The organism is Sulfurimonas hydrogeniphila, assembly GCF_009068765.1.
Classification (GTDB): domain Bacteria; phylum Campylobacterota; class Campylobacteria; order Campylobacterales; family Sulfurimonadaceae; genus Sulfurimonas; species Sulfurimonas hydrogeniphila.
Window position 1 is genome coordinate 1,840,482 of sequence record NZ_CP035534.1, and the last position, 115,343, is coordinate 1,955,824.

Annotated in this window: 117 protein-coding genes and 2 pseudogenes (2 of these 119 cut by a window edge); 43 read left to right on the plus strand and 76 right to left on the minus strand. The window is 38.4% G+C overall.

Annotated features, from left to right (window positions below):
* The 12 genes in view from ETP70_RS09675 to ppsA are tightly spaced (at most 43 nt apart) and all read right to left on the minus strand, a layout consistent with a single transcriptional unit that may run on beyond the window.
* Window positions 1-529: the 5' portion of a 2,3-bisphosphoglycerate-dependent phosphoglycerate mutase gene (locus tag ETP70_RS09675; RefSeq protein WP_151900984.1), read on the minus strand. It extends 170 nt beyond the left edge of the window; 529 of the gene's 699 nt are visible here — the first part of the coding sequence; its start codon is at window positions 527-529; its stop codon lies beyond the left edge, outside the window.
* Window positions 529-1,365 (minus strand): lipoyl synthase, encoded by an 837-nt coding sequence (lipA, locus tag ETP70_RS09680; RefSeq protein WP_151901547.1) that lies wholly within the window; start codon window positions 1,363-1,365, stop codon window positions 529-531. Before lipA ends, ETP70_RS09675 begins: the two co-directional genes overlap by 1 nt.
* Window positions 1,355-1,936, minus strand: coding sequence for a lipoyl(octanoyl) transferase LipB (lipB, locus tag ETP70_RS09685; protein WP_151900985.1), 582 nt, complete (start codon window positions 1,934-1,936; stop codon window positions 1,355-1,357). The genes lipA and lipB overlap by 11 nt, the downstream gene beginning before the upstream one ends.
* A complete protein-coding gene (locus ETP70_RS09690) occupies window positions 1,933-3,225 on the minus strand; it encodes a dihydrolipoyl dehydrogenase family protein (protein WP_151900986.1) in 1,293 nt (430 codons plus the stop codon). The genes lipB and ETP70_RS09690 overlap by 4 nt, the downstream gene beginning before the upstream one ends.
* Window positions 3,226-3,228: 3 nt before the next feature.
* A complete protein-coding gene (locus ETP70_RS09695) occupies window positions 3,229-4,440 on the minus strand; it encodes a dihydrolipoamide acetyltransferase family protein (protein WP_151900987.1) in 1,212 nt (403 codons plus the stop codon).
* Window positions 4,433-5,410: an alpha-ketoacid dehydrogenase subunit beta gene (locus tag ETP70_RS09700; protein ID WP_151900988.1), complete on the minus strand. Its 978-nt coding sequence runs from the start codon at window positions 5,408-5,410 to the stop codon at window positions 4,433-4,435. Before ETP70_RS09700 ends, ETP70_RS09695 begins: the two co-directional genes overlap by 8 nt.
* Window positions 5,397-6,368 carry a thiamine pyrophosphate-dependent dehydrogenase E1 component subunit alpha gene (locus tag ETP70_RS09705; RefSeq protein ID WP_151900989.1) on the minus strand — a complete coding sequence of 324 codons (972 nt, stop codon included), beginning with the start codon at window positions 6,366-6,368 and terminating at the stop codon, window positions 5,397-5,399. Before ETP70_RS09705 ends, ETP70_RS09700 begins: the two co-directional genes overlap by 14 nt.
* 20 nt (window positions 6,369-6,388) lie before the next feature.
* Complete coding sequence (locus tag ETP70_RS09710; RefSeq protein ID WP_151900990.1) at window positions 6,389-6,820, minus strand: outer membrane lipoprotein; 432 nt, start codon at window positions 6,818-6,820, stop codon at window positions 6,389-6,391.
* A 17-nt stretch (window positions 6,821-6,837) separates the two neighbouring features.
* Window positions 6,838-7,845 carry a type I glyceraldehyde-3-phosphate dehydrogenase gene (gene gap / locus ETP70_RS09715; RefSeq protein WP_151900991.1) on the minus strand — a complete coding sequence of 336 codons (1,008 nt, stop codon included), beginning with the start codon at window positions 7,843-7,845 and terminating at the stop codon, window positions 6,838-6,840.
* 43 nt (window positions 7,846-7,888) lie between these two features.
* On the minus strand, window positions 7,889-9,289 hold the full coding sequence (locus ETP70_RS09720; protein ID WP_151900992.1) for a dihydrolipoyl dehydrogenase family protein: 1,401 nt from the start codon (window positions 9,287-9,289) through the stop codon (window positions 7,889-7,891).
* 9 nt (window positions 9,290-9,298) lie between these two features.
* Window positions 9,299-10,201, minus strand: a complete 903-nt coding sequence (locus ETP70_RS09725; protein ID WP_151900993.1) for a beta/alpha barrel domain-containing protein — start codon at window positions 10,199-10,201, stop codon at window positions 9,299-9,301.
* The gene (gene ppsA / locus ETP70_RS09730; protein ID WP_151900994.1) at window positions 10,201-12,618 is read right to left on the minus strand and encodes a phosphoenolpyruvate synthase; all 2,418 of its coding nucleotides are present in this window, start codon (window positions 12,616-12,618) and stop codon (window positions 10,201-10,203) included. The genes ETP70_RS09725 and ppsA overlap by 1 nt, the downstream gene beginning before the upstream one ends.
* 173 nt (window positions 12,619-12,791) lie before the next feature.
* Here ppsA and ETP70_RS09735 point away from each other — a divergent pair, with 173 nt between their 5' ends.
* Window positions 12,792-13,835, plus strand: a complete 1,044-nt coding sequence (locus ETP70_RS09735) for a YfdX family protein (RefSeq protein WP_151900995.1) — start codon at window positions 12,792-12,794, stop codon at window positions 13,833-13,835.
* Here the strand turns inward: ETP70_RS09735 and ETP70_RS09740 are convergent.
* The 7 genes from ETP70_RS09740 to ETP70_RS09770 all read right to left on the minus strand — a co-directional run bounded on the left by ETP70_RS09740 (window position 13,832) and on the right by ETP70_RS09770 (window position 17,677).
* Window positions 13,832-14,758, minus strand: a complete 927-nt coding sequence (locus ETP70_RS09740; RefSeq protein WP_151900996.1) for an NAD(P)-dependent oxidoreductase — start codon at window positions 14,756-14,758, stop codon at window positions 13,832-13,834. The genes ETP70_RS09735 and ETP70_RS09740 overlap by 4 nt on opposite strands.
* Window positions 14,759-15,679 (minus strand): EI24 domain-containing protein, encoded by a 921-nt coding sequence (locus ETP70_RS09745; RefSeq protein ID WP_151900997.1) that lies wholly within the window; start codon window positions 15,677-15,679, stop codon window positions 14,759-14,761. It lies immediately after the preceding gene.
* A 1-nt stretch (window position 15,680) separates the two neighbouring features.
* Window positions 15,681-15,908, minus strand: coding sequence for a hypothetical protein (locus ETP70_RS09750; protein ID WP_151900998.1), 228 nt, complete (start codon window positions 15,906-15,908; stop codon window positions 15,681-15,683).
* Window positions 15,909-15,967: 59 nt separating this feature from the next.
* Window positions 15,968-16,261, minus strand: a complete 294-nt coding sequence (locus ETP70_RS09755) for a DUF4282 domain-containing protein (protein WP_151900999.1) — start codon at window positions 16,259-16,261, stop codon at window positions 15,968-15,970.
* Between the two features lie 15 nt (window positions 16,262-16,276).
* A complete protein-coding gene (locus ETP70_RS09760) occupies window positions 16,277-16,975 on the minus strand; it encodes an FAD-dependent oxidoreductase (RefSeq protein WP_151901000.1) in 699 nt (232 codons plus the stop codon).
* A gap of 157 nt (window positions 16,976-17,132) precedes the next feature.
* Complete coding sequence (locus ETP70_RS09765; protein ID WP_151901001.1) at window positions 17,133-17,438, minus strand: VTT domain-containing protein; 306 nt, start codon at window positions 17,436-17,438, stop codon at window positions 17,133-17,135.
* A complete protein-coding gene (locus ETP70_RS09770; protein ID WP_151901002.1) occupies window positions 17,435-17,677 on the minus strand; it encodes an SNARE-associated domain-containing protein in 243 nt (80 codons plus the stop codon). Before ETP70_RS09770 ends, ETP70_RS09765 begins: the two co-directional genes overlap by 4 nt.
* A 145-nt stretch (window positions 17,678-17,822) precedes the next feature.
* Here ETP70_RS09770 and ETP70_RS09775 point away from each other — a divergent pair, with 145 nt between their 5' ends.
* Genes ETP70_RS09775 through ETP70_RS09835 form a run of 13 tightly spaced genes read left to right on the plus strand, consistent with a single transcriptional unit; the run spans window position 17,823 to window position 32,367 of the window.
* Complete coding sequence (locus ETP70_RS09775) at window positions 17,823-21,296, plus strand: LamG domain-containing protein (protein WP_151901003.1); 3,474 nt, start codon at window positions 17,823-17,825, stop codon at window positions 21,294-21,296.
* Window positions 21,293-21,919 carry a type II secretion system protein gene (locus ETP70_RS09780; RefSeq protein WP_151901004.1) on the plus strand — a complete coding sequence of 209 codons (627 nt, stop codon included), beginning with the start codon at window positions 21,293-21,295 and terminating at the stop codon, window positions 21,917-21,919. The genes ETP70_RS09775 and ETP70_RS09780 overlap by 4 nt, the downstream gene beginning before the upstream one ends.
* The gene (locus tag ETP70_RS09785; protein WP_151901005.1) at window positions 21,916-22,809 is read left to right on the plus strand and encodes a type II secretion system protein; all 894 of its coding nucleotides are present in this window, start codon (window positions 21,916-21,918) and stop codon (window positions 22,807-22,809) included. Before ETP70_RS09780 ends, ETP70_RS09785 begins: the two co-directional genes overlap by 4 nt.
* Window positions 22,809-23,270 carry a hypothetical protein gene (locus tag ETP70_RS09790; protein ID WP_151901006.1) on the plus strand — a complete coding sequence of 154 codons (462 nt, stop codon included), beginning with the start codon at window positions 22,809-22,811 and terminating at the stop codon, window positions 23,268-23,270. Before ETP70_RS09785 ends, ETP70_RS09790 begins: the two co-directional genes overlap by 1 nt.
* On the plus strand, window positions 23,267-23,725 hold the full coding sequence (locus ETP70_RS09795) for a prepilin-type N-terminal cleavage/methylation domain-containing protein (RefSeq protein WP_151901007.1): 459 nt from the start codon (window positions 23,267-23,269) through the stop codon (window positions 23,723-23,725). The genes ETP70_RS09790 and ETP70_RS09795 overlap by 4 nt, the downstream gene beginning before the upstream one ends.
* A 44-nt stretch (window positions 23,726-23,769) precedes the next feature.
* Window positions 23,770-25,245, plus strand: coding sequence for a hypothetical protein (locus tag ETP70_RS09800; protein WP_151901008.1), 1,476 nt, complete (start codon window positions 23,770-23,772; stop codon window positions 25,243-25,245).
* A 1-nt stretch (window position 25,246) separates the two neighbouring features.
* Window positions 25,247-25,861, plus strand: coding sequence for a hypothetical protein (locus ETP70_RS09805; RefSeq protein ID WP_151901009.1), 615 nt, complete (start codon window positions 25,247-25,249; stop codon window positions 25,859-25,861).
* Window positions 25,858-26,196 (plus strand): hypothetical protein, encoded by a 339-nt coding sequence (locus ETP70_RS09810; protein WP_151901010.1) that lies wholly within the window; start codon window positions 25,858-25,860, stop codon window positions 26,194-26,196. The genes ETP70_RS09805 and ETP70_RS09810 overlap by 4 nt, the downstream gene beginning before the upstream one ends.
* On the plus strand, window positions 26,193-27,755 hold the full coding sequence (locus tag ETP70_RS09815) for a type II secretion system protein GspD (protein ID WP_151901011.1): 1,563 nt from the start codon (window positions 26,193-26,195) through the stop codon (window positions 27,753-27,755). Before ETP70_RS09810 ends, ETP70_RS09815 begins: the two co-directional genes overlap by 4 nt.
* Before the next feature lie 9 nt (window positions 27,756-27,764).
* Complete coding sequence (locus tag ETP70_RS09820; protein ID WP_151901012.1) at window positions 27,765-28,550, plus strand: ATP-binding protein; 786 nt, start codon at window positions 27,765-27,767, stop codon at window positions 28,548-28,550.
* Window positions 28,543-29,451, plus strand: a complete 909-nt coding sequence (locus ETP70_RS09825) for a tetratricopeptide repeat protein (protein WP_151901013.1) — start codon at window positions 28,543-28,545, stop codon at window positions 29,449-29,451. Before ETP70_RS09820 ends, ETP70_RS09825 begins: the two co-directional genes overlap by 8 nt.
* The gene (locus ETP70_RS09830; RefSeq protein ID WP_151901014.1) at window positions 29,448-31,127 is read left to right on the plus strand and encodes a GspE/PulE family protein; all 1,680 of its coding nucleotides are present in this window, start codon (window positions 29,448-29,450) and stop codon (window positions 31,125-31,127) included. The genes ETP70_RS09825 and ETP70_RS09830 overlap by 4 nt, the downstream gene beginning before the upstream one ends.
* Window position 31,128: 1 nt before the next feature.
* Complete coding sequence (locus ETP70_RS09835) at window positions 31,129-32,367, plus strand: type II secretion system F family protein (protein ID WP_151901015.1); 1,239 nt, start codon at window positions 31,129-31,131, stop codon at window positions 32,365-32,367.
* Window positions 32,368-32,480: 113 nt separating this feature from the next.
* On the opposite strand, the gene ETP70_RS09840 is transcribed toward ETP70_RS09835, so the two are convergent.
* From ETP70_RS09840 to ETP70_RS09850, 3 genes are read right to left on the minus strand one after another with little or no spacing between them, the layout of a single operon-like run.
* Window positions 32,481-32,978, minus strand: coding sequence for a type II secretion system protein (locus ETP70_RS09840; protein ID WP_151901016.1), 498 nt, complete (start codon window positions 32,976-32,978; stop codon window positions 32,481-32,483).
* Between the two features lie 49 nt (window positions 32,979-33,027).
* Window positions 33,028-33,468, minus strand: a complete 441-nt coding sequence (locus ETP70_RS12730; protein WP_283949347.1) for a prepilin-type N-terminal cleavage/methylation domain-containing protein — start codon at window positions 33,466-33,468, stop codon at window positions 33,028-33,030.
* Between the two features lie 57 nt (window positions 33,469-33,525).
* Complete coding sequence (locus ETP70_RS09850) at window positions 33,526-34,788, minus strand: arsenic transporter (protein ID WP_151901017.1); 1,263 nt, start codon at window positions 34,786-34,788, stop codon at window positions 33,526-33,528.
* A 362-nt stretch (window positions 34,789-35,150) separates the two neighbouring features.
* Here ETP70_RS09850 and ETP70_RS09855 point away from each other — a divergent pair, with 362 nt between their 5' ends.
* The 4 genes from ETP70_RS09855 (at window position 35,151) to ETP70_RS09870 (ending at window position 36,805) form a co-directional block, all read left to right on the plus strand.
* Window positions 35,151-35,474: an ArsR/SmtB family transcription factor gene (locus ETP70_RS09855; RefSeq protein ID WP_151901018.1), complete on the plus strand. Its 324-nt coding sequence runs from the start codon at window positions 35,151-35,153 to the stop codon at window positions 35,472-35,474.
* Window positions 35,471-35,899: an arsenate reductase ArsC gene (locus tag ETP70_RS09860; protein ID WP_151901019.1), complete on the plus strand. Its 429-nt coding sequence runs from the start codon at window positions 35,471-35,473 to the stop codon at window positions 35,897-35,899. Before ETP70_RS09855 ends, ETP70_RS09860 begins: the two co-directional genes overlap by 4 nt.
* Entirely contained in the window at window positions 35,880-36,134 is a 255-nt protein-coding gene (locus ETP70_RS09865) for a hypothetical protein (RefSeq protein WP_151901020.1), read from the plus strand. The genes ETP70_RS09860 and ETP70_RS09865 overlap by 20 nt, the downstream gene beginning before the upstream one ends.
* A 74-nt stretch (window positions 36,135-36,208) precedes the next feature.
* Entirely contained in the window at window positions 36,209-36,805 is a 597-nt protein-coding gene (locus ETP70_RS09870) for a peroxiredoxin (RefSeq protein ID WP_151901021.1), read from the plus strand.
* A gap of 22 nt (window positions 36,806-36,827) precedes the next feature.
* Here the strand turns inward: ETP70_RS09870 and ETP70_RS12695 are convergent, their stop codons facing one another.
* The 5 genes from ETP70_RS12695 to ETP70_RS09890 form a co-directional block, all read right to left on the minus strand.
* On the minus strand, window positions 36,828-36,950 hold the full coding sequence (locus ETP70_RS12695; RefSeq protein WP_269138896.1) for a hypothetical protein: 123 nt from the start codon (window positions 36,948-36,950) through the stop codon (window positions 36,828-36,830).
* Window positions 36,951-36,957: 7 nt separating this feature from the next.
* Window positions 36,958-38,226: a diguanylate cyclase gene (locus ETP70_RS09875; RefSeq protein WP_151901022.1), complete on the minus strand. Its 1,269-nt coding sequence runs from the start codon at window positions 38,224-38,226 to the stop codon at window positions 36,958-36,960.
* Window positions 38,227-38,283: 57 nt separating this feature from the next.
* Complete coding sequence (locus ETP70_RS09880) at window positions 38,284-38,778, minus strand: hypothetical protein (RefSeq protein ID WP_151901023.1); 495 nt, start codon at window positions 38,776-38,778, stop codon at window positions 38,284-38,286.
* A gap of 35 nt (window positions 38,779-38,813) precedes the next feature.
* Entirely contained in the window at window positions 38,814-39,038 is a 225-nt protein-coding gene (locus tag ETP70_RS09885) for a hypothetical protein (RefSeq protein ID WP_151901024.1), read from the minus strand.
* Window positions 39,039-39,109: 71 nt separating this feature from the next.
* On the minus strand, window positions 39,110-39,826 hold the full coding sequence (locus ETP70_RS09890) for a DUF4852 domain-containing protein (protein WP_151901025.1): 717 nt from the start codon (window positions 39,824-39,826) through the stop codon (window positions 39,110-39,112).
* A gap of 157 nt (window positions 39,827-39,983) precedes the next feature.
* Between ETP70_RS09890 and ETP70_RS09895 the strand changes: the two genes are divergently transcribed.
* Window positions 39,984-41,864 carry a sensor histidine kinase gene (locus ETP70_RS09895; RefSeq protein ID WP_151901026.1) on the plus strand — a complete coding sequence of 627 codons (1,881 nt, stop codon included), beginning with the start codon at window positions 39,984-39,986 and terminating at the stop codon, window positions 41,862-41,864.
* The gene (locus tag ETP70_RS09900; RefSeq protein ID WP_151901027.1) at window positions 41,861-42,556 is read left to right on the plus strand and encodes a response regulator transcription factor; all 696 of its coding nucleotides are present in this window, start codon (window positions 41,861-41,863) and stop codon (window positions 42,554-42,556) included. The genes ETP70_RS09895 and ETP70_RS09900 overlap by 4 nt, the downstream gene beginning before the upstream one ends.
* 14 nt (window positions 42,557-42,570) lie before the next feature.
* Here the strand turns inward: ETP70_RS09900 and ETP70_RS09905 are convergent, their stop codons facing one another.
* Both ETP70_RS09905 and ETP70_RS09910 read right to left on the minus strand, forming a co-directional pair.
* Complete coding sequence (locus ETP70_RS09905) at window positions 42,571-43,455, minus strand: DMT family transporter (protein WP_230973261.1); 885 nt, start codon at window positions 43,453-43,455, stop codon at window positions 42,571-42,573.
* Entirely contained in the window at window positions 43,449-44,717 is a 1,269-nt protein-coding gene (locus ETP70_RS09910) for an ATP-dependent DNA helicase (protein WP_151901028.1), read from the minus strand. Before ETP70_RS09910 ends, ETP70_RS09905 begins: the two co-directional genes overlap by 7 nt.
* Before the next feature lie 82 nt (window positions 44,718-44,799).
* Between ETP70_RS09910 and ETP70_RS09915 the strand changes: the two genes are divergently transcribed.
* Window positions 44,800-46,053 carry a GGDEF domain-containing response regulator gene (locus tag ETP70_RS09915; protein WP_151901029.1) on the plus strand — a complete coding sequence of 418 codons (1,254 nt, stop codon included), beginning with the start codon at window positions 44,800-44,802 and terminating at the stop codon, window positions 46,051-46,053.
* Here the strand turns inward: ETP70_RS09915 and ETP70_RS09920 are convergent.
* The 3 genes from ETP70_RS09920 to ETP70_RS09930 all read right to left on the minus strand — a co-directional run bounded on the left by ETP70_RS09920 (window position 46,044) and on the right by ETP70_RS09930 (window position 49,726).
* Entirely contained in the window at window positions 46,044-47,183 is a 1,140-nt protein-coding gene (locus tag ETP70_RS09920; protein ID WP_151901030.1) for a vWA domain-containing protein, read from the minus strand. The two genes, ETP70_RS09915 and ETP70_RS09920, sit on opposite strands and share 10 nt — an antisense overlap.
* Window positions 47,184-47,489: 306 nt before the next feature.
* Window positions 47,490-48,485 (minus strand): AAA family ATPase, encoded by a 996-nt coding sequence (locus tag ETP70_RS09925; RefSeq protein WP_151901031.1) that lies wholly within the window; start codon window positions 48,483-48,485, stop codon window positions 47,490-47,492.
* Window positions 48,482-49,726, minus strand: coding sequence for a hypothetical protein (locus ETP70_RS09930; protein ID WP_151901032.1), 1,245 nt, complete (start codon window positions 49,724-49,726; stop codon window positions 48,482-48,484). Before ETP70_RS09930 ends, ETP70_RS09925 begins: the two co-directional genes overlap by 4 nt.
* Before the next feature lie 75 nt (window positions 49,727-49,801).
* Between ETP70_RS09930 and nhaA the strand changes: the two genes are divergently transcribed.
* On the plus strand, window positions 49,802-51,130 hold the full coding sequence (nhaA, locus tag ETP70_RS09935) for a Na+/H+ antiporter NhaA (RefSeq protein ID WP_151901033.1): 1,329 nt from the start codon (window positions 49,802-49,804) through the stop codon (window positions 51,128-51,130).
* Here nhaA and ETP70_RS09940 read toward each other — a convergent pair.
* The 5 genes from ETP70_RS09940 to ETP70_RS09960 form a co-directional block, all read right to left on the minus strand.
* Window positions 51,123-52,403 carry a GGDEF domain-containing protein gene (locus ETP70_RS09940; protein WP_151901034.1) on the minus strand — a complete coding sequence of 427 codons (1,281 nt, stop codon included), beginning with the start codon at window positions 52,401-52,403 and terminating at the stop codon, window positions 51,123-51,125. The two genes, nhaA and ETP70_RS09940, sit on opposite strands and share 8 nt — an antisense overlap.
* A 3-nt stretch (window positions 52,404-52,406) precedes the next feature.
* Window positions 52,407-53,456, minus strand: coding sequence for a dipeptide epimerase (locus ETP70_RS09945; protein ID WP_151901035.1), 1,050 nt, complete (start codon window positions 53,454-53,456; stop codon window positions 52,407-52,409).
* Window positions 53,453-53,842, minus strand: coding sequence for a hypothetical protein (locus ETP70_RS09950; RefSeq protein ID WP_230973262.1), 390 nt, complete (start codon window positions 53,840-53,842; stop codon window positions 53,453-53,455). Before ETP70_RS09950 ends, ETP70_RS09945 begins: the two co-directional genes overlap by 4 nt.
* Window positions 53,843-54,039: 197 nt before the next feature.
* The gene (locus ETP70_RS09955) at window positions 54,040-55,299 is read right to left on the minus strand and encodes a transposase (RefSeq protein WP_188109950.1); all 1,260 of its coding nucleotides are present in this window, start codon (window positions 55,297-55,299) and stop codon (window positions 54,040-54,042) included.
* A 203-nt stretch (window positions 55,300-55,502) separates the two neighbouring features.
* A complete protein-coding gene (locus ETP70_RS09960; RefSeq protein WP_151900975.1) occupies window positions 55,503-55,892 on the minus strand; it encodes a hypothetical protein in 390 nt (129 codons plus the stop codon).
* A 76-nt stretch (window positions 55,893-55,968) separates the two neighbouring features.
* On the opposite strand from ETP70_RS09960, the pseudogene ETP70_RS12610 reads away from it, so the two are divergent.
* A pseudogene (locus ETP70_RS12610) lies at window positions 55,969-57,074 on the plus strand (ISAs1 family transposase).
* Between the two features lie 14 nt (window positions 57,075-57,088).
* Here ETP70_RS12610 and ETP70_RS09975 read toward each other — a convergent pair.
* The 6 genes from ETP70_RS09975 to ETP70_RS10000 form a co-directional block, all read right to left on the minus strand.
* A complete protein-coding gene (locus ETP70_RS09975; protein ID WP_151899462.1) occupies window positions 57,089-57,970 on the minus strand; it encodes a hypothetical protein in 882 nt (293 codons plus the stop codon).
* A 166-nt stretch (window positions 57,971-58,136) separates the two neighbouring features.
* On the minus strand, window positions 58,137-58,475 hold the full coding sequence (locus ETP70_RS09980; protein WP_151901036.1) for a hypothetical protein: 339 nt from the start codon (window positions 58,473-58,475) through the stop codon (window positions 58,137-58,139).
* A 75-nt stretch (window positions 58,476-58,550) separates the two neighbouring features.
* Window positions 58,551-61,427 (minus strand): putative inorganic carbon transporter subunit DabA, encoded by a 2,877-nt coding sequence (locus ETP70_RS09985; protein ID WP_151901037.1) that lies wholly within the window; start codon window positions 61,425-61,427, stop codon window positions 58,551-58,553.
* Window positions 61,424-62,155 carry a hypothetical protein gene (locus tag ETP70_RS09990; RefSeq protein WP_151901038.1) on the minus strand — a complete coding sequence of 244 codons (732 nt, stop codon included), beginning with the start codon at window positions 62,153-62,155 and terminating at the stop codon, window positions 61,424-61,426. Before ETP70_RS09990 ends, ETP70_RS09985 begins: the two co-directional genes overlap by 4 nt.
* Window positions 62,152-63,762, minus strand: a complete 1,611-nt coding sequence (locus ETP70_RS09995; protein WP_151901039.1) for a proton-conducting transporter transmembrane domain-containing protein — start codon at window positions 63,760-63,762, stop codon at window positions 62,152-62,154. Before ETP70_RS09995 ends, ETP70_RS09990 begins: the two co-directional genes overlap by 4 nt.
* A gap of 28 nt (window positions 63,763-63,790) precedes the next feature.
* Complete coding sequence (locus ETP70_RS10000) at window positions 63,791-64,186, minus strand: P-II family nitrogen regulator (protein ID WP_151901041.1); 396 nt, start codon at window positions 64,184-64,186, stop codon at window positions 63,791-63,793.
* Between the two features lie 725 nt (window positions 64,187-64,911).
* On the opposite strand from ETP70_RS10000, the gene ETP70_RS10010 reads away from it, so the two are divergent.
* From ETP70_RS10010 to ETP70_RS10065, 11 genes are all read left to right on the plus strand, one after another.
* Window positions 64,912-65,481: a carbon monoxide dehydrogenase beta subunit family protein gene (locus ETP70_RS10010; protein WP_151901043.1), complete on the plus strand. Its 570-nt coding sequence runs from the start codon at window positions 64,912-64,914 to the stop codon at window positions 65,479-65,481.
* A 4-nt stretch (window positions 65,482-65,485) separates the two neighbouring features.
* Complete coding sequence (locus ETP70_RS10015) at window positions 65,486-66,688, plus strand: transketolase C-terminal domain-containing protein (RefSeq protein WP_151901045.1); 1,203 nt, start codon at window positions 65,486-65,488, stop codon at window positions 66,686-66,688.
* 1 nt (window position 66,689) lies between these two features.
* Window positions 66,690-67,559: a thiamine pyrophosphate-dependent enzyme gene (locus ETP70_RS10020; RefSeq protein WP_151901046.1), complete on the plus strand. Its 870-nt coding sequence runs from the start codon at window positions 66,690-66,692 to the stop codon at window positions 67,557-67,559.
* Window positions 67,559-68,260 carry a 2-oxoacid:ferredoxin oxidoreductase subunit gamma family protein gene (locus tag ETP70_RS10025; protein WP_151901047.1) on the plus strand — a complete coding sequence of 234 codons (702 nt, stop codon included), beginning with the start codon at window positions 67,559-67,561 and terminating at the stop codon, window positions 68,258-68,260. Before ETP70_RS10020 ends, ETP70_RS10025 begins: the two co-directional genes overlap by 1 nt.
* Before the next feature lie 167 nt (window positions 68,261-68,427).
* On the plus strand, window positions 68,428-69,348 hold the full coding sequence (locus ETP70_RS10030) for a GTP-binding protein (protein WP_230973263.1): 921 nt from the start codon (window positions 68,428-68,430) through the stop codon (window positions 69,346-69,348).
* 418 nt (window positions 69,349-69,766) lie between these two features.
* Complete coding sequence (locus ETP70_RS10035) at window positions 69,767-70,480, plus strand: carbon monoxide dehydrogenase beta subunit family protein (protein WP_151901049.1); 714 nt, start codon at window positions 69,767-69,769, stop codon at window positions 70,478-70,480.
* Window positions 70,481-70,492: 12 nt separating this feature from the next.
* A complete protein-coding gene (locus tag ETP70_RS10040; protein WP_151901050.1) occupies window positions 70,493-71,677 on the plus strand; it encodes a transketolase C-terminal domain-containing protein in 1,185 nt (394 codons plus the stop codon).
* A gap of 12 nt (window positions 71,678-71,689) precedes the next feature.
* Window positions 71,690-72,598, plus strand: coding sequence for a thiamine pyrophosphate-dependent enzyme (locus ETP70_RS10045; RefSeq protein ID WP_151901051.1), 909 nt, complete (start codon window positions 71,690-71,692; stop codon window positions 72,596-72,598).
* A 1-nt stretch (window position 72,599) separates the two neighbouring features.
* A complete protein-coding gene (locus tag ETP70_RS10050) occupies window positions 72,600-73,310 on the plus strand; it encodes a 2-oxoacid:ferredoxin oxidoreductase subunit gamma family protein (RefSeq protein ID WP_151901052.1) in 711 nt (236 codons plus the stop codon).
* A 385-nt stretch (window positions 73,311-73,695) separates the two neighbouring features.
* Window positions 73,696-74,952: a trigger factor gene (gene tig, locus ETP70_RS10060; RefSeq protein ID WP_151901054.1), complete on the plus strand. Its 1,257-nt coding sequence runs from the start codon at window positions 73,696-73,698 to the stop codon at window positions 74,950-74,952.
* 7 nt (window positions 74,953-74,959) lie between these two features.
* Window positions 74,960-75,604: a leucine-rich repeat domain-containing protein gene (locus tag ETP70_RS10065; protein ID WP_151901055.1), complete on the plus strand. Its 645-nt coding sequence runs from the start codon at window positions 74,960-74,962 to the stop codon at window positions 75,602-75,604.
* Here ETP70_RS10065 and ETP70_RS10070 read toward each other — a convergent pair.
* Window positions 75,597-75,872, minus strand: a complete 276-nt coding sequence (locus tag ETP70_RS10070) for a GNAT family N-acetyltransferase (protein ID WP_151901056.1) — start codon at window positions 75,870-75,872, stop codon at window positions 75,597-75,599. The genes ETP70_RS10065 and ETP70_RS10070 overlap by 8 nt on opposite strands.
* A 181-nt stretch (window positions 75,873-76,053) precedes the next feature.
* Here ETP70_RS10070 and ETP70_RS10075 point away from each other — a divergent pair, with 181 nt between their 5' ends.
* A complete protein-coding gene (locus ETP70_RS10075; RefSeq protein ID WP_151901057.1) occupies window positions 76,054-76,644 on the plus strand; it encodes a hypothetical protein in 591 nt (196 codons plus the stop codon).
* A gap of 139 nt (window positions 76,645-76,783) precedes the next feature.
* Window positions 76,784-77,086, plus strand: coding sequence for a hypothetical protein (locus ETP70_RS10080; RefSeq protein WP_151901058.1), 303 nt, complete (start codon window positions 76,784-76,786; stop codon window positions 77,084-77,086).
* Between the two features lie 15 nt (window positions 77,087-77,101).
* Here ETP70_RS10080 and ETP70_RS10085 read toward each other — a convergent pair whose 3' ends face one another.
* From ETP70_RS10085 to ETP70_RS10095, 3 genes are all read right to left on the minus strand, one after another.
* Window positions 77,102-77,467, minus strand: coding sequence for a hypothetical protein (locus ETP70_RS10085; RefSeq protein WP_188109984.1), 366 nt, complete (start codon window positions 77,465-77,467; stop codon window positions 77,102-77,104).
* Window positions 77,468-77,570: 103 nt separating this feature from the next.
* Window positions 77,571-78,020 carry an MOSC domain-containing protein gene (locus tag ETP70_RS10090; protein ID WP_151901060.1) on the minus strand — a complete coding sequence of 150 codons (450 nt, stop codon included), beginning with the start codon at window positions 78,018-78,020 and terminating at the stop codon, window positions 77,571-77,573.
* Between the two features lie 107 nt (window positions 78,021-78,127).
* Window positions 78,128-79,258 (minus strand): DUF819 family protein, encoded by a 1,131-nt coding sequence (locus tag ETP70_RS10095; RefSeq protein WP_151901061.1) that lies wholly within the window; start codon window positions 79,256-79,258, stop codon window positions 78,128-78,130.
* Window positions 79,259-79,523: 265 nt separating this feature from the next.
* Between ETP70_RS10095 and ETP70_RS10100 the strand changes: the two genes are divergently transcribed.
* The gene (locus ETP70_RS10100) at window positions 79,524-80,783 is read left to right on the plus strand and encodes a transposase (protein WP_188109950.1); all 1,260 of its coding nucleotides are present in this window, start codon (window positions 79,524-79,526) and stop codon (window positions 80,781-80,783) included.
* Window positions 80,784-80,900: 117 nt separating this feature from the next.
* Entirely contained in the window at window positions 80,901-81,644 is a 744-nt protein-coding gene (locus ETP70_RS10105) for a 3'-5' exonuclease (protein ID WP_151901062.1), read from the plus strand.
* On the opposite strand, the gene ETP70_RS10110 is transcribed toward ETP70_RS10105, so the two are convergent.
* Window positions 81,622-82,974 (minus strand): Na+/H+ antiporter NhaC family protein, encoded by a 1,353-nt coding sequence (locus ETP70_RS10110; protein WP_230973264.1) that lies wholly within the window; start codon window positions 82,972-82,974, stop codon window positions 81,622-81,624. The two genes, ETP70_RS10105 and ETP70_RS10110, sit on opposite strands and share 23 nt — an antisense overlap.
* Before the next feature lie 42 nt (window positions 82,975-83,016).
* On the minus strand, window positions 83,017-83,652 hold the full coding sequence (locus ETP70_RS10115; protein ID WP_230973265.1) for a GNAT family N-acetyltransferase: 636 nt from the start codon (window positions 83,650-83,652) through the stop codon (window positions 83,017-83,019).
* 58 nt (window positions 83,653-83,710) lie between these two features.
* On the opposite strand from ETP70_RS10115, the gene ETP70_RS10120 reads away from it, so the two are divergent.
* Complete coding sequence (locus ETP70_RS10120) at window positions 83,711-84,403, plus strand: L,D-transpeptidase family protein (protein ID WP_151901063.1); 693 nt, start codon at window positions 83,711-83,713, stop codon at window positions 84,401-84,403.
* Window positions 84,404-84,411: 8 nt separating this feature from the next.
* Here the strand turns inward: ETP70_RS10120 and argS are convergent, their stop codons facing one another.
* The 9 genes from argS to rpsB all read right to left on the minus strand — a co-directional run bounded on the left by argS (window position 84,412) and on the right by rpsB (window position 92,938).
* Window positions 84,412-86,007 (minus strand): arginine--tRNA ligase, encoded by a 1,596-nt coding sequence (gene argS, locus ETP70_RS10125; RefSeq protein WP_151901064.1) that lies wholly within the window; start codon window positions 86,005-86,007, stop codon window positions 84,412-84,414.
* A gap of 3 nt (window positions 86,008-86,010) precedes the next feature.
* Window positions 86,011-86,241 (minus strand): Sec-independent protein translocase subunit TatA/TatB, encoded by a 231-nt coding sequence (locus ETP70_RS10130; RefSeq protein WP_151901065.1) that lies wholly within the window; start codon window positions 86,239-86,241, stop codon window positions 86,011-86,013.
* 87 nt (window positions 86,242-86,328) lie between these two features.
* Complete coding sequence (gmk, locus tag ETP70_RS10135) at window positions 86,329-86,949, minus strand: guanylate kinase (protein ID WP_151901066.1); 621 nt, start codon at window positions 86,947-86,949, stop codon at window positions 86,329-86,331.
* Window positions 86,946-88,292 (minus strand): hypothetical protein, encoded by a 1,347-nt coding sequence (locus ETP70_RS10140; protein WP_151901067.1) that lies wholly within the window; start codon window positions 88,290-88,292, stop codon window positions 86,946-86,948. The genes gmk and ETP70_RS10140 overlap by 4 nt, the downstream gene beginning before the upstream one ends.
* A 71-nt stretch (window positions 88,293-88,363) precedes the next feature.
* The gene (fliR, locus tag ETP70_RS10145; protein WP_151901068.1) at window positions 88,364-89,128 is read right to left on the minus strand and encodes a flagellar biosynthetic protein FliR; all 765 of its coding nucleotides are present in this window, start codon (window positions 89,126-89,128) and stop codon (window positions 88,364-88,366) included.
* 10 nt (window positions 89,129-89,138) lie between these two features.
* On the minus strand, window positions 89,139-89,783 hold the full coding sequence (locus ETP70_RS10150; RefSeq protein ID WP_151901069.1) for an ABC transporter ATP-binding protein: 645 nt from the start codon (window positions 89,781-89,783) through the stop codon (window positions 89,139-89,141).
* Window positions 89,784-89,812: 29 nt separating this feature from the next.
* A complete protein-coding gene (locus tag ETP70_RS10155) occupies window positions 89,813-91,018 on the minus strand; it encodes an NAD(P)/FAD-dependent oxidoreductase (protein ID WP_151901070.1) in 1,206 nt (401 codons plus the stop codon).
* An 85-nt stretch (window positions 91,019-91,103) separates the two neighbouring features.
* Complete coding sequence (gene tsf, locus ETP70_RS10160) at window positions 91,104-92,156, minus strand: translation elongation factor Ts (RefSeq protein ID WP_151901071.1); 1,053 nt, start codon at window positions 92,154-92,156, stop codon at window positions 91,104-91,106.
* A 2-nt stretch (window positions 92,157-92,158) separates the two neighbouring features.
* On the minus strand, window positions 92,159-92,938 hold the full coding sequence (gene rpsB / locus ETP70_RS10165; protein ID WP_151901072.1) for a 30S ribosomal protein S2: 780 nt from the start codon (window positions 92,936-92,938) through the stop codon (window positions 92,159-92,161).
* 302 nt (window positions 92,939-93,240) lie between these two features.
* On the opposite strand from rpsB, the gene ETP70_RS10170 reads away from it, so the two are divergent.
* Window positions 93,241-94,815, plus strand: a complete 1,575-nt coding sequence (locus tag ETP70_RS10170; RefSeq protein ID WP_151901073.1) for a DUF3373 family protein — start codon at window positions 93,241-93,243, stop codon at window positions 94,813-94,815.
* On the opposite strand, the gene ETP70_RS10175 is transcribed toward ETP70_RS10170, so the two are convergent.
* From ETP70_RS10175 to ETP70_RS10235, 13 genes are all read right to left on the minus strand, one after another.
* Entirely contained in the window at window positions 94,812-96,749 is a 1,938-nt protein-coding gene (locus tag ETP70_RS10175) for a GGDEF domain-containing phosphodiesterase (RefSeq protein ID WP_151901074.1), read from the minus strand. The two genes, ETP70_RS10170 and ETP70_RS10175, sit on opposite strands and share 4 nt — an antisense overlap.
* Window positions 96,750-96,793: 44 nt before the next feature.
* Entirely contained in the window at window positions 96,794-97,339 is a 546-nt protein-coding gene (locus ETP70_RS10180) for a hypothetical protein (RefSeq protein ID WP_151901075.1), read from the minus strand.
* Entirely contained in the window at window positions 97,340-99,385 is a 2,046-nt protein-coding gene (locus ETP70_RS10185; RefSeq protein WP_188109985.1) for a TonB-dependent receptor, read from the minus strand.
* Complete coding sequence (locus ETP70_RS10190) at window positions 99,382-99,969, minus strand: GNAT family N-acyltransferase (RefSeq protein WP_151901076.1); 588 nt, start codon at window positions 99,967-99,969, stop codon at window positions 99,382-99,384. The genes ETP70_RS10185 and ETP70_RS10190 overlap by 4 nt, the downstream gene beginning before the upstream one ends.
* A gap of 12 nt (window positions 99,970-99,981) precedes the next feature.
* Complete coding sequence (gene bcp / locus ETP70_RS10195; protein WP_151901077.1) at window positions 99,982-100,452, minus strand: thioredoxin-dependent thiol peroxidase; 471 nt, start codon at window positions 100,450-100,452, stop codon at window positions 99,982-99,984.
* 239 nt (window positions 100,453-100,691) lie between these two features.
* The gene (locus ETP70_RS10200; RefSeq protein WP_151901078.1) at window positions 100,692-101,171 is read right to left on the minus strand and encodes a DUF420 domain-containing protein; all 480 of its coding nucleotides are present in this window, start codon (window positions 101,169-101,171) and stop codon (window positions 100,692-100,694) included.
* A 3-nt stretch (window positions 101,172-101,174) separates the two neighbouring features.
* A complete protein-coding gene (locus ETP70_RS10205) occupies window positions 101,175-101,774 on the minus strand; it encodes a DedA family protein (RefSeq protein WP_151901079.1) in 600 nt (199 codons plus the stop codon).
* The gene (murG, locus tag ETP70_RS10210) at window positions 101,771-102,793 is read right to left on the minus strand and encodes an undecaprenyldiphospho-muramoylpentapeptide beta-N-acetylglucosaminyltransferase (RefSeq protein ID WP_151901080.1); all 1,023 of its coding nucleotides are present in this window, start codon (window positions 102,791-102,793) and stop codon (window positions 101,771-101,773) included. Before murG ends, ETP70_RS10205 begins: the two co-directional genes overlap by 4 nt.
* A 12-nt stretch (window positions 102,794-102,805) precedes the next feature.
* Window positions 102,806-103,972 carry an FtsW/RodA/SpoVE family cell cycle protein gene (locus tag ETP70_RS10215; RefSeq protein WP_151901081.1) on the minus strand — a complete coding sequence of 389 codons (1,167 nt, stop codon included), beginning with the start codon at window positions 103,970-103,972 and terminating at the stop codon, window positions 102,806-102,808.
* 7 nt (window positions 103,973-103,979) lie between these two features.
* Window positions 103,980-104,504, minus strand: coding sequence for a hypothetical protein (locus tag ETP70_RS10220; protein WP_151901082.1), 525 nt, complete (start codon window positions 104,502-104,504; stop codon window positions 103,980-103,982).
* The gene (locus ETP70_RS10225) at window positions 104,501-105,025 is read right to left on the minus strand and encodes a hypothetical protein (RefSeq protein ID WP_151901083.1); all 525 of its coding nucleotides are present in this window, start codon (window positions 105,023-105,025) and stop codon (window positions 104,501-104,503) included. Before ETP70_RS10225 ends, ETP70_RS10220 begins: the two co-directional genes overlap by 4 nt.
* Entirely contained in the window at window positions 105,022-105,882 is an 861-nt protein-coding gene (gene mqnP / locus ETP70_RS10230; RefSeq protein ID WP_151901084.1) for a menaquinone biosynthesis prenyltransferase MqnP, read from the minus strand. The genes ETP70_RS10225 and mqnP overlap by 4 nt, the downstream gene beginning before the upstream one ends.
* Window positions 105,883-105,935: 53 nt before the next feature.
* Window positions 105,936-109,049, minus strand: a complete 3,114-nt coding sequence (locus ETP70_RS10235; protein ID WP_151901085.1) for an FIST N-terminal domain-containing protein — start codon at window positions 109,047-109,049, stop codon at window positions 105,936-105,938.
* A 102-nt stretch (window positions 109,050-109,151) separates the two neighbouring features.
* On the opposite strand from ETP70_RS10235, the gene ETP70_RS10240 reads away from it, so the two are divergent.
* Together ETP70_RS10240 and miaA are read left to right on the plus strand one after the other, a co-directional pair.
* Window positions 109,152-109,823 carry a hypothetical protein gene (locus tag ETP70_RS10240; protein WP_151901086.1) on the plus strand — a complete coding sequence of 224 codons (672 nt, stop codon included), beginning with the start codon at window positions 109,152-109,154 and terminating at the stop codon, window positions 109,821-109,823.
* Complete coding sequence (miaA, locus tag ETP70_RS10245) at window positions 109,820-110,716, plus strand: tRNA (adenosine(37)-N6)-dimethylallyltransferase MiaA (protein WP_151901087.1); 897 nt, start codon at window positions 109,820-109,822, stop codon at window positions 110,714-110,716. The genes ETP70_RS10240 and miaA overlap by 4 nt, the downstream gene beginning before the upstream one ends.
* Here the strand turns inward: miaA and aguB are convergent.
* Window positions 110,697-111,554 (minus strand): N-carbamoylputrescine amidase, encoded by an 858-nt coding sequence (gene aguB / locus ETP70_RS10250; protein ID WP_151901088.1) that lies wholly within the window; start codon window positions 111,552-111,554, stop codon window positions 110,697-110,699. The two genes, miaA and aguB, sit on opposite strands and share 20 nt — an antisense overlap.
* Window positions 111,555-111,557: 3 nt before the next feature.
* A complete protein-coding gene (locus tag ETP70_RS10255; RefSeq protein WP_151901089.1) occupies window positions 111,558-111,836 on the minus strand; it encodes a peptidylprolyl isomerase in 279 nt (92 codons plus the stop codon).
* A 248-nt stretch (window positions 111,837-112,084) separates the two neighbouring features.
* Between ETP70_RS10255 and ETP70_RS10260 the strand changes: the two genes are divergently transcribed.
* On the plus strand, window positions 112,085-112,654 hold the full coding sequence (locus ETP70_RS10260; RefSeq protein WP_151901090.1) for a putative periplasmic lipoprotein: 570 nt from the start codon (window positions 112,085-112,087) through the stop codon (window positions 112,652-112,654).
* Here the strand turns inward: ETP70_RS10260 and ETP70_RS10265 are convergent.
* The 3 genes and pseudogenes from ETP70_RS10265 to ETP70_RS10275 all read right to left on the minus strand — a co-directional run.
* Window positions 112,644-113,396, minus strand: coding sequence for a TIGR01458 family HAD-type hydrolase (locus tag ETP70_RS10265; RefSeq protein WP_230973266.1), 753 nt, complete (start codon window positions 113,394-113,396; stop codon window positions 112,644-112,646). The two genes, ETP70_RS10260 and ETP70_RS10265, sit on opposite strands and share 11 nt — an antisense overlap.
* Window positions 113,397-113,407: 11 nt before the next feature.
* Window positions 113,408-114,330 (minus strand): annotated as a pseudogene (locus ETP70_RS10270) (glutaminase).
* A gap of 128 nt (window positions 114,331-114,458) precedes the next feature.
* Window positions 114,459-115,343, minus strand: partial view of an AAA family ATPase gene (locus ETP70_RS10275; RefSeq protein ID WP_151901092.1) — the 3' end only. 1,350 nt of this gene lie beyond the right edge of the window; 885 of the gene's 2,235 nt are visible here — the last part of the coding sequence; its start codon lies off the right edge, out of view — the gene reads right to left on this strand; its stop codon occupies window positions 114,459-114,461.

Sequence of the window (115,343 nt, forward strand, 5' to 3'; positions counted from 1 at the left end):
TTTTCTCCTGCAGTTGCGAAAAAATCTGCTCTTTATAATATTGCAGAACTCTCTTTTTTGTATCCTGTAAAGATTCTGACAAAGGCAAAAGCGCTCTGTTGACATTCGCATATTTTTTATCATTCCATACACATCTTTTATCGTTTACATGTAAAGGTGGCGGCGGCACGTCATACCCGCGTCTAACAGCCAGAAATTTTTCTTCTCCATACTCTTTTTTGACTGCATCTTTATCTCTGCCCTGCCAGTCTCCGTAATGTCTTTCATTGAGTTTATAACTTTTAAGCATATTTATATGCTCCCATTCCAACTCCTGCAGTAATATCTGTGCTGTATGAATGGCACGTTTCAGCCATGATGTAAAACAGATATCCGGATAGATATTATGCTTTTTTAACACTCCTCCGGCTTTTTTTGCTTCATCCCTGCCCTGCTGACTCAAGTCAACATCTGTCCATCCTGTAAAAACATTTTTTTGGTTATATATACTTTGTCCGTGACGCACTAAAACCAACCTTGCTTTGCTCATTAGTCATCTCCCAAATTTTCTGCAAAATAAGAACTTCTTACCAAAATACCTGAAGCTACTGCACGAAATCCCATACACAAGGCCTCTTCTTTCATTTCATCAAAAAACTCCGGCGGGTAATATTTTGCTACCTTATGATGTTTTTGCGTCGGTTGCAGATACTGTCCGAGTGTCAATTCACTCACGCCGACATCCAACAACTCCTGCATTGTGACCAGCAACTCTTTTTTTGTTTCACCAAGCCCACACATCAAAGAGGACTTTACATGTAAAGGTGAATATCTGGCATAATACTCCAAAACTTTTAATGAACGGTCATAATCACTCTGCGGACGTATACTTTTACTTAATCGTCTGACAGTTTCCTGGTTGTGTGCCAGTTTGTCAGCACCGCTTGTTGTAATTGTCTGCAAGGCATCTTGAGTGTATTTAAAATCAGGCGTTAAAAGTTCTATTTTTATCTCTGGATTTTTCTCTTTTATCGCTTGGACACAGCGTGCGAAATGCCCGGATCCGTAATCTTTCAAATCATCTCTGTCCACCGATGTAATCACAACATACTGCAGCTCTAACTCCTGGACAGCCTTCGCCAGACGTTGCGGTTCGTTCATGTCGACAGCTCTGCCATGACCTGTTTTTACGTTGCAAAAAGCACAGGCTCTTGTGCAGGTATCGCCTAAAATCATAAATGTTGCACTGTTTCGCGCATAGCACTCTGCTCTGTTTGGGCAGGCTGCCGCTTCGCATACTGTTGTCAAAATATTTTTTTCCAAAATATCCTGCATATTTTGTAAAATCTCCGGAGCAGGTACTTTGACTTTTGGTTTAAACGGCATCTTCAAAATATTTTCCTATAAAATGTACCATCTGCTCGTTTACTTCTTTTGACGTGAGAATCAAGCCTTCATTTTTTAAAGAAGTCGGTACAATATTTGCCAGGTTACACGGTGAAACCAGTGAATGAAAGTCCAAATCCACATCAACATTCAAAGCAACACCATGCAAAGAAACCCCTCTGGAGTAGCGAAAACCCAAAGAGGCAATTTTACGATTTTGTATATAAAAACCGGGCTTGTTTTTGTCATATCTGACTGCAGGCAGATTTTTCATAAAAAAACTCTCGAAAGCCTCAAGAACTTTTTTATAAAATCGCGCCGGCTGTTTTACCTGAAAACAGAAATAAAAGATGTTCTGTCCCCTCGAGTGACAGGTAACGGAACCCCCTCTGTCGCTTTGCACGGTGGGTACATTGAAATGCCTTTGCTCATCACTGCCCACTGTAAAAACCGCAGGATGCGAACACAGTATGAGGTGATTTTGTGCATCTTGCTGTGCCTTTACATGTAAAGCGTGCATCTGTCTGTTTGCTGTAACATATGCAATTTCACCCCAGTTATGGACAATCATAACTTAAAGAATGTTCTCTCTAAAGCTTCACTGAATGTCGGATGTCCGAAAATCGTCCGTTTTGCCTGCGCCGCATCCATTTCACCAGCCAAACTCATACCTGCGATGGCGACAAGTTCTTCTGCATTCGGTGCCAGAATTTCGGCACCAAGGATAAATCCTTCCTGATCCGCATATGTAATCATCACTCCTTTTGCAGCATGATTATATACAGAGTAGGGAAAATGACTCAAAGGAACAATGCTTGATTTTAAACCGTCAGTTTTTCCGACTACAGCATAACTCATAGGCAGGGTGTGTATAAATTTGACAACATGGTCCAGATTGAGAGGACGTGGATTGTTCCCTAAAATACGCTCTACAACATTTAAAACCTCTGCTCTTGCAGCATGAGCGAGCTGAAGTTTTGCGTTACAGTCCCCTATGGCATAATGATTTTTCAGGGTTGTTTCAAAAAATCTGTCTGTGACAATGCCTTTTTCAACTTGTATCTCTTTACATGTAAGAAAATCAACATTCGGTCTGCGCCCGGCTGCAACAAGCAAAACAGGCATATAGATACTGCTTTTGTCTTCAAAAGTGATATGCACACCTTTTTTTGTACTTTTTGCAGTTTGTATTTTGTGCATCTCAAGAATTTTCACACCGATTTTTTCAAGCTGGTTTTTTACCTCTTTTTGAATAAGCGGGTTTGAGTGTTTTAAAATTTGGTCGTCGCGATTGACAAGTGTTACCTGTGTGCCTGCCGTTGCGAAAAAACCTGCCATTTCCAAACCTATAGCCCCGACACCGTAAATGGCAATTTTTTCCGGCAGCTTTTGCATCATCAGCACCTCATCACTGACGATAATATCCTTGGCATTATACTCTATGCCTTCAGGAATAAAAGCCGAAGAACCCGTGCCCATGACGATATGCTCTGCTTCAAGAATTTTACCGTTGACTTCTACCTTATGGGGTTCTTTGAGTCGGGCTTCGCCCTCTATTAAATCTACATGCGCACACTGTTTCTTAATTGCCTGCCAGGCATTGTTTATCAAATCTGTTTTTCTATGAAAAAGCTTTTGCATTGAAAGTGCTGTTTGTCCTTCTAAAATGTCACTTTTTGACGCATACACAACATTGGCATAATGTAAAAACATTTTTGAAGGAATACACCCCTTATGCAGACAGACACCTCCAAGCTGACGCATATCTTTTTCAACCAAAGCCACTTTTTTGCCGTTTTTTGCCGCAACAATTGCTCCTGCATAGTTCAATCCGCCACCGATAAAAATTATGTCATACATCTTTCAGTCCTTAAATTGAAGAGGATTTTGTGCCTCTTTCTTGAGATCCTGCATAAAGAGTGCTGCCTCATAGCCGTTTATCACTCTGTGGTCTGCACTCAGGGTGAGAGATATCTTCCCATCCTGCAAACTTCCTACCGCTGCGATACCCGAGTCATTCTTGTTGATCATTGCATCAAAAGATTCTACACCCAGCATCCCAAGATTTGAAATACCGAAGCTTGATCCCTGCATATCTGCTGCAGTAAAAGAATTTGCTTTGAGCTTTGTTTTAAAGCTTTGCAGCTGTGCCGAAATTTCTGCTATAGAGCATTTGTTCGCATCTTTGACAACAGGCATGTAAAGATTTTTCTTATCTGCCACAGCAACGGCAATAGAGGCATTGGGACTTATAACAAGCGCATCATTTTGCAGGCGTGAACGAAATGCTTCATGTTGCATCATCACTTTTGCAAAAATCTTTATCAGCCAGGCGGTTATGCTGTATGCATCATGCTCCACAAAAAGTTTTGCATCAATATGCTCATACAAACGGTACACAGGCTTTTGTGCAGAAGCCGTCACATTGGCAATAATCGCCTTTTGCATCTGACTCAAAGGCTGTGGCAGGGGTGTTTCATTTTTGTCAATAAACTCCTGCACTTCTGCTTCGTTTATTTTATGGTTGAGTGTAAATCCTGCAAGATCCAAGCCGTACCTGTCCAACAGCTGTAATGCTTTTGGTGTAAAATAATGTTCTCTTAAATATGCCTCCACATCCTTTACATGTAAAGCATCTTTGGCTGTTTTTTGCAAAACACTCTGCATATCGACACCATACTGTGCCGCTTTGGCTCTTGCTTTTGGAGATATACCGCCTGTTTCTTTTTTTTGAAGATGTTTGACAACAGGTGTTTTGGGGATTGGTTCTGCCTGTTTTGCCACCGGTTTCTCGACAACTGCTGTTTCTGATGTTTTTACAACTTTTTCATTCTTACTTTCACTGGTTTGAATCCGAGCAATAACTTTTCCAACAGGAACAACATCACCCTCTTTTGCATTTATTTCTGCAACAACCCCGCTTTTAAAGCTCTGTACCTCCATAATTGCTTTGTCACTCTCGACTTCGGCAATCACATCTCCCACATCTACTTTTTGTCCCTCTTTGACTTTCCAGCTGATAAGCTTGCCCTCGTCCATTGAGTCGGAGAGCTGTGGCATCACTATTTCATACATCGTTTTTCTTACCCCATGCCACTATATCACGAGCAATAGACTCCGGTGTAGGAATACTCAAGAGTTCCAAAGTTCTGTTATAGGGAACTGGCACATCTTTTCCTGCCAGGCGCAAAGGCGGAGCATCCAAGGCATAAAACATCTCTTCTGCCGCCCAGGAAACTATTTGTCCTCCGTAGCCTCCTGTTTTGTGATCCTCTTCAACCATTACAAAACGGGAAGTTTTTTCTATAGATTTTTTCAGTGTTTCATAATCTACAGGGTTCAAGGAGCATAAATCTATCACTTCGCAGGAACATCCAAGCTCTTTTTCTATCTCTGGGACTGCCAGCATCACATCATCAACCATTTTCAGGTAACTCACAATGGTAATGTCTCTGCCCTCTTTGGCTATTCTTGCCTGAAAAGGGTTCAGTTTTTGTGTAAAATCCACCTCGCCCTTTTTGTTATACAGCAGTTCATGCTCTATAAACACAACAGGATCATCTGACAAAATCGCATATTTGAGTGCATGGTAGGCATAATTGACATCATTCACACTCAACACTCTTAGTCCCGGTACCGCACAGAGCATCTGCTCATAACTTTCACTGTGCTGGGCTGCGAGTTGACGACTCACGCCCTGAGGAAACCGTACCACTATAGGCAATATGATTTTACCGTTGCTCATATAGTGCAGTTTTGCCATGTGGTTGATAATCTGATCAAAGGCAAGCAGAGAAAAATTGCCCGTCATTATCTCTGCTACAGGTCGCAAACCTCCTATAGCCATGCCCACGGCATTCCCTACAATACTCAGTTCCGCTATAGGTGTATCAATGACTCTTTTCTCACCGTATTTTTCCACCAGTCCTTCCGTCACACGAAAACTGCCACCGTAAAGTCCGACATCTTCTCCCAGTGTTACCACCGTATCATCTGCCTGCATCACCTCATCAAGTGCTTTGTTTAAAGCTTCACGATACAACATTTTCACGCTCCTCGTAAAAAACATGTTCAAACAGAGCATCAGCCTCTGGTTCAGGGGATTCTTCGGCATATTTCACGGCATCTTCCACTTCTTCGTATGCTTTTTTTTCTATATTTTGTATCTCTTCATTCGTGCAGAGCCATTTTTCATGTAAGGCTTTTTTAAACCTCTGTATCGGATCTCGTGCCTTGCAGTGTGCCATCTCCTGCGCACTTCTGTAACTGTTTGCATCACTGACAGAGTGTCCTTCGTATCTACATGTAAAGGCTTCTACAAAAACAGGACCGTGTCCTGATTCTATCTGTTTTTTTGCCTCACTCACTACCTCATACACAGCTTCAACGTCCATTCCGTCCACGGTATAGGTCATCATATAGGGTTCTGCTTTTTTTGCCTGTTCTCGAAACGGCGCCGTTCGCTGAATATTTGTTCCGATTGCATATTCGTTGTTTTCACACAAAAAAAGCAGGGGAAGTTTGTGTGTGGCGGCAATATTGAGTGATTCAAAAAAAGCCCCGCCGTTTGTAGCTCCGTCACCGAAGATGGCCATCACACCCTCATCTTGTTCCAAAAAAGCTCTTGCATAGGCACAGCCTACGGCATTAGGGAGCTGTCCTCCGACAATGGCATCCCCGCCGTAAAAGAAATGCGCAGGTTCAAAAAGGTGCATAGAACCGCCCTTGCCGCCGCTTACCCCTGTAACTTTTCCAAAGAGTTCCGCCATAACAGCTTTAGGCTCAAGTCCACGGCTCATTGCCATAATGTGTTCACGATAGCCTGAAAAAATATCGCCTTTTTCAAAGGCTTTTACCGCACCGACACTCAAAGCTTCCTGTCCAATATCCAAATGTAAAAATCCGGATATATTGCCTTGCATATAATTCTCTTTTGCCGCATACTCAAAAGCACGTCCAAGAACCATCAGATAGTACATCTCTTCAGCCAGTAGTTTGTTCATGTTTTACTACTTATACATGCTTAAAACGGTTCGACGCTATATACACGACCATTTCTTTTGACTATACGGATTCTTTCGCCCTTGTAAAAATCCTTACCTTTGGCAATGACCACAACTCTTCGTCCGTCATCCAGAAGAACACTGAGTTCAAGGGCATTGGCTTTACCCAGTTGGCTTCCCGCATATGCACCGCCTAAACCGCCTGCAAGTGTTGCCAGAGCACTTCCTCTGCCTTTACCGATTAGTGAGCCCAAGACTATACCCGATACCGCTCCAATAAATGTACCTGTGCCATTATCTCTTATAACAACAGGTTTCACAGATTCAATTGTGCCAACCTGATAACTCAATTCATAATTCACAGCACTCGGATCTATTTCATTAACACCGCGTGTTGCACATCCGCTAAAAAATAAACTCCCTGCCAAAACAGTCGCTACAATTCTTTTCATACTTTTACCCTCTCTTTTTATAATTTTGAAGCCATATAATCAGTTACTTCAAGCAGTCTTTGTGAATACCCGTATTCATTATCATACCACGCCATTACTTTAACCATTCTTCCACCTATAACAGATGTCGAAAGTCCGTCTATTATAGAGGAGTGACGATTTCCCAATATATCACTTGAGACTATTTCATCTTTTGTAAACTCCAATATACCCTGTAATTCACCCTCTGAAGCTTCTAAAAAAGCTTCATTGACACTTTCTATGCTCACATCTCTGTGCAACAATGCCACAACTTCGGTTATAGCACCGTCGGGAACAGGCACCCGCAGTGCCATCGCTTCCATTTTTCCTGCCAATGCCGGAATAACTTCAACCGTGGCGACTGCCGCACCCGTTGTCGTCGGTATAATGTTTATAGCCGCTGCACGACCGCGTCTGCGTTTTTTTGCACGTTTGTCAACTGTTACCTGTGAAGATGTATAGGCATGGGTTGTCGTAATCATGGCATTTTGCACACCGAAACTCTCTTCAAGCACTTTCATCACAGGTGCAAGTGAATTTGTCGTGCACGAAGCATTGGAGACAATATGGTGCTTTGCAGTGTCATACTCCTGATGGTTCACACCTTTTACAATTGTTAAATCGACATTTTTACCCGGTGCAGAGATAAGCACTTTTTTTGCCCCTGCTTCTATATGCTGCACAGCCAAAGTTCCATCCGTAAAACGTCCTGTACAGTCTATAACAATATCTATACCCAACTCTTTCCACGGCAGTTCTAGAGGATTGTGATTACTGACGATTGTAATTTCATGCCCGTCAATGATAAGTTTGTTTTCTTTTGTTTCAATAGAAAAATCTGCCCGCCCATGCACAGAATCATATTTCAGAAGGTACGCAGCATCTTCTACACTTGAAGTGTTTGCCGCAACTATTTCGCAGTTTTTTGGAAGATTGTTAATATAATGCCGAAGTACCTGATTGCCTATTCTTCCGAGTCCGTTAATTGCTATACGTTTTTTCATAATCATTCTCTTTTATTTTCATTTATTGCCTGTTGCCTTTGTCTTAGCTTTTGCTTTTTTGCATCATAGATTTAAAAAATATCTGCTGTGCCAATTTACCAAAAGCTTCACCCAGTGTCGGATGCGGATGAATTGTCCCTAATACGTCCATAGCAGTCATTTTATTTGCTACTATCAAAGAAGCCTCTCCCGCAAGAGATGAAGCATCTGCACTTACAATCTCTACACCTATGATAATTTTTGTTTTCTTGTCAATAATAAACTTCACAAAGCCGTCTGTTCTTTTGTCTATTTGTGCTCTGGCATCTATCTCATAGTTATAGACTTCTGTGCTTATCTCTATCTCTCTTTTTTTTGCAACATTTTCATCTATTCCGACTACAGCGATTTGAGGATCACTAAAAAGTACCCAGCTGTTTTTGTCATAATCGACGACATGCGGGCTTGGCGCATACATGTTGTGTACAACTACACCAGCTTCATAACTTGCAGTATGTGCGAATTTTGGGCTATTGATACAATCGCCGCAGGCATAAATATGTTCCTGCGATGATTGCAGTTTTTCATTAACCAGTATCCCTTTTTCATCATATGCCACTTTAGCTTTTTCAAGGGCCAGATTATCAAGATTTGCCACACGACCTGTTGCCATGACAACATTGTCATATTCAAGAATCTGTTTTTTACCTTCTTGCTTAAAATGTATGATAAATTTATCATTTTCATAATCAATCTTCTCCAACACTATATTCAAGTCTACTTTGATACCAAGTGTAAGCATATTGTTATAAACAATGTCTGTTGCATCTTTGCTGATGTGCTTTAAGATTTTTTCACCACGCTCCAGCACATGACATTTTGTGCCAAGTTTTGCAAACATTTGCACCAATTCACAACTAATAGCACCAGCACCTATAAAAAGTAACTCTTTTGGTATCTCTTCTTCAAAAAACAAATCTCTGTTTGTCCAAACTTTGTCAACCCCATTCCCTTTTATATCAGGAATTGAACTTTTTGCACCTGTCGCAATCAGTGCCTTTTTAAAACCAAAAAGCTCTCCACCTACTTCTACGGTATGCCCGTCAACAAAGGCTGCTTTGCCTTGTTTAAAATCGAGTGAAGGTAATCTGGCTATCTGCTTTAATGCAGCCATAGAGCGTTTTTTCAAAATCATATCTTTATCTTCTAAAACAGCTTCCCAATGTATCTGTTCGCTTCCTTTAAGCTCTACATTAAAAGTACTGCAGGTGAGCACATCCCAATATTTGTTTGCAGCATTTTCAAGCACTTTTGAGGGAATACATCCTTCAAACAAACATTCCCCGCCCGGTGCTTCTCTTTTATCTATCAACAAAACTTTTATACCAAACTGTGCTGCTGCCATAGCCGTTGGAGTTCCTGCAGGACCTGCACCAATAATAATTAAGTCATATTCTGTTTTCATTTCTCGCTCCTATTGGAGTAGTTGTAATGCTTCTTTTACAGTAGCATTTTGCGAAGTTATTGCATAAATGGCATTTGCCATTTTTACAGCCTCCTGTAACGGCCTTTGATGAATGTTACGCCCAGTACCATTTCCTCGAGAACCGCCTTTGTGAATTTGTTCGTACAGTTGTGTCAAAAACTCTTTTTCATCTATTTTGGCGCCGCCCTCACACAGAACACCTGTTCTGCCAGCTGCCATTGTAGCCTCTCGCAACAGTTTCGGATCAAATTTTCCTTTTTTATCATATGGCACTTTGAGTTTTACAAAGTCAGCACCCAAGGCTGCTCCGACACCTGCGGCACCGGCTATTAAATGCCCGTCATGTTCATCTTTCACAAATTTGCCTTTTGGATAAATCCACAGCACCGCCAAAAGTCCGTTTTTATGTGCTTCATGGACAATACTCGCCGCCTGGGTCAGCATCTCATGCTCATACGCACCGCCGAGATAAAGCGTGTACCCGACACCTTTTATATCAAGTTTACTCTCTTTGGCAAAGGAAACAACCTCACCGACACTCAGCCATGCTTTTGAATACGGGTCTTGTTTCTCATAAGGGACAAGATTTGTTTTAGCGTTGAGCTTTACAAGATAAGGAACATTTTTATAATCACGCCCATATCTGCTGATAAGCCCAAACTGTGTTGCAAATACACCTATTTTTGCACGTGAAGCAATTTTGAACAGATGCTCCGGAGAGTTGTCTTCAAGCGGAATATCTTTGCCGTAAAAATCATTGTTCAAATGCTCGACTTTCTGGTCTCCTGCAAAAAGCATCAAATGGTTTGTAGCGTTTGTCGCACTTTTGAGATTTTTTTTGTATGTTTCTTCTTTGTTCTTTGGTACATCTGCCGGAATATTATATTTCATCATGTTCTCCCAAGTTTTTGTTCAAGTTTGCCTACATTTTCTATGGTTTTTAAGACACTGTCAGGATTCAGACTCATAGAATCAATACCCAGACGCACAAGATACTCCGCCATTTCAGGGTAATCTGACGGTGCCTGGCCACAGATGCCGCTGTGACGGTCATTTCGTTTACAACCTTCCACTGCCAGCCGTATCATCTCTTTGACCCCTTCGTCTCTCTCATCATAATCAAAGGCAACGATTTCGCTGTCACGGTCAACTCCAAGTGTAAGCTGTGTCAGATCATTGCTTCCGATACTGAAACCGTCAAATATTTTGCTAAAAGCATCTATTTGAATAACATTGTTGGGAATTTCGCACATGACATAAATTTCAAGTCCGTTTTCACCCTGTTTGAGTCCATATTTTGCCATAGTGTCTATAACACGCTCTCCTTCATCCACTCTGCGGCAAAAAGGAATCATTAAAATAACATTTGCAAATCCCATCTCATCACGTACACGCTTCATAGCCGCACACTCCAGAGCAAACCCTTCCTCATAGTTTGGATGGGCATATCGTGAAGCGCCTCGAAAACCTATCATCGGATTATCTTCTTTAAGCTCAAAAACCTCACCGCCGAGCAGTGTTGCGTATTCGTTTGATTTAAAATCACTCATACGAACCACACAGGGTTTCGGGTATACAGAAGAAGCGATGGTTGCCACACCCTCTGAGAGTGTTTTGACAAAGAAATCTTCCATCGAATCATAAGCACGTGTCAGTTCTTCCAATTTGTTTCGTGTTGCCTCATCCACTTTTTGGGGATGTTTCAAAGCCATCGGATGCGCTTTTATGTACTCGTTAATGATAAACTCCATTCTTGCAAGACCTATCCCGTCAACAGGCAAAGAGGCGAGGGAAAAAGCAATATCAGGATTTCCAAGGTTCATCATAATCTTTGTTTTTGTTTTTGGCAGATTTGAAAGGTCTGTTCTTATGATTTCATAATCCAAAAGACCTTCATACACATGGCCCTCTTCTCCCTCGGCACAACTTACAGTCACTTCATCAGCATCTTTGAGCACCTCTGTGGCATTATCGCATCCTACAACCGCAGGTATGCCAAGTTCCCGTGAAAGAATTGCCGCATGACAGGTTCTTCCGCCTTTGTTTGTAATGATGGCAGAGGCTATTTTCATGATAGGTTCCCAGTCAGGGTTTGTGGTATCTGCGACCAGTACCTCACCGGCTTTAAAGGTATTGAGATCTTTGACGCCTGCTATGTATCGGGCTTTTCCCTGTCCTATTTTTGTACCGATAGCCTGACCGGTGACAAGAACCCTGCCCTTTTCTTTTAAATGATAGGTTTCAAGAATATTGCCTTTTTTCTGAGATTCAACCGTTTCAGGGCGTGCCTGCACCATATACAGATGCCCGTCGAGTCCGTCTTTTGCCCACTCCATATCCATTGGTTTCGTAAAACCGGCTTTTTTTGAGTAGTGGTTTTCCACCTTGATGGCATAATCTGCAAGGACCATTACCTCTTCATCTGTTATACAGAAACGGCTCTGCTCTTGTGCTGTCGTCGGTATGTTTTTTGTGTATTCCACTGCTATATTGTCCAGATTTATCGTATCTGTAAAAATCATCTTTTTTTCTTTGGAACCCAAAGAGCGTTTGAGAACAGTACGAAACCCTTTGTTGAATGTCGGTTTATGCACATAAAAAGCATCAGGGTTGATGCTTCCCTGCACAACATTCTCGCCAAGTCCGAGTGCTGCATTTATGAAAACAACATCTTTAAAACCTGTCTCGGTATCAAGTGAAAACATGACGCCGCTCGCCCCGATATCACTGCGCACCATTTTCATAACAACTACAGAGAGGTAGACTTTGAGATAGTTAAAACCGTTATCATATTTATAATGTATAGAGCGATCTGTGAAATTTGATGCCAGACATCGTTTGTAGGCATCCAGCAGTTCTTCTGCACTTGAAATATTCAGATACGTGTCATTTTGTCCTGCAAATGAGGCTTCCGGAGAATCTTCAGCCGTAGCAGAGGAGCGAACAGCCAGAGAGAGACTCTCCCCGTACTCTTCTTTGAGTTTTTCATACGCCTTTACAATATCCTCACGCAGATCATCCGGCAGTTTTGCATTATAAACTATCTCACGGCATTTTTTTCCTGCACTTTGCAGGGCATCAACATTGTCGACATCAAGATTATCAAGGAGTGCATGCAGTTTTTCCCAGGCATTGTTTGCATCCAGTACATGTATGTAAGCACTCGATGTAACGGCAAAACCATTGGGCACACGGACACCTTCCGCTGTCAGATTCTGATACATCTCTCCAAGGGAAGCATTTTTCCCGCCAACCTCGGCAACATCCTCTATCCCGATTTCCTGAAACCATTTAATATTTTTTGACATCCTTGCACTCCTTGAAATACTTTTTGCTTTTTGCTCTTATAAAGTATTGTACTCCTTTTTCAGTAAACAAATATCCAATAATATACAACTATTTTCAATACAGTGTTTACTGTCTGTTATCAATTATATTTCATAATTAGACTAAATAAACTTGATATTAAAAGGATAAAGTTATGAAAAAAAGAGTTATATTATCAACAGTATTGGCAGCCGTACTGCTTTCAAGCTCAGCACTCTATGCAAGCTACAATGACAGTGTTTCAAAAAAAGAAGAGAGAGCCATTAATAATCCGACTTTGGTAAAAGGTCACGCTGCTGCCCAGGCAAAGGTGGAAGAATCCCAATCCAAAGAAGAATTTATGCGTAAAATGGATGCTAAATATTTCCAATCAGATGCAAAAAAAGAGGATATGCGAAGGCTGAAAGATGTTGTCAATCAAGAAGCAGACCAACACAGACAGACCCTGCAAAAAGCACCAAAAGAGATTGCACAGGCACTCAGACAGACAGTTGAAGCCCTTAAAGCTTTGCAAAAAAGAGACACAAAAACAGCAAAAGATGCCCTCAACAAAGCCACTAAACTTTTTGACACGGCACTCAAAAACAATCCGAAGCTCACACTCGTACCGGTTGCAGATGCCATAGAGGTCCATGATTTTACAGGAGATGCCAAACTGGTCAAACACATCATAAAATCTGCGCAGGATCTGCTGGATGATTATGATACACAGGCGGCCAGAGCCATTCTCATGCCTTTAGAAGATGAAATGGTAATGACAACACAGTATCTGCCGATGGGTATGTATCCGCTTGCGACAAAAGAAGCACTCAAAGAGTTAAACAAAGGCAAAGCCAAAGAGGCTTTTTCAATGCTTGTCACTGCCTTAAACGGTATAGTCATTAAAACAACCATTGTTCCTTTGCCGCTTATTACGGCACAAAGCCTTGTAGTCGAAGCATCCAAACTCAATAAAAAAGAGAAAGACAAAGCACTCAAGCTGCTTGATTTGGCACAGGATGAACTTGAAAAAGCAGTCTATCTGGGTTATACAAAGAAACATGCGCCTGAGTATAAGATGCTGCAAAAAGAGATTAAAAATATTGAAAAAGAGATTAAAGGGAAAAATATTGTTGCAAAACTCTATGAAAAAATCAAAAAAGATTTTGCATCACTGCTTACAAAACATGAAGCGGACACAAGTACAAAAAAACACTAACTGTACTCACGATTACATGCCAGTTTCAGACAGTTTGGCAACTGTCTGTCTGCAAGAAACGCCTTCATGTTTTCTAAAGAGATCTGCATAATTCTTTGCAGAGCCTCTTTTGTATAGTATGCCATATGCGGCGTGTAGAGAATGTTATTTCGATGAATGTACTTTATGTCGCTTATAACATCGAGACAGAGAATATTTTTCATTCTTCCGTACAGCACATCTTCAATCAGCTCTCCGCGTGCCGTATTGACAATAATGGCATCTTTTTTTAGTCCTGCTGCATTTTTTTCATTCAAAATATTTTTTGTAGCCGGTGTCAAAGGAAGTGCCAGCATCAAAATATCACTTTGTACTATCACAGAGTCCAAATCACAAAAATCAATCCCTAACGTATCGACAATCGGTTTTTTTGTCCTTGAACAGGCGACTACTTTCATTCCAAAGCCTTTGCCAATTTGTGCCATTTGCGAGCCTATGGTTCCAAGACCGAGTATTCCCAGTGTTTTTCCCGAGATTTCCATACCCTGAAGATCACTGTAGTCAAAATTGTTTTGTTTTGTGCGCTGCAGAGCCATATGTGTATGTCTTGTGGCATTTAAAAGCAGTGAAAATGCAAACTCTGCAACAGCAGGACCGCCATAGCCTGCAACATTCGAGACAAGCAGTCCGCGCCGGTAGAGTGTATCGCATTTTATATGATCATAGCCTGTTGATCTTGTCTGCAGGTACTTCAGTGCCGGAAGTTTTTCTAAAATTTCATCTGTAATGCGAGAGTGTACAAAAACAGAAACAGCATCATACGCCTGCGTCTTTTTGAGTGCCTCATTGACAGTCTCTTCAAAAAAGAAGAGTTCCTGCTCTTTGAGATGTTCTTGAAAAAAAGCTTTTTCTTCCGGTTTTGTCTCAAAAAATGCAATTTTCATCTACAGTTCCTTTTGAATTTCTTTCAAATAATAAAACATTGCAGTTTCTCCAAAAAACGGTCCAAAAATATTAAAAATCGGCAAAAAGTTAAAAAGTGCTGTGACGGCGCTGATAACAAAAAAGCCCGATTTGTATCCGGAAAGCTTTGCTCTTTTTTCCTTTGGTATCACCAAGAGAGCACTGTCGTTGACAAAAGTATCTTTAATAAGCCAAATCCATAAGCCGAGTTGCAAAACAAAATTAAGCACCGGAATAAACAGCAAAGGAAAAGCGACAATCGAAACCACCGTATATATCGCTATATCCAGCAGTCTGTTTTCGCTTGCTTTGACCTCATCTTCTTGCAAAAGCGGTTCATAAGGAAAATGCTCTTCATTGATATCTTCCAGCAATGCCTCACTGAAAAAGCTTGTTATCAGCAACATACTGACAATGATACCGCTGTAGATAAAATAGATCCCCAGCAAATATGCCAGACTTTCCTGTACTGTCTCAAACGGCAACCAGTTAAAAAGTCTTAAAAACTGCTCATGCAAATATGCACCTTTAAAAAACCATATTACAGCCCAAAACACAGCACTTAAAAATACAACAAGCAGTGAAAAGGAGCTGTACTTTTCTTTAGAAACCCTCTCTAAAATCATATTGCCAAAAAATGCCAAAATCAGAGCAAATGTTACCAATACCAGGGAAAACCATAAAAAGGAAGAGAAGATCCAGGCTCCGTTTGAACGAAGCATAGAAAACGGTACCAAATCAATAAAACCTGCGGCGACAGAGATAAGTCCGCCCCACATAAAATAGCCGATGATCGACCAGACAATGGTAACGGCTGCCCCTATTGCCAAGGCACGTTTCATTATTTTGTAATTGAGTATTTCACTAAAACCAAAAAGTATTGCTTCTATAATGTTTTGCATCTTACTTTTTTTCGCACTTCATTGCATTTGCTTTGATGAATGAGAGTTTACTGAGTATATGCCCGAATTCGGCATCTTCTTCTTCAAATTTCTTACGAAGTTCGGCTCTTTTTTCCTCTAAAATCTCTATCTGTTTTTCAACATCTTTAGGATTTACATAGCATTTTTTTGCCGCTTCCTGCTCTTTTTCAAGTACCCAATCCATTGCTTTTTTTAAAAAATCTACCATTTTTGATACTCCGTTTATTATTTACATGTAACAATTATAACCCTTATTTTATTAATTTTTCATACTTTTTGAGAAATTTTATAAAGATAATCATGCATGTCAAAATAGCCGATCATTCCTTCGAACAGTATTCGCAGGCACAACTCCATACATAAAAAAATCACACCAAAAAAAAGAATAAGCACAAGTTTGTTTTGTTTGCCTAAAGCCCTCTCTTTCAAAAAAGAAAATCTTTTTATAAGAAAAAAACGCATCTTCCATACCAACACCGGCACAAACAAAGCAAAGATATAATAAAAGAAAATAAATATATCCTGTGCAATGAATGTATTAAAACTTAAGATATTCCACATGTACAATTATACCCCTTATAAAAATTTCACAAGTCTGTCTGTTGCATCAAGAACAAAATCCGGCGGCATATGCCCTTTGTTATAGTAGAGATAATTGTCAAATCCCCATTTCATCATTTTTGCAAGCGGTGAATGAAAAGCAATATCTCTGTTGCCGCCGTAAAGTACATTTGAAGCAATAAGCGTGGCATCATGTCCGCCCATGCTCATAATACAAAAAATTTCCAAATCATAAGAAGGTATTTCTATATCTTCTCCCAATTCTTTCATCACAGCAGCCGCAGCAATAGCCCCCTGAATAATAGCGATATGTCCAAGTTTTGGCTGTGCAAGCGCCGTAGCGTCACCTGCTGCAAAAATGTTCGCATAATCTAAATGGCACATCTGTTTATCTGTAGGAATAAAACCTTTTTCATCATCCAGACCTGATTCAATTAATACTTTTGGAGCCCTGTAGGGAGGAATGATAATCGCTAAATCACATGCCATTTTTGAGCCATCTTCAAATGCTACATAATCTTTCGCTATTTCTGTTAAGACTTTTTTATTGGAAAGCTTTATGCCTCTTTCTTGCATAATTTTTCCAAGAGCATTTCTTGGCGTATCTCCGACATCTTCAAAGAATATCTCACCAGGAGTAAAAACCTCAATCGTATAATCTTTGGTACGTTGCAAACCTTTGTCATGTGTGAGGTAAAAGTCAAGCATAAACATTATTTCGCCTATTGGTCCTTCACACGATAACTTCTATTTTTTTACCGATAAGATGGCGAATTTTGTAAAATATATGCAAGCCTGCAAAACCTGCGCCTAAAATAACGACTTTTTTCATGTTTGATCCTTATAAGTGCCTGATTTTGACTGTAACATTTTACTTTTCCTCTTTATTTTGCAAAAAGATAATCAAAACAAAAAACAGTACCAGAAACAGTACAGACAAATGTTTTTGCAAAACAATCATTATGCCGATGATGCTTTCGCCAAACAGATAGCCCAGCGATGTAAATACAACCGACCATAAGAAAACACCGATAATATCCACAATGAAAAACTTCCAAAAAGAAAATCCTGACATACCGACAAAAAGCAGTGAAGGAATGTGTGTTCCGTATATAAATCGCTCAAATATTATAACTAAAATGCCATGCTTGTGAAACCAGTGTTCAATGTTTTCTATCCGCTTCTTATAATTAACAGGTAGAAAATCTTTTTTTTGATAAGAAAACGACCGCTTGTATAAAGAAGTATATCGCCGATCAAAGCGCCGGCAGTAGCAATCAGAATAATTTTCTCAATAGAAAATACTCCTTTTTTGGCTAAAAATCCGGCAAGTGTCAGCCCTATTTCTCCTTCGAGGATACTCCAAAAGAACAATATCCAATAAGAAAAATGATGTAATAAAAATTCCGTTATCATCTTGTTTTCTGTCCTTTAAACGTTCACAAATAATAGCGCATTTTTGACAACACTGTTCAAAAACGCTAAAACAGAGGGTTCATTAAAGAAAAGTTAATGTAAATAACAGTTATAATAAACAAACTGATCTCAGGAAAAAGATGCAATGCAGCAAAAAAGAATTATTATAAAAATTTTATTACTTTTATCTCTTTTTTCAATCTCTCTTTATGCAGATATTCAGCTAACAGGAAACTTGCATCCTGGTGATAATGTTGAGAGCAGCTTTATTCCTTCTGAACCTCTCACAAATGATACCGAAGATACATATGACTATTATCTTAATAATCCCACAAAATTTTATTTGAGTGAAAACAGTGATATTACCGCAGTAGAACTTGTAAATGCGGTAGGAATTGACAGTGCTATTCGTGTTTATATTGATGGAAATCTTGTGGGGACAGGGGCAAGCGGAAGTGCTGCCATAACACTCGATACGACACTCAGTCTGACTAGCGGCTACCATGATATTGCTGTACACGGGAGTTGTTATAATCGATTTGGGAACGAAACAAACTGTGGAAACTGGTTTGTCAGAGACATTGATGATTTTTATTTTTCTGCTCTAAAATTGATATCTCAACAAACAACAACAGCTGTAAATTTTATACAAAGAGTTCATATTGGCGATTATACGGATAGTGATGACAATTATGATATTGACGACACTTCCAACTCTTTTTATCCTGATGCTCCGGAAGCGACATCAAAAGTATATTTGCTAGATGGCAATATAACAGGAAATTTGGCAGCATTTAGAATTTTTATTTCACGAATGAGAGATGTTTCGGCAGACGGGATAAATAAAATAAAAGTCTATGATAGCAGCAATACACTTATCACGACTTTTGATATCAACCAATCAGGAAACTACAAATTTGATGTTTCAGAACTTTACGAGGGAAATGTAAGCGGTATATCAAAAGTAGAAATTATTTGTGGACAAATAAGTAGTTCCAATTATGATGATATTTCCTTTGGCGAACTTATTGTTATTCCTTATACATCAGTAGCAGATATTTATCCAAAACCAATTATTGATTACCGTATGGATGAGTGTAGCTGGGACAGTGACAGCAATACTTACGAAATAAAAAACGACGGAACTCTTGGAAGTGATTATAATGCAACGGCTCTCAATGATGCCAATGTTACGGATGGGAAAATTTATACCGGAGGAGATATCAATGCTACGAATAGTTCTGATAAAGCAATTTTAGTACAAAACAATATTTCACTTCCTGCAAACTATACATTGACAACCTGGATTAAATTTCCTCTTAATGAAAATGGGCATGTATCTTTCAGTAATACAAAATATTTCAATATTGCAGACAGACCAGGAAGCAGTAATGACTATATATATTTTGCTCTTGATACAACAAACAACAATTGGTATTTATGTATGCAGGGAAATAATTACGAATGTCAAAGTTACAATCCTCAAAACCTGTCAGGGTGGCATCTTTTAAGTTTTGTTGTTGATGGTAACAATGACACAACAAAAGTCTATGTTGATACAACAGAAGCTCTTAATTTTACTCAAGCACCGTCCGGAGCACTGGGCCTACTTTTCAACAGTGATTACCAGAGTAATAATAACAATGAGCCGAATGGACAGTCTATCGGTGCAACCGTTGATGAATTCAAAATCTTTAATACTCAATTCAGTGCAAATGACATTCAGACTCTTTACAACAATGAAAACAGCGGCAACAACTATAATGGAACCAGCAGAGCTGTCCCTCAATGTGGTGGCGGCAATCAAAACAACAACAAAACCACGCTTTTTAATGCAGTCAGTTCTATTGGCGGCGTTACATGTAACGCGGTAAATGACTGGGATAACAACCTTACTACACAAATAGTCAATAAGCCTTATGGTCTTTACATCCTCTCAAAAGATGCACTGACGCAGACTGCTCCAAGCGTGGCAGACATTACAAAGGTTACACTCAAATACTATGATGACGGAAACACTACAGACTGTGGCGGCAATCTTCTTGCCAATGTCGTAAAATGTGATGACGCAACCAGCACTACATGTAACGATACCAATGCAAGCGGCTGTGCTTATTATGACAATATGACGATAGACCGCGCTGTAAAATGTGTTCAGGTTTACATAGAGGGAAGAGATCAAAACAATACCTCTTTGGACACAAACAGCTCTTATTCAAGTGATAATTATGCCGTACGCCCTGTAAATTTCACATTGAATGTCACAACTTTACCTCTGGTTGCAGGCGCAGATTTCAACACCACTTTTCAAGCTTTGGATGCAAACGGCAATCCCTCCACAGACTATAATGAAACAAGGAACAGTTCTTTTAAAGTGGACGCCAATATTACAAAAAGCACATGTACTCTTGGAAGCTTTACGATGGAAAATTTTTCCTTTGTCAACGGACAAAAAAATGATGTCAATGCAAGCTACAGTGAAGTCGGCGAACTTAATATCACTATACAAGAGATAAACGGCAATGAATTTGCAAAAATAGATGCAGATGACACAAATGACATTCAAAGACTGATAGAACAAAATTCGACAACAGTCTCATTTGCACCACATCATTTTTCCATCATAAACTATAGCTTTACACGCAACAATCCGGATCAGGACTGGCGATACATGGCGAATGTCAATGATGCCAATATCAGCATCGCCTTTAATGTCCGGGCACAAAACGAACAGAACCAGACAACACAAAACTTTGATGCTCTGTGCGCCGCAACGGATGTCGGTGTAAAAATAGATCTCAACACAACAAATGATGATGCGAATGCAAGTTATTTTGAGCGTATAAACAATACCGTTACAACCGGACATGATAAAAATTTAAGCAATATGGACCTGAATGCTACAGTCAATGACAGCAACTTCAGTTCCGGAGACTCTACACAAATAGAGTATGCCCTCAATGTCTACAGAGTCTTCAACGCTCCAAAAGAACCTCGTACTATCACGGTCACAGAGGTAAACACAACAAGCTCCAGTGTCATAAACATAGGATTGACTCCGGAAAACAACAGCAGTAAATTTTACTATGCAAGACTCTATACACAAGATTTGGCAACTTCTCAGACAACTGATACCGTGCAGGCAAAAGTACTGGTCTATGACAGCCTTGCAGACAGTTATGTAAGTGATTTGAATTTGACAGAAGAGTTGAGTCACTGGTATCACTATGTCCCTCAAAACGAAAATACAAACGGAGACATCCTTGCTCTGAATGTTTCAAGAACTACAACGAAAAAATCGGCGGATGATGACGGAATGAGCGCAACAGTCAGTTTTGATACAAACGGCACCTTTAGCATAACTGTCAACAATCCAAATCAAAATACACTGACTCACTATATTCATTTGGATGTCAGTCCGTGGATCTGGTATGTCCATGAAAATTTTGGCAGTGACTATAACGAAAGTGTCGGCAGCAGTTGCAGTGAACACCCCTGTATCAAATACAATTTCAATACACAAAGCAGCGGAACAGGTGTCAGCAGCGGGAATGTCAACGGTGTCTCTTTTGATGTCAATGTCTCCAAAAATTCTCGAGGAATCAGGCTGCTGCGATGAAAAAAGCATTTACGCTGATAGAACTTATCTTTTCTATGGTTATCATCGCCATTGCTTTTTCTGTATTGCCTAAAATTCTGCAGCTCTCCATCAAGTCATCCACAACAAGCTTAAAAGAAGAAGCAATGTTTAATGCCGTAGCCTATGTCGGTTTGATTAAATCTACCGCATGGGATGAAGAAAATACAAAAGTTGATGACATTCTTCTTGTGACCAGCGGCAACAGTGTTTATGACTGTAATGAAACATCAGGCTACAGAGCAGGCGGTATGAAAGGCTCTCGGAACTGTTTTCATAAAAAATATGCTTCTGTACTTGGGTCTGACAGCAATGATTTGGATGATATGGATGATTTTATCACGCTCAATGCAAAAAACTCCAGCAGTTCACGTGACTATAACCTCAGTGTAACGGAAAACTATATAGATGACATTACGCTCAATGCAACCCAGTACACAATTGTCTATCCTCCCAATGCCACCGATACTACCAATACAAAGTTCATAACAGTCACGGTTCAGGCAAATAAAAAAGGAAATGTTTTAGGCAACAGTTTTGTAAAAATTCCTTTTATTGCCCAAAATATCGGGCAAATCAAAGTAAACAGAAGAGTATGGCAATGAGAAGAGCGGCAACCCTTATAGAAATGATATTTGTCATTGTCATTATTTCTTTTTTGGCTACGGGTTCATTTAAAGCGATGCAGGCAATTTTAGTGCGTGAGTATAAAGCAAAACAGCTGACAAACCTCTCTTTGGAGTCTCAGATTGTTGTCAACCAAATCAGTAATTATTTAACGCAGCGCATCGTCTACAGTACCATTGGATACAACCCCAATGACGGCAGTTTTGAGTATATAGGCGATTTGACAAGCTCCAAACCTGTACTTGAGTGGATAGGCAGAGCCAATGACTTATACCTTGAAAAAAGATACAGTGGCTTTTTTGATATGGCAACAAAAACCGATACAAAAGTCGCCTCATACGATATAGACGGCACTGCCATAGATACAAGTAAAACAGCTCTTATATTCGCAGGAAGTTTTGACCGTTCACAAAGCGACAGTGCAAATATAGCTTCGAGTTTCGGCTGGCATGAAAGCAACAGAGAGGACACCTATGATATCACAATAAGTGATCAAAATATCTCTCTTGACAACCCTGTCCCGCAATTTCTGTATGAAAAATATTTTTTGGTTGAGAGCGCTTATGCTATCGCCAGAGGAGAAGATATCGATCAAAATGCCACCTGTATCACAGATCTTGGCTTAAAGAGCAAAGATGTCAACAGTACTCTTTTTCTCTTTTCAAACTACAGACCGTGGAAGCAGGAAACATTTTGTGCAGACAAACAGGGCAACTCCAAAGTGGGAAATGTCTCTGTTTTGATGCAGAATATAGACGGTTTCAACTTCAGTGAAGTTGATTACACGATACGCATTCTTCTGGATGTCAACAAACAGATTCGCGGCGCCCACCCGGTGCACTTTTCCAAAATAAAGGTGGTATTTTAATGCGCAGCGGATTTAACCTTTTAATGGCTATTTTCATCATTCTTCTTTTAGCCGGAGCAAGTGTACTGACACTCAAGTACACTTCAATTTCTGCAAAACATTTTGCCGACAGCTATATAAAAGAGCAGGCAGAAATTTTTTCCCAAAGTGTTTTAGAGACAACAATTTTAAAAATTGAAGGGACAGACAGAAGTACCGAGTGCCTGACACTCTTTAGCCTTGATTCGGCAGACGGCAAATTTACAGCAGATGTAAATATTTCAACATATTATCTTTATGCAGATGACTATGACAATGCAACCGGGACAAACTGCAACAATGTAAAAAAAAGAATTCAGACAGAAGAGTCAAACGGCTATGTTCTTATAAACATCACAGTACAGACAAACAGCAGCAATAATAAGATAGGAGACTATATATCTCCCGTCAGAATCGTAACAAGGAGCCTGCAACGACCATGAGAACAAAGGCCTATACATTAATAGAATTGATTTTTGTCATAATCATCATAGGGGTTTTAGCCGGAACAGGATTTTACTATTTTAAACCGCATTACCTTCAAAACGATCGTGATTTTTTAGAACTCCAACTCAATACAACCCGATATGAAGGACTCAATTATGACAAAAGAAATCCGTCCGAAGATACAAATTATACTATAGGATGTATTTCGCAAGAGGATTTTTTCACCGACAGAACAACAATTGATACACATTATAAAGCACATGCTGTATTTACGGTAACTCCAAATGAAAACATTCTCTGTTTTGATGCACTCGGACGCGTACACAACGGAACTGACGGAAACAAAACAACACAAAACTCATTATTGACCAGTGATATTGTGATAACATTAAGTTACAATAACGAAGAAAAAAACATTACAATTGACCATTTCAGCGGTGACTTAAGGTAACCTAATTCATATTTTGTTATAATAAAAGAAAATAGGATTGGTTTTTGGCTGAAAATGCAATAGTTCTTCTTGATAATGAACATACTGTTATTTATGACGGACAAAAACCTGTTTTTGATACAAAGAACAAGGACCCTGAACTTTTCACTGCAGTTGTTGTTCCCTTAAAATATATTCACTCTTTTTCTTTTAAAATTGCAAATACAATCAGCGATGATGAACTCGCAATGAAAACAGAACTCAAAATGTACAAAGAGGGCGGACTTGATGTACAAAAAGAGTATGCTGTTGATTTTATCAAGTATGAGCTTGACCATGAGTATCTCATCGAAGCTTTTGCCCTTTCTCTTGATGATTTCAATCACTATATTGCGAATTTTTCATATAAAATAGATGTAGTCGACCTTGCCCTGCCCCGTTTTTTGATATATGAAGCACTTTATAAAACAGAAGAAGAGAAAAAATCAAATGATTTGTATATCTACATCAGCGACGACGAAGCTTTCGGAGCGATATACCAAAACGGTAGGTATATCGGTCACAGGGTTATCAATTCACTCAATGCTATCTCGAAACGGACAGGCCTGGAACTTGTAAAACTCAAAGAGTATTTGCAGGAAAAAGGCTTTAACCGTGACAACTACGGGCTTGAAGAGACCTTGATTTTAGATACCGTCATTGAAGTCTTTTCAAAAGATATAGAAAAAATTGTTTATTCTATCAACCATAAACGCGGTCTTTTCGGATTGACCGGCATAGATACAGTTGTCATAGATTTTGAAGGACACACCCTCGAAGGCATAGGAGATTTTTTCTCTCAATATGGCTTTGAACCTGTTATAAAACCTTTGACATACCATATACAGCAGGCAACACCTTCTCTTTCTGTCTTGCTTGAGTATCTCTTTGGGCTGCATCAGGGAGCAGATTTTCATCAGGTTAATTTAACACACCTTGAAAGAAAAAAACCGCTATCGCAGTATACGGGCTTTCGCTATCTTATAGAAACACTTATTACAATTGTTGTTCTTTTAGGTATCGGCATCTTTGTCAGCTACTATCTCAACCAACAGCAGGAAAAAATTACCCTCCTTGAAGTCAAAGCAAAAGAGCGAAAAAAGAAGATAGAAGACCTCTCTCTTCGTTTCAAAAAGATCAAAAAGAAAAATGATCGGCTGCTCAAAGAAAAAGAAGGGCTTGAAGACAAAATATTTGTATACGAAACGACTTTCAGGGTTATTCCTATGATAGGACAAATTGGGATAAAACGGCAAAAAATGATGAATGACATTCTGAAAGTACTGAAGAAGTACCGTTTGAGCGCCTCCTCTATATTTCAAAAAGATGAAAAAAGATTTGAGATTCAACTCATCTCGCAATCCGCTAAAAGAGGTAACATTTCCAAGTTTATGCATGATCTTATAGAACTGGGATATAAAAATGTTATGACGAAAGATATTACTTATGAAGACGGTGTCTATAAAAGTAAAATCTATATCAGTGTAAAAGAAGTTGAGTAGCATGCTAAGAGATAAATTTGAAGAGATAGAGAATTTAGATTCCAGAAAAAAAACTGGCATATATATTGCTATTCCTTTTATACTGTTTGCTCTTTTTTACTTTCTGTTTCTTTCCTCTGCCCTGGATGAGTTTGATGCCAACCAAAAAAAGACAGAGGCACTGCAAAAAGAGTTAAGCAAACCGACTCTTAGGCTGCTTTTGGCAAAAACAGTTCGTTTAAAAAAAGAGATTGTAAAAAACAAAACAGCAATTGAGCAAGACAGAGAGCAGTTGAATTATTTTCAGCATAAACTGGATTCAAAAAGTTTTCTGTTTATTTCCAAAAAGTCAATCAGTCTCTTTTTGGACAAACTTTTAGATAATTCTTTGCACAAAGGTGTCTTGATTCAAGCCATCACTCTGCACAATGAGAACAAACCCTACATAGGGAATTTAAAACTGAAAAAGGTCATCGATGTCAATGCCAGCGGACGATTTTTAAATGAACTCTCTTTTTTGCGCAGCGTAGAAAAAAGTACCATGCTGATAAAAGTTGAGAACCTGCACATTTTTTTGCAAGAAACGAATCAACCGCTTTTCTCTTTTGAAGTAAAATTTTATGGAGTTGAGAAATGAAAAAAGTGATTTTAGCCTCTCTGTATTTTCCTTTTTTATATGCAAACTCTCTGCCCATTGTCAACTATGACCCTTTTTACAAAAGTCAGAAAATACTGCATACACGCCATGCCAGCAAAAGGCAGAGCAACTCTTTTGTACTCAGTGCAATTTACAACAACCGTGCCTTTGTCAACAACAGATTTTATACTGTCGGTGAAAAAATCCAGGGCTATAAAATAAAGAAAATATATAAACAATCCGTTGTTTTGCAAAACCGTAGCCGTCTAAAAATACTGCATTTGCAAAAAAACCACCTTATCCAAATCAAACAAGCAAAAAGAGAAGAAAAATGAAAATACTACTTTTACTGTTCCTCGCACATACCCTGTTTGGATCCACTGTTTGTGAAAACCAGCTCTTCTCACTCAGTGCCTACAAACAAAAACAAAAAAGTGCTATAGAAGTCGCTTCGATTTTAAAAGAATTAAGTGCTACCTGTAAGCTTTCTATTGTATTCAATGATGACGTATCCAAAAAAATGCTTCATAAAAAACTGGATTATGTCAATATTAACAACTATACTTTTGAGCAGTTTTTAGACTTTCTGTTTAACGAGGCAAATCTTTTTTATACCTATGAGCCTACAAAAAATACCCTGGAAGTACAGTATTTGCGAACAAAAACCTTCAGTGTTGATTATATATATCTAAGTGAGTTAAGCAGTGAAAGCAGTAAGTCCATTACAACAGGAGCAGCAGGTATTGCGGCAGGTAATACAGGAGGAGGCGCAGGTGGCCTTTCTGGCGGTGGCGGCGGATTTGGCGGTGGCGGCGGTGCCGGAGGCAACAACGGACGCCAAAACAGAGGAACTTCATCTTCCAATGATTTTACCACTATTAGCTCAAAATCAAAATTTACTTATTGGGACAATCTGTACAGTAATATTTCAAAACTGTTTCATACAAAAGAAAATGTACGAATTTTCATTAACAAAGATGCTTCTCTTTTAACCATCACCACAACAAAAAAGAACCTGGAAAAGGTAGACAGATACCTTAATGTTTTACTGAAAAAAATGCACAAACAGGTGGCTATAGAAGCAAAAATAATAGAACTCACCTATGATGACAGCTCCTCAACAGGCATCGACTGGAGCAAACTTGACATCTCTTTAAGCGGGAGTATAAGCAATGACCCCGGAGCTGTTGATGCCACACTTTTAAACAAACCTTCCTATAATCTGGCATACAGTTTTTCAACAGCAAAGTTTTTAAAATATTTAAAAACATACGGGGACATCAAAGTCCTCTCCAACCCAAAAGTTGTCACAATGAACAACCAGCCTGCTGTTATCAATGTAGGAGAGCAACTCTCCTATAAATTCCAGACAGGTTCCGTGACAACGACAGGCGGCACAGCGGCCGGAACCAACACTTTTTCTGTCGGTTCGACCTTTATAGGTGTTACTCTTTATGTTATTCCCGAAGTCAGCGAAAACAATGAAATCATTATGAAAATAAATCCTGTGGTTTCCAAACTCGCTGACAACACCTCCACAACAAATACCGCTTCAAGTGCTACACGGGAGATTCCGCCTGATACAAAAATAAAGCAAATGACCTCTATTGTACGTATAAAAAACAATGAAAAAATAGTCATTGGCGGGCTTGTCAGCATCACTAAAGGCGGTTCTTCTGTAAAAGTACCTCTTTTGGGAGATATCCCGTTTTTTGGATCTCTCTTTAACTATAAAGAGAAGATAAAACAAAAAACGGAGATGTTTATTATCATACAGCCCCATGTTGTAACGACAAAAGCTATGCCGACACTCAGAGACATTGATTTAAAAGATCCGTTTTTTCAATCAACTTTTGACAAAAACAGTACCATTGAGAATACAACCAATGGGTAGGTTTGCCAAATGAACTATTTAGAACTTGCCCAGTGTTTTGAAGAACAAAACAGTTCTGAACATTATCATCAAAACAGTGAAGTGCTTCACATAAAAAATACAATAGAGAGCATCTTAAACAACAATACAAAACAACTCCTCTTTTTAACGGGCGAACCAGGCGTAGGAAAAAGTGCTTTTTTAAATTACATCGAAGAGCAGTTTACTTATGACATTATCAAATTTGACATTCCTTTTTTGGAACCTATAGACTTCGTAAAAATTCTAATTCAAAAAACGCAGACAGAAGTTGCCAACTACTCCTTAGAAGAACTCATCAAGCAGGTCATCTCTTTATACCAGAATTCAAACTATATAGTAGTGCTCGATGAAGCACAGCTGCTCTCTAAAGATATGATTGAAATCATTCGGATTCTGGCAGATTCCAAGGCATTCTGGTTTATCCTCGCTATGCATGAGCATGAGTCACAAAAGATACTCAAAGAGCCACAGTTTGCATCAAGACCACACAAGGTTCTCAAGTTGCAAAATATTTCAATGCAGGAGTGCAGAGAGTATATTTACACAGAACTGCAAAATAAAAACGCCTCTATGCTTGCCGATGAAATCACAAAAAAACATATAAAAGATATATACAGACTCAGTAACGGCAATATGCGCGTACTCAAAAAACTTCTCTATACCTCCTTTTTACTCATTGACTATGCACAAAAAAATGATAAAGAGCATTACAAAGCATTTAACAAATGTATTCTGACTATGGCTGCCATAGACGGAGGACTGATCAATGCATAATTTTGACGACTTGCAAAAACGCTGTAAAAAATATGCAATGAAAAAAAAACTGAAATATGCCCTGGTCGCTGTTTCTGTAATTATCGCTGCTGTGCTTCTTTATCTTTATGCGCTTGAGCAGGTATCGACTCTTCCTGAGAAAAAAACTTCTGCAAAACCCAAAGCTGTTACAAGTGCGCATCCTGTAAAAAAAACAGCACCCAAAAAAGAAGTGCAAAGAGAAAAAGTCAAAAAAGTATCAAAAAAAGTGCAAACAGATGCAAAAAAATACTCTTTGCAGTTTTTGGTAGCATCTCCACGCTATACAAACAGAATCAAAAAAGAAAAAAAGCATCTCGAGACTCTTGGTTTTGTCAATTGCAAACTGCAGCAATCTTCTGTTTACATCCACCTTGTATGTAATGAATCAGACACTTTGCAAGACCTTGATCCCTATATAAAACTGGCACAAAGAAAAAAACTGGACTATGTTATCCGGACACAAAACAATGATGCCCTGCAGCAAGAAACAGTGCCAGAAAAAAAAGAGAAAGTTAAAAAAGCAGTTCCGCCGTTGCAAATACAAAAAAATGCACAAAAGACAGTGCCCCCTATGATCAAAGTGCAAAGTGCTGATACACAGGAGCTTCAAAAAAGGTTTGCACAGACTCCAAATTATGCCGTAGCACTTGTCATAGCACGCAACTATTACAAAGAAGGCAACTACAAAAAAGCGATAGTTTGGGCAAAAAAAGCAAATCAGCTTAATAAAAGTGATGCACAATCCTGGATAATTTATGCAAAATCTCTTTATGCACTGCATCAGGATGCCAAAGCCAGGCAATTGTTGCATATATATTTGCAGTATGAAAATTCGGATGCAGCGCAAAGCTTGTTAAAACAATGGGAGCATACTCAATGATAAACAAAAAGATAAGACTCGGTGATCTGCTGATTGAAAAAGGATATATCACACAAGAGCAGCTTGAATCTGCTCTGGCCAAACAAAAAAAGCTTAACTTTACAAAAAAACTCGGTGAAATTTTTATTGACGAGGGGTATATTTCACAAAAAGAACTGCTTAAAATGCTTGCAACTCAACTCAAAATTCCTTTTGTCTACCTTTTTGGTGAAAAAATTGATTTTGAAAAAATTGTTGCAAGGTACCCGATAAATTTACTAAAAGTCGCCCATGCCATTCCTTTTAAAGAGGATGAGGACTTCATCTATATGGCAACCAGCGATCCTCTTAATTATGATGCTTTGGAGAATTTGGAAAGAAGCATATCCATCAAACCGATGAAAATTTCTTTGGCCTATGAAGATGACATTAATGTTATTTTCAAAAGAATAGAGACGCTTAAAAAAACCAAAGTCCTTATAGATGAAGTAAAAAAAGAGTTACAGACAGAGGGATTAAAAAAAGAGGGAGAAGACAGCGCTGTTATGCGGCTTATTCGACTGCTCATCAGCGATGCTATTGCAAAAAGAGCCAGTGATATCCATATAGAACCCGAAGACAATGACAGAATGATTGTACGCTCCCGTATAGACGGCGTTTTGTTTGAAAACTTCATTTTTGATATGGAGATTTACCATGCCATCTCTTCACGCATCAAACTTTTAGGCAATATAGACATATCCGAAAAGCGGGTTCCCCAGGACGGAAGATTCTCTTTGAACCTTTTTGACAAAGCCTATGACTTCAGACTCTCTACCACGCCGACTATCTTTGGCGAATCTATCGTTATGAGAATCCTCGACAGAGAAAAAGTTCTTTTAAAACTCGAGGATTTGGGCTTTGCAGATGAAAACCTGGAAGCGTTTAATGACCTGATTACCTCGCCTCACGGTATTTTGCTTATTACCGGACCTACGGGTTCTGGTAAAACAACCACTCTGTATGCGGCACTCAATGAGATAAAAAGCATCTCCAACAAGGTTATGACGGCAGAAGATCCTGTTGAGTACAGACTGCCTCTTGTACAGCAAATCCAGGTGAACGAAAAAACAGGACTCACTTTTGCAAGAGCAATAAAATCTTTTTTACGCCAGGATCCTGATATTATCCTCATCGGTGAAATTCGTGACAGCGAAACCCTTGATGCCGCATCCCAGGCTGCCCTTACCGGACATCTCGTACTCTCAACACTCCACACAAACGATGCCCCGGGAGCAATCCCGAGAATGGTACAGATGGGGCTAAAACCCTACTTGATTTCAGATTCTCTTATCGGTGTTGTAGGACAGCGTCTTGTAAGAAAGATTTGTCCCTACTGCAAGCATGAGGTAAAAATACAAAAATCCCAACTGCCAAAAGTAGAAAAATATATCAAGCCTGACGCTGTTGTTTATGAAGGGAAAGGGTGCTCAAAATGTGATTTTACAGGGTATTTCAACAGAACAATGATTTCAGAAGTTTTTGTTCTTGATGAAGATACCGCAAAGCTTATCTCTGAAAATGCAAATAAAATAGTTTTGGCAGAGTATGCAGAAAAAGCGGGAAAATACAAGCCGATGATTTACGACGGAATGAACAAGGTACTCAAAGGAATAACAACTGTTGCGGAAGTACTGCGTGTAACCAAGGAACATTAGGGTGAAGTATTTTAAAATTGATTACAAATTTGGGAAAAAACGTTCCTCCGTTGTTCTCGAAGCACAAAACAAGATAGAAGCCATGGAGAAGTTTTTTGAAATGGAACTTGGCGTTCTTGTAAAAATTCAAGAGACTTCAAAACCGCTTGAACAGTCATTTCAAGACCTTTTGGCAAAATACAACGACCCTATAGGCAAGGGAAAAGTTGATCAGGAGAGGCTCATAGCACTGCTCGATCAAATGGCAATTATGCTTGATGCAGGGCTTCCTCTCAACTATACACTCAGCGAAGTAACAAAACACCAGGAAGACAAAGCGCTCAAAGCCATATTTGAAAAAGTTTTAAACGACATAGAGAGCGGAAAAGGTTTTTATGCTTCCGTGCTTCCGTTTCAAGAGCAGCTTGGAAGTCTCACTGTTGCCATGATTCAGCTTGGTGAAGAGACAGGCCAAATAGCTGAATCACTCACACATCTCACCGATATACTCCAAGACATTCTGGATAACCGAAAAAAATTCAAAAAAGCCACACGCTATCCGCTGGTCATCGTGACAGCCATGGGTATTGCATTTAGTGTTGTGACAATTTTTGTTATTCCCCAGTTTAAGTCTATCTTTGAAAGTTCACAAATGGAACTGCCTCTGCCGACAAAGTTTTTACTCTGGCTGGAGTATGCTTTACGTGTCTATGGTCCCTATATTCTTGCCGGTGCTGTATTTTTGGCGCTTACTATTTCTTACATGTATAAAAAGAGCGACAAAGTTCATATGTTTTTGGATAAACTGATACTTAAAATTTACATTATCGGCAAAGCAACTTTTTTTGCAATGATCAGTCGTTTTGTCTATGTGTTCAGCGTACTTGTCAAAGCAGGAATTCCCATGCTTGAAGCTCTGCGCATAGCCTCCGGAATTATAGACAATGTCTACATCAAACAAAAAGTAGACAGAATTGCGAGTGCTATCGAAGAGGGGAAAAGTCTGAACCAGGGTTTTGAAGAGACAGAACTTTTTGAAAATATGGTTGTTGAGATGATAAAAGCGGGTGAAACCGGTGGTGGTTTGGATAAAATGCTGCAAAAAGTTGTCAAAATTTACAAAGACAGATTCAGCTATATTGTCGACAATATTGCTACACTGATAGAGCCTATACTGCTTGGGGCAATTGCAGGATTTGTTTTAATGCTTGCACTTGGAATTTTCCTGCCAATGTGGAATATGGTCGATATGGCAAACTAAAGGAGTCAGAATGGATATAGAGACAGGGAGTATCGGTATAGCAATTGTAAGTGCATTTATACTGGGATTTGCTTTATGGATTATACACAAAATGTCAAATTTATAAGAAAGTTCTATCCCTCTATAAGTATAAAAGTTCCGTTGACATCATTGTATTCCCAATGGTCTGTACTGTCAGGTTTGTCACTGCTGTTTTCGCCAATACCGCTGCTTGTGCTTGATGCCGGTCCGTGGTAGTCGTTGTTTGCCGTGCAGCTCCATTTTGCATCCACACTTGCCGGATTTTTCAGCAGATACTTAAAAGCCTGGGAATTTGTTGCTGCACACTCACCCAGTTTTTTAGGGTAACCGTTGTCACAGTCAAAAAGAGCATCACTCCCGTTGTTGCAGTCAATACTGTTGCCGTTTCCCCAGCTGAATGTACCCTCAGCGGTTATCCAGTCGGCATGAATATCATCGAGTGCAGACTGCACCGTCGCAGCCGTTGCCATTTCAGAAGAGATTTTGGCATTTGAAGAGAGGTGACTAAATTTTGGTATAGCAACTGCGGCTAAAACACCGATGATTACAATAACAAAAATTAGTTCTATGAGTGTAAATGCTTTTTTCAAACAAGCCCTTTATATAAAGAAGAGAGACTATCCCTTCTTTATAATATAATTAAAATGTTATAGTGTGTGCTGTCGTGCTGTTATTGTCATTCAACTTGGCACATTTTGCTTTTGTTTGAGGATCACCAAGCTGATTACAATCAACACCATAAACAATGGTAGAGTTATCCGTCATTTGAATCTGTGCAACAACCGCATTAGCATTGTTTGGATCTTGGTATTGAGATGTATTTGCATCCGTCCAAACCCAGTTTTTACCATTAAGATTTACTAAATCCTGCAGTGCATATGTCGCATTATCTTCTAAGTCTCTTTGATTTACTGCTGTAGATGCACCCGCACTTGCCATATCAGTCGTAACTTTAATGATATTATTCGCCTCTGCACTCTGTTTCAAGTTTTTAAATTTCGGAACAGCTACTGCTGCCAAAACACCAATGATCACAATTACGAAAATTAACTCTATAAGAGTAAAACCGCTTCTTTTCATATTACTTCCTTGCATTAATATATCATACTCATTATATCGGCTTAAAACTTAAAAAACTTAAATTAATCCCAAAAGTGCGATAAATAAAACAGGAGGTGTTACTACAATTCCTACTTTCATATATTCGCCCCAGCCTATTTTTACTCCTTTTTGTGCGAGTACATGTAACCACAGCAGTGTTGCGAGAGAACCTATGGGTGTCATTTTCGGTCCAAGGTTTGCTCCGAGTATATTGGCATATACCAAAGCTTCATTGCCTATATATCCGACTTTGTCAATAGCAATGTCCATAATCATAATTGTCGGCATATTGTTCATCACAGAACTGATAACGGCCGACAAAAAGCCCGTACCTATGACAGCTGCCGTTGTGCCCTGTGTGTTGAGCATTGCTATCCATGAAGCAATGATGTCCGTTAATCCTGCATTTTTCAAGCCGTACACAACAACATACAGCCCGATACTGAACCATACAATCTGCCAGGGTGCCGCTTTTATGGTCATTATCGGTTTGACAGCCTTGTAATGGTTGGCAATTGCCAAAAACACCAAAGCCCCGCCGAGTGCAAAGAGAGACACGGGCAGGTGAAATCTATCGCCTATAAAATAGCCCAACATCAAAAGTACCAAAAAAGCCCATGAAATTTTAAACATTACAGAGCTTTTTATGACTGTAGAGGCTTCAGGCAAGGCTTCTACGTTTACATGTAAAGGAATATCCTTTCGAAAGTAAATCCATAAAACGGCAATGGAAGCAAAAATACTCAAAAGATTTGGCAGGAACATATTTTTGGCATACTCCACAAAACCTATGTCAAAGTAGCCCACCGTTACGATATTTGTCAGGTTTGAAATCACGAGCGGGTTTGATGCGGCATCGCCTATGAAACCGCCTGCCATTAAAAAAGCAAAAATAGGCAAGGGTTTCATTTTCAGGTATTTCATCTTTGCCAGTAAAATCGGTGTCAAAATCAAAGCTGCCCCGTCATTGGCAAAGAAGGCTGCCACAACTGCCCCTAAGAGTAAAATATAGACAAACATTTTGTTTCCGTTTCCACCGCTGAGACGCGCCATTTTAATGGCTGCCCACTCAAAAAAGCCTATTTCATCCAGTACCATGGAAAGGATGATAATGCCTATAAAAGAGAGTGTCGCATCCCAGACTATATCTATCACTGTGAGCACATCATCAAAACTCACTATACCCAGCACTAGAGCGACGACAGCGCCAATAACCGCCGTTGTCCCAATCTGCAAACCTCTGGGCTGCCAGATGATAAAAACCAATGTCACTAAAAACAAACCAAATGCAAGTACCATACTTCACCTTTTATACTATTTTTAAAATCAATACTGTTGTTGCAGCCCTACTGCTCCCAGCCGGCACTGAAGTACCGGTTCCGAAAAAGCTGTTTAACTTAATGGCATCAGGCTTAAAAGACACAAAGCCCGCACTGAAGTACGGGTTCCCAAAAAGTTACTTCACTTCATGACGCAGTCTCTATTCCAAAAACACCTCGGAACCGGTACTTCAGTGCCGGCTGTTACAACTTTCGTGACTGTTGTAATTGTCCTGCATAATTTGTACGCTTTGGTGAAAGTATAACGAAATAAAATCTATAAATCAATATATCTTGATATTTGTGTTTTAATCTGCTATAATTTTGCAAACGGAGGATGCAATGGAAATATTTTTAAAAACTGTTTCGGCATTAAATGATGAAACAAGAGTCCTTTTACTGCGATTTTTGGATGAACACGGGGAGTGTTGTGTCTGTGATTTGCAGGAATCGCTTGATATGATTCAGTCACGCCTCTCACGGCACCTGAAAATACTCAAAGAAGCCGGATTTTTAAGAGTTGAGAGAAAAGGCACCTGGGGCTTTTATGCTATTCGCTCACCGCTTGACAGATTTCGCACAGAGGCTTTAAGAGAAATTCGGCATTTGGAAATAGCCTTGCCGCCTTTGAAAAAATCATCCCAAAACGGAGCATGTAAAATATGAGTCAAAAAAAAGAAGTTTTAATTCTCTGCACCGGCAACAGCTGCCGCTCCATCATGGCCGAAGCCCTTGTCAATGCGAAACTTGGTGAGTGTGTGCATGCCCAAAGTTCGGGTGTCAAAGCAAGCGGCAAGGTAAACCCTCACGCACAGGCACTGCTCAAACAAAAAGGGTATTGGAAAGATGAGTATCATTCAAAGGTGATTGAAACGGTGCTGGATACTCCTTTTGATCTGGTCATTACGGTCTGTGACGCTGCAAAAGAGAGCTGTCCCGTCTTTGCCAAAGCGGTAAAGACCTTACATGTAAGCTTTGAAGATCCAAGCGGCAAAGCAGAAGCGGAGTATGAAAAAACTCTCAATTTAATAGAAAAAAAGTTATTGCCAATCATAAAAGAGGAGTTATGCGATGAACAGAAAAGTAAATAAAACAGACAGCGGTGTAAAAATTTCCTTCAGTGGTGCAGTCAAAAAGCAAAATATCGTTTCCATGGTAGAAAACTGTGCCACAGGAAAATGCGAATGTATGAGTGATGCCACAAAAAGCAAAATCAAAAATATGTCTGTCAGCGGAAAAGACGGCGATGTTTCGTTAAAGCTTGACGGTGATGTAAGCACCCAAGAGATAGAAGCCGCACTGGCAAAATCAAAAGTTATAAATTAACTCAAAAAATATAGATTTTTATTAGTAAAAATTAGATAGAATCGGTTTATAAAATTAAACACAAGGACATATATATGTTAGTAACAAATCCAGCTCCAGATTTTACAGCTACAGCAGTTTTAGCTGATGGCTCAATCGTAGAAGACTTCAAATTAAGCGAAAATTTCGGTGAAAAAGGTACTGTAGTATTCTTTTACCCGTTAGACTTTACTTTTGTCTGCCCATCTGAAATCATTGCATTTTCTCACAGATACGATGAATTTCAAAAACGAGGTGTGAACGTTGTAGGTGTTTCAGTTGATTCACAGTTTTCTCACTTTGCATGGAGAGAAACTCCGGTTGAAAAAGGCGGAATCGGCCGTATCAATTTCCCTCTTGTTGCAGACTTGACAAAAGATATTTCCCGTGCTTATGATGTACTTTTAAACAATGCAGTAGCACTTCGCGGTTCATTTTTAATAGATGACAAAGGCATTGTTCGTCATGCGGTTATCAACGACCTTCCACTTGGACGTAATGTTGATGAAATGCTCAGAATGATCGATGCACAGCAGTTTACTGATGAGTACGGTGAAGTTTGTCCTGCCGGCTGGGAAAAAGGTGACGAGGGTATGAAACCTGACGCCGAAGGTGTTGCCGAGTACTTGGCAAAACACGAAAAAGAGTTATAAAAATCTTTAGATAAGAGAGTTTTTACTCTCTGTCTAGCTTCTGCAGTGCTTTCTCGCTTGCCTTGTTTGCTCTTTCATAATACCCTTTATCCTGATGCGATACACATCCGCTGAAACTGACAACCGCCAACAATAAAACCAACAATAAATTTTTATGCAGCAACAACCTGATTCCTCCCGTTTTGTTTCGCTCTGTACAAAGCGTCATCTGCTTTTTTCACCAGTTCTTCTCTCGTCTGCGGCTCCTGATACTCGGCAACGCCTATACTGATCGTGATTTTATATTTTTTATCTATAGTATATGCCTCAACTCTCTTTCTTATTTTTTCGGCAATGACAACAGCCTTCTCTTTTGTTGTATTTTCCAGTATGACAACAAACTCTTCACCTCCCCAGCGACCAAATATATCAGTTTTGCGAATATGCTTCAAAACCAGACGACTCAAAGCTTTTAACACTCTGTCTCCTATATCATGGCCGTATGTATCATTGACAACTTTAAAATGATCTATGTCAAACATTAGTATGCAAAACGGTTCTTTATAGCGTTTATATCTTTGTATTTCTATATTTATCGCATCATCTATTTTGTAACGGTTGTATATTTCCGTCAAGCTGTCTATGGTTGCCAGTTTCTTCAGCTCTTTTTCCATCTCAATGCGGCTTGTTATATCTGTACTTGTGGAAACAAAGTTTTGAATATTTCTGTTTTCATCAAAGAGCGGTGTTATTTTCAAGTCTGCATAATAGAGCCTGTCATCTTTTGTCTTATCAATCAGAATATTATGATAATTCTTTCCAGCGAGTATTGTCTCCCAAAGATTCTTATAAAACTCCTGTGTATGTTTTCCTGATTTAAAAATATTTGTTTTGTTGCCTATCAGTTCTTCTCTCTCATATTTTGTTTTTTCAATCACAGAATCATTGACATACTCTATGATACCGTTTGCATCGGTAATCAACACCATGTCATCAGTCTGTTCCAAAGCCTGTGCAAGAAGTTGCACTTTTTTTCTCTCAAGCACTGTTTCTTTATCCAGATAATACAACTCTTCTTCCATCTGCTTACACCTCGTCATATCTTTGTAAAAGACTATCAGTTCACCGTTTGGCAGTTTTCTTACACTGTTATATCGCCAGCCGCTGAGCTTCTCATCTTTGTAAAGCCTTGTGTCAAGATCTCTTGCTTTGCCGTCTTCATGGACCTGCAACAAAACATCAAAAAGCCCGAACTCTTTTACTCCGGGAAAAACTTCTGTCAATTTTTTGCCTATCAGTTGCTTTTTAGAAATATTTTCAGTTTTCTCAACATTTTTATTTAAATCCACAAAAATAAAATCATTCTTTTCAAATTTATAAATAACAACATTATCAGGAAGTTCATCTATTGCAATAGTAACACTTCTGTCCGCACCTTGCATCTAATCTTGCCTTTTTTAATATATTTAAATGATAACCTTTGTTTTCTGCCAAAAAGCTTAATTGGGATTTTTCATTGTTTGTTGTGGCAGAGAAGAAGACGGAAACACACTAAATATAATTTTCGGATACTCTTGTACTTTACACCATTTATACCCGTTTTTACGATAATAACCCGGAATTTTTTTCTGCACTATATTAGCTTGGTAACAATTCTCGTAGTTCTTTGAGATTTTCCACAGGTCATAATGTCTTTTATCTTTGATTTTATAGTTTTTTTTATATGTTTTCGTTGGATAGATTTTCAAATTTCCATTGACAACTTCATAGTTATACACAGTATTTGTAGTTTTATTTTTCACTTCTCCCCTTTTGTTAAAGGAAAGAGTATAAATTTCACCTCTGGTTTTTGAAAATTCTTTTCCAAAGGAGGCAAAACCATTTGGTTTTACTGACGAAACCTCCCATACTCCTAAAATATTTTTTTTGCTATAAGAATCAGCATAGACTAATCCGTACAGTAAGATTATCATAGTAATTATCATTTTATTCATTGCACTACCTTGCATTCTTGATAGAATTTTATAGACTATAATCGGATTTTATCTTCTGAAGAGGCTCCTCTGTTGAAGTCTTTGATTCTTTCTCCAAGTTCTACACCTTTTTCTCTGCATTCCTCTTTTGAATATTTCAAATTATAACAATCTTGAAAAAGTGTTTTCATTTCTTGTCTTAAAGACTCTTTTGAATCAGAACTGCATCCAGAAAACATAACTATACCTAAAATACTTACTGTTAATAAAACTTTTTTCATTATCTATTGACCTCTACTCTTTGTTTTTTTTCACTCATTTTAATTCCTCCGTTTTTCAGTTATCTGTACTTTTACTTATAGTTGTCATATGTTTTTAAAACTTTGCCATCTTTGCCTAAAATTTCCAGCTTCGTTATATGTCCGATCACTTTCACATTAATATCATCACTACATCCGCGAAAATTTTCCTGACATTGTTCAATATTTTCAGATGAAGAGATTATTTTTTTAATTACATAAGAATATTTTGCAGTCAAATCTCTATCTACACTGCCTCTGCTGTTCTTTCTTGCTTTCATAAATTGCTTAGCATCTGCTTTTATCATTGGAAGTATTGTATTATTAGGATTAATATTATCAAATGACAATTTAGTCTTCCCGTTATATGCCAAAACGGATCCATAATATGATATATACGAATTTTTACTCATAAGTGACAGAGGAAATTCTTGTTTTTTAAAGTTATATTTTCCAAACTGTGCCCCCAGTCTTAATACACTTGTTTGTCCAATTATGTCTTTATTTTCTTTTATTTTATTTAGAAAATGCGTATATGCCTCTTCAATTGCACCGTCAAGTTCAAATTCATCATTTCTTACTTTTCTCCAAACAGCTGTTTCTCCCTGATATAAATACCAACGACCGGCTGCAGCTTTATCAACTTTTGCTATGTTTGCATTTAATCCTGCTAATGCTATCTTGTCAATAGTTTTATGTTCATTTAAATCGACCTCTGCAAAAAGGCTGGCACTCATTGTTAGTATTCCTGCAAGTATTACTTTCTTCATTTATTTCCTTTGTGTTTTAATTTCACGAAATTCTATAAAAAAAGTGTGTGCCAAATGTGAAAAATATTAATTGTTATAAAAAAACAGATAAAAAGATTCTCTTTATGTAAAAATGATACACTTTCGAAATAATATTGCAACTGCATAAGGCCCATTATTGAAATTTTCAACATGTAAGTATTTTTTTTCTCTTCTTTTGCTGATGCAATTGTCTGTTAATGCACAAAGCATTACGTCCATAAATGAAAATACAAGTAATCTTAATCTCTTGAAAGAAAGCTCCTGGTTTTTAGATAAAAACAGTCAAAAATCAGTGAGTGACATACTGCAAAAATCAATATTATTTCAAAAAAGTACAAAAGATTTTTTTAATTTTGGATATATTTTCAAAGACACACTTTGGATAAAATCTATTCTTAAAAACACTTCAAACAAACAAATAATACGCTATTTTACCCTTGATGCACCAAACCTTGCTGTTTGCGATCTTTATGAAATCGATGCGAATAATACACTCAAAAGAAAAGAGAAAAACGGAGTTCTGCAAAGAAAAAAATTCAAAAATGAACTTTTTTTCACATTTGAAGTTTCACTTCGTCCCCATGAAGAAAAAACTTTTCTTTTTGCACTTCGTCCTATGACCCACTCGCTCCATTTTCATCTAAAACTACAAGATTACAAAATGTATAAAAATGAAGAACTTCGCCATCAGCTTCTCTTAACTGTTTTTTTCAGTATTTTGCTTGTTGCATTTATCTATGCAATAAGTATAAGTATTCACAGTGACAATTCAAGCTATTTTTATTATGCTCTTTTTATAGCAATGATTTTTATACATCACCTTTCTTTAAGCGGTATGATCGCATATTTTCTGCAAAACAACCAAACACTGATTTACCAACAGGCATATATGCCTGTTTATTATTTGGCTACAGTAGTCTTTTCCATTTTTCTTTTTACCAATAAATTTTTAAATTTACATAATTATAAAAAAATTTATTATTCCTTTGTGTTAATTATGTTTTTAATTGTCTTGATTGTTCTGTTTAATTCACACCAGAATTATCTTCTAAAATATATGACACCTTTGGCCATTGTTTTTGCTTTATATTTAGAGGCTGTCAGTATCTATCTTGCAGTAACAAAAAAAGAAAAATATGCAAAATATTTTGCTTTTATTTGGGGAGTTTCTCTAGGTGGAATGATTTTTACCATGCTTTATTATGTAGGGTTTTTAAGCAAACCTATTGCATACCTCTTTGAGATAACTGTCATTTTTGAAATTTTCTCCTTTTCCATAATATTATCAAGACAAATACACACGCTGCAAAGAGAAAATCAACATAAAAATAATCATCTCCAGCGCCAAAACAAATTAGCTGCAATGGGAGAAATGTTACAAAATATTGCGCATCAATGGCGACAGCCATTATCTGAACTTAATGCAGTAGCAATGAAAATTGATGCTGATTTTTATACAAAAAAAATTACACCAAAAACACTAGATACAGATATAGAACGAATAGAAACAATTACACAACACATGTCCCAGACTATTGAAAATTTCAGCAACTATTTTAAAGAGAGCTCTAAAAATATAACCGTAGCAAAATTAGAAGACCTTATCTCTCAGGCACTACGATTAATCGATACAAAACTACAAACAATAACAGTAAAAGTAGATATTTCCCAAAGCATTTCGGCAAAGATAAACAGCAATGATTTCATTCAAGTCCTTCATGTACTTTTAATTAATGCTGTCGATGCATTTAAAAATAAAAATATGGAATATAGGAAAATTCATATTACATTAAAGAATGCAGATGGAAAAGCCATTATTGAAGTTGAAGACAATGCAGGCGGTATAGATACAACAATTTTAGAGAAAATTTTTGAACCCTACTTCACAACCAAATTTAAATCAAACGGAATCGGTATTGGTCTATATATGGCAAAGATGCTGGTAGAAAATAGTCTAAAAGGAGAATTGTATGTCAAAAACACTCAAAAAGGAGCGCTGTTTAGCATAATATTATGAAAAATTTTACACTACTGTATGCAGAAGATGAGTACACCACAAGGAAAAATCATATTGCCTATATAAAAAGTCGATACAATTGTACTGTTTATGAGGCTGACAACGGAGAAGAAGCGCTTAGTTTATACAAGACACATTCCCCTCACATTGTTCTTACAGATATTACAATGCCCTTTTTATCAGGCTTGGAACTTTCAAAAGAGATAAGAAAAATCTCCAAACATACACAAATCATTATACTTACTGCACACTCTGAAAAAGAAAAACTGCTTGAGGCTTTAAGTATGCAAATGCTTAACTATTTAGTAAAACCTATCAAAAGAAAAGAATTAACACAGAGTATAGATATAGCATTGGAATTATTAAAAACTGAATCTTTTACCAAGAATATTATACACTTGAATACAATCTCAACATATAATTTGGATACAAAAGAATATTTTGTCAATAATACATTGATTTTGTTAAGTAATTATGAAACGAAACTTTTGCATCTATTATGTCTCAATGTAAACAAATCGCTCAATTCATTTGATATTTTTGTTAACATTTGGGAGGACAATGATAAAGAATACAGTGCTGCTTCTATAAGAACACTTATAAAGAAGCTTCGAAAAAAACTCCCTGATGGAATTTTAATAAATATATATGGTGGTTTGTATACTCTTAAACCCTTGCAGCAAGTGGAATGAAATAATTTCATTCTTTAACGCCTGCTTACCAAAATACCACCAGATATGATAAAAATTATGCCTGTAAATGTCAATATATCCGGAAAACTGTCACCAAGCAGATACCCAAAACCTATGGCAAAGGGAATATTTGTATAACTGACAACACCTATAATACTTAAGTTTTGCGCACTGTATGCTTTTGTCAGGAGCCACTGGGAGAGTGTCGATATAAATGCCATAAAAACCACCAAAAGCCATACATGCAATGTAGTCGGCAAAATAAACTCAGGGAACAAAAAGCTTAACGAAGCAGGAGCATTGACAAAGGGTGCAGTCAGGAACAACAATGCCGGCAAAAATGTTCCTACACCCACAAAGGAGAGGACAATCACACGTGAGTCATATATATCTTTTATTTTTTTTATCGTTGTATATGCTGCTGCTGCAAAAAAACCGCCCAAAATACCCAGGAAATGGGTATATGAAAAGCTCATTCCAAAAGGTTTGGTTATGAGAACAACGCCGAAAAAGCCTATAAACAGTGCCAGCAGTGTCGATTTGTTTAAACGTTCATGCAGAAGAAAATAGGCAAACAGTGTTACAAAAAAGGGAGAGGTTTTGTTCAGAGTTATCGCCTCGCCCAAAGGAATAACGCTAATGGTATAAAAAAAGAGGATCATTGCCATAAATCCAAAAAGCCCGCGGGTAAAAAGCATATAAATCTTTCCGCCTGTAAGTTTTGGCGCCGTATGTTGCAGCGTATACAGTATGATAAAAATTCCGATGAGATTGCGAAAAAAAACAATTTCCAAAGCAGAAATATCTTCGGAGAGTATTTTAGTCAACGCTCCGTTGAGTGCAGAAATCAAAGCCGCACCAAGCATAAAAAGTATGCCGCTCTCTACATTTTTCAACAAGCCTCTTCCTTTTGTACAAAATTCAAAGCTTTTGGATTTACATATGCAAGCTCATACCATTGTCTTTTTGGGGCAATAAGTGTGAGTCTTGCAGGATTACAGGAACGTGAAAGTGCCACATAAAACTGAGAAGGTGCAAAAATCTCATTGGTCTCTATAATCAAATCTTCGATGGACATCCCCTGTGACTTATGGATGGTTATCGCAAACGCAAGTTTTATTGGAAACTGATAGACCGTAAAAACATTCTCTTCCACCATCTCTTTTTTTCCCTCTACACTCTTTTCTTTCCATACGGCCTTACTTTGTGCACTCGGCTCAAGTTTTACCACTTTGCCGTCACTCTTTTGCACATACACATAGCACTCATCCACATTCACAACAGTGCCTCTTTCTCCGTTAAAGTAGTTCCAGGCGTTTCGTGTAAACAAAACAGGAGCACCCACTTTCAATGCAAGTTCTTTATCTATTCTGGCATCATCCATAAAACGCTCCACTTCTTTGTCCTTCGTTGATTTGAGATGTTTTACAATCTGTGCTTCCTTTACATGTAAAGCCTCATCTATAAAATCAAGCTGGGCTTTATTGTGTTTTGCAGCCGAAGCATTTTTGCCAAACAAAAATGTAAACTGACTCAAATCAGCGGGCAATGGCTTTATAAATTCGTTCAGATGATTATGCGTCTGTTCATCTATCCTGCCAAATCGCACTGCATGTAAAAGCTCTATGAAACGAAGATCATCTGTTCTGTAGATATGTGTCAGTTCCACTGTTTCAAAAGAGAAATTCTGCCAGGCGGGTGATTCAAAAGCAAATTTTACTTCGCCATAACCGCGTACAACCGGGGGGAGTTGCAAAAAATCACCTACGAGCAGCAAAGAGCCATTAAAATCTGCCTGCTTAAGACGCAGTTCTATCATTGCAAAGAGTGTATCACTGACCATGGAAATCTCATCAATAACGATTAAATCCATGCTCAATATCAGTTTTTTAATCTTCTTTTTAATTTCAAATTTTGCATTTTTTTGCAACTCATCCACATCCGAAGCAATCCCCAAATCAAAAAAGCTGTGCAGTGTCTGCCCACCTATAAGTGTAGCAGCCATTCCGGTTGAAGCCAGTTTTGCAACTTTTTTTGCCTCCCTCTCAAATGCTGCAATAATTTCTCTTGTAACAGTCGTTTTTCCAACACCGGCACCGCCTGTTAAAAAAATATTCTGTTTCCTGTCTAATTTATCAAGTATCAAGGCTTTATAATTCATACACGGATAATAGCCATTCTTAGTATAATCTCAGATTAATAACTGTATACTTTCTCTATAACATAATAGGATTCGTTCAAATATGAATAAAAAAATTTTAATTGTAGAAGATAATAAAACACTGGCAAAACTTATTGCAAAAAAGCTACAATCAGCACTTGGGCTGACAGTTGATGTAGCATATTCGATGGCAGAAGCAAAACTGTTCATCGCACGATATACATACTTCATAGCACTTTTAGATATAAATCTTCCCGATGCTCCAAATGGAGAGATTGTTGATTTTGTGACAGAAAAGAATATTCGTACAATAATTTTAAGCGGAAATATTGACAAGGAATTCAGAAAAAAGATTCTTAAAAAAAATATAATTGATTATGTCAATAAAAGCGGTGTAGATGATATAAATTATATTATTCATGCTATACAGCGTCTGCAAAACAATGCAAAGCACAAAGTGCTTGTCGTGGATGATTCAAGAGTTTTTAGAAAACAAATGCAAACAATGCTGGAAAATCTTTTTTTTCAAGTCATCAGTGTAGCTCATGGAGAAGAAGCAATCGGCATGCTAAAGTCACAACCTGATATCTCTCTTGTTCTGACTGATTACAATATGCCTGTTATGGATGGTCTGGAACTTGTTATTGAAATCAGAAAAACATATACCAAAAACGAACTCTGCATTCTTGTTCTGTCTTCAAATGAAGATGAAGAGATAACGGCACTCTTTTTAAAACACGGAGCAAATGACTATGTTAAAAAGCCTTTTTCCAAAGAGGAATTTTCCTGCCGCATTAACAATTCCATAGAAGCTTTGGAAAATATACAGATGATCACAAACTACGCAAACCGTGACTACCTCACAGGGCTGTATAACCGCAGATACTTTTTTGACACAATAAATGAATATATCGACGAAGTTAAAAACAGCGGTGAAAAATTTGCCATCGCGATGATAGACATAGATCACTTTAAAAACATTAATGACACTTATGGTCATGATACAGGAGACAAAATCATCATCGCCCTCGCAGATATCCTGAGAAGTTCTACAAATCCGCATGATATTGTAGCAAGGTTTGGAGGAGAAGAGTTTTGTGTTGTACTGAAAAATATCAATCAGTACAGTGCAGAAGAAATTTTCAACAGGCTCAGAGAAGAAGTGGAAAAATTCTCATATCATCTAAAAGATGACAAGTATATAAATTTCACTGTCTCAATAGGTGCAACACTCTTTAACGAAGAGGAATCTCTTGAGGAGAATATTAATGCAGCCGATATGCTTTTATACAATGCAAAAAAGAACGGAAGAAATCAGGTTGTTTTTCAAGCCTGATCCAGTTTTATCAGTGTTCCAAACGGAAGTTCCTTTTCCTTGGAACTTATCCATTTCACCTCATAATCCGGTGCATTTTTCGGAAAAACTCCTGCCAGATCTGTAAAATACAAAAGCAGTTTCACATCATCAAAGTTTTCTTCTATAAAGTAAAACACAGGACGAAAATCAGTTGCCCCGCCGCCTTTTATATCAATTTCCAATCTTTCTCCACTATAAAAAGTACTGTGTGATTGGATTTTTTCATCGCATACAAGCAGTTCAATCTGATAATTTTGCACCAATGTCATTAAAAAGTTTACTTCACTCAAAAATTCATTTAAAAGCACTGTATCAATGGAACCGGAACTGTCCACTGCAATCACAAGACGGAAAGTCTGAGAAATATTCGAAGGCAGGTATATACCCCTGTAGAGCAGTTTTTTAGAAGGCGGCATCATGACATAATCATCTCGAAAATACGGGTCAAGTGCAATCCTCAGTTCATTTCGCCAGTCAATTTTTCCAAAATCACCCAGTTGGAAAAAACGCTCAATCGTCACCGGTGCTTCACCTTTGTGCATTTTGGATTCCAAAAGAGCAATGGCTTCCTCTGCAAAAAGCTGTTCTTGCAAAATTTCTTCTTGCAACTGTTGTTCTGAACTCTGTTGCTCCTGCTCATTGTTCTCTTTTTGCTCTACATCACCTGCATCATCGGCTTCATACTCCAAGTCTTCATCATCACGCAGAATATCATCTTTTAACTCGGCATAAATCTCCTCTGCATACATCCCGCTGAAACGTTCCCGGTATTGTGCACCATAGGGCATATCCAAGCCGTTTTGTACAAGCATATCATTGACTGCCATATCCGTAGCCATCTGCCAGAGCCAGCCAGTGCGTTTGTTTTTACGCATCTCATGAGCCAGGCTGGCATGCATCGCCCCGTTGGCAAAGACAAATTCCATTTCACTGAGTTCCAGGTTTTTCAGATAATCGCTGTTGATCTCAAGCTTTTTACCGTCACTTTTAAAGGCTTCAATATCATCATTCATCACAACATCGATTTTGGAGGCAAGGGTTCCAAAATAAGGATATTCAAGCAAAAGTTTTGCTTTTGCCTGCGAGATTTTTTCTTCTGTTTTTTGCATATTTTTCCTTCACTCCTGTTTTTTAAAACCGATCAATGTCATTAAGTTAAGCAGATTTTTTCGGAACGCGGACTTCAGTCCGGGCGAAAGTGGCAAGACTATTGCAACAGCCGGCACTGAAGTACCGGTTCCGAAGAGATGCTGTATTTTGGTAGCCAAATTGAAGTCCGCGTTCCGAAAAAACTACATATCCTCCCGGAATCGGTACTTCAGTGCCGACTGTTTGAACTTTCTTGTCATTCTCAGCCCGGACTAAAGTACGGATTCCGGGGAAAACACCCTTTGAGACCAGTGTGTTCGTGTCGGCTATTGCAACAGATAGGAAAACTTTTTTACCCACTCTTTAAAGACGGTTGAGCCTTCCATAGTGATGCCCGCTCGTTGTAAATCCTGTGCTATCATCACGGCAAATTCCCCTTTGAGCTTGAGCGTATATCGGAGTAAATTTTCCAATCGCTCATCGCTTGGATTTTGCAGATAGTGACTCACCAGTCCAGAGCTCAAAGCATACAAAACATCGACCTCATCACTGTAAACAAAATCATCTGCACTGAGTATCTTCCCAATATCGGGCAGCCTGTCCATCACTTTTAAAAAACTCAAAAATGAAACGGCAACATCCCGTCCTACCGCACCGCTCACTGTTTCCAAAAGCACAGATGCAGGCAGAGCACTTTGTAAAATACTCCCGACATATTCCCAGCTTCTGGGTGTTGCAAAACTTTTATGCTCTTTTTTTGCATCAAAGGTAAAGAGATGCTCATTTTTATAACTTATGTAGGCAATTATGCGACTGTCAAGTCCGGATTTGTATGCCCACTCACGCCAGTCATCCACACTCACTTCCAATTCAAAATGCACAAAACGGTTTGCCAGAGGAGCCGGCATCCTGTAGGTCACGCCTCTGTCACCCTCACGGTTTCCCGCAGCAACTATAGCCCATCCCTCAGGCAACTCATATTCACCGACACGTCTGTCAAGTATCAACTGATACGCCGAAGACTGCACGGCAGGCGCTGCAGAGTTAAGCTCATCCAAAAACAAAATCCCCTGGCCTTCACTCGGTAAAAAAGCAGGCGGAGCCCAAAGTGCGGTGTGTGACTCTTTGTCATAAAAAGGGATGCCTTTTAAATCTGTCGGGTCCATCAAAGCCAAACGCAAATCAATAAAACCAAGCTTGTTTTTCTCTGCAATCTGTTTGACAATCGAAGACTTTCCAATTCCAGGTGCTCCCCACAGAAATGTGGGCACTTTTTGCAAGACCAGTGCCTGCAGAGCCTGTGTCAATTCTCCTGCTCTCATACTAACCATCCTATATTTTCACTTTGTATATGTTTTGAAAAGGTTTTGTTTGTTTTGACTGCCCGCTCAAAACGGCTCTCAAGTTGCAGTTGATATAAAATATCTACCGGAGTATTTTCATTTTTTGCCAAATTCAGAAGTATCTGTGCATCCCCGCATTTAAAAAGTTCTTCCAAAATATTTTGCGGTGTCGCATTGTTGCGACTCAGCGATTCACTGTAGTTTCCCTCTTTATAGGCAGACTTCAGAATATCTCTCGGCGTTGCACTGTTGGCATAAATTACTTGTCTGATTCTCTCATTATTTAGACAAAGCAGCTGTTTACATGTAATTACATGTAAGCACTTGTTTGCAGCCAAAGCAAAATGAATTGTCTCATCGTTACATGTAACAAGCTCCTGCTGCATAGCTTCATTTAAGGTCTCATTTGCCGCCAAAGCATTTTTGCACTCAGACAAAAGTGAGAACATCTCCTCATCGAGCCTGATATTCTGTGCTGCAATCTCGGCAAGTTTTTTATTTTTTATCAACTCACGGGCTATATTTTTATCCAGATTGACATTGTACGCCATCGCTTCTTTTGTTGCTTCATCCCCTTTTTTTAAAAACATTTTCTGCACACTTTTTGGAAGCTTTGGATGCAGGGCAAGTGCTTTTATAATTTTGGGATGTTTTTTGCTCGGCTCAAAAAAAGCAATGGCTTCTAAAAGCTGTTCGTTTTTTGTTTGTACTATCAGATGATAAATTCCCGTTGTCGCATACTGTACATTATGGTTTCTCTCTATATTTTCATAAAACCTTGCTATTAAAGCAGCAGAGACATCACGATTGTCATCATTTTCGAAAAAATCTTCACCGCCAAAAGAGTACATTTTTAAGAGTTTAAAAAAAAGCGCATCTTCTATACAGCTGTTTTGCAAAAAACTTTTTAATCTTTTTTTGTCATTGGAGAGTTTGAGACTCATAAGCAGCGTATCGCTGTCAATCTCTTCTGCCAAAAGTTTTTCAAACAAATCTATATTCATAAACTCATATTTTTCTTCTTCATAAAGGGTATCACTCAGGTTTTGTTCATACGGACTCATCATGCGCCCCTCAACAACAAGAGTAACCGCATCGGTAACTTCTTTACACAGGGTAATATTATGAAACTTCAGCTGTGACACAAACTCATCTTCACTAAAAGCCCTGCTCTTTCCAAACAGCAATATGGTCTTATTTTTCAAATTCTGTAAATTCATACACAAATTATACACATATTTCGACTTATTCTTATTTAGTGTTATAATTGATCTCTGATATTTAAGGAATGGCAAATGAAGTTATACGCACCGTGGGAAAAAGCTTTTGAAAAAATTTCCACTCCTTTGGAAAATTTCATTCATGCACAAACAACTACGGGACTTATTTTATTTTTTACAACTATTCTTGCTCTTATACTGGCCAACTCACCTTTTTCCGGACTCTATTATGATATATTTCATACGCCCATATCTGTTTCTATAGGTTCATGGAAACTTTCACAGTCACTCAGCCATTGGATAAATGACGGACTGATGACCTTCTTTTTCTTTTTGATAGGACTTGAAATCAAACGGGAAATTCTCATCGGAGAACTCTCAAATATCAAAGTTGCCATTTTGCCTATTTTTGCAGCTGTCGGCGGTATGGTTTTTCCTGCACTCATATATATGAGCATCAACACAGACGGTCCCGGTGCAAACGGCTGGGGCATACCAATGGCCACAGACATAGCATTTGCCATCAGTGCCTTGGTGATTTTAGGACGCAGAATTTCTCCGGCACTTGTTACATTCCTGATTGCGCTTGCTATTGTAGATGATCTTGGGGCCGTTGTAGTTATTGCACTTTTTTACACCGAACAAATTCATATTCTCCCTCTTTTTCTGGCAGGTTTGTCATTTTTCATTATGGTGGCCTTTAACCGTTTTGGCATTCACATGCTTTTGCCCTATCTCATTGTAGGCATTTTTATGTGGCTGTTTATGCTCGAATCAGGTATCCATGCGACAATTGCCGGTGTTATTGCCGCTTTTGCAATTCCCTCCAAGCCCAGCTATACTCCTTTGGATTTTACAACACATACCAAAAATCTGCTTGACGAATATGATAATTATCCCATTGCCACCGATCACACAATGCATGAAAAACAAAGAGCCCTTTTGCAAAACCTCAAAGACAGAATTGACTTGGTAAGTTCTCCTGCTTTGAGGCTTGAGCATGCGCTTCACCTTCCCATAGGACTCTTTGTCATTCCTCTTTTTGCACTTGCAAATGCCGGTGTCAGTTTGGATTTTACATCATTTAGTCAAAGTCTAGCCAATCCTGTCTCCCTGGGTATAGTATCTGGGCTTCTGCTGGGCAAGGTCATTGGTATATTCGGGGTTTCTTACCTGAGTGTGAAGCTCGGCATTGCCAGACTGCCGCATAACAGCAGCATGAGTCAGCTGTTTGGTGTTGCCATTTTGGGCGGTATTGGTTTTACGATGAGTATTTTTGTCGCTGATTTGGCCTTTGCAGGCAACAGCACACTGATTTTTCAGGCAAAAACAGGAATACTGCTGGCCTCATTGCTTGCAGGTTTTTTGGGCTTTGTCTGGCTGAGATTTGTTGTCTCTAAATAGCCTCAATCGTGTTTCTTCCGTTCTCTTTGGCACAGTAAAGCATCTTATCCACAATCATTACATATTCGTCAAGCAGGGTATGCCTGTATATTTTATCAGGCTTAATCCACATAGCCCCCATGCTTACAGTGGCCTGTAACTTTTGTCCATCCGCTTCAAGTACCGCGGCTTCAAAAGCCTGGCGTATCTTTTCCAATACTTTGAAACCTGCCTCTTTTTGTATGGCTGAGAGAATTATCATAAACTCTTCGCCTCCGTATCGGATGACAATATCAGAAGTTCTGATATGTTTTTTCACAATTGCAACAAAAAAATGCAACATTTTATCTCCGGCGACATGCCCGTAGGTATCATTTATATTTTTAAAATAATCCAAATCACACATTGCAAGAACAAAAGAGTTCCCTGTGGCATAAGAGAGTTCGTATTGGGTTTTAAATATCAGTTCCAGGGAATTTCGATTGAGCGCACCTGTCAGATTGTCCTTGGTCATTTTTTTATTCATCTCGATATTGTCAATAAGTGCCAACTCTGTACCGATGCTCAAAGAGATAAGCTCACATTTTTCCAAATAGGAGATAAGTACATGATACTCCGATGTTTTTAAATTTACAAATATTTTCTTTGCAAACATATGCAAATCATTATGCAACCGTATCAGAGCCTTGAGCTTTGAATTGTTTTGGATGATTTTTTTTGCACTGTTGTGCAGCCAGTGTCCAAATTCACACTGCATCCCGTCAAGTTCGGGAAAATCATTTTTGTCAAAACTGTTAATATGTTTTGCCAAATCATTCAGCCAGTTTAAATGCGCTTCATAATGTTTTATGATAATGTCTTTGTCCAAAAGATCAGATAAAGAACTGAGCCGATTATTATTGACCGTATAAATCTCCTGTGTATATCTCGAGAGATAAATATAGGCAACACCATTGTTTATCTCTTTAAACAGGGATATGAGATTCAAAATTTTATTACTCTCAATATTTTGCGCAATTCTGGATAACAAAAGGTTTTTCAGCCCGTATATTTCGTTGGTCATAATAATGTAGGGAACATTCATCGAAATTTTATAGAGTGCCAGCTCTTTATAGAGAGTATTTATATCATTCGAAGTGAATGACTGATGAAATAGATTAATAATTCGCAGATAAAAATTTTTTACCACCTGCTCACAGGCATATGATTCTATACAGGTTAAATATCTGTCTCTGAGTTCGGTATAAATCAGCTCCGAATCACCCTCTAAAACTCCGGAAAAATCATATTTCATTTCTCAACCTTTATAAATGTTCGAACCTGCAAGACTCTGTATTGTGTTGCGTATTATACCAAATTCTCCCAAAATCTCAGGCGTATCTTTATACAATAAAGGAGAGTCTAAATCTACATACTTTACAACATCTCTGTATGCAAAGGCAAGACAAAGAGCCGCATGTATGGAGACAGGTCCCTCCAGCATAGACCCCAGCATACACTCTATGTTGTTGGATCTGGCATACTCCAAAATCTCCTGTGCCTTGCTCACACCGCCGCACTTCATCAGTTTGACATTTATCATATCGGCACAGCCCTCTTCATACACTTTTTTTACATCCTCAAGAGTAAATACCGCTTCATCCGCAAGAATGGGAACAGTACTTTTTTGGGTTATTGTTTTGAGGCTCTGTAAATCATCTGCAACTACAGGCTGTTCAATCAGGCTTACATGTAATCCCGCTACCGCCTCAACATAGTACAGTGACTGTTCAAGATTCCACGCCTGGTTGGCATCTATGAGCACCTCTGCATCTACAAGCGTTTCACTAATCATTTTTGTAACTGCAACAGCATGCTCCAGATCACTGCCAAGCTTTACTTTTAAAATATGAAATCCATTGTCAAAAGCTTTTTTCGCATCTGAGAGCATTATGTCTGCATCATTGAGACTGACAGTAATATCGGTAAAAATCGGAGAAAAATCTTTTGTACCGAGATACTGTAACAGTGTCTGATTATTCTGTTGTGCCAGCAAAGAGACAACTGCCATATCAAGAGAGGCTTTTGCACTCGAACCCATTGTACTGCCATGGATTACATGTAAAGCCTCACCCGGCGTCAGGCCAAGCAAGGCATCTTGCAACCCGCCAATCGCATTTGCAATGCTTTGCAGGTCTTCTCCTGTCACTGCTTTGGTGGCAGGCGCTTCACCGTAAGCATAAAGACCGTTATCACATCTAATCCTTAGCCGTATAAACTCAACATTTTCCACCCGTCGCAGCGCGGTAACAAAAGGGGTTTTCAGTGCTCTTTTCTTTATCTGTCTTTCTATCTTCTGTATTTTCACACTGAGGCCATATAGATAAAAAACGGATAAAGCAAAAGCCCTGCATACGGTAAATACGGTCCTATGGGAGTCAGCAATACCTGGGCAAACTCTTTTGATATCTCTTTTTTTATAAAAACCTGATCAATCATAATAATTTTACTTACAATATCAGCAGTTTTAAAAGAGAGTAATGCCAAAGCATAGGGATTATAGTGGGTATAAAACAAAAACCAGACGGCAAAATAAAAGGTCGGGTGCATAATCAGAAAAAGAAGAACATTTTTATGATAATAGCGGTACATCCGTGCCAACATGTCCATAAGTGTCCCAGCCTTTTGCCACTGCACTTCATAAAACTCCAAAAGCATATACAGCACAATAAAGACAATAAGATAATCCTGCATCAAATTTCACTCACTTTTTTTGTAAGTATAGCAAAAGAAAAATAAGCAATATTTCGGAATTGGTACTTTTTATGCTAAAGCATGACTTGTGAGAAAAACTAAATTTTTTTCTGTAGTGCCGACTGTTACTGTTTTTCCTGGCACTCTCAGCCGGCAGTTCTCGGAACCGGTACTTCAGTCATAAGTATCTACACAACTTAAAACTCCATCTGCATAAAGTCATTGAGTTCTTTTTTAATGCTATGGAGTTCTTCAATATCATAAAGTTCAAGCATATCCATAGCAGAGAAGAAGTTCCATAAACCTGCTAACAGAGCCGGAGAGGTAGATATCTTCTTTCTTGCTACCAATCTCCCGCTTAATCGAACTAAAAACTTTCTAATTGCCAGCATGTTTTTACTATTTGTATGTTCAATTTCCCATACAAGCAAACAGGCATAAGAGGCAACAAACAAGCGTTTAAATATAGCCTGTGCACTCTCTTGCTGCCATTTTTCCAAATTAAACCCTGAGCTTTTTAACAGTTTAAAATACGTTTCTATATTCCATCTGTAATAATACCACAATCCTATCCTTGTTATATCAACATCTTTTGGAAGATTGCTTAACAGAAGCCAGGTAGCAACTGTATTGTTCTTCTCATCTATGAGTCTTTGGACTATAAATCTGTTTTTTATTGGCTTGCCTTTTACTTTTTGTTTTATTGTTTTACCTTGTGGCGTATCTGTCTTTTGATAGCTGTCTCTTGTTATAAGTATATCTACCGTATTAACATAAATTTTTACTTTTTTATTTTGATACTGTATAGTTTTTACATATTTGCCTTTATCCATTTTTTTGGACAACTCTTTTTGGGTAATATCTTCATCTTCATACCTGACTTTGACATTGTCTAATGCTCGTACTATATATAAATCCTCTTTTTGCAGTCCTCTGAAAAACCCCGCACTGTCTGCTTCTCTGTCAATTACATGTACAATTTTCTTTTGTATGTTGAGGGATTGATTGATATAAGCTATTCTTTGTGTTAATTCACCGAGATGGGTAAGATGACTCTTCATTGTAGGATTATAGCTTGAGAGCACTTTATCTTGTGTCTTTAGGTTCTGTACCAAGGGAAGGATTGGTTTGCCGCTGCTGCTCTCAATTGCAAGGGAACTTTGCAACTCATATCCTCTTGATGAAGCATTATTTACATTGCTTCTGCGTTTTCGTATACAATCTGTTTTTGCCGTATGGTTTTTATAATTTATGAGTGACCAGTCATGGGCTACAAGTATATATTCATCACTGCTTTTATTAATAGTTTTAATCCCTCTTGTAAGCATTGGCTCATTGAGTGACTCTATATCTACATGCTCATTATTGTAAAATCTCCAAGCACTTTGTGCTTGTGAAAATCCTTCAGTCTTTTGTAGCAGGTTTAATCCATTGGTACTGTGTTGTTTATGATTCATATGACTTTTTACCAGTCTCATATATCTTTTTTTTTAAACGCTCTTCCATTGCATAAACTCTCTTGTTTTTTAAAATCTTATGCAATATCTATTCCGCTTTCTTTGCTTTTTTGAGTTGTGTAGATACTTATGACTTCAGTGCCGGCTGAGAGTGGCAGGACTATTGCAACAGCCGGCACTGAAGTCATAAGTATCTACACAACTTAAAACTCCATCTGCATAAAGTCATTGAGTTCTTTTTTAATGCTATGGAGTTCTTCAATATCATAAAGTTCAAGCATATCCATAGCAGAGAAGAAGTTCCATAAACCTGCTAACAGAGCCGGAGAGGTAGATATCTTCTTTCTTGCTACCAATCTCCCGCTTAATCGAACTAAAAACTTTCTAATTGCCAGCATGTTTTTACTATTTGTATGTTCAATTTCCCATACAAGCAAACAGGCATAAGAGGCAACAAACAAGCGTTTAAATATAGCCTGTGCACTCTCTTGCTGCCATTTTTCCAAATTAAACCCTGAGCTTTTTAACAGTTTAAAATACGTTTCTATATTCCATCTGTAATAATACCACAATCCTATCCTTGTTATATCCACGGTAATTCAAGTTTAATAACCAGTTAAATAAACTAGAACAAAATTTGCTTACTCCTATAAAAATTAGGAGGAGCAGATGCAAGTATTATTGGAAGAGTTTAGACAACTACCAGATTATAGAAAAAATAAAGTGCGATACACACATCCAGGAGAGATATTATTTTTATCACTTTTGGCTCTCCTTTCAGGTGCCGGGAGCTATGAAGATATTGCAACATGGATGAAAGAGAGAAAAAGAGAACTCTCTAAATTTTTGGGTCGTGCTTTTAAAGCTCCGGCATATACAACAATAAGAAATACATTTTTGGGAATTGATACACAAGCAGTAGAGAAGATGCAACAAAAATGGATTCATCAACTTTCAAATACTCCAAAAGATTCACAAACATTGACAATAGTTGCAACAGATGGGAAAACCATGAGAGGTTCTGCAAATAAAGAGATGAGTGAGAAAGCCAGACATATAGTTTCGCTCTTTCTAACAGAATCTAAACTTACATTGGCACAAGCCCAGGTACAAGAGAAAACAAACGAGATTCCCGCACTTGTTGAACTATTAGATGCTTTAAACCTCACAAATTGTGTGATTACCATGGATGCTATGCATACTCAAAAAAAACATTGAATAAAATAGTAAAGTGTGGACATGATTATATTGCACAGGTAAAATCGAATCAGAAAGAGCTTTTAAAATGGGTAATATTCAATACCTCTCTTGAAGATGCTAAGCCAATAGATACTTATGCCCATTATGAGCATAACACTCATGGGAGATATGAAGAGAGGGTTTGTGAAGTCTATGATGACCTCTATCAAATCAAAAAGAGTTGGTTATCTGTAAAAAGGGTTGTAAAGATTACAGCAACAACACTATCGTATGGAAAACATACGACAGAGTATCATTACTATATTTCAAGTCTTGATGTAGATGCAAAAACTTTTGCACATATTATCAGGAGCCATTGGAAAATTGAGAACTCTTTACACTATGTAAAAGATGTCAGTTTCGATGAGGATAGCTCAAGAGTTCGCACAGGTCAAGCACCTTTAATCTCTACAATGTTAAGAAGTCTTGCCATAAATATCATGAATATTAACAAAATCTCCAATATTAAAAAAGCCAGAAAGGTTTTTGGATGGAGTCCTCATAAGCTTTTCAGTCTTAGTAGTAGACTTGGGTGAGTATTAAACTTGAATTACCGTGCAACATCTTTTGGAAGATTGCTTAACAGAAGCCAGGTAGCAACTGTATTGTTCTTCTCATCTATGAGTCTTTGGACTATAAATCTGTTTTTTATTGGCTTGCCTTTTACTTTTTGTTTTATTGTTTTACCTTGTGGCGTATCTGTCTTTTGATAGCTGTCTCTTGTTATAAGTATATCTACCGTATTAACATAAATTTTTACTTTTTTATTTTGATACTGTATAGTTTTTACATATTTGCCTTTATCCATTTTTTTGGACAACTCTTTTTGGGTAATATCTTCATCTTCATACCTGACTTTGACATTGTCTAATGCTCGTACTATATATAAATCCTCTTTTTGCAGTCCTCTGAAAAACCCCGCACTGTCTGCTTCTCTGTCAATTACATGTACAATTTTCTTTTGTATGTTGAGGGATTGATTGATATAAGCTATTCTTTGTGTTAATTCACCGAGATGGGTAAGATGACTCTTCATTGTAGGATTATAGCTTGAGAGCACTTTATCTTGTGTCTTTAGGTTCTGTACCAAGGGAAGGATTGGTTTGCCGCTGCTGCTCTCAATTGCAAGGGAACTTTGCAACTCATATCCTCTTGATGAAGCATTATTTACATTGCTTCTGCGTTTTCGTATACAATCTGTTTTTGCCGTATGGTTTTTATAATTTATGAGTGACCAGTCATGGGCTACAAGTATATATTCATCACTGCTTTTATTAATAGTTTTAATCCCTCTTGTAAGCATTGGCTCATTGAGTGACTCTATATCTACATGCTCATTATTGTAAAATCTCCAAGCACTTTGTGCTTGTGAAAATCCTTCAGTCTTTTGTAGCAGGTTTAATCCATTGGTACTGTGTTGTTTATGATTCATATGACTTTTTACCAGTCTCATATATCTTTTTTTTTAAACGCTCTTCCATTGCATAAACTCTCTTGTTTTTTAAAATCTTATGCAATATCTATTCCGCTTTCTTTGCTTTTTTGAGTTGTGTAGATACTTATGACTTCAGTACCGGTTCCAAAAAAGATGCCTGGCTTTAAAAATCAGAACTTGGAGTGCTGCAGTTTTCTTTTCCGTTTGGTGTGCTTTCACTTGCGTCAAATCCGATGGTTACACCGCTTCTTTGCACCAGGTCTCTTGCATCCTCGATATCTTCATCTTCGTCTTCCACAGGTCTTACAGTACTGTGAATGATGATTTTGTCACCGTAATCTACAGCCTGAAAAAAGTGTTTCATGCAAAACTCTTGATTCATACGACACTCTAACACTCTTGCCTTGTTGATCATGTCTTCTCTTGAATCAAATGTCATATTGTTTTCAAACCCGCTTTTTTTAAAGCAACTGCATTCTTTGTCAATTTCTATTGTATACATTAATATTTCCTTTGTATAGAGTAATCTCTGTTTATATCACTTTGCGCTTAAAAGTATGGTTAAGAAAACATACTATTAAAACTCTTTTATAACTTTAAAATCACCTGATTCATACGAATATACCTTCTTCGCTTTTTTGTCAATGATAACAGGTCGTATCCACTCATTTAAAATAAACTCTTTGGCCACCGAATTTTCAACCGCCTTGCCCACTGCTTCCAAAGGGGCTTCCATGTAGGTGAGCAGTCTTACCGGTTCGTGATAGGCTTTACCCTCCAGCATAACAGATTGCGTAGGAAGTCCTATTTTAAGGTCACCGTAATTACCGTTAAAAACCCCGACTTTGGCAACAATATTGTGGTAGACTTTGGAACCTGCTCCATAAACGGCATTGTCTACCGTAGAAAAATAGTGTTCCATGTTGATCCACTCACCTACAATAAGAGGTCCGTTGAAAATTTTTGTCAGAATATCCGCATTTTCATTATCCAAAGAAGCCTCATACGAGTGCATAAAGAGTCTGTTTTTAAATGCCATATGTTTTATAGAACTTCTTGGACCGGCAAAAACACCCATATTTCCTGCCAATCCCCACTCCGGCCTTGGTTCTGACCAGTCCATTGATTTTACAATGATATCTTCCTGGGTATTTGTATACGGCAACTGGGTGATTCTCTCCTGGCGCGAAATTTTTGAAGCTTCTTCAAAATCCTTCATAACTTTTGTAAATTTTGTCATCTCTTCTTGCGTTAGGATATCTGTATCATAAAACTTTATCTCATCTGTACTCGTTACATGTAAAGCCGGCATAAACTTGACATCATCCGGAATGACAATCCCTTTTTGGGCAATGGCCTCTCTTACATCTTGCGAGTTGGCTATCATACAAAGAGCTCTGTTGTTTGGCAAACTGCTGCTCCCGCCACATGCGCCACAGTCAAGTGCCGACTCAAACGGATTGTTGTCCGAAACACTTTGGTGTCCACAGAGAATGACGAACTCGGCAAAATTATCCACTTGGCCTATCATCATTAAAAAACTGTACAGATATTCTACTTTCTCTTCAAGAGTAAATCCGACCATTTTGAGTTTGTTCTTCTGATACTCATAATCTTTTCGTGTTATTTTATACTTTGTGCGCAGTTTTTCCAGCAACTCTTTTGGAATATCCAGTGACAACTCTTCTTCAAAAACCAAATGATCGCGAATGGCCTGAATCTCTTCTGCCGTGTACTCCTGCGATGCACTGTTTTTCAAAGCTTCTACAATCACATATCTGTGCATTTTATTGACATACATTTCTATCTCTTGATCTGAGAGTTTGTTCAGAGTATATGTGGTTTTAGGTTTTTGTGCCTTAAAGCCGGACAAAAACCTGTTTGTTTTTCTTGGAGAAAATGTTTTTCCAAAAAGGTTTATTCCGAAGATCCAGCCGATTGCCTCTACCATTATATAAGGAGTATAAGGATTGTTTTTCAGATCACTTAAAACTTTTTTCGTAGTTTTGTTCATAATTTTTTTCGAACTGTACTCTTCATGCGCTTCTTTTGGCAGTTCAAATATAATATTGCCGGGTTTTACCACCGCCGGACATAAAAACTGTTCATGCGCCTTGTCAAACTCCACAAAGGCAATAGGAAAACCTAAAAAACCTCCTGCCCCGTATGTTACATAACTGCCTCTGCTCTCAAGAGACCTTCTCATCAGTTCCGAACGTACGTCCAGACAAAATGTGGCAGAAGCCAGAGGTCTCTGCCCATTAGCTGTTTGAGTCAGTTTCATCTCATCAATAAAAGTATGAATATAGCTGTCTTCAAGAGACTTCAGCCAGATATATCCCTCATGGGAGCGTAATGTCTCCATGATTTTTGCCAACTCTGTCAAGGCAATCTCTTTATTGTTCAGCTGGGCACTTGAGAGGTGCACCTGCTTGGCATCCAGTTTGAGTTCATCCTGCACATAATTTTCCAAAATCTGCTCATAATTTTGATGCTCCTGTATAGCATCTATATATTTGCCGGGCAGATCCCCTTTTGCCTGCAGTATTTTCAAAATGACGCAGGCACTGTTTTTTTGCACAAAAGAGTCCAGCAGTTCAAAGTTCTTGATTTGTCTGTGCTGAAGGTAGGCAAGCTCAAAATAGAGTCTGATAGCCATATAGTCCATCAGTGATGACGGATACTCCTGCTGTGAAAAATAGTCAGGATCCTCGGAACGGTACTTTATAAACCCTGCCCATCCGTGCAGTTTTAAAATATGCGCCAGTAGATACTGCTCAACATTTTTCACTTTCAGCTTTTGAAGGGTCTCATTTACAAAAGATTCGGAATCCTTGGCATAGTCAAAGTTTTCATACAGTTTGAATGTTTCAAACATTCCCAGTTCTCTGTTTGGCATAGTGATGGTTGTCTGTTCTTCATCCAAAAACCTGGTGATATACTCAATAATATCTTTTTCTATCATCTCTTTGTCATCACGATCAAAAAGAATATCATTGATCTCATAGAGTGTCATATGCTTTGTCAGTTTTTCTATCCACTTTTCTTTATTGTGATAGAAAAACTTTTCATCAAGATATGCCAACAGATCTTCATCAATTTCATGTTCGTTTAAATCTGCAGTGCTTCTAAGACTGTTCCATTTCGGATTGACTTCTATCAGACATTTTTTTGCCAGATCATAATGTTCTTGCAATCCGTCACTTTTGAGTATCTCTTTTAAGTTTGCTTCGAGCAAATCAGAATTGATTTTGCCTTCTTTGTAAAGATTCAGATAATACGACGGCTGCATGTAAACATTCCCGCCAAAGATACTCTGCGCCTTGGCCACTCCCTCTTTAAAATGGAGATGTTCAAAACCTTTTAAAGGGTTGTGATGAATAAATGCACCGATTGGCCAGTAATGGGGTACCGTTGATTTGACAGCATCAAGTTTTTGCATGATTGTACTCATAAAAGCAGCTCCTTCAGTCCATATATACTCAGTCCGAGTAAGACTATAACAACAGATAAATGCAACAGTTTTTCTCTAAAAGTTAAATCCACATAGTGAATATTTAAATTCGGCTTTCCAAAAAGTGACTTTTCCATAACTCTCATAGCCAAGAAAAAGTTTCCTATAAAAAGCGTTATAACAACTATAGACCAAAGCCCAAACGGTTCCCCCGTAAAGAGATAATTCAAAAAAAAGAGCGAATTGGGAAAGGGAGGATAGAGAGCTATACAAAGCAGATACACAGTGATATAGATGCTCAGATAAGGTGTGGCAAGTGTTATACCTCTTACGGCAAGATAATTTGCACTGCCGTAATTTTTTTCATAAAACCTTCCTATAAAATAGATCCCAAGAAGAGAAACCAGCAAAGAGAGACTGTAAAAGGCTCCCTTGTCTTCAAAAAGCATAAAAAACGGAGCATTTATAAAAACAAAATAGTATCCGAGTTTATAAAAATTTGTTGTTTTTGTAGCCCTGTATATAGTATACAATGCACTGAAAAAAGATATCATGACAAGTGAAGTCGGATGTTCATTTACTATAAAAAAAGAGAGAACAATTGCACATAAAAGCAAAAATCCGCTCAATAAAAAGATACCTTTACTGCCAATCTTCTTGCTTTTTTCCAGGAAAATATAATAAGGAAATCCTGCAGCCAATACAAATAATAAAATACTAGATATCATAGTCTCCCTTTTTTAGAACGCTTAAATATTTCAAAATAGAACCCTTCTTTTGCCAGCAGTTTGTAAAAAAGCCACTTCATTTTATTTGGTTTTATGTCGGCATTCGGAATTTCCACAAAATGCTGTTTATACATAAAGAGCCAGCCAATGGTCATAATGACAGCCAGCATAACCATGGAACTTGCCATCGTCACATTCAGTGTTGCCGCTTTGTAAAAGAGTAAGGCATCCTCACCATATAAAAAATGCTCAAGTGTCAGACCGATAAACTCATAGGTAAACAAAATCAGAACAAATGTACTGACAAGTGCCAGAATGACTTGTATCGAGTCAGATTTTGACACTTTAAAGAATGACAGGAAAAGCTGAGTTCCTGTCAACCAGGCAAAGGCCAGTATAACAATAGCCGCATTAAATTCAAAGAACTCTTCGCTCAATACCATTTTCACACCTATAAAAGCCAGAACAGGCAAAATGGTAAAAATTGCAATAAGATAAAAGAGTCTGTTGCTCCTGTTGCCTGTTTTATCCTCCCAAAATACTTTATAGGAGAGGCGTTCGGGTATATTAGGATCATGCCGGGCATATTTGATCAAAGCGCCTGATTCCAGGAAAAGTGTTGCCTTGAATATACCATGCACAATAAGATGATAGATGGCAAGTGAAAATGCACCCAAACCGATTTCCATGATCATATACCCCATCTGTCCTACGGTAGAGTATCCAAGAGAACGCTTGATATCTGAAACTACCAGCATTAAAGCCGATGCAAATATTGCCGTAAAAAGGCCTACGCCAAAAGCGATATTAAGCACACCCGGAGTCAGCATCAACAGGTAAGCAAGCTTGTTGAGCAGTATACCGCCAACATTGACAACACCGGCATGCATCAATCCCGATACCGGAGTTGGTGCTTCTGAAGTGTAAGGCAGCCAGATATGAAACGGCACTATTGCCGATTTCATCATCGCGGCAATCAAGAAAAGCAGTCCTATAACAAAGATCACAGGATCTTCAACCGGACCCTTGGACATAAGAAGCCACTTTTCGCTCAATGTTGCAAGGTCCAGACTCTGAAATGTTTTATAGGTCAGTATCACGGCCAGTAAAAAAACCAGATCGGCACCTTTATGTATGTACATAGTCCATCTTGCATTTTTTACAGCTGTTTTTGAACCGACATTAAATGAAACAAGCAAATACAGACCGATACTCATCAGTTGCCATGCCAGAGCCAAAACAATCAGATTGTTACTCATAACCAGTAAATATATTGACGCAAAAATAAAGTTCAAAAGAATGAAAAATCTTTTATACCCTGCTTCGTCCCACATGTATTTCGTAGCATATTTACGAATGACAAGACCAAGAATTGCAACATAGGGTACCAAAACAGCTGAAAGCTGATTATATATAAGCAATCCGCCAAATCCCGTGATTTGTGTATCATTACTTATGACATAATACGCTCCGTACAGTCCGAGCAAGGCTATCATACTCGACAAAATAAGACTGATTTTCGGAATAAACTCTTTTTTCTTCACAAAAATCAGCAAAAATGCTATTACAATAGGAATACCCGGAATGAGCAGTATAATTTTTTCCATTAAAACTCCTGTTTTCTAATGCAGATATTTAGCTCGCCGGTGTATCAATAGCACTAAAAGCGTCTAAATCAATATCATTCGATCTTTTTTTGTTTTTCACTATAGTCTTTTGCAGAGCATCCAAATCTCTTTCACCTGTACGGATACGTTCAACCTCCAACACAGGCACGACCCAGATTTTTCCTGCACCGTGATCTATATCCTGTGCATTTGCACGAATAGCCTCCATTGCTTTGTCTTTATATATCTTGTTGGGAACTATAACAATAACCATTACCTTTTCTGTCAATTCGGTTTCTGTACCGTCCCAGCAACCTTTTCCTAATACTCTTGTTACAGTAACACCCTGTATTCCCTCATCTTCTAAGCCATGCAACACATCATTAAGTGCTGACGGATCTATAATACTATTAACCTGAACCATATGGAACCCCTTTTTGTTTATATGGCAGCAATTTAAACATTATAACTTTTAAGCTCGGCTAAAAATAGAATCAGTCACAGATTACTACAGCTAATATTTAGGTTAAATCTCACTATACAGCCATTTGAGATAATCTGGCTATCCTAAGTGCTACATATTGTAACACCAATATATCCTCAATGCTTCAAAAAGTAGCATAAGACCCGGCAAAACAACTTATTTGTGCAGGTTTATTGTTTTACAAAAAATATTTATCTCATAAATTAAAGAGAATTTAAAGGACTTTCCAAGTAAACTCCCAACTGAAAACATAAAATGTTGCTGATAAAAAGTATATTTCTATATTTTTTGATGCCGCAAAATTGATAAAGATACTTAGAATTGATTGAATTTTCAATAGACTGGTATTTTATGTTTAAGTCATTTATAGGAGAAAAAATGTATTATGTAGCAAAAGTTAATGCTGACATGTGTGCAGAGTACAAGTGTAATACATGTACTCTGTATTGCCCGGAAGCAAATACACTCATGTTCGATAAAAGCGGAAATACATCTTGGGTTGATGTAGACAGATGTAAAGGGTGTGCATTATGTGTATACGTATGTACTGATATGCTCAATCGTGATTGTATTACGATGGAAATGCCTAACGTTGAAGCAGTCTAAGTCTAAGTTTTAGATTTAAGTAAAAAATAGAGTAAAATAAAAAAATCATAGGAGAACTTATGGCAAACCAAGGTCCTGCGTATTATTCACCATATCCTGCGGCTACGTATGAAGGTGTAATAACACCACCAGAAGGAAAAGCACTTTTATTAGAAGATGTGGTAGATGAAGAAACGGCAATGAGAGAAATTGCAAAACAGATGTTGACAAAAGAAAATGCAACAATTTTCCCCGGTCCACAAGTACTTTACGCATGGAGCGATGAAGCAAAAAGAAAAGCAACTCTTATCAAAGAGATGGCAGAAGTTCTGAATGCGAACATGATTCCAATGTATGACTACAGACCAAAATATCCAAAAATTGATGCTGAAGTTGAGATCAATCCAAATCATCCAAACTTGACGATTTGGGAAAACAAAATCAAAGCAGCAATTTTTATCGGTGTTCACTGTCATTATGCAAATGTTGCATTAAAGATTGTTAGAGCAGAAACAGACTGTTACACTATAGCAATGTGTGCTTTATCCGGACATGAAGATGCAATGGCTACTATTAGAGACCAACATGCTTCTGATCTTGAAAAGTTCATCAAAATAGCTAAAGAAGTTAAATCAGAGTTGGGAGTATAAAACAATGAGTAAACGAAGTGATATGACAAACACACACAACTGGTCTGGACAAAAATTAGTTTCAACAGACTATTTGCTTTTCGAAGCTCCTAGAGAGAAACACTTCATGACTGGTTCTGAAGTTTTAAAAGAAGCAATGAAAAGATGTACGGTAGATGCCTCGGTATCCTACCCAATTACACCGCAGTCAGAAGCAGCACACCTTATCGGTGAATTATGGGCTGAAGGGTATGTCGGTACTTATTTTAGAGGGGAAAACGAATTTGGTGTAATGTCTGAAGTTGCAGGCTGTGCAATGGCAGGCGCCAGAACAGTGACAACAACTTCCGGACCGGGAACACTCAGAGCGATGGAAAACTTTCCTCAGTGGTCTGGAACAAGAATCCCCTGTCAACTGGTTTTAATGGCCCGTGGTATTAACTCGCCACTGACTATTCAACCTGACAACCTGGAAGTTTCTTTTATGCTTGAAACCGGATGTATGATTTGGTATGCTGAAAATGTTCAAGAACTTTTCGATATGTCAATTGCAGCATTTACAGTAGCTGAAAAGCCTGATGTACATGTTCCGATTATTACAGTTGTTGACGGTTTCTTTGTATCACATACAAGAGAGGCAGTTATGCTTCCGGCTGATGATATAGCATTAGAGCCGTATGATCCGTACAGAGCACCGTTGCCTCCGATTGATTCTGAAACACCTCCGGGACGTTTCTTAAGAGATCCTTTTGTAATGAAGTCTAACTATATTTCGTATGCAACACACGCTTCTTGGCAGTGGGAAGTACGATCAGCGGTAGAGCGTTCACGCCCTTATGCAGAGCATTACTTGAAAGGTCTTATTCACATTACCGGTGAAGAAGATGCAGAAATTGCATTCGTTACATGCGGAACGGCATCAAACCAGGCAAAAGAAGCACACAGAGAGCTTATGAAACTTGGTATCAAAACAAAAGTTATCAAGCTAAGAACAATCAGACCTTTCCCTGCGAAAGAACTTCTTGCAGCTGTTGAAGGTATCAAACACATATTTGTACCTGAATTCAATGTTGTCGGATGGCTGGAAAAAGAAGTAAGAAAAGAACTTTACAACAAGTGTGAAGCAGACATTGTCGGCGGACCGAGAGTCGCTGGTGGTATGAGTATGCCTGCTGAAGCAATTATTGCGGAAGTAATGGAAAAAATCAACCCGGGAAAAGGAGCATAAGATGGCATTAGATATCTATAAAATAAATCCAGAATTTCGTGATATTATGCCTCAAGAGATTATAGATCTTGAGGAAAAAGCTACATGGTCAGTTAATAGAGACACACCACGTGGTATCAAAGAACTTCCTGACACAAAAGAGTTGCTTGAAGAGCATTCACTCTGTGCCGGTTGTCCTGAAGCGGCTGCTCTGAGATATGTATTATCTGCACTGCCAAAACCGGAAGATACTATTATTGTAAACTCTACGGGTTGTACATCTTTAATGTTCCCGCATATCGCGCTTCATACTGTGCACTCACTTTTTGGTAACCAAAATGCGGTTGCATCAGGAATCAAAAGAGTGCTTGACTGGAGATTTCCGGATATTGAGAAAGATGTTGTTGTTTTAGCCGGAGACGGTGCTACTGTTGATATCGGTCTTGACTATACACTTCAGTCTTTCTTTAGACAGGAAAATATCACTACTATCTGTTTTGATAATGAAGTCTATGCAAATACCGGTGGACAGGAGTCTGGTGCTACAGCCAAAGGACAGGTCTTTAAAATGGCGCCTCTTGGTAAAAAGTTTGACAAAGTTCCTATGTGGGAATTGGCAACAACTTCAGGATGTCACTACTCTGTAAACATGACCGCTTCTGCTCCAAAAGCAGTTGCCAAAGCAGTCAGAGAAGCGATCTTGGTTGCAAGAGAAATCGGACCGACTTTCCTTAATATTTACACACCGTGTATTCTTGAAATCGGTTTAAGTGCAAATGAAGGCCTTGGTGAGATGAAAGATCAGGATAAAGACAGATTTGCATCGTACAAATATGTTTCACCTGAAGCAGAAGAGTTTTTGAAAAAATGTAAAGAAGAAGGGCGTATATAATGGCAAAAGATTCAATAAAAATCAGAATGCCTGGCCTTGGCGGCCAAGGCGCGGTAACAGCAGCACACATTGCTGCTACAGCTGCAGATACAGAAGGTTACTATGCTGTATCAAATCCGTTTTTTGGTGCTGAAAAGAGAATGGCACCATCTGAAAGTTATGCAAGAATAGGGACAGTGCCTATTTATGACAGAGGGGAAGTTATTTACCCTGATATCATTATGATTTTTCACCCGCAGGTTATTACTATGGGTAAATCATACACAATGCCTTTTTATGCCGGTATCAAAGAAAACGGCCTTGTAATCATCAACAGTGACAGAGATCTTTTAACTGATGATGATAAAAAAACATTGAGTGATTTGAATGTAAAAGTGCTTACAAAAGACTTTACTCAGTTTGCTATTGATATGGCGGGAACTGAACTTGCAACAAACATGGCAATGCTGGGAGCTCTTTTTGGAGCTTTGGGCACTGTAAGCAAGCCGGCTATTGAAGAGGGAATCAAAGACAGATTCCTGAAAAAATATACGGCTTCCGGCGGTACGGCTACACTTGACTCGGTTATTGAGAAAAAGTTCAAGAAAAAGAAAGAACTTATTCAAAAAAATCTCAATACTGCTTCAGCAGCATTTGACTTGACAGTTGATTGGTGTAAAGAAGTCGGATTTGAACAGATTTTAGAATCTCCAAGAAAATAGTCATAATGTAACTACTGTTATTCAACACAGTAGTTACTTTTTCCAAAATATACTATAATACTCCAGAACAATTTGTTCTATACAAACATAACTCCATATCATTAAAGGAAGATCCCATCATACAGTCATTTATAATTACAGGATTTTTAGGTGTTGGTAAAACTACCATGCTTACAAATACTGTCAAAAAATATTTTAAAGATAAGAAAATAGCAATAGTTGTCAATGAATTTGGTGATGTAGGAGTTGACAGTAAGATTCTTACAAATGTACACAGTGAGGTGCTTGAAATTTCCGAAGGGTGTATTTGCTGCAAATTAGCCCAGGAATTTGAAAGCGGTGTTACTGAAATTATCAGCAAATACAGTCCTGACATAATTTTTGTAGAAACCTCCGGTGCATCAGAACCTTTTCCGATTTTCCTCTCTTTGCAGAACCTCGGTATATCAATAGAGGGCATTATATGTGTTGTCGATGCAAAAAACTTTGATACATACAAAGAGAACTCTACCGCAAAGTACCAGTTGGGCGGTTCAAATATTATCATACTCAATAAAGTCGATTTGGTAACACCTGCACAGCTTGAAGAAGTAAAAAAAGAGGTTATACAGATTAAAGAAGAGTATAACATTAAAAACAATCTCACAGGAGAGACGGTATTTAATAACTATATAATTCATTATGCCCAGCAGGGTCTGGTAAACAAAGAGGTATTTGAAGGCGTTTATAAAATAGATGAAGTCATCGGCCTGGCAAAAGACTACAAGCATCTTGATCATACCGGCAAAGACTCTATCACCCAAAAAGTAGCCTATCTCAAAGACAATGTAACATTTAATGATATAGACCAGCTCCTCAGTGCCCTTCCAAAGAGTATCTACAGGACAAAAGGTATTTTAAAAGTGACTGATGTCGCCAATCCTATATTTATCAATTATTCCTTTGGTGATGCCAGCTATGAAGAGTTACCGGAGTATAAAGAAAAATCACTCTTAATCTTTATCGGTGAGAGCATAGAAGATGATATAAAACTACTCAGTCAAAAATTTCCTTTTTTAGTTCTTCCCCAATTCAGTATAAATAAGTAATTTATACTGTGTAAATTCTACACACCTTTCTCTATGCTCTCTCTCCAAACTCCCTGCAGATACTAAAATTCCAATAGCGTCTACAGGGGAAATAGGCGAAAAAGTTACAGAATTTTTCCAAAAAATTAATCTTAATAAATTAAATAATTTTTTTATGTTTACTTTAAGAATAATAGTAAAGAGAAATTATATCCTCTGTATCCTCCTATATGAGGATCTCTGTTTTCCCTGCTTATTTGGAATCCTTATCTTATAAATAATAATATAAAATGCTAATAATAATAATTCGCAAATTCAACTAGATGAAGGAAGATAGTCTTAAGATTAAAATATAGTTACTAAGCTTAACTGCGTGTTAGGGCATTTCGATGTAATTTATCGAAACTTTTTCGTATTCGTACTAAATAAGGAGGTAACAATGTTAAAAAAAGTAACAGAAGGTCCGGCTGGGTATATGCCTCAATCGGCACCATATATGGGAGTTGAACTTGCACCTGAAGGGCAGGCTTTGCTTTATGGAAATAAAGTAAGTGAAGAAGAGGCTATGAGAGATGCAGCAAGAGCATTGCTGACTCGAGATAACCCGACAATTTTCCCTGGTCCACAAGTATTATGGGACTGGAAAGATGATGTAGCTGCAAAAGCAGAAGCGCTTTTAGAGCTGGCGTCTGAAATTCCAAACTGTAAAATTATTCCAATGCCGGATTACAGACCAAAGTATCCAAAAATCGATGTGAAGGCGGAGATTAATCCTAATCACCCTAACCTGACGATTTTGGATAACAAGATCAAAGCGTGTGTTTTTGTCGGTGTACACTGTCACTATGCAAATCTTACTCTTAGAATGATACGTGCAGGTACTGACTGCTACACTGTAGCATTATGTGCCTATATGGGTCATGAAGAGGCTATGGCATCAATCAGAGACCTTCATGCAGACGATATTCACAAATTTAAAGAAATTGTGATTGAAGAAAGAAACAAACTAGGCATTGAGTGGGAAACTACTTTACCACCTGAAAATCCATCTTTACCTAAAGAAGATTTGACTACATTATCACCTGCTGATTATGGTGAGTACAGAAGTCTCATCATGACAAGAAAAGGTGAACATGTTACTGAAGTTGAATAAAGGAGATAATCAATGAGTCCAAATCCAGAAAAAAAATTAGAAAAAACATTAGTAGATATTAACTATCTGTTAAAAGAAGCTCCGAGAGAAAAGCACTTTATCACAGGTGCGCAGGCAATGGCAGAAGCTGTTAAAAGAGCAAGTGTTGATATGGCAATCGCCTACCCTATTACACCACAGTCAGAGGTAATGCACCTTGTAGGTGACATATATGCGCAAGGCCACATTAAAGAGTACTACAGAGCTGAAGAAGAGCTTGGTACCATGTCTGCTATTGCAGGTGCTGCAAGAGCGGGTGTACGTCTTTTTACAGCTACTTCAGGACCGGGACTGCTTCGCGGTTTGGAAGCTATTGTTTCTTGGCCAGGTCACCGTGTTCCGGCTGTCCTTGGAATATTGACACGTGTTATCAATGCACCGTTGTCTATTCAGCCTGATAATATCGAAATGGCATATATGATGCATTGTGGTGCCGTAATGTTACATGCTGAAAACCAGCAGGACACATTTGACTTCACTTTGGCAGCATTTGCTATTGCTGAAAAAGTTGATGTATACATTCCTGTTGCAGTAGCTACTGAAGGTTTCTTCGTAACACATGCAAAAGGTTATGTTGACATGACTCCGGAAGATATGGCACTGACTGAATTTGATCCGGTAGCTGCACCGGTTCCTGCGATGGACAATGAAACTCCACCTGCAAGAATCCAGCGTGATGCTCCTGTTCAAAAGTCAAACTTTATGTCTTACCTGATTCATGCTGTATGGCAACAGGAAATCTGGGATTCAAACAAACGTGCAATGAAATATATCTATGAATATCTTGGCGGACCGATTGAAGTGAAAAATCCTGAGTCTGAAGTATTCCTTATCGCTTCGGGTTGTGCAGCTGCACAGGCAAGAGAAGCATGGAGATATGCACAGGAAGCAGGTTTAAGCGTTGGTTTAATCAAAGTAAGAGCTATCAGACCGTTCCCGATTGATGAAATCAGAGATACAGTTAAAAATGCTAAATCTATCATCGTCCCTGAACACAATATTATCGGCTGGTTATGTAAAGAAGTAAAAGCGGCGATTCCAAATGGCGGAATTGTTACAGAGGGACCAAGAGTATACGGTGGTATGACACTTCCGGTTGAGTTGATTATGAAAGAAATTCATAACTCACTTGGCTTAGAATACGACCTAAAACTATAAAAAGGAGATAAAATGAGTTTAAAATATATAACTCCGGCAGAGAGATTTAAAAAATATCTACCAAAAGATTATGTAGAGCTAGTTGACTACGGTCCGTTTGGAAAAACACAAGAAGAAGCCGGACCAGGTAATATGGGGCAGTTTAAAGAGCTCGTTGAAGAGCATCCGATGTGTTCTGGTTGTTGGATGGCATACTATATCAGACTGATTTTTGCTTCACTTCCAAATCCGGAAGATACAGTAACACTGGGTACAGCAGGTTGTGGCCGTTTGGCTATTTCTCAGGCTGCGGTACCGTTTATCTATGGTAACTACGGTGACCAAAATGCTATGGCATCAGGATTGACACGTGCGTTCAGATTACGTTTCCCTGATAAAACAAAAGATGTTATTACTATTGCCGGTGACGGTGGTACTATGGATATCGGTTTCTCAATGACTATGCACTCATGGATTCGTGGCGAAAAATTCACGACTATCATGCTTGACAATGAAGTTTATGGAAATACAGGCGGACAATCTTCTGGAATGTCTCCACAAGGTGCTGTTCTTAAAATGGCTCCAAAAGGAAAAGATTTCGGTAAAATGCCGGCAACAGAGCTTGCCAGAGCAGCCGGTTGTGTCTATACTGTAAGAATGTCTCCGACAAACATCAAAAAAGCGGCTAAGATTATCAGACGTGCAATCTTTGTTGCAAGAGAAGTCGGACCGACATTTATTCATGCATATACATCATGTAATATCGAATATTCAATTCCTACGCATGAAGTGTTTGCTGATGCAAAAGCACAGGAAAAAGATCGTTTTACATTTGAAGAATACATGACTGATGAAGCAAAAGAAGTCATCGAACGTGTAGAAGCTGAAGAAAAAGCAGCAAGAATGGCAAGAAAAGCTCAAAAAACAGAGGCGGTAAATTAATATGGCTGATAAAACAAGAAAAAAAAGATATAACATACGTATTTCCGGATTAGGTGGACAAGGTGTTGTAACTACTGCTCACATCCTTGGTTCAACAATGGATAATGCAGGTCAATATGCATCTTTGGTACCGTTTTTTGGTTCTGAAAAAAGAATGGCACCTGTTGAGGCTTATGTAAGAGCTTCAACAGAGCCGATTTATGAAGTTGGTGAAGTTGTATATCCTGATATTATCATGATTTACCACTCACAGGTTGTAACACACGGTAAGTCTTATACAATGCCGTTTTATACAGGTCTTAAGCCTGACAGTTTGATTATCATCAACTCTGAAGTAAATGTACTTGATGAAGATGATGTAAAAGTTTTAAAAGACTTAAGAGCTACTGTTGTTCAGTTTGATGCAACAAAACTTGCACTTGATACGGCAGGAACAGAACTGGCAACAAATATGGCAATGATGGGTATGATGCTTGGACTTATAAACCTTGTCAGTATTGAAAACATTGAAACAGCGGTAAAAGAGAGATTCCTGGGAACATCATTTGTATCTTCAGGCGGTACAGCTATGCTTGACTCTGCAATAGAGAAAAAGTTTAAGAAAAAAGAAGAGTTACTCCAAAAAAATATGGATGTAATCAGCAAGACTTTTGAAATGGCAAATTCTATTGATTTGGATACTGCTGATTTAATTATTAAGTTCGACATATAAAAGGATAATAAATGTATTATGTAGCAAAAGTTAATTCTGACATGTGTGCCGAGTACAAGTGTAATACCTGTACTTTGTATTGCCCGGAAGCCAATACACTCATGTTTGATAAAAGCGGAAATACATCTTGGGTTGATGTAGACAGATGTAAAGGGTGTGCATTATGTGTGTACGTATGTACTGATATGCTCAATCGTGATTGTATTACGATGGAAATGCCTAACGTCGAAGCAGTATAATTTCTGTATATATAGGTCATCCTTTAGGGATGGCTTATACCCTCTTAAAATTTAAAAAATCTTTTATTATTTATCCAATTCCTTATAAAAAGTTACTTTTAGACAATAATGTTAAAATAATATAATTAAAAATCAAAAGGACCATAGTGGAAGTCTCAGTAAAAAAAATCGATGATATTAACTTTATCTTGAGTGGTACGATCGAAAACAATATAATAGAAAACAAAGTGGCAGAATTTAAAGAAAAATTAACACAAAAGACAAATAACGATACGTCAAAAAGTGAAAATATTGAGCAGGAAGCAGCAGGCGAAGTTTTCAAAGAATTCATCAATACCGGCATCAAAAAAGCAAATATAGACATAGATACTATTTTGGGACAACCACTCCTGAAAAAATATGAACAGCAGGAGAACAATGTCTACTTCGAGGTCGCGCTCTCTACAAGTCCTCAAATCAATACAGATATAGACTATAACGATATCATCCCCGACTTCACAAAGCCAAAAGCCGATCCTGCAGCAGTGGAGGCCAAACTTCAGGAGTTTGCACAACAGCAGGCTCCCTTTACCAAAATAGACAAACCGCGGGCAGTAAAAGCAGGTGATGTTGCTGTCATCGACTTTGCCGGTTCTATTGATGGAAAACCGTTTGAAGGCGGCAGTGCCGAAAAATTCAACCTGAAAATCGGATCCCAGTCATTTATTCCGGGTTTTGAAGAACAGATAATAGGAATGGAGTATGGCGAGGAGAGAACCATTACCGTTACCTTTCCGGCAGATTATCAGGCAGAAGATCTCGCAGGGAAAGAGACTAAATTTGATGTCAAACTTCATGAAATTCAACAGCAGGAAGCCCAAACACCCGATGATGCTTTTGCCCAAAAAATTCTAAGCGATCCCTCGGCAACACTTGACACACTCAAAGAAAAATTTGCAGACCAGATTATATCCGAAGAACTTTCACAACTGTATATGCAGGAGCTTAAGCCAAAAATAATAAATGCTTTAAATGAAAAATTTGATTTCACACTGCCTGAGAATATCGTCGAGCAGGAGATAGATGCAAAAGTGCGCGAAAAAACAAAAAGCTACACAGAAGAAGAGCATAAACAGTTCCTTGAAGACAAAGAGAAATTTCTTCAGCTAAGAGAATCTGTACGTGAAGATGCCAAAAGAGTTGTAAAAACTGCCCTTATCGTTGAAGCTTTGGCAAAAAAAGAAGGAATAGATGTTCATATACAGGAAGTGCATGCCGCACTTGGCTATCAGGCAATGATGACAGGCCAGGATGCCCAGGAACTTGTAAAGTACTATGAAGAGAACAATCTTATGACATCTGCAAAAATGGGTCTTACCGAAGATAAACTTTTTGGAAAACTCCTGGGGTTTCATAATCAGTAAAGATCCAATGATTCAAAAAATCTGGGACTGGGCTGATAAAAACAATATATCCGATTTAGAGTGGATAGCGCATGATTCCTATCTCAAAGGTGGCTATTTCAGAGGACTTCCGAGAGACAAAGAATCATTGCTCGGACTGCAGGAGCTCAATCTTCTTGGCAGTCAGCTTTCAGACTTGCCGCCGGAAATAGCCTGTCTTAAGAATTTAAAAAAACTTTATATGCTGGGAAACCGGTTGAGGAAACTGCCCCCGGAGACAGGCCTTCTGACACAGCTTGAAGAACTTTATCTTGCAGGGAATCAATTGGAAGAACTGCCAAAAGAGATAGGGTCTTTAAAAAATCTGAAACTGCTTCTTTTGCAGGAAAACAGACTCTCAGGCATACCAAAAGAGATCGCTTCGCTCAAAAATTTAAAAACATTGGAACTGGGCGCAAATCAGCTTTCATCCCTTCCTGCTGAAATCGGACAATTGACAAATTTAACCAAGCTGACTTTCTGGAAGAATCGGCTGAGTACCCTGCCTGACGAGATTGAAAATCTGCTAAACCTGGAAGAGCTGGACTTCACTTACAACAGGCTTTCATTAACCCAAGGGCATGCCCTGTGGCTGGACAGGCTTATGCAAAAAGGCTGTTGTGTTTCTATATAAACAGGTGACTCTTGTCAGGATTTTTTTCCTGATATTTGACAATATACGAACATTGCGCCACAGCTTTTTTATTCTCTTTTTCTATCTCTTTGAGCACATCTTCAAGCAAAGCTTTTGCAAGACCTTTTCCCGCCAGTTCTTGCGGTACAATAGTATGTGTCAAGTGCATCTTGCCATCCTGATCATCATATGTTATATAAGCCACATGTCCGTCTATATGGTATTCGTATCTGCACTCATCTGGATTGTGAATTAAAGTATTTGACATCTCTTTTCCTTTTTTTTCTATAATTTTATCATGCTAAATTTAAAAAGAAACTACCCTGTCAATTACATAAATTTCACAACCTTTATATAAGCCTAAGAAATGAAGATGTTTTCTTCTTTAACTTCAAATTACTGTAGTTTTATCTAAAATACAAAAAAAATTATTGTGAGGTACTGATTATATGGCTACTCAAGAAACAAAACGGTATATGGAAATGCAAATGCAGGAGCTTAAAGAAGCCTGTGCCGCAAATGAAGAAGAAAAAAATCCTGCTCCAAAAAAAGCAAACAACAATAGGGACAAAAATGCTGAAATTGCAAAACTCTATGAAGATGCAGCCGAGTATGAAGAAGATTTAAAAGGCTTTCAAGAAGAACTTGAAATAGTCAATGCAAATGAATTTAAAGATATTCCCGACTTGTTAAAAGAAAAATTCTCAACACAGGAGAGAGACTATGCACAGGAGATAAGAACTCTTTTGGAAGCTACATGGGCACACTATGTAAATGTGGAAAAAACACATCCTCAGGAGCAGCTTGATATTATAAAAACAACTGCGTTACATGAAATTGTCACAGCACTTGCCAAAGCCTACCCTGATTATGAAGGTGATTTTGAGTCAGATATCAAAGAGATACTTGTCAAGAGATGGGAAATGCTCATAGCAATCAAAAAAGAGCATATCAAAGAAGAGATAGCAGAAATCAAAATATTAGGTCTTAAGCCGAATTATGTCCAAAGAATCTATAAACAGTTTCATGGCATAGAATAAGAAAATATGATGTAAGAGCAGTTTTTCGTTTTTTACACACTTTTGTCATGTTTCACAAAAAGAGTTCTCATATCTGCATGGATACTGTTAACTTTGCTATAATTATTCTATAGACGATATTATTTCAGGAGAATTTGTTATGGACGCAGTAACGAAAGAAAAATTAGAGAAAGTTGTTACACTGGTAAACAAAGCGATGGTAGATCCGGATATAGATATTGATTATTGTATACCCGGTGTTGAAACAACGGTAAAAGAGTGTGATGTATCAGAAACCCCTTTTGTATTAGTTACCTATGTTTTGGGTGATTACAACAAACATACACGTAAAATTCATTTGGATGCAACCTTATTGCGGGAAACACCCGAGGAGATCGCCAACAGAATAACATTTTCCATTGAAGAGTTCAAAGGTGAAATAGATTCTGTAGAGATGGGCTGATGCCCTCTCTGTTTTTTATTTTACAGTAAAAGGAATTTCATCCAGTGAAAAATCTTTTAATTTGGAAGTTATCCATTCATACTCTTGAGAATTTTCATTGACATAAAAATAAAGTGCTCCGCCGTCTTCGTCATTTTGGACAAGAATATTACTCTCGTTTTGCAACTCCCAGGCAGCCAAGCCTTCATATTGTGTGAACTCTTTTGCAAGCACATAGCTTTGCAGTGTTATTCCCTTTTCCAGTGAATAAAAAAGAAATCTTTTCGAAGCGATATCTGAAACTTTGACAGGAACAGATGCATTTAAATTAAATATTTTATACTCAAAAGCATCCAATAATTCGGACAAAAACTCTTGACTCCATGCCATAACTTTTTTCATACATTGAGAAGTTTCAGGATCTAAATTGTCTCTGTCCAAATAAAATGTATTATAATCCTTACAGATATTACTGTATTCAATGCCAATGCCTATTTTTTTCAAACTAAACTTCTTTTACCACTTTTACATCATTTCCGACTGCAATTCCGCCGTATTCAAGAGGCGTTACAAAAAGACCGCGTTTTCCTTTTATCAGTGCAGGAAGTTCAGGAGCGAATGCATACAGATACCGGTAATCTTCACACGGCCCGTTAACTTCAAAAAGCATCTCGCCGATCTCTATTATCGAACCTTTGTTGAGATGATACAGGTCAACATCCACGTAAATATCTTCCATTAAAAGTCCTCTTTCAAACACAAGTTCTGCATCTTCTATGATGTCATAACTTTTTTTTGAAACCAAAACCATTGGCTTCACTTCACCGTTGTCATAGTCTCTGCTCCCAACAATTCCGTTCTCATCGCAATCAAAGTCTTCACATTTCATACGATGCCCCGCACGCATCATATCAGGCATCGTCACAAACAACGATAATACTTTTCCCTCTGTCATTTCTTATCCTTCATATCATTATAAAATTTTAATGATAGTAACATAATTTGTCTGTAGCCTTATTACTAATTTTAATTAGATAAATAAAATAATAATAGATAAATTCTCTACTGCGTGCTGTAAATAAGTATATATCCGACCAAAAGCCCGCCAAAAGTTCCTATCAAATACCCCATTATTGCCATCAGTACACCTATACTTACAAGTGCTTTGTTGTAAGTTGCCGCAAGAATTGGTGCCGAAGCCACACCGCCTATGTTTGCCAGAGAGGCAACTGAGATACTGAATAAATCGAGCTTGAATATTTTTGCCCCTGCCACCATTATCAATGCATGCACAAGCAAGACGGCAAAACCGGCAAAAACATACATGCCAAGACCACTGAAGCTTTCTATGACAGCACGAGAACCTATCAGTGCTATTAAAATATAGAGCATGGTTGTTGCCACTTCGTTTGAACCGTTTATAAACCGTAATTTTGTAAAAGAGCCGAGCACCCCTAAGAGTGTGGAAAAAACAACAATACTTGTCGTTGTATTGAGTATCACCAATTTTTCGGCTATTATCTGAGAAAACAGAGATGCTCCGAGTGCCAGAAGAATTAGGAGCCAGTATCTTTTAGCACCCACAGAACAGGCACAACCGATTTTATCCAGATAGGCAAGTTTTTCTTCACTCTTTGTAAACCTGTTGAATATTTTTGCAAAAGGGACCAAAAAAAGCAAGAGCATCACCCATACAGTATAATTGACACTGTCCACAACAAGAGCATAGGCAAAGGCATCTTCACTTACATGTAAAGCACTTCCGACAGCGATCATATTTGCCGTACCTCCCATCCAACTCCCTGCGAGTGCGCCAAATGCTGCTGCTGTTTCTTTGTCAAACCCAAACAAATATGCAACGACTATAAAGGCAAAAGCAATGGAAAAAACAGCTAAAACATAAGCGATTAAAAGCGATTTTCTGAGCTTGAAAAAATGCTTAAAATCCACTTCCAGAAGCATCAAAAAAAGCATTGCCGGCAGCAGATTCGTTTTTGTCAGTCTGTAGACAGCTGTAATCTCCTGATTTTGCGCAAACACTCCCGAAGAGGCAAGCAGCATAGAAAAAGCATATATCAGCACAACAACAGGAATATACTCGAAAAATTTGTGTTTTGTTTTGATTTGTGCAAAGCTGAGTGCTGTTACAAGTAAAGCAAGTGTAAAAAGATATATCAAAGGAGAGTCAATCAAAGCTTTAACCTACTTTTTCATTAGTATATCATATAATAGCGACATGGTAAATCAAAGCAAATTAGCCTGGGATTAAAACCTCACTGCCATTAAGTTGAGAAAATTAATGCTTTCTCGGAACCGGTACTGAAGTCATAAGTATCTACACAACTCAAAAAAGCAAAGAAAGCGGAATAGATATTGCATAAGATTTTAAAAAACAAGAGAGTTTATGCAATGGAAGAGCGTTTAAAAAAAAAGATATATGAGACTGGTAAAAAGTCATATGAATCATAAACAACACAGTACCAATGGATTAAACCTGCTACAAAAGACTGAAGGATTTTCACAAGCACAAAGTGCTTGGAGATTTTACAATAATGAGCATGTAGATATAGAGTCACTCAATGAGCCAATGCTTACAAGAGGGATTAAAACTATTAATAAAAGCAGTGATGAATATATACTTGTAGCCCATGACTGGTCACTCATAAATTATAAAAACCATACGGCAAAAACAGATTGTATACGAAAACGCAGAAGCAATGTAAATAATGCTTCATCAAGAGGATATGAGTTGCAAAGTTCCCTTGCAATTGAGAGCAGCAGCGGCAAACCAATCCTTCCCTTGGTACAGAACCTAAAGACACAAGATAAAGTGCTCTCAAGCTATAATCCTACAATGAAGAGTCATCTTACCCATCTCGGTGAATTAACACAAAGAATAGCTTATATCAATCAATCCCTCAACATACAAAAGAAAATTGTACATGTAATTGACAGAGAAGCAGACAGTGCGGGGTTTTTCAGAGGACTGCAAAAAGAGGATTTATATATAGTACGAGCATTAGACAATGTCAAAGTCAGGTATGAAGATGAAGATATTACCCAAAAAGAGTTGTCCAAAAAAATGGATAAAGGCAAATATGTAAAAACTATACAGTATCAAAATAAAAAAGTAAAAATTTATGTTAATACGGTAGATATACTTATAACAAGAGACAGCTATCAAAAGACAGATACGCCACAAGGTAAAACAATAAAACAAAAAGTAAAAGGCAAGCCAATAAAAAACAGATTTATAGTCCAAAGACTCATAGATGAGAAGAACAATACAGTTGCTACCTGGCTTCTGTTAAGCAATCTTCCAAAAGATGTTGATATAACAAGGATAGGATTGTGGTATTATTACAGATGGAATATAGAAACGTATTTTAAACTGTTAAAAAGCTCAGGGTTTAATTTGGAAAAATGGCAGCAAGAGAGTGCACAGGCTATATTTAAACGCTTGTTTGTTGCCTCTTATGCCTGTTTGCTTGTATGGGAAATTGAACATACAAATAGTAAAAACATGCTGGCAATTAGAAAGTTTTTAGTTCGATTAAGCGGGAGATTGGTAGCAAGAAAGAAGATATCTACCTCTCCGGCTCTGTTAGCAGGTTTATGGAACTTCTTCTCTGCTATGGATATGCTTGAACTTTATGATATTGAAGAACTCCATAGCATTAAAAAAGAACTCAATGACTTTATGCAGATGGAGTTTTAAGTTGTGTAGATACTTATGACTGAAGTACCGGTTCCAAATAAATGCTTAACTTAATGGCAGTGAGGTTTTAGCCTAGGTTCCAATATGCTTTATAATATAATTAAAAGTGAAACTCTGATGGCAAAAAAATATGTGATTTTAGATACAGAAACAACAGGTACAAATGAAGAAGACAGAATAATTCAACTCGGTTATATGGTTTTAGGCACAAAAGAGATAGAAGTGCATAACAAATTTTGTTCTGCTGATATTGCTATAAAATACGGTGCGATGGAAGTGCATGGGATTACACCTGATTTGATTGAAGGCAAGCCGCCTTGTGTAGAGACACAGGCATACAAAAGACTTCTGGAATTAAATACTGCAGAGAATTATCTCATCATTCACAATGCCCCTTTTGATATAACAATGCTCGAAAAAGAAGGCTTTGTAACACAGATGAAAGTTATAGATACGCTAAGGGTTGCAAAACATGTTATGCCGGATGAAGAGGCGCACAGACTGCAGTATTTTCGCTATAAAATGGAACTCTACAAAGAAGAAGAAAAAGAGGCCGAGGCACTTGGCATCGTTGTCAAGGCCCATGATGCCATCGGTGATGTCCTTGTCTTGAAACTCTTTCTCTCTAAACTCAAAGATATTGTCCAAGAACAGTTTCCAAATGAAAATCCTGTTGAAAAGATGGTCGATTTAACCAACACTCCTATTTTGGTACAAACATTCAGATTTGGAAAACACAAAGGCAAAAGTCTTGAAGAAGTTGCAAGTGAAGATGCAGGATATCTGCGATGGATGTTGAAGAATATGGAAAATATTGATGAAGATCTGCGCTACTCTATCAACTACTACCTGGAGTCATAAATCCAAACAGTATAAACAGAAAAAAAGCAATAAAACCGCTTATAAGCGCATAAGGGAGTTGTGTCTTTACATGTTCGATTACCTCACAATCACTTGCCAAAGAGGAGATAATTGTCGTATCAGAAATAGGAGAACAGTGATCCCCAAAAACACCGCCGCTGATAACCGCTCCTATTGCCAAAGCCACATCAGCATCCATCCCAACAGCCATCGGTACGGCTATGGGTATCATAATGCTGAAAGTACCCCAGGATGTTCCTGTGGAAAAGGAGATGATGCTGCTGAGCAAAAATATCACACCGCTTAAAAGAAACAGACTCAGAGACTCATTGGCAAGTGAAGCCAGATACTCCCCTGTTTTCAAGTCAACCGTTACTTCTCCTATAGCAAAAGCAAAAAGCAGTATCACAGCAATCGGAAAAAGTTTTTTGGCTCCAATGTAAGCGCTTTTTGTATAAGTTTTTACAGACATGTTTTTTGTCCCGACATAATAGAGAAACATTACACTCAAAGTAGCAAGCATTGTATAGTAAATAGAAGTCGAACCGCTTCCTTTGAGCATATTGCCCTCTCCCGTTATGTATAAGAATACAAACACAAATGCAATCATCAAAAAGATCGGGATAAGCATATAATTCATACTCACATGCGCGTTTACATGTAAAGAAGTTTTGGCTAAAGACAGCTTGGCATGTTTCATCGCGCCAATGTCAATATTAAACCAAACAGCCAAAAAAGTAACAATTAAAGCACTCATGGCATAAAAATTATACATGACGCTATGGAGTAATAAATTTACATTATCACCTTCTATGATGCCTGTTTGTATTTGCGTCGCAATCAGTCCGAGTAAAAGCGCACCCCAGCCGTTAAGAACAATTAAAGAGCTGACAGGCGCAGAAGTGGAGTCACAGACAAAAGCCAGTTTGGCATGCGGCACTTTTTCTTTGTCGCAAAGCGGTCTGCCGACAGCTCCTGCTATTAAAGCAGTTATGGAAGATTCTATAAAAATCAATACACCGATAAAGTAACTGACAAGCAAAGCGGAACGGGGAGAATTGACAAGTCTTGTTTTTTGGGTCATAAAAGAGACAAATCCGTTAATGCCTCCGCTTTTTTGCATCAACTCCATAACGCTTCCGACAAGCACTGCAAAAGCCAGTGTCTTAAGTATCCACCCTTCACTTAACAAAGAGAAAAAAAGTGCAACGAGAGCATCAGCCGTTGCAAGGAATGAAAAACCATGCAGAAAAAAAAGTCCTAAAAATATACCGCCAGATAAAGAGAGTACAATATTTTTGGTATAGAGCGCCAAAACAATGGCTAACAAAGAGGGGAGAACCGAGAGAAAAGAGAGTTCTATAAGAAGCCTTTAGAATTCCATAGCCAGAAGCATAACACCGGCTCTGCCAAAAATTTCTCTGTACGCATCACACTCTTTTTTATCGACAATTTCAAAGCCGAGTCTTTTGTAAAAAAGTTCTGCTTCCAAAGACCCTATCTCTATAACGGTCTGTACAATACTGTAGCCCTTGAGTCTTGCAGTGAGCAGACTTTTTTGCATCAATGCTTTGAGTACACCCACATCAATAAATCCCTCAAGTTCTTCCATAAAATCAAACATCAATCTGCTTTTGCTTGTATTAAAACTGCATTCATACACAACTTCCAACGGTTTTTGGATCTCATCACCGCAACCTATCTCTTTGAGGGCCTCTTCAAAAGCCTCTTTTGTTGCAATTCTGGGCTCATAGCTGCATAAGCTCCCCACACTCTTTCCGTCCATTTGCGCTATTAAAAAATTTTTGTAATGGCAATGGCTTTTTGACTGTGTCTGTGTAAGCTTTTGTAGTTTTTCCAAGACTTCTGTATCATTATCTGTCCCAAAAAGCACATCAAAAAGACCCTTCTTTTTTCCTGCCCGTGAACTTTGTAAAATCATTTGTGCTAAAAAAGAAGCATCTTCAGCCGTAGCCTGTTTTATTTTAAGACTCATTGTTTTATCCAAACTTTAATTTTATCTATTTTACTCTTGACATCGTATAATAGTAATAGTACCATACTTTATGATAAAAAGTTTCTTAATTACAGCAAGTTTGTCAATTTTCTTGTTTTCTTCCCAGCAAATAGTGCTCGTTGTTGCCAATGATATGAACAGTTCATCGGCAAAACTCGAATGTTATGAGGGCTCAAACAAAGTCTTTGAGACGATGAGCGTCAATTTGGGGAAAAATGGATTAGGCTGGGGTGCAGAAAGCAGGGAATTTCAAAAAAAGCCTGATGAAGCGTTGAAATATGAAGGTGATAAAAAAGCACCTGCAGGGATTTTCAGCCTAAGTGCAATTTTTGGTTACGCTCCAAAAAGCAATTATAAAATGCCCTATCTTTATGCTGAGAAAAATCTGATATGTGTTGATGATACAAACTCAAATTTCTATAATCAGATAATTATGGCACAGGGAGATGAAAAAAGCTTTGAATATATGAAACGAAACGATGTCCAGTACAAAACAGGCATAGTCGTTGATTATAACAAAAAGTCAGCAAGAGGAAGAGGTTCATGTATATTTATGCATATTGAGCGTGCACCGAAGAGTCCCACTGTCGGCTGTACTTCCATGAGTGAAAAAGATATAAAAAAGATTGCCGGCTGGCTTGATAAGAAGAAAAACCCTGTTTTAGTGCAGATTCCAAAAAAATCCTCTAAAAAGGTTCTCAAACTTTATCCGCAGCTGAAAAATTCCGAATTGCTCAAATAAAAAGAGGATTACTCCTCTTCTTTAGACATTTTATCTTTGGCTGCAATACCCATAAGTGAAAGTCCTGTTTTTATACTCAACGCAACCATCAGCATGAGCTTTAAAAGCTTTGCTTCATCTTCTGTACCGATCATGCGCACATCATAATAAAACTTATGCAAAGAAGCTGCCAGAGATTTCAGGTAATCAGTTAATTTCTGCACCTGTCTTGTGTTAAAAGCATCTTCAATGATTTCAGGCAGCAAAAGTGCATCAAACAATAGTGTATCTGCATTTTCTCCAAGATTTTTCAAACTTGCATTTGCAATATCCTCTTTGGACACAGTTGCTTTGGAGAGCAGTGTCTGAATACGTGCATGTGCATATTGGATATAAAATATAGGATTCGAGCTGTCCTGTTTTTTAAACTCTGCCAAATCAAATTCGAGTGCGGTATCGCTCTTTTTCGATGCAAAAATAAAACGCAGAGCATCTGCACCTATCTCTTCGACTATATCACTCATAAGTATGACATTGCCGGCACGCTTACTCATTTTATACGGTTCGCCGTCTTTTAAAAGACTTACCATCTGAGAAAGCAGCACTTCAAGTTTTTTTGAGTCATATCCAAGATATTCAACTGCTGCCTTCACACGGGCAATGTATCCGTGATGATCCGCTCCCCAGATATTAATATAATGATCATACCCGCGTTCAAATTTTTGATTGTGATAGACTATATCGCCGGCAAGATAAGTCGGGCGACCGTCTTCACGGACAACAACTCTGTCTTTTTCATCACCTTTAGCCTCTGAAGCTATCCAGAGTTTGCCCTCTTTTTCATAAATGCCGTCGCCCATTTTTTGCATCACTCTGCCCCAGTCAGCATACAAAGTTGATTCATACACAAAAGTGTCAAAGAAAATATTCAAATCACCCAAATCTTTGACAATGATTTTCATCACTTCATCTTTTGCCCAAAGCGCCAACTCTTTTTGACGAGATTCATCATAAAAAATTTCTCTGCCGAATTTTTCCATCGCATCACGGGCAAGTGCATCCAAATACTCTCCGCGGTAATAACTCTCAGGATATTCTACCGTTTCATCTAAAAGATGATCTCTTGCATAAAGCTGAATAGAAAGTCCAAGCAGATCAATCTGATTGCCGGCATCATTTACATAATATTCGGCTGTTATATCATATCCGAGATGTTTTGCCAGACGGTACAGAGTATCGCCGTAAACAGCACCTCTTGCATGACCGATATGCAGAGGTCCGGTTGGATTTGCACTGACAAATTCTAAAAGTATTTTTTGGTTTTTTTCCTGTTTTGCAAACTCTGCAGGATTCTCCAAAGCCCAGGAAGCATACTCAGCTAAAAAATCTTCACTTAAACGAAAATTCAAATAGCCTTTGACGGCCTCTACTTTGGAAAATACTTCACTCTCTTCAAAAGATGAAGCCAGTTCATCCGCAATGACCATCGGAGATTTTCTGAGTTCTTTTGCCAAAGAAAATGCTATAGGAGTAGCAAAGTGACCAAAAGAACGATCACGTGGCTTTTCTAAAACAACTTCACGACCTATTTTTTCGCGTAATAACGCCGATACACGTTGTTTCAATGTTTAGGCTTGTGTTGTAGATTTAGGAGTTGATTCAGTAGAAGCTACTTCATCACTTTTTTCAACTTTTTTCGGTGTCTCAACTTCTACTTCATCAACCTCTTTCATTTCTGCTTTGAAGTTTTTGATTCCTTTTCCGAGACCTTTTGCTAAATCAGGTATCTTTTTTGCTCCAAATAATAAAACGATAATTCCGAAGATTATCAGTAGTTCAGTTCCACTAGGCATTCCCATATTTTTTCCTTGTTATAAATTATGTTGTGAAGTATAACTCACATTTGCTGTAAATTCTCTTATCACTATATATTATGTTTTGAAGTTTTACAAATCTTCCCATTTTTGGACAAATTTGTTAATCTCTTCATTTGATTTTTTAAATCTTGCAACAGTTGCAATAAGACGCAGTTTTTCAGCAGCAGCATCCAAATCATCATTTATCAAAAGATATTCATACTCAGAGACTCTCTGAATTTCACGTCTGGCCATTTGAATTCTGCGTTCTATCACTTCCTGCGCATCCGTCTGTCTGTTTTGCAGTCTTCTTTTCAATTCACTCAGCGTCGGTGGCGTAATAAACACAGAAGTTGTAATATCCCCGAGCCGACTGTTAATTGCACTGTTCCCCTGCACGTCTATGTCAAAAATAACCAGTTTTCCTTCAGAGAGCGCTTTTTTAACCGGCTTGAGTGAAGTTCCGTAGTAATTTCCATGCACAATGGCATACTCTAAAAACTGATCTTCTTCTATCTCTTTTTTAAACTCTTCTTCATCCACAAAATAATAATCCACACCATCCGCTTCTCCCTCTCTCATGGGACGTGTTGTTGTAGATATGGAAAAATAACATTCACCGATATCATCGATAATTTTATGGATTAAAGAACTTTTTCCCGCCCCGCTTGGACCGGAAAGAACCAAAACTGCCCCGTGAATAGCACTCATGAGTTGTCACCCAATGTAATATTTATACTGATTTTCATTCCTTTCATAGATGCTGCAACATCTTTGTCACTGAGTGCCTCAAGAAGTTTTTTCAGTGCTTCGACTCCACTGTTTTGTTCTTTATTCTCCTCTTCAGACTCTACTGTTTCTTCAGGTTCCAAAAGATCCGTCTCTTCTGCTGTTTCTTCCTCTGTCTCTTCTCCAAGAGCCTCTTTTAAATCTTTGCTTGTCAGGCTCTCCAACGGATCAATCTCGTTTTTTGCTATTTGAAGCAGAGTATCTTCATCCAGTTCGCTCTCTAAATCTTCTTGTGTCAGATTTTCAACAGCATTTTGAATTTCTTCTTCCAGGCTTGCATCTTCTGCCTCTTGCGGCATCTCTAAATCATCTACAGGATCACGCGAAATATCAACATCTGCTTCGTCTTCCAAATCCAATGCCAGATCCACTGCCAGGTCACCCTCTTTGGCATTGAGTTCATCTGTGACAATTTCGTCTATTTCCTCTTCAAGCTCTTCTACTGTTGCTGTTTCGAGTTCTTGCAGTTCTTCGTCTTCAAGTGCTTTGACTTCCTCTTCCAAATCAAAACTCTCCTCCTCTGAAATATCAACGTCTGCTTCATCTTCCAGATCCAATGCCATGTCATAAGCCTCCATGAGATCCTCTTCTTCGGCAGATGCCTCTTCTGCTTCCGGTTTTTGCTCCGGTGCCTCTTCATCCAAAGACTCATCCAGGGAAAACTCTTCTTCATTTAATCCCATCTCATCCAGTTCCAGACTCTCAAGATCATTTTGTACTTCCTCATCAAAAGAGAGATCTTCTTCATTTTCATCAAGCAGATCTTTTACCTTCTGTGCCTCTTCATCATCCAGTACGCTTTCACCGAAATCTTCTTCATCATCATCCAAAATCAACTCATCATCCAGGTCCAAATCATCAGTCAGCGTATCCAAATCATCCAATTCTTCTATTTCATTCTCTTGTGCATGCAGTTCTTCAACCGGCATCTCATCTGCTTCTTTTTTGATTTCTTTTTCCAACATCATAAAAAGTTCTACCAAATCAGTCGGTAAAAAAGGTTTTTTCAGTATTGATGAAAAAGAATCTCTCTCTTTGGCATCTTTTGCACATATAAACAGTGATTTCTTATATTTTATTTTTGCCTCTAATTCATGCAGTAAATCATCAGTGTAAACACTGTCATCAACAATAAGCAAATCATAATCATGTGATGAAATCTCCTCAAGACCAGAGACTGTTTCTACTTCATCAGAAGTTTTTTGTGCACTGAGCGTCACTAATTTATTTACAACGGGATTATCATTTAAAAGCAGTATTTTCACGCATATTCCTTTGGATGATCTATTGATTGAATTTCAAAAATCTCTATTAGCACTATTGTATCAAAAAAAAACTAAAAAAGTATTTCCAAAGAGTTAAATGCTTCTTGAATTTCTCCCTTGAGTAATAGCATAATTGTAGTAAAAGTTGCTATAAGCACGACAAAAGCCACCATTATTTTAATAGGAAAACCAATGACCAGAAGGTTAAACTGAGGCATTGTCTTCATAAGCATCCCAAATATGACATCGGCCAGCCATGAAAGTGCAATTACGGGAAAAGCAATAATAAAACCGACCAAAAACATGTTTGATGCCGCATGCATAATGTAGTGGAACAGATCTTTACTCATCATAAAACCGCCCAGAGGCACTGTTTTTAAAGAATGGTCGACAAAAAGCAGCATCCAGTGATGCAGATTGAGTACAAGCAAAATCATTAAGCCCATCAAAGAGAGAAACTGAGAAATTATAGGCATTGAAATGCCTGACTGCGGATCAATAGCACTTGCCATCGAAAAGCCCATCATAAAAGATATTTGACCGCCTGCAAAAGTAATGACATTATAGGCAAGCTGCAATACAACGCCCACTGACAGACCCAGCAAAAGTTCACCCAGTATAGCAATGACAACAGTAGGCACATCAATACTTATATGCAGAGGAGGCATAGAAGAGTAAAAAACGACTGTAAAGAAAAAAGCCATGGTCGCTTTAATGTTCATTGGGATATTTTGATGATTGAAAATAGGCACAGCAATAAACAATCCGGCAAAACGAAAAAAAAGCAAAAGAAAGGCTACTACATTCGTTTCGTTAAGTATCTGTGTCCATCCCACTTTTCTAACCTTATTTAATTGGTTTCAATGCTTTGTCTTCAAGTTTATAGACTCGTTTACACATGTTGGCCAGATTATTGTCATGCGTTACAAGTATCATACCGGCATCATTCTCCTGACAATAATCAAAAAAAAGTTTCATTACTTCCGCAGCCGTTTTATTGTCAAGATTTCCTGTCGGCTCATCGGCAAATATTATTGAAGGTTTTTTTGTCAAAACCCTTGCAATAGAGACACGCTGTTGCTGTCCGCCTGAGAGTTCCGTGACTTTTTGGTGCATACACTGCTCGATTTCCAAATCTTTGATTAAACTGTTGTCTATCTCTTTTTGTGAAAGAATTTGGGCAACTTCAAGATTTTCATAGGCACTAAAGCCTTTAAAAAGATAATGGGATTGAAAAACTATACCGAGTTTGTTTCGTTTTATAAGCGTCAGCTCTTTTTTACTCATAGAGGCTGTCTCTTTTCCAAAAAGCGCAACAGTCCCCTTCTTTGGTTTCAAAAGAGTAGATAAAAGATGCAGCAACGTAGACTTTCCGCTCCCGCTCATACCGATAATAGCAATACTTTCATTACTTTCAAGAGAGAGGGAAACGTCAGAAAAAAGCTCATATTCAAATGAGTGTGATAAATTTTTGGCAGATAATAGATTCATAGGGCTATTATATTCTACTCTTGCTTATTTTAAGCATTAAAAATTTTATCACAGCCTTTTTTTGAACGTCTGTCCAGTTTTATAAAATAGACTTTTTCAATAAATTTTTTCATAACAAATGCCACAAATCCACTGATGTATATATTGGAAATTTTTCCTGCTGCATACCTGCGTCCCAGGGCAATCAACATACCACGTGAACGGATATCATGCGCTTTGAGATTTTTGTTTGTGCCGATACGCATAATATTTTCACTGCACAACTCTGCCATCTGCTCAGCAACATCTGCCGTAGGTGCTATTAATTCACCTTTATTATACAAAGTGGCACAGTCACCTATGGCAAAAACCTCTTTTTTTGAACCTGCCTGCAGATACTCATTGATATTTAAAAAACCCCTTTCATTTTTCGGCAAGTCAAGTTTATAGATGAGTCCGTTTGGCTCAATTCCTCCGGCAAAAATCATAAAATCCATAGGTATGGTCTCTCCGTTGCTCAGTGTAACACTCTCTTGTGTCAAAGAGACCACTCTTGCCTCTGATTTTATAACGACTTCGAGATCCAGCAATCTTTTGTGAGACTTTTCGACTAAAAAATCATCCAAACCTTTGAGTATCTGCTTTGATGAACTGACAAGGACTATATTTAATTTTCTGCATAAAAAATTATTTTCACAATAAAACTCTTTTGCATATGATGCCATCTGTGCCGCTATTTCAACACCGCTCAGTCCTGCACCGGCAACCACAATACTCAAAGCCTTACATGTAACACCGCTCTCCTGTACTTTTTTAAAAAGCGACATTTCAAACTTTTGTTTAAAATACATCGCACGATGCAATGCCTTGACTCCATGAGCATACTCTTTGAGCCCCTCAATACTGTTGACAAATTTTGTCCGTGCACCCACAGCTATAATAAGATAATCATAAGAAAACCGTTGTGTATCAGTAATGACTTTTTTATTTTCAAAGTCAATATTTTCGACTTCCTGTTTGTAAAAACTGACATTTCCCTCAAATCCGCTGCAGTAGGTAAAAAGATCGACACTCACTTTTGCAAAATCTTTTTCATTGGCAATAAGTTCATATACATCTGTCTGCATAAAATGATAGGCATTTTTATCAAAAAGTGTAATTTGATTGTTTTTGTCTTTGGCAAGATTTTCTACAGCCCTGAGACCGCCGTAACCGCCGCCGATAACAATGATTTTATTATAATTATTTATACTCATGCAAAAAGTATAGCATAAAATTCAGGAAAACGGAGTTTTTAAAAAAGGGAGGGGTTTGTAGTAAGAAATGAGTCAAGCCAAAGGCTTAGCTCATTTGTGCTGCAACTTCTGCTGCGAAGTCGTCTTCTTTTTTCTCGATTCCTTCACCTACTTCAAGGCGAATAAATTCAGTAATCTCGGCAGTACCGCCGCATGCTTTTGCTGCTTTTTCAACTGCCTGAGCTACAGTTAATTTGTCATCTAAAACATATTGCTGGTCTAAAAGTGCCTGTTCCTGATCAAGAAGTGTGTTGTCTAAAATAAAACGGGCAATTTTACCAGGAATAATTTTGTCTAAAATTTTCTCAGGTTTTCCCTCTGCAAGCAATTCTGCTTTGATGTCAGCTTCAGCCTGCTTCATCACTTCATCAGTGAGTTGCATCATAGAGATGTATTTAGGTACATTTTTCAAAGGTTTTCCAAGTCTTTGCAACTCTTCATTCTCTTTTTTCAGTGCCTCAATACGACCCTGTGTTTCACTTGCAACATACTCAGGATCAAAATCTTTATAGCTGAGTGTTGTCGGTTTCATAGCCGATGCATGCATAGCAATTTGTTTCAATGTATCTTTCATGCACTCCGCAGTCTTTTCACTGTCACATTTTGCTTTTACAATAACGGCTATACGGCTGTTTGAGTGGATATATCCGTTTAATGCCTCATCCGGAGCAGCTGTAAGCGTACCAAAACGGCGTACTTCGATTTTTTCACCGATTTTCGTTACAGTTTCTGTAAACTTGGCACCGAATTCACTTGCCATAAGCGCATCAACATCAGCAGGCTGATTGTTGTATACCTCTTCTGCCGTATCTTTTACAAGATTTTGGAAGCCTTCGTTTTGTGCAACGAAATCTGTTTCAGAATTTACTTCAACCACAGAAGCTTTCGAGTTGTCATCAGCCATTTTCAGTCCAACAAGACCTTCAGCCGCAACACGGTCAGCTTTTTTGGCTGCTTTGGCGATGCCGCGCTCTTTTAAAAGCTCTTTCGCTTTTTCCATATCTCCGTCAGCTTCAACTAAAACTTTTTTACAATCCATCATCGGTGCATCAGTTGCCTGACGCAACTCTTTTACCATTGCTGCTGTAACTGCTGCCATAATTATGCTTCCTCTGTAGTTTTTTCTTCAGTTGCAGGAGCTTCTGTAGCTGCTGTTTCTTCACTTACAGCTTCTTCTGTTTGCTCTTGCTCTGCCGGTGCATCGCGAAGTGCTTTTCCTTCATTGATAGCTGCTGTCATTTCACGACAAAAAAGCTGAATAGAACGGATAGCATCGTCATTACCAGGAATAGGATATGTGATAAGATCCGGATCACAGTTTGTGTCAAGCGGTGCTACAATTGGAATATCTAAACATCTTGCTTCCAAAACTGCAATATGCTCTTTTACCGCATCAACAACAAAAAGCATATCAGGAAGTTTTTTCATATCTTTGATACCACCGAAATACTGCTCAAGTTTGTCTTTTTTACGAGAAAGCATTAATGCTTCTTTTTTCGTCAAAAGATCTATCTGTCCGTTTTCCTGCATTTGTGTAATCACATCAAGTTTGCGAATAGACTTTTGAATAGTCGGGAAGTTTGTAAGCATTCCACCCAACCATCTGTTGTCTACATACGGCATACCACAAGCGATAGCTGCTTCTCTTACAGAATTACGTGCCTGCTTTTTTGTACCGACGAAAAGAATAGTCTTGCCCTCAGCTGCCGCATCCATAACAATAGTATATGTGTTACGGAAATAACGCAAAGTTTTTTGTAAATCTATAATATAGATATTTTTACGAACACCAAAAATGTATTTTTTCATTTTCGGGTTCCAACGACGTGTCTGGTGTCCGAAGTGTACACCGCATTCTAAAAGGTCTTTCATAGTTACCATAGGGTATCCTTAAAGGTTTTGTTTCAAACCAGAAATTTGTCAGTTGGCTTTGGTAATGTCGAACAATTATCCGTTAAAAAACGGGTTGCACTGACTTTTGACACATACCTGTTAATATTTTCTCTTACATGTAAAAGAAAAATCCGCGAATTATACTAAAACTTTATTTAAAGCCAGCTTTTTTAAAAATATGCAATTTTGCATTTGCATAACAAATATTTATATATATCTGCACTTGTTTAAAAGTAAATTTATCTTAAACAATGTATAGTATCACAGAAACAACACAAAAAAGGGATGAAATGAAGAAACCTCTACTGCTTTCTTTAGCAACTATTGCTATTTTAGGAACAACAAATGTAAATGCCGAATCAATGTATGACAGATTTCAAGCAATGGAACTTGAAATGAAAAAGATGAAAAAAGAGCTTGATGCCCTTAAAGCAAAAGAACAGGCATCTATGATGCAAGAAGAAGATGCTGATGAGGAAGAATCGGCTGATGATACCGAGGCAACAGCTTCATCAGATGAAGAAGATGACGAAGATGATGATGAAATGACGGTAGAAGAGCAGCTCGCAGAGATTCAGGATTCCATTTCTAATCTCAACAGAAACACCAACGGAAATCACATAAAATTCAATGTTGATTACAGATTTGCCGTTGACAATCTTCAGTACAAAATGGCAGACGGCAGCACACAAAAGAACAATGCTTTTATGACAAACAGACTCTGGTTAAATATGAACTGGGCGGCTACAAAACACCTGAGTTTTACAGGGCAACTTGCATACAACAAAGCATTCGGTGCCAGAAGCGGTGCTTCCAATCCTGCAAATGCCTCTTTTGAAACATTTGACTGGATAGCCAATGAAAATGCCTATAACGATACCTTAAGAGTACGTTCTGCATACTTTTTCTACAAAAACGACACCTTTATGGGCAGTGATATTCCCTGGACATTCAGTGTAGGACGCCGTCCTTCAACAAACGGACATCTTGTCAACCTGAGAGATGATGACCATGCAGCTTCTCCGATGGGGCATACAATCAATGTTGAGTTTGACGGATTAAGCTCTAAGTTTAATTTAGAAAATGTAACCGGTATTGACGGGATGTATGTCAAATTCTGTGCCGGCCGCGGCATGAGCAATGCAGCACCGAGGTTTAATACAGCCCCTTATGCAGATACAACTTCAAATGCATCTATAGACCTGGTTGGACTGATCTTTACTCCTTGGAGCGACGGACAGTATTCTGTGAATTCCCAGTACTATTATGCAGGAAACCTGATTGATGTTGTCAATCCCGCAAACCAGACACAAGGTTTTCAGACTGTCGGCAACATACACTCATTTACAGCCAACTTTGTAGCAAACGGTATAGGAGACGGAATCAATGACTTTTTAGACGATACACTCTTTTTTGTCAGTGGCGCTGTAAGTATTACAGACCCGGACAAAGGACAGAGCATGCTTGGCAGCGCGGTTGATGAAAGTGTGAAAGGGTATTCTTACTGGATTGGACTGCAGGTACCTTCACTTGTGACAGAAGAAGGAAGATGGGGAATCGAATTTAATCACGGTTCAAAATACTGGAGAAGTATTACCTACGGTGAAGATACGAACATCGGTTCAAAACTCGCAGCTCGCGGAAATGCATACGAGGCATACTTTACAGAACCTTTGATAGAAGATATTTTATCTTTTCAGATTCGCTATACATATATAGACTATAAATATGCCGGAAGCAACGGCTTCTTCGGAAGCACTTCAGGAAATGCAATGAGCATTGACCAGGCAATTGCAGCCGGTTTAGGTTCCCAGGTCGTAGATACAGCCCAGGATATCCGTTTCTATCTCAGATACAGATACTAGTTTTTGGGTATCTCTTTATCTGGCTCAGCCAGATAAAAACCCTGTACCCGTTCAATATCAAGCGATTTTACTATTTCAAACACCGCTTGATTATGAACGAACTCCGCTACAATCACCAGGTTTAATTTCTTGGCAAAATCTACAATTGTTTCAACTACTATGTGTGCATTGTTATCTGTTTCAAGATTTTTGATAAGACTGCCGTCAATTTTAATGTAATCAACATCAAGCTTGAGCATATGCTCAAAATTGGAATACCCCGCACCAAAATCATCTATAGAAATTTTACAGCCCAATGTTTTCATCTTGCGTATAAAAACTGAAACCTCTTCATAATTTTCAATCCCTTCCGTCTCAAGAATCTCAAAAACTATTTTTTTGCTGACACCGTATTTTTTAACGGTTTTTTGAATATACTGCACCATCTCTGCATCAAGTATATCATCAATAGAAAGATTGACCGAAAACGATGTGTCTCTGTGCTCAAAATACTGACAGCTTTTACTCAGCATAATCTTTGTTAACTGCGGATAGAGTTTACTTTTTTGGGCAATATCTAAAAACCTGTAAGGACTGACAACTGAGCCGTCTGTCTCTATCAGGCGAATAAGGCATTCATAACTCACCGCTTTTTTCGTTCGGGTATCAAAAATAGGCTGGAAAAAAGGCATTATTCTCTCTTCTTTTATGGCAGCTTTCAGTTTTTTCACCCACTCCATATTTTCTTGATATTTTCTCTCTATTTCAAGTTTTTCATCATACAGCAGAAAATACTTTTTCTGCTCTTTGGCAACTTTAAGGGCAATATCTGCTTTTTCCAACATCTCATTGGGCTGCAATGTTCCACCCATTGTCACACGGATATAAATCTCGTTTTCTTCATAATGAAATACCATCTGTTCAATCTCTTTTGACAGACTGTTGACAATTCGCATAAAAGTCCTGTGAGAAGGCCTTGCTCTAAAGCACAGAGCAAATTCATCTCCTGAGAGTCGTGTGACACTGATGTTTTGCTCCTCTTCAACAAAAGCCTGCAGTTTTTTTGCAAATTCTCTGAGGACATAATCCCCTGCAATCTGTCCGTAGAAATCATTTATCTCTTTAAAATCATCTATATTTAAAATCAGCAATGCCCCGTCATTATTCAAATTTTCTATATTGTAAAAAAGTTTTTTTCTGTTGGGCAACTGTGTCAGATCATCTATAAAAAGCTGTCTTTTCAACTCTACTGTTTTCTTCTCGACTTCTCTTGCCAGATAGGCGTTGATATCTTTTTGTTTTCTTGCATAGTCAAATACTTTCTCCTGCATCTCATTTAATGCAGAGACTATAAGCGCGATCTCATTATTCTCTTGCATCGGTTCTATCTTTAATTTTTTCTCCGGTGTAAAACCTTTTAATATATTGGCAATTTTTCGCAAAGGCTTAAGCAAATTATCTATATAGGCACCAAGAAATATAAATATCAGGAAAAGAATCACAAGCATTTTGAGAAGCAAATGTGTATACTGTTGTATAAGCTGTTCATAATTGTGATTTGAGTAGCTTAAAACAATTGTTCCTATTTTCTTCCTGGAATTTGGCTGAAGAATATCCCATTTGATGGTAAAAAGACTCTGATAATTGTTTTTAGATCTTGTTTCATAAATCAACCTGTCCTTTTCAAAAACCTTCACAGAGAGAATTTCTTTATTTTGCATTAACTGCTTCAGTTTCACATCGATTTGGTTTTTTAGTCCCAGATACATATCTACCGCTATCAAAGGTTCTATTGTTTTTAAGATGAGGGTTGCTTTTTGAAATTCCATATTGTAAAAGGCATGTTTGTTTATTTTTTCAAATGCAAAAAAAATCCCCCCAATTGTAATAAATGAGGTGATTACGATGGAGCTCATAATCCTGAATGAGAGCGATTTGAATTTTTTTTCTTTCATGCAGCAAGCCTGTTTTTTGCATATATTTTAGCATAAATGTTATGTCAAAAACTATCTTTGTCCAAAAACTTTACCATTTGATATAAAAAAGAGACAAAATCAACATCATCTCTCAGGTTCTCTTTATTAAGATAAATCATGGTTGATTTTTCTATCAGCAAGGAGAGCAGCAGTCCCTCTTTTAGATTTTCTATATCATACGAAAAGGTGATGATTCCTTTTTCCCTGGCAATTTTTGCAACTCTGGCAATATTCTCCTTGGAAGATTTCAGAACATAAAATGCGGACGCAGGTGTTTTCATATCAAGATGTGCGAAATCAACTATCTTCACTTCATAAGGGTATTTATCAAAATGCCCTTTAAATTTATTTTCTATATACTGCTTTACATGTAGGGCTGTATCATAATCACTTTCATCACACACAATGGTATATACAAGTCTGTTTTTTATAAGTTTTTTTTCTATTTTTTTATCAAGTAACATGATTTTTGGAAAAATTGATGCCTGTGCTTTGAGTAACAACTCATCATAACTGTATCCAAAAAGCAGAGGAACAAACAAGAAATGTAAAAGTAATAAACGCATCATCTAAAACCTCTTTTTAAAGGTAAGTAAAAATGTTCTGCGTTCCTGCGCATAATCATTTACATAGGTATTTGGTGAAGAGGGGTATCGCACATCTGTATCAAAAAGGTTTTTCACACTGACATTCAATGTATAGCCATACTGAATATTTTTATAATTCACTGCAGTATCGAGTGTCATATAGCCCTTTAGCTTTGGACGCAGATCTGTCTCCACCCTCTCTTTTGAACTGACATACTTTGCTGTTGCACTCAAAGCCAAAGCAGGATTTATATTATAAATATAAAATCCTTTTACCAGATGATGGGATACATTCGGCAGGTTATTACTGTCGCTGCTGCCATCCATCCTGTAGCTGCCATCTGTGTAGGTATAATTTGCATATACTTTGTCATTAGGCAGGATATGCCCCCTGAACTCAAGTTCTATTCCGTAAATATCTGTCTTGGCACTGTTTTTATACACAGGATCCGTAACAGAATTGTATATCTGATCTTTGTTGGCAAGATAAAAAAGATTCGCCTGCAAATAGGCATCATTGGAAAAATTTCTGATGTATGCCAGTTCATACGATGTTACTTTCTCCGGCTTTAAATCTGTACTGCCTACTCTTGCACTGTTGTTTTTTGTAAACATCTCCTGCCAAGAGGGATTTCTGTGGGAGTTACTGTATATGGCTTTAAATATGTTTTTGAAATCTTTATGATACACAAAAGAAATTCTTGGTTCAAACCCTGCATCTTCATAAGAAGTCTGTTCATAATTTATACCGTATAAGATGCTTAGCTTAGCATTAACATTGTATTCATCCCCCAAAAAGAACGTATAAACATCCCGTGAAGCATCTTTATCAAAAAACGGCCGTGTCAGCGTATAATCTACCAAAGTTGCATCACCCGTAGCAAGATTGGAGAGTTTCGAACTCATCTGGATCGTTCTCTCCTGTCTTGCTTTGTAGCCTATTGTAATGGTATGTTTTGCAACTCCGCTGTATTTCACATACGTCGACTGATACAAAACTCTCTGCTTTGCATAATGCTCTCCGTAAATACCATCAGGAAATACTACACTGCCTAAAACCAAATTATCAGGTGCCAGTTTTGCTTTTGAATCGAAAGCATCGTATTTTACTCCTGCTTTTATGTCCAGTTTAAAAGAGTGTATCTTTTTCATATATCCCAGTTCAGCATAGTAACTCGGCAGTCTCATTCTGTCACTCTCTTGAGGCAGGGCAAGGTTGATCCCGTAGGCGCTTCCCTGTTTATGTTGCAGCATACGGGCTTTGAGTCGAAAGTCTTTGTACCTTACATCCAGTCCGAGAGAATATTCATCAAGCCACAGGGGAGCCTCACCGGACTGGGACAAAGCTATGTTTGCCGGACCTAACGCACCTTGAGAGAGTCCGTCCGGACCGGAAGATATATTTTTATTGTCTTTTTGGTAATAAAAATCTATATGTGTCTTAAACTCTTTGCTTTTAAAGTTTTTTACAAAACCGCCCATTGTGTAATCATACGACCCGTATTTAAATACAACTTTGTCATTTGATTCAAATTCTTCAAAATCTTCTGCATAAGTAACAACATTAATAGATCCGGCATAGGCATTAATCCCGTCTACTTTACTCCCTGGTCCTCTGATAACCTCTATGCGTTTTATCATCTCTATCGGCATGGAAAGATACTCGGAATAAGAATCAAAGAAAAGATTGTTTACTAAAACACCGTCTATAAGCAGTTTGGACTGTCCATAGGCAAAAGGGTTGGAACCTCTGAAAATCGGTGTCTGGTTATTGAAATTATCAGTAGCCATATCTACACCCGGAACAAGCAACAATGCCTCTTTAAGTGTCGACACACCCAACTTTTCCAACTCTTTTGCTTCAAAGACAGAGATAATATAGGGTTGGTAATGTTCATTTTGTTTTGTTTGTGTAGCAATTTCATTAAACTGCTTCATATCTGTCATAATGGAAGAGAGCAAATCTTCTGCCTGCAGTTGCAGTACTGCCAGACAGACAAGTAAATAAAGTCGTATGCTGCGCTTCACTCCATTGTCCCCCATAATTTTACTAATTCGGGATTTACACACCCAAGTTCTTTCGTATATAAAATACAAGGATAACGCCATCCAAAATCTTGATGCTGCTGAAGCTTTCCTACCGGTTTATATGGCATTTTGTATATTTTCAACAGCCGTAAAAAGTTTTTTTCAAGATTTCCATATGTATATTCTATTCCCTCTTCTAGCATTTTACCATACATATAATGTTTTACCGCTTCTATAATAACTTTTGTCGTCTTCATACTTCTGTATTTTTTATCAACAAAGATTCGTGACATCTCGCCAAGTTTGTTTTTTTCAAACATACTGTTGTCAAACCTTGCACTGTTTTGTGTCGGATATCCAATGGGAGAATTATAAATCAGGCGTACTGTTGCACAGACATTCTCTTCTTCATCCAATGCTGCAAAATGTACCGAATATGCGTCATATTTGTCATACTCTTTTTCATCTTTAAGAGCATTTTTTTCCAGATATTCCGGATATATTTCCCTCAGTATTTTATACCTAAAAGCAAAAACTTTGTCCAGGGTTTTTTTATCGCTTACCTCTAAAAATGTAAAATTCATCATCTTCCGGTTTTATGACTGCTGCAGTTCTTTGAGTTTTTCTTTGACAGCTTCTACATGTCCTTTGACACGCACTTTTTCCCATTTCGCACGCACAATGCCCTCAGGGTCTATAATGAATGTGGAACGGACAATGCCCATATACTCTTTGCCATAGTTTTTCTTCAACTGCCACACACCGTACTTCTGCATCATCTCGGTACTTTCATCACTCAAAAGCGTAATGCCTAAATTGTGTTTTTCTATGAAGTTCCTGTGCTTTTTCGTACTGTCTGCACTCACCCCAAGAATCACCGCATCCAATGATGAAAAATCCGGAGCAGCCTCCGTAAACTCACAGGCTTCTGTTGTACATCCCGGGGTATTGTCTCTCGGGTAAAAATACAACACTATCCATTTTCCTTTTAAATCCCGCAGACACATCTCAACATCATCCTGATTCGGCAGGCAAAAATCCGGTGCCTTCTCTCCAACTTCTATCATTTTCTTTCCTCCTAAAAATAAATTTAACATGCAAACTTCAAAGCCACTCTCAGCCCGCACTAAAGTACGGGTTCCAGTAAACCGCCTTCGAAGCCACTCTCAAGTCCGCACTGACGTACTAATTCCGAAAAAATATCAATATGTACTTCGGAACCGGTACTTTTAACGCTAAAGCGTAACTTAGAAAAAAACTAAATTTTTTTCTGCAGTGCCGGCTAATTGCTTTAAAAGCGCTATTGCTAGTAAACAAACAACAGCAAATATACCCAAATACCGCTAAATGAAGTAAAAACTATACCCAAAAAAGTTTTCAAAGCCAATAATTTATGCTCATTGGACTTTAACCCAGGAAGCACTCCTTTTATAGCCTGATAATTTGCTTTTGCTATTGTACGACTCCAGTATACCAATGTAAGTACGGCTATGATTACATGTAAGCCCAGTACAAGAGAAGCGTAAGTATGTGAAACACCGCTTCCTTCCATAAAAGCATCAAATCCTCCGCCCATACGGACACCGTATTCAAAGTATCCGACAACAATGACCGATACTGCAAAAATGGTATTTTGAATAATTCCGTGCGCCCTGTAAAGCTTTTTTCTTGCCAAAGATATTGCTCCATATACCAATAATGGCAAAACTGCTACAATAAGTGTCACAACATCCATAAACAAAGGGGCTCTTGTTCCCAAAAACCCCTGCGTAAACATATAATCCATATCTTATGCCTTTCTTTTTTGATAAGTGTAGTATATCCAGACTAATATTACCAACAAAACAAAAACTATTATAGTTATCTCTTTTAAGTATTCTTGTATAAGCGTCTCATTTTCTCCTATAAAATAGCCCAAAAGTGTCAAAATCAGCGCCCAGATTCCGGCTCCCAGCGTGGTAAAAAAAGAAAACTCAACGATATTCATGCGGGCAAGTCCTGCCGGAATCGAAATAAGCTGTCGAATTCCCGGAATAAGCCTGCCTGTAAAAGTAGAGATATGCCCGTGGCTTTGAAAATAATTTTCCATTTTATCAAGTGTCTCTGGAAAAATAAAAAAATATTTCCCGAATTTCAAAAGAAATTTCCGTCCCAGTGTCAGTGCCAGATAGTAATTCACAAAAGCTCCAACCAAAGAACCGCCCAAAGCACTTCCCATAATGTAAGCTATGCTCATATCTCCTTTTGCTGCCAGATATCCGGCAGGAACCAAAACAATTTCACTCGGAAAAGGAATAAAAGAAGATTCAATCGCCATCATAATAAAAATACCGGGATATCCCCAGTCAAATATCAAATCTACCAAATCCTGCGCCAGTTCCTGTATCATTTCATCTTCTTTTGTACATCTTGAATCATCTGCTGTGCGACATTCCCGTTTGTGTAGTGCAGAAGCTTTTCACTCTTTTTTTTGAGTTGCGGATTTTTAAGTACCTTGATTAGTTTTGGTTTCAAATTTTTCCCTTCACGTTCGCACCATGCCACATTGTCTTTGACAAGAAACTGCGCATTATAATACTGATGATCACCTGCAGCATGCGGATAGGGAACAAAAAACGCAGGACACCCGTTTGCTGTGAGTTCCCAAAGTGTTGAAGCGCCTGCACGCGAAACAGCCAAATCGGCACGTGTAATCAACTCCGGCAGTTTTTTTGTAAATCCATAAAGCTCAACTGAAACACCAAGTCTGTCATACTCCTGCCTGACCCTTTCATAATCAGCCTCTCCGGCCTGGTGTATGATGGCAATATCCATCTTTTGCAACTTATAGGCTACATGTAAAGCCAAATCATTAATTGCCTTTGCCCCATGAGAACCGCCTAAAAATATAATGGTTTTCAGTTTGTCTCTGCACCTGGCATTTTTATAAAAAAACTCTTTGACAGGATACCCCTTTACAGGAGAATTTTTGTCATAAGCAGAAATGAAACTTTTGGCATATTTTTTTAAAAGCCTGTTGAGTCTGCCCTCAACCGAATTTTGCTCATGAATAAAAAGCGGTATAAAAAGGCTCAAAGAAGCAAAAGATGCCGGTGCCGCAGAAAATCCGCCAACACTGTAAACTGCTTGTATTTTATGTTTTTTCAGAATCTTTCTTGCCTCCAAGAAGGCTTGAAAAACCTTATAGAGTGCGTTTATCTTTGCAATACCCTTTTTGTTCACAACACCCGTTGTTTCTAAAAAATAGACATTTGAAAAATTACTGTATTTTTGAAAATATTTTCTGTCCTGTCCCGAGGTCGAACCGACAAAAATCACCTCATATCCATCAGCTACAGCAGCCTCTGACAAAGCTTCGGCAATCATCAAATGCCCGCCTGTTCCGCCGCCTGTAATACATAGTTTCATACCCGCTTTTCCTTAATTCATTTTTGCTTTTTTCGATGCCATCAACACCATACCAACACCAAAAGCAGCACCAAGCATTGCCGAACCGCCATAAGAGAGAAAAGGAACAGAAATCCCTTTAATAGGTGTTATACCGCTTATTCCATAGGCATTTACCAAGAAAGAAAAGGAGAGGATCAGTCCGATGCCGATACTAAAGAGATATATACTTGTATCTTTGGTTCTGTTGGCTATTTTAAATATACGCTGAATCATCCACAAAAAGATGAAAACAACACATAAAACACCAAAAAATCCAAACTCTTCCGCAAGTCCTGCCAAAACAAAGTCTGTATGTACCTCGCTTAAAAAACCGAGTTTAAATGTTCCGTTTGCAAGGCCTGTACCAAAAAGACCGCCATTGTGTATAGCATTGAGAGAGTGCCCTATCTGATATGGTTCAACTTCAACAGGCACCCGAAGTTTATCGGCAATCGCATCAGGCAAAAGATCAAGCACAGAGTTTTGTGCCAAAGCCCACCATGATTTGATCCTGAGTATTCTGTGCTGTGCCGTTACAATAAAGAGGATAACTGCTCCAAAAATCACACCCAGGATAGAAAAGAAAAACCGAAAACTGCTCCCTGCAAAAATCAGCATAAAAAGCAAAGTAGCTCCGAGAACAACAACCTGACCCAAATCTTTTTGCAAAAAGGCTATAATAAACATTGCCCCTAAGAAAATAACAGCATAGGGCATAAATCTTTTAAACTCGCCACTCAGTCCCATACCGTCATGATGCCCGAGTTTTCGAGAGAAGCTCCAGGCCAGAAAATAGATAAAGCCCACTTTGAAAAACTCAACAGGAGCAAGCGAAAAGCCGGCTATTTTAATCCATCGTTTTGCTCCGCCGACTTCAGAAACAATACTTTCAGGCAAAAAAGGCATGGCTATCATTAAAATCAGAGAACCAAAAAAGAGAGTGAAACCTATGGGTTTGAGCCATCTGTCCGGATCAAGCTGTGAAAGCATAAAAATTATGATCAGACTCATGAGCCCAAAAACAGTCTGTCTTATGGCAAAATGAAATTCATTCACGCCAAACAAGAGTGTAGTATACGGCGTCAGCGTATACGAAAGTACTATACTGATACCAATCAAAAGTGACACGAGGGTAAAAAGCTTTCTGTCTGCGTTCACGCTTGCTCTACTTTATCTTGTTTATTTTTAAAACAAATTCCACTTCGGGTTTGGAGAGATGCAGTTCTTTGGAAATCGTTTCTATGGGAACACCCTGTTTAAACAGCGATATGATTTTTTCATCATCATTCCCGTGAATAGATGCAGGAATAGAGATCTGCTTGACACCGCTTTCAAGCTGCAGTATTTTGTTTTGTATTTCATGTTCAATGATATTGATATTGTTTTGCAGCTGCTTTATCGCCAAAGAGAGCGGATGCACCATATCATATACACTGCGTTCTATTTCCTGATAAATCTCCTCATCAGTCATTCTTTGTGAATTGTCTTTTATACTGCTTTGTGTCTGGTCAAGTTTTTTTTTCAGATAATAAAACTCTCTGTTTAAATCTTCAACCACAGAAGCAACTGAGCGAATGTTTTTTGAATACTCGGCATCTTTTGTATAGACATAATAGAGCAGATAGAGAATAATCGCACCGAGTATGACAATAAGATATTCTATATTGAAACTGAATTGATCCAAATTCACTGTTTTTTCTCTTTGGATTCACGGATTAATATACGTTCACGTGCAGTCAGGTAAGCAGCCCACTCTTTTTCATCACGCTCATGCATTCTGACAATCTGTGCCAAATTTGGAGAAAGTGCCTTAAAAAACACACCGATATCACGTTTGGGATGTACCGGCATACTAATGCGTCCATAATACTCTTTTCCTTCTTGCAGCATAGGTTCTTCGAGTTCAAAATGTTCAAATCCGATAGCACGAATATGCGCTTCATTTGTCAAAGAGAGCCTTTTTGGTGTTTCATTTTTTAAAAACATCTCCAAAGCGTCTATTTTTCGGTGAAGTTCCACCATAAGGTTCAGCAAAACAGGATCGCTTTCTGCTGTTTCACCTCGGGCTTTTGCAAGCTTGAGCCACTGTGAAATCGGATCATCATCACTTTCACTGAGTTGCTGATACTCTCTTTCATATGCGTCTTTGTTTAAATCGGCTTCTGAAAAAACTATAGCAATCGGTGCGGGAACTAAACGGGGTTTATTCATGAGAGTGTCCTGTCAATAATAATTAAAATTAAAAAGGCAATGCCCAGATAGCCGTTGACGGTAAAAAAAGCACGGTCTATTTTTGTAAAATCTTTTCGTACAAGCATTTGCTCATAATAAAGTACAAAACCACTGCCCAAAGCCGCTGCGTACGCAAACATGCCAAGATCTGCCGCCCATACAAAAAGCAGCCAGAACAAAACGGCCAAGGCATGAAAAAGAGCAGAGATAAAGAGTGTGGCATCTGCTCCGTAACGCGACGGTATAGAGTAAAGATCATTGTCTTTGTCAAAATCTATATCCTGTAAAGAATAGAGCAGGTCAAATCCTGCCACCCAAAAAATGACACCCAGAGAAAGCAGGACAGACCATAAAGGTATAGCCGCATTGACCGCAACCACTCCGGCAATCGGGGCCAGTCCAAGTGCTATACCCAAAACCACATGTGCCAAAGACGAAAAACGCTTAAAATAAGAGTATGCAGCCAGAACAAATAAAATAGGAATACTCAGAGCAAAGGCAAGAGAATTTATCATATAGGCTACGGCAATAAAAATAAGCGCATTTACAATGACAAATATAAGTATGCTTCCCCTGTCAAGTCTGCCGTCTACATTCGGACGGCTGCTTGTTCTTGGGTTTTTTGCATCAATATCACGATCGGCATAACGGTTTACACCCATTGCAAAATTTCTAGCACTGAGTGCCGCCAAAACACCAAGAACCAAAAGCCATAAACCGAACCAACCATCCGCTGCCACTATCATCGCTATAAAAATGAATGGCAGGGAAAAGACGGAATGTTCAAACATCACAAGTTCATTAAAATCTTTTGCTTTTTGTAGTATCCGCTGCAAATCAAACCTCATCTTCACTCTTTTTTATATTCTATCTAAATGTGATTTAAATTTTAATGATATTGTGCAACTCCTGTTTCAAATGCTTCAATATATTCATAAAGCACTTCTGTTTTGTTTTTGTGTTGCAAAGCATTTTCTTCCAAGGCACTCTTTTCTGTCTCTTGCATGAGGGTGTAGAGTTCCTCAAGAAAAAGTGCCCCTGCCGCACCTTTTATTTTGTGTGCCGTCTCATATATTTTTTTGTTGTCTTCGCGAACAAAGGCATCTTCAAGAAGAGGTACAAGCTCATGCAGACTCTCTAAAAACAACCTCAAAAGTTTTAATCCGACCTCTTTGCTGACACCTACTTTTTTATTTACCTGCAGTAAGATTTTTTCTATATCTATTTGTATGACATCTCTGTGTTGTCTTGAGTATTTTGACAAAATCGTTTCCAGTTCCTCACTGTCTATCGGCTTGCTCAGATACTCATTCATACCGCAGGCAAGAAATTTTTCCCGGTCTCCTTTGATGGCATTTGCCGTCAGTGCCACAATGGCAACATCAGACTGCAGTTCTTTGCGTATAAGTTTTGTCGCTTCAAGACCATTCATCACCGGCATATTTATATCCATAAAAACCAGATCATACTCGTTTTGTGCCACTTTATCCACGGCCTCTTTCCCGTTATGTGCAAATTCGAGGGTTATATTTGTATACTTCCTGAAAATTGACTCTATCAGCATTCTGTTTATTTCATAATCTTCTGCGACAAGTACATGTAAAGAGAGCTTGTCACATACCCCCTCTTGCTGACACTCTCCATATATATTGTCTTCTTGGAGCGTTTCTTCATCCGCATCACACAGATCAAAATCCAGATAAAAGAAAAATTCACTGCCTTTGTCTTCAACAGACTCTACCCGCAGTTCACTGCCAAATACATGAAGCAGATCAGCACTGATGCTCAAACCGAGTCCTGTTCCTCCGAATCTTCTCGTTATCGATGTCTCCGCCTGGGCAAAAGGCTTGAATATCTCTTCGAGTTTGTCCTGTGCAATGCCAATGCCACTGTCTTTGATACTAAAATGGAGTCTTTGCTGTGTCGCAGTTTCCCTGACCAAAGATATACTCAACTTCACAGTACCGCATTCGGGAGTAAATTTAATGGCATTTGAGAGTAGATTTATCATGACCTGTCGCAGACGGGTAGCATCACTGTACAAACATACAGAGATAGCATTGTCAATTTCAAGTGTATAGTGCAGGCCTTTTTCGTCTGCTACTGATTTGAGCAGTTCATAGGTTGTTGCAAATTCCACAAAAGGATTCAACGGCACCTTTTCAAGTGAGATTTTATTGTTGGTTATTTTTGAAGAGTCTAAAATATCATTGACAATATTGAGCAGCGTTTTTGTCGAAGAGCTGATAACATTGAGATATTTTTCCTGTGTCGCATCCAGCCGTGTTTTACTCAGCAACTCCGTAAAACCCAAAATTCCGTTCATCGGAGTTCTGATTTCATGACTCATATTTGCCAAAAACATTGCCTGTGCTGTTTCGGCTGCTTCAGCCTTTTTTCTACTCTCCACCAAAGAGGTTACATCTTCACGAATTGCCATATATTCTATAATCTCATTATTTTCATCATGAATGGGAATAATAGAGCTTTTGACATAGTAACTGCTGCCGTCTTTTGCTCTGTTGGCAAACTCTCCCTGCCAGATATTTCCTTTTTTTATTTCTCTCCACATCTCGGCAAAGACCTCGTCAGGCACATCCGGATCACGGACAATACTGTGCGCCTGACCGATAAGTTCTTCTTTTTTATACCCGCTCACCTCTTCAAAACGTTCATTCACATAGGTAATGTTTCCCAAAGTGTCTGTTCTTGAAATAATAACAACACTGTCAAGTGCTTTTAAAAACTCGTCAAGTTTAAACTTTGACGCTTTAAAGTGCTTCTCTTTTTCCTTCAACTCGGTTGTCACATAGTCAATCAGATTAAAAAGGGCACTGTCTGTTTTGGAACTGTTTTTCAGTTTTCTTTTTTCATTGAGCGTATGCTTGCGTGTTTGGGTCCCTTTTTCACGCAAAAATAAAATTGTTGTCGTGATATTGAGCAGTCTTGCTTTTTTTTCATTTAAGAAAAACTCTCCAAAGGTAAAAAAACCGCTGGTGGGTGCAATATTTTCAAGCAATCGAAATATTTTCTCCAGCTCTTTGTCCAAAAACTGTTTTCTTGCAATACAGGAGTATATAAAGCAGGCCTGCAAAGAGTCTGTATCCGTTATGCCTTCTTTGAGAGTATACTGGTTCACAAGAGTTCTGCTGCCTATACCAAAACGCACCTCTTCTCCCTCCGCCAAATTACCGCCGTACAATAAACTTCCGTCATCAAACATACTGAGCATGGATCTTGCGACAGGCATATCTTTTTCCTGGCAGATGAGCGGAAATTCTATCGTTGAAGCCGGCATATTGTCCACGGCGAAATCACCAAGCACTTCGGCATACACATCTTTGATAGGACGGTGATCGATTTCATATACTCTTGCACCTTCGGATTTTGTAATCATAAAAGTCGGGCCGACAGCTCTCCAACCCAGGTTATAATCCTGAAACACTTCCAGTGCCTCCCCTTGCAGGGTAACACATACCGCACCACCGTCAAACACTTTGTCTTCAAAAACTGTATAGGTCTGTTGAAAATGAAGCATATCTGCAGCCATCCCTCCGGCAATGACCGCATGATTGAAATTACAGGAGGCAAGCCCTTCAAGGTACTCCTCTCCGTTATGCTGCAGACCGTCCAAAAAGGTAATGACACATTTTGTATCTTTGCCAAAAATCTTTTTTGACAAAGTGTGCCCGAGTCTATAAGAGTCCTCTCCTCTTTCATAATATGCATGCAGCGTTGTTTTTTCAAAAAGTGTTATGCTGACAACCGTACTGCTGTCGAGCATCTCTCCGTTTGCAATTTCTCCTGCCGCAGAAGCACCGATGAGCAGGGCATCTGTAAAAGTCGCATATATCTCTGCAGCGGTTTTTTGCAGTGCCTCTTTTGATTCCAAAGAGCTGAACAGTTGAATTAAAATATTTTTTTGATTTACATCAATGGCTGCCTCTTGCAAAAAGCTGTGAAAAGCATCCAAATCTGTATATATATGATTGTACTGTTTCATAATAAATCTTTTTGTTTGAGTTTACACCATAAGGCTTTACAAAGTTATTAAGTTTGGTATAATTACTCTTCAAATCAACAAAACAATAAGGTTTATTCAATTATGAAATTTACTATTTTTCTTTTTCTGCTCCTCTTTTTCAGTGCCTGCAATTTCACTGAATCCAAAGAGGAGCTTGCAGCAAAACAGCTTGCACAAAAAAAAGCTTTTGAAGAAAAAGTTGCCGACACAAAAGAGATACAACTCAAACAAATTGATGCACAAAAAGAGCAGGAGCTGGCAAAGATAAATGCACAGACTACTCTGGCGAAAATGGAAAAAGCACAACTGCTCGAAAAAATAAAACTTGAAGCAGCAGCACAGAAAGAAAAAATGCTTTTGGCCCAGGCAAAAGAGAAAGAGGCTTTTGAGGCAAAACTGCGTGATTTGGAGCGTCAGGATGCTATGGAATTAAAACGCTACCTCCTGTTGATACTCTTTTTTGTACTGCTTATTGCTACTTATTTTATCTACCTCTATTTCAAGCGCAGACACGATGATAAACTCAGAGCCTACCAGGACAACCTGGACAAATATTTTCATCAGCAGGAAAACATGACAAAAATGCGTATAGCCGAAAAAATTATCGACACTGTCGCCAGCGGCAAGCTGGGAAAAGAACAGGAGAGTGAGCTTATAAAAGCACTCAGCGGCAATATTTCACCTGCAGATGAACCTAAACTGCTCAGTGATGAAACAACGCAAGACGCGCAAATAATCGATCAAGACAAATGAGTTTCAAACAGATTGCCATTATAGGACCAACGGCCTCGGGAAAAAGTGACTTGGCCATCAGCGTTGCACAACAGACAAATGCCTGCATTCTCTCCATAGATTCACTGAGCATCTATAAAGAAATTGACATCGTCTCGGCAAAGCCTTCTTCTGAAGAACTCACACAAATCAAACATTACGGTATCAATGAACTTTTTGTCAATGAACATTTCAGTGTTGATATTTTTATAGATTTGTATAAAAAAGTACGCCTTACATGTAAAGAAGAAAACAAAAATCTCGTCATCGTCGGCGGCACCTCTTTTTACCTCAAATCTTTGCTTGAAGGGCTCTCGACACTTCCCGATATTACACAGGAACACAGTTTACATGTAACGAAGAAACTGCAAAATCTGGATGCCTGTTATGCATTTTTGGTACAAACAGATCCAGAATATATGCAAAAAATCGCCTCCAGTGACAGATACCGTATAGAAAAAGCGCTCCTGATTTATGAAGCATCGGGTATCTCTGCGAGTGAATGGTTCCGACAAAATCCGCCAAAGCCCATTATCGAGGACATAGATATTTACAATATTGACGTCCAAAGAGATGTTTTGCGCCAACGCATCCAAAAAAGAACACAGAAAATGTATGAAAAAGGACTGATTGACGAGGTTTGTTTTTTGGAACAAAAATATACAAGAACACCCCATGCCATGGGCGCCATCGGCATAATGGAAGTGCTTGATTTTTTAGACGGCAAAATAAAACAAGATGAAATGCTCTCTCTTATCTCTACACACACCGCACAGCTTGCAAAAAGACAACAGACTTTTAACCGCACGCAGTTTAAGAATGTCACAAATGCAAAGCTTGAAGATTTGGAAGAACTTATTTTGAGCAGATTTTAGCATACATCTCAGGACGTCTGTCTCTTAGCAGCCCCCAATATTCTCTTTGTTTGGCATTCTCAGCCAGGTCAAATTCAGCGTAAATAACCTCTTCTCTCCAACGGGAAGCCTCTGCAATTTTTGCCCCTGTATAGTCTGTAATAAAAGAAGAACCGTAAAAAGTAAGCCTGCAGCTCTCCCCTTTTTCTTCTCCTGTACGGTTTGCAACAACCACCGGTACCGTATTTGTCGCGGCATGTCCCATCTGTACCCGTTGCCAGTGCTCTTTTGAATCCAAATGAATCTCCGGTTCACTCCCTATAGCCGTCGGATAAAACAGAATCTCTGCACCCATCAAAGTCAATGCCCGTGCCGTTTCACAGAACCATTGGTCCCAGCAGATGCCTACCCCGATTTTTCCGTACGCCGTTTCATAAACCTTAAAGCCGGTATTTCCCGGTTTGAAGTAAAATTTCTCTTCATACCCCGGACCGTCAGGAATGTGCGTTTTACGATAGTTGTCCAGCACCGCTCCGTCCGCATTGACAACGACAAGTGAATTAAAGTACCCTTCATCCGCTTTTTCAAAATAACTCACTAAGACAACTACATGTAACTCTTTTGCCAAAGCCGCAAAATGTTGTATCAGTGCGTTATTTTTCAAAGGCTGTGCCCATGCAAAGTATTTTTCGTCCATATCTTTGCAAAAATAGAGCCCTTCAAAAAGTTCCGGTAAAAGTATGATATTTGCTCCGTTTGCAGCAGCTTCACGGACAAACTGCCCAGCTTTTAAAACATTGGCGTTTTTGTCTTCGCTCATACTCATCTGAATTGCAGCTGCTTTTACCGGTTTATTCATAACCTATCCTCTGCCTGTTACTTCTAAAAGATGATAGCCAAACTGTGTTTGAATCGGTCCGTACACAACACCGACATCCCCGCTAAATACAGCCTCATCAAATTCAGGAACCATTTGTCCCGGTCCGAATTTCCCCAAATCTCCGCCGTTTGCCGAAGAAGGACATGTGGAATTTGCTTTTGCCACCTCCGCAAAATCCGCTCCGTTTTGTATTTCGTTTTTCAATTCATTACACTTTTCTTCACTCTCTACAAGTATATGTCTTGCTGTTGCCCATGCCATCTTTTAATTCCTTAATTTTGTTTTACAAAATGAAGGAAACCGTCTATTGGTTTTATCACGAGCATGAAAGTAATTTCATTCTCTACGTTAACACTAGGTTTCCTTCGGCAGGAAGCCCGTCGCACCAGTACGACTTTATTCCACATTTTGTTTATAAAATTTTACTCTATTTTTACTTATAGTTACACTTTAGGACTTTTGTATTAACTACTTTTACCTATAATACTGAAAAAATACGGAGAAGATATATGAAAAATATAATTATTGGACTTTTGGCAACTTTTTTACTGCTGGGCTGCAGCTCAAAAAGTGATGAAAACAAAAATGTAGAACCAAAACTCGTTGTCTCAAAAAGTCTGGCAGATCTAAAACTCAAAGACCAGTTTGAAAAGCCGCATACACTCAATGCAGACACATACAAAGTGATTTTTGCTTTTGACAAAGAGCCTGCACATACATGTAACGACTTTTTTAACACACAAAAACCGAACTACCTGCAAGAGCATCATGTGCAGTTTGTAGCCGATGTGAGTGCGGCACCTTCCATTATCAGAAGCCTTTTTATCCTTCCGGGTCTCAAAGACTTCAAACATGTTGTTTTGCTCTTGGATGACAAAAAAGTTGCCGCCCCGTACAGAAAAGGGATTGATACAACAAAAATAGTTGTTGTGACGCTTTTAAACAAAAAAATTACCGACATCAAAACAATCTCTACAACCGAGCAGTTGAAAAAAGCGGTTGAAGATAAGTCTGCTATGTCTTACATCGCCCCTGTTATCAACAAAGTTATGGACAGTGTAGACAACGCTACAAAATAGAAGCAACTGAATCAAAAAGATAATCAGGCTTGATACCCAAAGACAAATCTTTTTTTGAAAACTTGCCTGTTTTGACAAGAGCCGCTTTTATACCGGCGTCTTGTGCTCCTTTTATATCACTCTCTATATCATCGCCTATCATGACGCACTTCTCTGGCTTTACATGTAAACTCGCACAGGCCAAATGGTAAAACTCTTTGCTTGGTTTGCCTATAAGCGAAGCACTCTGTCCGCTGGCATACTCCAAGGCACTCACAAAACAGCCGGCATCCATACTCAGTTCGTTGTCCGCATCTTTAAAGTACCTGTTTTTTGCAATGGCAAGCAGCGAAGCCCCCTCCATCAGCTTTCTGAATGCACGGTTGAGATTTTTGTAATTGAAATTTTCTTGGGCATCTCCGACAACGACATACTTTTTGTCATAATATTTCAGCTCGTTAAAAAAAGAGAGCGCATCATCCGTCAGTAAAAACTCCGCAGAACTTTTCTCTTTTGCTAAAAACATTTTTGTCACGTCAAGCGCCGTAATAATTTCCTCACTCTCAATGTCAAAGCCCATTTTTTGCAGTTTTTTGACAACCTGTGCAGAGGTTTTTTGGGTGGTATTTGTCAAAAAACGTATGGGGTAGTGCTTTTTTATCTCTCTTATTGCCGCAACAGCACTCTCTACAGGCTCCTCGCCTACATACAACACACCGCCGATGTCACACAACACCGCCTTTACAGATTCATCAAACATCATTCTCTCCTCCTTTAAAAAATCGAAAGCCCCGTTTTTGTCGTAAAAAGCTCCAGTGCCTTGTACCTATGAGTGAGTTTCCCTGTTCATTCAGTGCAGGTGACCAGACACAGATTCCCATTTTTTGAGGAATGACGGCTACAATTCCCCCACCTACACCGCTTTTTCCGGGAACACCCACTTTAAAAGCAAAATCCCCCGACGCATCATAATGTCCACAGGTCAGCATCACGGCATTTATCCGCTTTGCCTGCGCTTTGGTTACATAGGTTTTTTTGTTTATGGGGTCTATGCCGTGGTTGGCAAGGTAGAGCATAGAGCGTGAAAGCATTTTTGTATTCATCTCCAGGGCACAGTGATTAAAATAGGTCTGCACCAGTGTTATCGCTTCATTGTCTATATTGCCAAAACTCTTCATCAGGTTTGTCAGGGCCAGATTTCTGTAGGCATGCTGCATTTCTGAACTTGCTACGACTGAATCCATACTTATACTTGTATCATCGGCAATAGAGCGTATAAAATCCACTATGGCATCAAAGGCGAGCGTATCTTTTTTGTAATGCGTGATAAGCGTGTCTGTTATAACAATGGCACCCGCATTGATAAAAGGATTTCTTGGAATCCCGTTTTCATATTCGAGTTGCACAAGAGAATTAAAAGGGTTTCCCGAAGGTTCACGTCCTACGCGCCTGTAAAGCTCTGCACCGAGATATTTTAAAGCCATGGTAAAGGTAAAAACTTTGGAGATACTCTGTATGGAAAAAAGTGTCTCTGAAGCACCCACATGGTAAGAACTTCCGTCAAAAAAGGTAATGCTCATCGCAAACTGCTTTGCATCAGCCTCTGCAAGTGCAGGAATATAGTCGGCCACTTTTCCTTTTCCAAAAAGCGGCTGTATTTCAATTTCAATATCTTGCAGAATTTGTTGGTAGTCCATCGGTTTATCCTTTTAAGCCACAGAGCCCGCACTGCAGAAAAAAATTTAGTTTTTTTCTAAGTTACGCTTTAGCGTTAAAAGTACGGGTTCCGAAAAAGTCACTCTAAGATATTTTAACACAATTAAGATTATTTTAATTCCAAAAGTACCGTGTCTCTCCTGGTTACATCAACCCGTCTGCAGGCATTTTCAAAGGCTCCGCCCTCGCCTATGACGATACATTTGTGCTTGGCACGCGTAATGGCGGTATATATCAGCTTGGTATTATGCATAATGTAATGCGTAAAACTCATAGGAATCACCACAATATCATACTCCATGCCCTGTACTTTATGAATCGTCAGGGCATAGGAGAGCATCAAATGTGATTTCAGCTCTTCATATTCATAACGAACCACTACATCTTCATTGGGGTAAAAAACAAATACCTGCTCTTCTTCTTCATCAATTTTAAAAAGCAGTCCGCTCATGCCGTTAAAAATTCTCCGCTCATTTGCTTCCTCCCCCTCTTTAAAGCCCTCGCCGCTCCAAGAAACCATATTTTCGTTTTTCGTATGCACGACCTTGTCCATCAAACGAAATTCAAGTTCTCCCCGCTTGACACACTTTTTCGGATTGGGATTAAAATACTCCTGCAAAACTTTGTTGAGATTATTCGAGCCTAATATTCCGCCTTTCATAGGCGTAATAACCTGAAAATAGTTCAGATACTCTTTAATCTGTTTGTTGCTCAGCCGGTATCTTGCTTTTTCTATAGACTCGACAACCCGGTGAATAATCTCCGCAATAATCTGTTGTGAGTTGTCCTCTCTGAGGTTTTTTAACTCCTCCTGTGAGAGTTGGTTTTTCAGCGCATAATAGTTTTGAATACTGACATCGACAAACTCGAAATCTTCATATTTTTGCCGATACTCGGGAATCTCTGCCTGACGGATTTGGTTGGCGATGAGGGTAATCGCCTGTTCTTCACTCTGTCTGTAAATCTGCGTCAGTTTCACAGTAGGAGCAAGCGC

Bases quoted from the DNA above. Each gene is read 5' to 3' on its own strand.
- lipA (WP_151901547.1), bottom strand. From the start codon at position 1,365: ATGCCGTTTAAACCAAAAGTCAAAGTACCTGCTCCGGAGATTTTACAA.
- lipB (WP_151900985.1), bottom strand. From the start codon at position 1,936: ATGATTGTCCATAACTGGGGTGAAATTGCATATGTTACAGCAAACAGA.
- ETP70_RS09690 (WP_151900986.1), bottom strand. From the start codon at position 3,225: ATGTATGACATAATTTTTATCGGTGGCGGATTGAACTATGCAGGAGCA.
- ETP70_RS09695 (WP_151900987.1), bottom strand. From the start codon at position 4,440: ATGTATGAAATAGTGATGCCACAGCTCTCCGACTCAATGGACGAGGGC.
- ETP70_RS09700 (WP_151900988.1), bottom strand. From the start codon at position 5,410: ATGTTGTATCGTGAAGCTTTAAACAAAGCACTTGATGAGGTGATGCAG.
- ETP70_RS09705 (WP_151900989.1), bottom strand. From the start codon at position 6,368: ATGAACAAACTACTGGCTGAAGAGATGTACTATCTGATGGTTCTTGGA.
- ETP70_RS09710 (WP_151900990.1), bottom strand. From the start codon at position 6,820: ATGAAAAGAATTGTAGCGACTGTTTTGGCAGGGAGTTTATTTTTTAGC.
- gap (WP_151900991.1), bottom strand. From the start codon at position 7,845: ATGAAAAAACGTATAGCAATTAACGGACTCGGAAGAATAGGCAATCAG.
- ETP70_RS09720 (WP_151900992.1), bottom strand. From the start codon at position 9,289: ATGAAAACAGAATATGACTTAATTATTATTGGTGCAGGTCCTGCAGGA.
- ETP70_RS09725 (WP_151900993.1), bottom strand. From the start codon at position 10,201: ATGAAATATAATATTCCGGCAGATGTACCAAAGAACAAAGAAGAAACA.
- ppsA (WP_151900994.1), bottom strand. From the start codon at position 12,618: ATGTCAAAAAATATTAAATGGTTTCAGGAAATCGGGATAGAGGATGTT.
- ETP70_RS09735 (WP_151900995.1), top strand. From the start codon at position 12,792: ATGAAAAAAAGAGTTATATTATCAACAGTATTGGCAGCCGTACTGCTT.
- ETP70_RS09740 (WP_151900996.1), bottom strand. From the start codon at position 14,758: ATGAAAATTGCATTTTTTGAGACAAAACCGGAAGAAAAAGCTTTTTTT.
- ETP70_RS09745 (WP_151900997.1), bottom strand. From the start codon at position 15,679: ATGCAAAACATTATAGAAGCAATACTTTTTGGTTTTAGTGAAATACTC.
- ETP70_RS09750 (WP_151900998.1), bottom strand. From the start codon at position 15,908: ATGGTAGATTTTTTAAAAAAAGCAATGGATTGGGTACTTGAAAAAGAG.
- ETP70_RS09755 (WP_151900999.1), bottom strand. From the start codon at position 16,261: ATGTGGAATATCTTAAGTTTTAATACATTCATTGCACAGGATATATTT.
- ETP70_RS09760 (WP_151901000.1), bottom strand. From the start codon at position 16,975: ATGTTTATGCTTGACTTTTACCTCACACATGACAAAGGTTTGCAACGT.
- ETP70_RS09770 (WP_151901002.1), bottom strand. From the start codon at position 17,677: ATGATAACGGAATTTTTATTACATCATTTTTCTTATTGGATATTGTTC.
- ETP70_RS09775 (WP_151901003.1), top strand. From the start codon at position 17,823: ATGCAGCAAAAAAGAATTATTATAAAAATTTTATTACTTTTATCTCTT.
- ETP70_RS09780 (WP_151901004.1), top strand. From the start codon at position 21,293: ATGAAAAAAGCATTTACGCTGATAGAACTTATCTTTTCTATGGTTATC.
- ETP70_RS09785 (WP_151901005.1), top strand. From the start codon at position 21,916: ATGAGAAGAGCGGCAACCCTTATAGAAATGATATTTGTCATTGTCATT.
- ETP70_RS09790 (WP_151901006.1), top strand. From the start codon at position 22,809: ATGCGCAGCGGATTTAACCTTTTAATGGCTATTTTCATCATTCTTCTT.
- ETP70_RS09795 (WP_151901007.1), top strand. From the start codon at position 23,267: ATGAGAACAAAGGCCTATACATTAATAGAATTGATTTTTGTCATAATC.
- ETP70_RS09805 (WP_151901009.1), top strand. From the start codon at position 25,247: ATGCTAAGAGATAAATTTGAAGAGATAGAGAATTTAGATTCCAGAAAA.
- ETP70_RS09810 (WP_151901010.1), top strand. From the start codon at position 25,858: ATGAAAAAAGTGATTTTAGCCTCTCTGTATTTTCCTTTTTTATATGCA.
- ETP70_RS09815 (WP_151901011.1), top strand. From the start codon at position 26,193: ATGAAAATACTACTTTTACTGTTCCTCGCACATACCCTGTTTGGATCC.
- ETP70_RS09820 (WP_151901012.1), top strand. From the start codon at position 27,765: ATGAACTATTTAGAACTTGCCCAGTGTTTTGAAGAACAAAACAGTTCT.
- ETP70_RS09825 (WP_151901013.1), top strand. From the start codon at position 28,543: ATGCATAATTTTGACGACTTGCAAAAACGCTGTAAAAAATATGCAATG.
- ETP70_RS09830 (WP_151901014.1), top strand. From the start codon at position 29,448: ATGATAAACAAAAAGATAAGACTCGGTGATCTGCTGATTGAAAAAGGA.
- ETP70_RS12730 (WP_283949347.1), bottom strand. From the start codon at position 33,468: ATGAAAAGAAGCGGTTTTACTCTTATAGAGTTAATTTTCGTAATTGTG.
- ETP70_RS09850 (WP_151901017.1), bottom strand. From the start codon at position 34,788: ATGGTACTTGCATTTGGTTTGTTTTTAGTGACATTGGTTTTTATCATC.
- ETP70_RS09855 (WP_151901018.1), top strand. From the start codon at position 35,151: ATGGAAATATTTTTAAAAACTGTTTCGGCATTAAATGATGAAACAAGA.
- ETP70_RS09860 (WP_151901019.1), top strand. From the start codon at position 35,471: ATGAGTCAAAAAAAAGAAGTTTTAATTCTCTGCACCGGCAACAGCTGC.
- ETP70_RS09865 (WP_151901020.1), top strand. From the start codon at position 35,880: ATGAACAGAAAAGTAAATAAAACAGACAGCGGTGTAAAAATTTCCTTC.
- ETP70_RS09870 (WP_151901021.1), top strand. From the start codon at position 36,209: ATGTTAGTAACAAATCCAGCTCCAGATTTTACAGCTACAGCAGTTTTA.
- ETP70_RS09875 (WP_151901022.1), bottom strand. From the start codon at position 38,226: ATGCAAGGTGCGGACAGAAGTGTTACTATTGCAATAGATGAACTTCCT.
- ETP70_RS09880 (WP_151901023.1), bottom strand. From the start codon at position 38,778: ATGAATAAAATGATAATTACTATGATAATCTTACTGTACGGATTAGTC.
- ETP70_RS09885 (WP_151901024.1), bottom strand. From the start codon at position 39,038: ATGAAAAAAGTTTTATTAACAGTAAGTATTTTAGGTATAGTTATGTTT.
- ETP70_RS09890 (WP_151901025.1), bottom strand. From the start codon at position 39,826: ATGAAGAAAGTAATACTTGCAGGAATACTAACAATGAGTGCCAGCCTT.
- ETP70_RS09900 (WP_151901027.1), top strand. From the start codon at position 41,861: ATGAAAAATTTTACACTACTGTATGCAGAAGATGAGTACACCACAAGG.
- ETP70_RS09910 (WP_151901028.1), bottom strand. From the start codon at position 44,717: ATGAATTATAAAGCCTTGATACTTGATAAATTAGACAGGAAACAGAAT.
- ETP70_RS09915 (WP_151901029.1), top strand. From the start codon at position 44,800: ATGAATAAAAAAATTTTAATTGTAGAAGATAATAAAACACTGGCAAAA.
- ETP70_RS09920 (WP_151901030.1), bottom strand. From the start codon at position 47,183: ATGCAAAAAACAGAAGAAAAAATCTCGCAGGCAAAAGCAAAACTTTTG.
- ETP70_RS09925 (WP_151901031.1), bottom strand. From the start codon at position 48,485: ATGAGAGCAGGAGAATTGACACAGGCTCTGCAGGCACTGGTCTTGCAA.
- ETP70_RS09930 (WP_151901032.1), bottom strand. From the start codon at position 49,726: ATGAATTTACAGAATTTGAAAAATAAGACCATATTGCTGTTTGGAAAG.
- nhaA (WP_151901033.1), top strand. From the start codon at position 49,802: ATGAAGTTATACGCACCGTGGGAAAAAGCTTTTGAAAAAATTTCCACT.
- ETP70_RS09940 (WP_151901034.1), bottom strand. From the start codon at position 52,403: ATGAAATATGATTTTTCCGGAGTTTTAGAGGGTGATTCGGAGCTGATT.
- ETP70_RS09950 (WP_230973262.1), bottom strand. From the start codon at position 53,842: ATGCAGGATTATCTTATTGTCTTTATTGTGCTGTATATGCTTTTGGAG.
- ETP70_RS09955 (WP_188109950.1), bottom strand. From the start codon at position 55,299: ATGAATCATAAACAACACAGTACCAATGGATTAAACCTGCTACAAAAG.
- ETP70_RS09975 (WP_151899462.1), bottom strand. From the start codon at position 57,970: ATGAATCATAAACAACACAGTACCAATGGATTAAACCTGCTACAAAAG.
- ETP70_RS09980 (WP_151901036.1), bottom strand. From the start codon at position 58,475: ATGTATACAATAGAAATTGACAAAGAATGCAGTTGCTTTAAAAAAAGC.
- ETP70_RS09985 (WP_151901037.1), bottom strand. From the start codon at position 61,427: ATGAGTACAATCATGCAAAAACTTGATGCTGTCAAATCAACGGTACCC.
- ETP70_RS09990 (WP_151901038.1), bottom strand. From the start codon at position 62,155: ATGATATCTAGTATTTTATTATTTGTATTGGCTGCAGGATTTCCTTAT.
- ETP70_RS09995 (WP_151901039.1), bottom strand. From the start codon at position 63,762: ATGGAAAAAATTATACTGCTCATTCCGGGTATTCCTATTGTAATAGCA.
- ETP70_RS10000 (WP_151901041.1), bottom strand. From the start codon at position 64,186: ATGGTTCAGGTTAATAGTATTATAGATCCGTCAGCACTTAATGATGTG.
- ETP70_RS10010 (WP_151901043.1), top strand. From the start codon at position 64,912: ATGGCAAACCAAGGTCCTGCGTATTATTCACCATATCCTGCGGCTACG.
- ETP70_RS10015 (WP_151901045.1), top strand. From the start codon at position 65,486: ATGAGTAAACGAAGTGATATGACAAACACACACAACTGGTCTGGACAA.
- ETP70_RS10020 (WP_151901046.1), top strand. From the start codon at position 66,690: ATGGCATTAGATATCTATAAAATAAATCCAGAATTTCGTGATATTATG.
- ETP70_RS10025 (WP_151901047.1), top strand. From the start codon at position 67,559: ATGGCAAAAGATTCAATAAAAATCAGAATGCCTGGCCTTGGCGGCCAA.
- ETP70_RS10030 (WP_230973263.1), top strand. From the start codon at position 68,428: ATGCTTACAAATACTGTCAAAAAATATTTTAAAGATAAGAAAATAGCA.
- ETP70_RS10035 (WP_151901049.1), top strand. From the start codon at position 69,767: ATGTTAAAAAAAGTAACAGAAGGTCCGGCTGGGTATATGCCTCAATCG.
- ETP70_RS10040 (WP_151901050.1), top strand. From the start codon at position 70,493: ATGAGTCCAAATCCAGAAAAAAAATTAGAAAAAACATTAGTAGATATT.
- ETP70_RS10045 (WP_151901051.1), top strand. From the start codon at position 71,690: ATGAGTTTAAAATATATAACTCCGGCAGAGAGATTTAAAAAATATCTA.
- ETP70_RS10050 (WP_151901052.1), top strand. From the start codon at position 72,600: ATGGCTGATAAAACAAGAAAAAAAAGATATAACATACGTATTTCCGGA.
- ETP70_RS10065 (WP_151901055.1), top strand. From the start codon at position 74,960: ATGATTCAAAAAATCTGGGACTGGGCTGATAAAAACAATATATCCGAT.
- ETP70_RS10070 (WP_151901056.1), bottom strand. From the start codon at position 75,872: ATGTCAAATACTTTAATTCACAATCCAGATGAGTGCAGATACGAATAC.
- ETP70_RS10075 (WP_151901057.1), top strand. From the start codon at position 76,054: ATGGCTACTCAAGAAACAAAACGGTATATGGAAATGCAAATGCAGGAG.
- ETP70_RS10080 (WP_151901058.1), top strand. From the start codon at position 76,784: ATGGACGCAGTAACGAAAGAAAAATTAGAGAAAGTTGTTACACTGGTA.
- ETP70_RS10085 (WP_188109984.1), bottom strand. From the start codon at position 77,467: ATGAAAAAAGTTATGGCATGGAGTCAAGAGTTTTTGTCCGAATTATTG.
- ETP70_RS10090 (WP_151901060.1), bottom strand. From the start codon at position 78,020: ATGACAGAGGGAAAAGTATTATCGTTGTTTGTGACGATGCCTGATATG.
- ETP70_RS10100 (WP_188109950.1), top strand. From the start codon at position 79,524: ATGAATCATAAACAACACAGTACCAATGGATTAAACCTGCTACAAAAG.
- ETP70_RS10105 (WP_151901062.1), top strand. From the start codon at position 80,901: ATGGCAAAAAAATATGTGATTTTAGATACAGAAACAACAGGTACAAAT.
- ETP70_RS10120 (WP_151901063.1), top strand. From the start codon at position 83,711: ATGATAAAAAGTTTCTTAATTACAGCAAGTTTGTCAATTTTCTTGTTT.
- ETP70_RS10130 (WP_151901065.1), bottom strand. From the start codon at position 86,241: ATGGGAATGCCTAGTGGAACTGAACTACTGATAATCTTCGGAATTATC.
- gmk (WP_151901066.1), bottom strand. From the start codon at position 86,949: ATGAGTGCTATTCACGGGGCAGTTTTGGTTCTTTCCGGTCCAAGCGGG.
- ETP70_RS10150 (WP_151901069.1), bottom strand. From the start codon at position 89,783: ATGAATCTATTATCTGCCAAAAATTTATCACACTCATTTGAATATGAG.
- ETP70_RS10155 (WP_151901070.1), bottom strand. From the start codon at position 91,018: ATGAGTATAAATAATTATAATAAAATCATTGTTATCGGCGGCGGTTAC.
- tsf (WP_151901071.1), bottom strand. From the start codon at position 92,156: ATGGCAGCAGTTACAGCAGCAATGGTAAAAGAGTTGCGTCAGGCAACT.
- rpsB (WP_151901072.1), bottom strand. From the start codon at position 92,938: ATGGTAACTATGAAAGACCTTTTAGAATGCGGTGTACACTTCGGACAC.
- ETP70_RS10170 (WP_151901073.1), top strand. From the start codon at position 93,241: ATGAAGAAACCTCTACTGCTTTCTTTAGCAACTATTGCTATTTTAGGA.
- ETP70_RS10175 (WP_151901074.1), bottom strand. From the start codon at position 96,749: ATGAAAGAAAAAAAATTCAAATCGCTCTCATTCAGGATTATGAGCTCC.
- ETP70_RS10180 (WP_151901075.1), bottom strand. From the start codon at position 97,339: ATGATGCGTTTATTACTTTTACATTTCTTGTTTGTTCCTCTGCTTTTT.
- ETP70_RS10190 (WP_151901076.1), bottom strand. From the start codon at position 99,969: ATGAATTTTACATTTTTAGAGGTAAGCGATAAAAAAACCCTGGACAAA.
- bcp (WP_151901077.1), bottom strand. From the start codon at position 100,452: ATGATAGAAGTTGGAGAGAAGGCACCGGATTTTTGCCTGCCGAATCAG.
- ETP70_RS10200 (WP_151901078.1), bottom strand. From the start codon at position 101,171: ATGGATTATATGTTTACGCAGGGGTTTTTGGGAACAAGAGCCCCTTTG.
- ETP70_RS10205 (WP_151901079.1), bottom strand. From the start codon at position 101,774: ATGATACAGGAACTGGCGCAGGATTTGGTAGATTTGATATTTGACTGG.
- murG (WP_151901080.1), bottom strand. From the start codon at position 102,793: ATGAAACTATGTATTACAGGCGGCGGAACAGGCGGGCATTTGATGATT.
- ETP70_RS10225 (WP_151901083.1), bottom strand. From the start codon at position 105,025: ATGAATAAACCCCGTTTAGTTCCCGCACCGATTGCTATAGTTTTTTCA.
- ETP70_RS10235 (WP_151901085.1), bottom strand. From the start codon at position 109,049: ATGAAACAGTACAATCATATATATACAGATTTGGATGCTTTTCACAGC.
- ETP70_RS10240 (WP_151901086.1), top strand. From the start codon at position 109,152: ATGAAATTTACTATTTTTCTTTTTCTGCTCCTCTTTTTCAGTGCCTGC.
- miaA (WP_151901087.1), top strand. From the start codon at position 109,820: ATGAGTTTCAAACAGATTGCCATTATAGGACCAACGGCCTCGGGAAAA.
- aguB (WP_151901088.1), bottom strand. From the start codon at position 111,554: ATGAATAAACCGGTAAAAGCAGCTGCAATTCAGATGAGTATGAGCGAA.
- ETP70_RS10255 (WP_151901089.1), bottom strand. From the start codon at position 111,836: ATGGCATGGGCAACAGCAAGACATATACTTGTAGAGAGTGAAGAAAAG.
- ETP70_RS10260 (WP_151901090.1), top strand. From the start codon at position 112,085: ATGAAAAATATAATTATTGGACTTTTGGCAACTTTTTTACTGCTGGGC.
- ETP70_RS10265 (WP_230973266.1), bottom strand. From the start codon at position 113,396: ATGATGTTTGATGAATCTGTAAAGGCGGTGTTGTGTGACATCGGCGGT.